The organism is Sinorhizobium kostiense (assembly GCF_017874595.1).
Lineage (GTDB): Bacteria > Pseudomonadota > Alphaproteobacteria > Rhizobiales > Rhizobiaceae > Sinorhizobium > Sinorhizobium kostiense.
In genome coordinates this window covers 848,858-960,618 of record NZ_JAGILA010000001.1, presented here as the reverse complement: position 1 = coordinate 960,618, position 111,761 = coordinate 848,858, and the positions used below count along the sequence as shown (strand labels likewise).

Below are 111,761 nucleotides of genomic sequence, written 5' to 3'. Positions count from 1 at the left end.
ATTCAATGTATAGCTCATGGTCGAAGCCAATCCGATGATGCAGCTGGCAGCCCCGCCCAACAGGCGGGGCTGCCAGACGACAGGGCTTACTTGTACTCGACCGGGAAGCCGATCTGCGGCGGGGTCAGGTCCTTGCCGAACCAGGTTTTGAATGATTTGGCATAGAAGTCGAACTCGACCCCCGTCATTGCTTCGTGCAGCGCCGTGTTGACGAAGTTCAGCCAATCCTGGTCGCCCCGCTTGACGCCGCAAGCGTAGGTCTGCGGGTTCCAGCCATAGCCCGCGTCCTTGTAGCGGTCCGGATTCTGCGTCATGTACCAGGCAAGCGACGACTGGTCGGTCGCTGCCGCATCGGCGCGGCCGGATTCGAGCGCCTGATAGATCAGATCTTGGGACTCGTACTGGTCGACGGTTGCTTCCGGCAGTGCGGCATGGACCATGTCCTCCGCATAAACGTTCTGCAGGACCGAAATGGTAACCGACGAGCCGCCGGCCTTGAGGGCCTCGTAGTCGGCATATTTGCCATCGGCCTTCAGCATCAGGCCGACGCCCTCGCGATAATATGGGATGGTGAAGGCGATCTGCTGAGCACGCTCGCCGGTCACTGTCATGAATTGGCAGGTGATATCCACCTTGCCCGTGGTGATGTTCGGGATGCGGGCGTCCGACGACTGGTTGACGAACTCGATCTTTTCCGGATCGCCGAACAGCGCCTTGGCGATGATCCGGCCCATGTCGACGTCGAAGCCCTGCAGCTTGTCTTCGGCGCTTTTGAAGTGCCACGGCGCGTTGGTGCTGCCGGTGCCGAGTATCAGGTGGCCGCGTGCCAGCACTTCGTCGAGTTTGCTCGCAGGCTGCTGCGCTTGCGCGGGCATGGCCAGCGCGGCAACCGCGAGGCTCGCGGCGATAGCGAATGTCTTCATCATCGGAGATCTCCCCATTCTGGTTCCCTGTGGTTATTGGTCCAATATAGTGGACATTCGTCCTGAATATCGGATTGACCTATCAAAGGCCTCGGTCCATAACTTGTCAAGCGGGATCGGCAAGATTCGCGTTCTTCGCTGGCTCAGGAAGGAGTGGAGGCCATGACTCTGCAGATCGAAACCCCCGCCGTACTCGTCGATCTCGACATAGCCCGGCGGAATGTCCGCGCCTTTCAGGCCTATGCCGACAAGCACGGGATCCGGGTGCGGCCGCATATCAAGACGCACAAGCTGCCGCAGATGGCCGAACTGCAACTCGAGGCGGGAGCAATCGGCATCACCTGCCAGAAGGTCTCTGAGGCGGAGGCCATGATCGACGGCAGCAATCGCATCAAGGACGTGCTCATCACCTACAATATCCTCGGAGCGGAAAAACTCGCGCGGCTCGAAAAGCTGAACGAGCGGGTGGTGCTCAGCGTCGTGGCCGACAACACGATCGTGATCGACGGCCTGTCCGCCCGCTTCGCCCATACGGAAAGACCGCTCACCGTACTCGTCGAATGCAACACCGGTGCGGATCGCTGTGGTGTCGCGACACCAGCCGAGGCAGCCGATCTAGCCCGCCGCGTCGTCGATGCTCCCGGATTGCGGTTTGGGGGCTTGATGACCTATCCGCCGGTCGGCGCCGCTGCGCGGGTGCAATCCTTCATGAGCGAGGCGAAGCGGCTGATCGAGGCGGACGGCCTTGAGGTGCCCTCGATTACGTCGGGCGGAACACCCAGCATGATGGAGGCGGCGGACGCACCCATCGCGACTGAGTACCGGCCGGGTACCTACATCTACAACGACCGCTCGCTTGTCGCCCGCGGCGTCGCCAGGTGGGATGACTGCGCGCTGACCGTCCTTGCCACCGTCGTTTCCGTCTCGGCGAAGAACAGGGCGATCATCGACGCCGGCAGCAAGGTGCTGACATCCGACCTTCTCGGCCTCGCCGGCTACGGACATGTGCTCGGGCGCGACGATATCCGCATCGACCAGCTTTCCGAGGAGCACGGCCGCCTCGTCTCGGATGAGGCGATCGACCTCGTCGTCGGCCAGCAGGTCCGCATCGTACCGAACCATGCTTGTGTGGTCACCAACATGGTTGATGCCGTGCATATACTGGAGGGTGGCACCCCGAGGGAGAAATGGGCCGTAGCGGCACGTGGCCGGGTTCTGTAGAGTTCTCACGTGCCCGCCGCCTGTTCAAGGCACAGTGCCCCGCCAACTGGAATATGTTAGCGCTGTTTCGAGGATCGTCGCCCTATCTGCCGGGTGACGCTCGCGAGGAGCGGAAACGAATTTCCAAAAATCCTGATAGGAGGACAGAGATTTTCGCAAACCGGCGCCGAGGCGTCACGGCTTTGCGTTGTATTAGTCTACTAAATTGATAGTTTATCCGGCAAACAACGGAGGTCGAGATGAGCTCGAACGGATTTGCCGGAATACTGAAATTGGCGCTTGTAATCGGAAGCATGCAGCTTGGCTCCATCGGCCTCGCGCAAGCGGATACGACGATACTCAACGTGTCCTATGATCCGACGCGGGAGCTCTACAAGGACTTCAACGCAGCCTTTGCCGAGAAATGGAAGACCGACACAGGGGAGACTGTGACGATCCAAACCTCCCATGGCGGATCGGGCAAGCAGGCCCGTTCCGTCATCGACGGGCTTGCGGCGGACGTCGTGACGCTCGCGCTCGAAGCCGATATCGACGCAATCGCCGCAGCGACCGGCAAGATCCCGGCCGGCTGGAAAACCCGCCTGGATAACAACAGCGCGCCCTATACCTCGACGATCGTCTTTCTGGTTCGCAAGGGCAACCCGAAGGGTATCAAGGACTGGGGCGATCTCATCCGCGACGACATCCAGGTTATCACGCCGAACCCTAAGACCTCCGGCGGCGCCCGCTGGAACTTCCTCGCAGCCTGGGCCTGGGCCCGCGACGCCAACAATGGCAATGAGGCCAAGGCGCAGGAATATGTGGGCGAGCTCTTCAAGCACGTTCCGGTGCTCGACACCGGCGCAAGAGGAGCGACGACCACCTTCGTTCAGCGCGGCCTTGGCGACGTGCTGCTCGCCTGGGAGAACGAGGCTTTTCTTTCTCTCGAGGAACTCGGCCCGGACAATTTCGACATCGTCACCCCCTCGATTTCGATCAAGGCCGAGCCGTCGGTCGCGCTGGTCGACGGCAATGTCGACGCCAAGGGTACGCGCAAGGTGGCGGATGCCTATCTCAACTATCTCTACAGCGATGCCGGGCAGAAGATCGTGGCCAAGCACTACTATCGCCCGTTCAAGCCGGACGCCGCCGATCCTGAGGACATCGCCCGCTTCGCCGATGTGAAGCTCGTCACGATCGACGACTTCGGTGGCTGGAAGGAAGCCCAGTCGAAATTCTTCGCCGACGGCGGGATCTTCGACCAGATCTACAAGCCGGGTCGATAACAAGCCATGGCACCTCGCGCACGCATACGCTGGCAGTCGCGGCAACCAAGCGTCATTCCGGGCTTCGGACTGGCGCTCGGCGTCACGCTGACCTGGCTCACACTCATCGTTCTTATTCCGATTTCCGGCCTGCTCTGGCGCTCCAGCGGTCTTGGATGGGCGAATTTCTTCGCGCTGGCTTTCGACGAACGCACCGTGAATGCGTTGGCCATCAGCTTCGGCACGGCTTTCGTCGCCGCGATCGTCAACCTTGTCTTCGGCGTCATTCTCGCCTGGGTGCTCGTGCGCTACCGGTTCCCGGGGAAGCGGGTGATCGATGCCATGGTGGACCTGCCCTTTGCGCTGCCGACCGCGGTCGCGGGCATCGCGCTCACGACGCTTTACGCGCCGAACGGCTGGATCGGCTCGCTGCTCGAGCCGCTCGGCATCAAGATCGCCTTCACGCCGGCCGGCATTGTCGTAGCCCTCGTCTTCGTCGGCCTCCCCTTTGTGGTCCGGACTGTGCAGCCGGTGATGGAGGAGATCGACAAGGAGGTCGAGGAAGCGGCCGCAACCCTCGGCGCCAATCGCCTCCAGACGATCACGCGGGTGCTGCTGCCGGGCCTGCTGCCCGCGGGGCTGACCGGCTTTGCGCTCGCCTTTGCCCGCGGCGTCGGCGAATACGGATCCGTCATCTTCATCGCCGGCAACCTCCCCTATGTGTCCGAGATCGCACCCTTGCTGATCGTCATCCGGCTGGAGGAGTTCAATTACGCCGCGGCAACCGCTATCGCCACGGTCATGTTGTTTCTCTCCTTCCTGATGCTTCTGGTCATCAACACCATCCAATCCTGGAGCAGACGGAGATACAGCAATGGCGCTTGACATCGGTCCGACGCCGACCTCGGCGCCTTCCACTCCCGTCGGGGCGGCAACCTCCGAGACGCGCCTCGCCCGGGCGACTCTCATTGCTCTCGCCCTCGGCTTCGTCGGTCTTTTCCTGCTCCTGCCTCTCGGCACCGTCTTCATCGAGGCGTTCCGAAAAGGCGCGGGCGAGTTCCTTGCCGCGCTCGGCGACCCCGAGACCTTTTCGGCCATCCTGCTGACGCTGACGGTCGCGGGGATCGCCGTTCCGCTCAACCTTGTCTTCGGCGTGGCCGCCGCCTGGGCGATCGCCAAATTCGAGTTCAAGGGCAAGGCCTTCCTGACGACGCTGATCGACCTGCCATTTTCGGTCTCACCCGTCATTTCGGGTCTCGTCTTCGTGCTGCTCTTCGGTGCCAACAGCGCTCTTGGCCCCATCCTCCAGAGCTACGGGGTCCAGATCCTCTTTGCGGTGCCCGGCCTTGTCCTCGCGACCGTCTTCGTGACCTTCCCCTTTGTCGCGCGCGAGTTGATCCCGCTGATGCAGGAACAGGGCACGAGCGATGAAGAAGCCGCACGGTCGCTCGGGGCCACCGGCTGGCAGACCTTCTGGCACGTGACGCTGCCGAACATCAAATGGGGCCTGCTCTACGGCGTGCTACTCTGCAATGCCCGCGCGATGGGCGAGTTCGGCGCCGTCTCCGTCGTCTCCGGCCATATCCGCGGTGAGACCAACACGATGCCGCTGCAGGTCGAGATCCTCTACAATGAGTACAACTTCGTTGCCGCCTTCGCGGTGGCGGCGCTCCTTGCGCTGCTGGCGCTGGCGACGCTCGTCCTGAAGACGGCTCTTGAACTTCGCTATAGCGACGAGATCGCTGCCAGCCGCAGGCATTGAAAGGATCCATGATCATGGAAGTCCGCGTCCAGAACATACGCAAGGAATTCGGCCGCTACCCGGCGCTCGAAGACGTCTCGCTCGACATTCGTTCCGGTGAGCTGGTCGCCCTGCTCGGCCCCTCCGGCTCGGGCAAGACGACGCTATTGAGGCTCATCGCCGGTCTCGAGAGCCCGACCGAAGGCACGATCTTCTTCGGCGACGAAGATGCCTCGAAAAAGAGCGTGCAGCAGCGCAATATCGGCTTCGTCTTCCAGCACTACGCGCTGTTCCGCCACATGACGGTGCTCGACAACGTCTCCTTCGGGCTCAACGTCAGGCCCGCCAACAGGAGGCCGCAGGCCGCCGAGATCCGGCGCCGGGCACTCGACCTCTTGGAACTGGTGCAGCTCTCAGGGCTGGAAAAGCGTTATCCCGCCCAGCTTTCCGGCGGGCAACGGCAGCGTGTGGCGCTCGCCCGCGCGATGGCGGTCGAGCCCAACGTGCTGCTGCTCGACGAGCCTTTCGGCGCGCTCGACGCGCAGGTGCGCAAAGAGCTTCGCAAATGGCTGCGCGAAATCCACGATCGCACTGGCCACACGACCGTCTTCGTCACCCACGACCAGGAGGAAGCGCTGGAACTCGCCGACCGCGTCGTGGTGATGAGCAAGGGGGCGATCGAACAGGTGGGCACGCCCGACGACATCTACGACCACCCGGTCTCTCCCTTCGTCTACGGCTTCATCGGCCAGTCGAACTGTCTCGACGTGACGCTCTCGAGGGGCGAGATCTGGTTCGAGGACCGCCCGATCGGCCTGCGCGCCGCGAGCGAGCCGGACGGGCCGGCGACCCTTTATTTCCGCCCGCATGATATCGAACTCGTCGATGGCTGCGGCTGCCTGGCCGGCCTCGTCACGGCGGGCCGACGCGTGGCAGGCACACGGCACCTGGAAGTCAGCCTTGGCAGGACGCAACCTCCGGTCGAGATAGAACTGCCTCCAGAGCGCGCCTCATCGACCGACCACAGCCGCGTTGCGTTCCGGCCGACCAGATGGAAACTCTACCGTGGGGCGGGCGACGTGGCTCGAGGATCGGTGCAGGCGCAATCGTCGGGGATCGAACTAGCGCCGACGGGTACCTGAAGGGCTGCGCCTGCAGACGAGCATCTTGCTCTCCCCCGTCATTCGTCACCCTCAAACGACAGCCGGTGCTACAGCCACGACGCGGGCGATTTCGGCAGCCGGCCCTCGGGGTCGATGACATCCAGCCTCGGTCCATTCTTGCCGTTCCAGCGCCAGAGTGCGACGCAGGTGCCACCCGGCGACATGAAGGAGGGGTAGATCACGCCGTGGAACTTGCGAGCGATGAGGTCGGCGTGCACCTTGTGCGTCGTTGGCACCTCGCCCCGATCGAGCTCATGACGCCATTCGCAGCGGTGAATGCACTCCTCAAGCCCCAGTTCGGCGAGCACGCCGGCGTCGGTCAGGTCCGCAAGCTTCGCGTCCCGCAGTTCGAGCCTCACGATGAGCGCCGGGTGCTGGACGAAGCCCTGGTTGTATTCCGCCCAGGCGGTCGAAAGCTCACGCGCGGCATAGATCGTCGGCGTACCGGCGGGATTCCATCGGCCGCCGAAGCGCGCGGCACCGTCGCCGGAGAGCGGCATATGCGCCCATCGTGGCACGAAGGCCCGCCAGAGCTCCATCGGCTCGCCCGGCGTTGGCTCTGAATTGGAGCGGGATGCGTGCGGAATACCGCTTACCCTTGCCATCCCGCTCTAGGCGTAGACGCCGGCGCGAACGGACTCGAGATAGGCAAGCACCTTGTCGGCCTTGCCCTCGCCGACCAGATCATAGGCGGTTTTACCGGCCCAGCCGGGAATCGGCTGGTGCTTGAACCAGATGACGGCGCGGGCTTCGTCGCCGGCCATCTCGGAAGCCATCGCAAGAATGCGGACGACGCTGCTTAGCGCATTGTCGACCTTGCGCGCGCCGGACTTGGCCGTCAGCGTATTACGCGCGACGCCGATCAGCTTGGCGAGTTCCGCAAGCGTCACACCCAGCCGGTCGGCGACGAGGCGCGCCGAGAGGTACGGGGAATGGCCTTCGCCGAACCGCGCTGCGGGAATCTCGAAATCGACAGCCATCATGAGCACAACTCGGACATGGTTTGATCGGATGGCTATTAAAATAAGATCAAACCCTGCCCATTTCAAGCAGCAATCAGGCGCGCCAGGACGGTTCGCGGCGTTCGAAGAAGGCGGAGACGCCTTCGCGGGCTTCCTCCGTCTCCCAGGTGTCGGCAAGCTGCTCGATGGTTGCGGCAATGACGGCATCGGTGATGGGGGCACCGAGCGAGCGGGCCAGCCGCTTGGCCCGACCGGCGGCGCCAGGGGCGGCGGCGAAATAGGTGGCCACCTCCGCATCGATGGCAGCGTCCACCTTATCGGCGGCGACGACTGCCGTCACCAACCCCAGGGCCTTCGCCTCACACACGTCGAAAAGCCGCGCCGACATGAAGAGTGGCCGCGCCCTGCCCTCGCCGATGCGGGCAACGACGTAAGGACTGATGGTGGCCGGGATCAGCCCCAGCCGTGTTTCCGTCAAGCCGAACTTCACTCCCTCCGATGCGATCACAGCGTCGCAGACGCTGATCAGCCCGACGCCGCCGCCGAAGACATTGCCATGGACACGCGCGACCAGCGGTTTCGGCATTTCATTCAGCGCCTTGAACATCAGGGCCAGCCGCGTTGCCTCGGCGATCCGTGCTTGCCTGTCGCCGCTGAACTGCTCGCGCATCCACGCGAGATCACCGCCGGCGCAGAAGCTCTTCCCTTCGGCATCGAGAACGACCGCCCGCACCCTCTGATCGGAGCCCAGCCGAGCCGCGGCATCGGTGAGTTCGTGGATCATCGTGGCGGAAAGAGCGTTGTGCCTTTCCGGACGGGTAAGCGTCAGCCGGGCGACACCGCGTGCGTCGACGGCATGGCGAATCGTGTCGTATGTCATCCCGCCCTCCTCAAGGACCGGGCGAAGGCTGCAGCACGCTCGAGTTTATCCTCGTCGAGCCCGGTTACAAATCCGCTTTCCCGCAGAAAGGCGTTTACCGCGACCGTATCGACATTGCCGGCCGCTCCCGGCGCATAGGGGCAGCCGCCGAGGCCGCCCACGGATGAATCGAATGCGCGCAGCCCGCGTTCGAGCGCGACAGCGATATTGTCGAGTGCCCGGCCCGACGTATCATGGAAGTGTCCGGCAAGCTTCGTTGCGGCGATATCGCCGAGCACTGCCGCGAGCATCGCGTCCACGGCCTCCGGCGTGCCGCGTCCGATCGTGTCGCCAAGGCTGATCTCGTAGCAGCCGAGATCGGCGAGAAGCCGCGCGACGCGTGCGGTGGCCTGCGGCGCAATAACTCCGTCATAGGGGCATTCGACGACGCAGCTCACATAGCCGCGCAGCGGTACGCGGCGGTTGTGGGCCGCCTCGGCGACGGGTCGAAACCGCTCGATACTCTCGGCGATCGAACAATTGATGTTCTTTTGGGAGAAGCTTTCGGAAGCGGAGGCGAAAATCGCTACCTCGTCGGCCCCAGCAGCAATCGCCGCTTCAAAGCCACGCATATTGGGGGTCAACGCAGCGTAGCGCGTGCCGAAATGCCGTGCGATGCCCGCCATCACTGCCGGTGCATCGGCCATTTGCGGCACCCAGCGGGGGCTGACGAAGCTCGTTACCTCGATCCGCTCGTAACCGCAATCGGAAAGCAGATCAACGAGCCTGATCTTGTCGGCCGTATCCACTAATCGAGCCTCATTCTGAAGTCCGTCCCGCGGCGCTACTTCGACGATCGTGACCCTGTCGAACTCCTCCGAAGTCATTGTGCGGCCTCCTCGTGCAGCGTGACCAGCACCGTGCCTTCACTGACTTGCGCGCCCTCGGTCACATGCACGTTCGCAATCCTGCCTTCGCGCATGGCGGAGAGGGTCAGTTCCATTTTCATCGCTTCCATGACGACGAGCGGTTGGCCTTTGGCGACGGCTTCGCCAGCGCCGACGCGCACGAGCTTGATGAGCCCCGGCATCGGCGCGATAATCTCGTCATCCGCCGCCTCTCCGCTGTGCTCGCCGGCAAACGGGTCGGGGAGATGGAACAAAAGAGTCCGGCCGTCCAGGAACAAGGTCAAAGCCTCGCCCTGCCGAACGTAGCGAAGGGCCCGCCGCCGCCCGGCGACCTCGAGCCTTGCCCCATCTTCGAAGCGCTCCAATACCAGAACGGGAAGTGTGCTTGCGCCCGCATGAACGGCGAACTGGTCGCGCCCTCGCGCTTTCAGCGTCACCACGGAGCGTCCGCCTGCATGATCGACCGTGACCGTCCGGTCGGGGTCGCCCCAGATTTGCCAATGGCCGAGCGAGGCCCATGGATCCTTCGATGCCACCGGCTGAAGGAGCCCTGTCGATACGATCGCCGCCAGCGCCAGCGCATCGTCGCCGGGAATGGCCGGCGCCGCCAACTGTTCGATCTGGCGGTCGATGAGTCCGGTATCCGGCCTGCCGGAGCGGAAATCATGCTCCCCCGTCAATCGGACGAGGAAATCGAGATTGGTCGCTATGCCCCCGATACGGCACGCCATAAGCGATTGCTGCAGACGGGCGAGCGCCGCCGACCGACTGGCTGCACGGACGATCAGTTTGGCAATCAGCGGGTCGTAGTAGGGCGTTATCATATCGCCCTGTCGCACCCCGGAATCGATCCGCACATCTTCGTCCGGAAAGCTCAGGTGGTTGAGTTGTCCGGTCGCGGGCAGAAATCCCTTGGCGGGATCTTCCGCGTAGATCCGCGCCTCGAACGACCAGCCGTTTATGCCGATTTCGCTTTGTCTTTTCGGCAAAGGCTCGCCGGCGGCGACGCGCAACTGCCATTCAACGAGATCAAGGCCGGTCACCGCCTCCGTCACGGGATGCTCAACCTGCAGCCGCGTATTCATCTCCATGAAATAGAACCGGTTCGGCCAGAGCCCATCCGTCACGTCTGCAATGAATTCGACCGTGCCGGCGCCGACATAGCCGATCGCCTGCGCCGCCCTCACCGCCGCCTCACCCATGGCGCGGCGCACCTCGGCGGTCATGCCCGGCGCCGGGGCCTCCTCGATGACCTTCTGGTGGCGGCGCTGCAGCGAGCAATCGCGTTCGAAGAGATGCACGACATTGCCGTGACGATCGCCGAAGACCTGGACCTCGATATGGCGCGGCCGCGTGAGATACCTCTCGATCAGCACCGCCCCGTCGCCGAAAGCTGCCTGCGCTTCACGCCGCGCCGCCTCGAGCGCCTGGGCGAAATCCTCCTGCCTATCGACGCGACGCATGCCCTTGCCGCCCCCGCCGGCGCGCGCCTTGATCAGAACCGGATAACCGACGTCGGCGGCCCGTGCCGCGAGGAAGTCCGCCTCCTGCACCTCGCCATGATAGCCGGGCACGACCGGAACGCCAGCCCGCTCCATCAGTGCCTTGGCGGCGTCCTTCAAACCCATGGCTCGGATCGCGTCCGCCGACGGTCCGACGAAGACCATACCGCCGGCCCTCACGGCCTCGGCAAAGTCGGCGTTCTCCGAGAGGAAACCGTAGCCGGGATGGATGGCGTCCGCACCGACACTCTTCGCCGCCGCGATGATCCGCTCGATCGAGAGGTAGCTCTCCGCCGCCGGCGCCGGTCCGATTCGGATTGCCTCGTCGGCGAGCGCCACGTGCAGCGCCTCGTCATCCGCATCGGAATAGACCGCGACCGTGCCGATGCCGAACCGGTGGGCGGCGCGGATTACGCGGCAGGCGATTTCGCCGCGATTGGCAATCAGGAGCTTCGAAAACATGCGCCTCTCTTCCGCTTCACTCGGCAGCCAACCCTTCTCCTTCGGATGAGCTTCATCCAAAGCCCTCATTCTTGCCGGTTCACATCCTGAACAAACCGAACCGCGTCTCCTCGGTCGGCGCATTGAGTGTGGCCGAGAGCGATAGTGCCAGCACCTCGCGGCTTTTGCGCGGGTCGATGACGCCGTCGTCCCAAAGGCGTGCCGAAGCGTAGAGCGGGTGGCTCTGCCGCTCGAAAAGGTCGAGCACGGGCTTGCGAAATCGTGCCTCCTCCTCTTCGCTCCAGGGCGTGCCAGCCCGCCTCAATGCCTCGCCGCGCACGGTAGAGAGGACGCCGGCCGCCTGCTCGCCGCCCATGACCGAGATGCGGCTGTTCGGCCATGTCCAGAGAAAACGCGGCGAGAAAGCCCGCCCGCACATGCCGTAATTGCCGGCGCCGAAGGAGCCGCCGACAAGGAGAGTGATCTTCGGCACCTTTACCGTCGCGACTGCCGTCACCAGCTTGGCGCCGTGCTTGGCGATGCCCTCGGTCTCGTATTTGCGCCCAACCATGAACCCGGTGATGTTTTGCAGGAATACGAGCGGAATCCCGCGTTGGGCGCAGAGTTCGATGAAATGCGCGCCTTTAAGCGCCGACTCGGAGAACAGAACGCCATTGTTGGCGACGAGGCCTACGGGCATGCCGTGGACATGAGCGAAGCCGCAGACGAGCGTGGTGCCGAAGCGCGCCTTGAACTCGTCGAAGCGCGAGCCGTCGACGATACGGGCGATGACCTCGCGGATTTCATAGGGCGTCCTGAGATCGGCCGGAACGATACCGGAGATTTCATCCGGATCGTAGAGAGGCGGCTCCGGCTCCCGCAGGTCCACCGAGGACGGCTTCTCGCGGTTCAGGGTCGAGACCACCCGGCGGGCGAGCGCCAGCGCATGCGCGTCGTCCCGCGCGAGATGGTCGGCGACGCCCGAGAGGCGCGTATGCACGTCGGCGCCGCCGAGATCCTCGGCCGAAACGACCTCGCCCGTCGCCGCGCGCACGAGCGGCGGGCCGCCGAGAAAAATGGTGCCTTGGCCTTCGACAATGATCGTCTCGTCGGACATGGCGGGCACATAGGCACCGCCTGCCGTGCAGGACCCCATGACCACCGCGATCTGGGGAATGCCCGCCGCCGACATGTTCGCCTGGTTGTAGAAGATGCGGCCGAAGTGATCGCGGTCCGGAAAGACCTCGTCCTGGTTCGGCAGGTTCGCACCGCCGGAATCGACAAGATAGACACATGGCAGCCGGTTCTCGGCGGCAATCTCCTGTGCCCTCAAATGCTTCTTGACCGTCATGGGATAGTAGGTGCCGCCCTTGACGGTCGGATCGTTGCAAACGACCATGCATTCGCGGCCGGAAATGCGGCCGATGCCGGCGATCAGGCCCGCTGCCGGCGCATCGTCATTATAGAGGCCGTGCCCGGCCGTGGCGCCGATTTCGAGGAAGGGCGTGCCCGGATCGATGAGGTTCGCAACCCGATCCCGCGGCAGGAGCTTGCCTCGACTGACGTGACGATCGCGCGCCTGTTCCCCGCCTCCGGCGGCGGCCACCCTCACCGCCTCCTCGATCGTCGAGATCGCCTGCGCCATCGCGGCACGGTTCGCCTTGAACTCCTCCGAGGACGGCGAAATGTGCGATCGCAAAACCGTCATGGTCCCCCCAGCCCTTTATCCACCCGCTACGCACTCCTCTACTTCGTCTCGGAAAAGAGCTCCCGGCCGATCAGCATCCGCCGGATCTCGCTCGTGCCGGCGCCGATCTCGTAGAGCTTGGCGTCACGGAGCAGCCGGCCGGCCGGATAATCGTTGGTATAGCCGTTGCCGCCGAGCGCCTGGATCGCCTCCAGCGCCATCGCGGTCGCCCCCTCGGCAGCGTAGAGGATGCAGCCGGCGGCGTCTTTGCGCGCCGTCTCGCCGCGGTCGCACGCAGCCGCCACGGCATAGACATAGGCGCGAGCGGCATTCATCGTCACATACATGTCGGCGAGCTTGCCCTGCATCAATTGGAATTCGCCGATCGGCTGGCCGAACTGCTTGCGCTCATGGAGATAGGGGACGACCACATCGAGGCAAGCCGCCATGATGCCAAGCGGGCCGGCCGAAAGCACAACCCGCTCGTAATCAAGACCGGACATCAGCACATTGACGCCCTCTCCAACCTTGCCGAGCACGTTCTCTTCGGGAACCTCGCAGTCCTTGAAGATCAGTTCCGAGGTGTTGGACCCGCGCATGCCAAGCTTGTCGAGTTTCCGGCCGGGCGAGAAGCCGGGGAAGCTCCTCTCGACGAGGAAGGCAGTGATGCCGCGCGGACCGGCGGCCGGGTCGGTCTTCGCATAGACGACCAGAACATCGGCGTCTGGTCCGTTGGTGATCCACATCTTGTTGCCGTTCAGCAGATAGCGCTCGCCGCGTTTCTCGGCCCGCAGCGTCATCGAGACGACGTCCGAGCCGGCACCGGGCTCCGACATCGCGAGCGCCCCAACATGCTCGCCGGAAATCAGCCTCGGCAGATATTTCGACTTCTGCGCCGCATTGCCGTTGCGGTTGATCTGGTTGACGCAGAGATTGGAATGAGCACCATAGCTGAGCCCCACCGAAGCGGAGGCGCGGCTGATCTCCTCCATCGCTACGCAATGCGCGAGGTAGCCGAGCCCGGCGCCGCCATAGTCCTCGCCGGCCGTGATCCCGAGCAGCCCAAGCTCACCCATTTCCCGCCAGAGCGGGGCCGGAAAGGCGTTGTTGCGGTCCGCCTCGTCGGCGAGCGGCGCAATGCGATCGACCGCGAAGCGGCGCACGCTCCCGCGCAACGCCTCGACGTCCTCGCCGAGCGCGAAGTTCATTCCACCTTGAAACATCCCGTCCTCCTCCATTGGCCGGCCGACGATCTCGTCATCGTCGGTCAGCCGAACCGTGCGGCAATCCAGAGTGCTCCACCGCATGATACCGCCGCACGGCTTTATCGCGAACGATAACATTGCCGCCGGCTAATTTCCTTCCAAAGAGCCGGCCGCCCAAGCACGATCTCCAAAGTTGAAACGGATGCGAGTGACAGAACGATGCGCGAAAACCGCACCCGACGCGAATCACAAGCGGACAACCATCCCTTGCGCGGGCAGCGACCCAAAGGGCAGAGCCCTTCGGCGAGGGCAGCTGTGGACGCTTGGTGCAAAACACTGGCCAATAGGGAGGAAAAAGCACATTCCACCGCCGAAATGGCTCGCAAAGATTGCATCGCTTCCGATGTTCAAGCACACTTCGAACGCGCGTCGCATCCAACGTATTCGTGCAGCGCGCTTTCGGTTCTTGTTTTCGTGCATGTCGCTGTCCCAAAACCGCTTCGCATTTTGGCGACTTGCATTGGGCAAGCAACCGAGTGTGGAACCCGAGTTCGCAAGGAGAATAGCAGATGAAGAAGGATCCCAATCCGATCGACGTCTTCGTCGGTTCGCGTGTGCGAATGCGCAGGCTGATGATCGGACTGAGCCAGGAGAAGCTTGCCGATGGCCTGGGTATAACCTTCCAGCAGGTGCAGAAATACGAGAAGGGCACGAATCGAATTGGCGCAAGCCGGCTGCAGGCGATCGCCGACATTCTTGGCGTTCACCCGAGCTTCTTCTTCCAGGAGGAAGACAAGGCCGAGCTGCGCGAGGCCGCAGCAGATATCCACGAGTCGCAGGAGATTTCATCTTTCGTCGCCTCGAAGGAAGGCATTGCCCTCAATAGGGCTTTCCTGAAGATCGCCGATCCGCTCTTGCGCAAGAGGATCATATCGCTCGTCGCCGCCATGGCGCGCACGCCGGAATCGGAACAGGCGATACCATCCGAAACCCATCATGCCGAGTCACTGAATGGCTGACGTGGCCGATCGTGCCGCTGCAGGCGGTTGATGCCGCGTGAAGCCGCAGCCCGCATGAGGATCGCCTTCGTCGGCCCGACGGTGCCTGACGCGTCCGAAATCGCCGGCGGAGCGATCGTCATCCGCCCGCCCGCGACCCAAGGGGACATACTTCGCGCCGTACAGGAAGGCGCCGAGGCGATCGGACTGATCGACGGCAATTTCGAGAATGTCGCGCCGGTCTGGCACAAGGAGATCCTGTTCGCTCTTTCCAGGGGCTTGACGGTTCTTGGCGCGGCAAGCATGGGAGCGCTCCGTGCCGCCGAGTGCGATGTGTTCGGAATGGTCGGGATCGGCGCGATCTATCGGCAATATGCCACGGGAGAGACCGAGGACGATTCCGACGTGGCGCTGCTGCACGCACCGGAGGAACTCGGGTATGCGGCCCTAACCCTTCCCCTTGTCAATGTCCGGGCGACGCTGCGGCGCCTCGCTGATCAGCGGATGATTGCGGCTGAGATCGCCGCAGCTGTCGAGCGCGCCGCGGCAGAGCTTTTCTACAAAGAACGCAGTTGGTCCTCGATCATCGCTGGCGCGAGGCTCCCGCCGGATGCGGACCGCGACGCGCTGGCAACAAGACTGCGCGCGGGATACGTCGACCAGAAACGCGCGGACGCGCTCGAACTCCTGGAAGAGCTGGGTCGCATTTGCGGACCGCGCCAGTCGCGGCAGGATTGGACATTTAATGAGACGAGTCTCTGGACGCGATTAAAGGACGACCCACCGGCGAAAGTCTGACGCTTGGAACCGTAGCCAAATACCGGGTTCGGCCCACAGTATTCCGAATATTCCGGTTTGGGTTTGAATAGCTGATGCCAGTTCCTGGCCACCACGACCATAAACGATGTAATACCTGTGAGCCGAACCTCGACGCATCAGCTGGCAGTCGCCGTGAGGGTGTCCCTGCCCACAGAAGCAGTGAGCTGCTCCAGTCGTCGCGCATTTGGAACGGCAAACCGTTGCTCGCTTCTCCGGCACCAAGGGCCCCTACTGCGATTGCCGCAGGCGCGGGGAAAGGACGCCACTGGTCGCGTCCGGAGCTCTCGCCGCCGTTAGCTGCGAGAGGAACTCGACCATCAGAGGCGAATTGCCAAAGCGACGATTGGCGCGCTCTTCGGCAAGTGAAAATTCAGGATCCGCGTCCACCAGCAGTGCCATCGTGCGCTGGGCTCCTTGTACGTCTCCGCGCGCAGCCAGGACGGCGGTGCGTATCAACAGGCAATCGACCTCACGGGGCGCACGGAGGAGGCATTCCCGCAGGACCTGATCGGCTTCATCGATCCTGCCGGCGGCATAGAGTGCCTGACCGTAGACATAGGTGTAGTACTCCGGAGCCATTGGATGCAGTCGACGCGCCCGCTCGGCATTGCGCACCGCCTCGTCATAGCTCCCGAACCGGACCTGCGCCTTTGCCAGCGCCATCAAGCTATCCGGATCGTTCGGATTGAGCTCGACCGCCCGATGCGCGGCCTGCATGGCGCCGGCATAGTCGCCGGTGAGCGAAAGACCGAAGCTCAAGACCTGATAGCCGACAGCGAGATTAGGCTCGAGGCGAACGGCCTGCCGAGCTTCGCTCAGACCCGTTTCGGCATCGGTCCGGGTCGCCCTGCCGCTAACATTCTGGGCGAAGTCGACAATATAGGTCATTCCGAGATTGGCGCGCGCCGCGGCGTAGCCGGGATCAAGCTCCAGGGCCCGGTGAAGCAGCGCACGCGCAGCCAGCAGCGCCTCCGCATCCTTCGAGCCATGCTTGTAGCGATTGCGCGCCTGGAGGACGAGATCGTAGGCCTGCAGGTTTTCGGTCGGGCGTTCGGCCGCGTTCGCTACCTCCGTCTGGCGCACATAGGACACAAGGTGTGAGACGATCTCCGCCGTCAGCTCGGTCTGGAGGGCAAAGACGTCCTCGACGCGCCGGTCGTAAGTGCGAGACCAGAGATGAGCGCCACTGCGCGCATCGATCAACTGCGCCACGATCCGTAGCTGGTCGCCGGCGCGTCTGGCACTGCCTTCCACCACATAGCCCGCCCCTAATTTTGCGCCAATCGTCCGGATGTCCTCCGCCTGACCGCGTAGCGCGAAAGTCGAGTTGCGTGCGATCACCTGAAGCTCGGGATTTTGTGCAAGGTTGGCGATGACGTCCTCGGTCAGCCCGTCGGCGAAATAGCCCTGGTCGGGGTCGTCACTCATATTGTCGAAGGGCAGCACCGCGACTGTCGGCCGGGCATCTGCAGGATCGCTCACCGCCAGACGCACGAGACTGTCCGCCAGGCCTGTACCAACCGCTCCCAATTGGGTCATCTGAGTGAAGGCGGCGGCAAGGACAAGTGCTGCAACCCCTACCGCGTAAGGGAAAACGGTAGTTCGGCGGAGGCCAAGCCGCCGAATCCAGCTCCTGCCGCTCACCTGGCCAGCCGCGAGCCGCACGGCGTAGACGGCAAGCGGCTCACTTATGTTCTTCGCCTGCCTTCGGCCGATGCTGTAGAAAAGCTCACTGCGGCTCCGGTCAGCGCTGCGGACCACCGCCTCGCTGACAAAAATGCTGGCGGGCTCCGCCATTGCTTCCAGCCTGGAAGCGACGTTGACGCCATCACCGAACATGTCGCCATTGTCCTCGATGACATCGCCGAGATTGATGCCGAGCCTCATCTTGAACGGTCGTTCGACAAATCCGTTCTGGATTTCGATCGCCGCATCGAGCGCTTCGTTGACACTCGGAAAGGTCGCCAGGAAGCCGTCGCCGGTGGTCTTGAAGGTACGACCGCCGTGCTTCGCGACGGTCGGTGTGATCAGCTCGCTGAAGGTCGCGCGAAGGGCGGCGTAGGTCGAGGATTCGTCCTCCGACATCAGCCGGGTGTAGCCGACGATATCGCCTGCCACGATCGCTGCAAGTTTGCGTTCCATGATGGGCCCTCGGCAGGTTTCGGCAACATCTTCCTGGCACCGCCCCCACCCGTCCACTCACAACTCCGTGTCCCGCCGCGCCGCTTTTGCAGGCTTGACCATGGTCCTGAGACCCAACCCACGCCGTGGAGAATGGGGCGAGAGAAGACGACGGCCCGTAATCACATTGTGAGTGGGGCCGAGCAGTGTGGGGTGGCCTTTGAGGGGAAGGCGATGCGAACTGGAACCCGGGCCGCATCATCGGTCGAAGCGATCGATATCTCGTTTGGAGTGGAAGCGGAAATGCCAGATGGGTCTGTGATCCGCCATGGCCTCCCTCCAGCGCAGCTGATTACAAGCCCGGAGGGCGCCGCTCCATGGGGACGCCTTGAACGGCCACCTCCTCTTTGCGACAGCTGAGGAAGGAGCAATGCTTCCGTACGGAATGACAAAAAGTCCGCTCTGCAGACGTCCTGGGCGTCTTGCTGAAGATGATGCCCTGGCCAGAACAGCTCAGGCAGCGTGGCGGTAACCCTCGCTCTGCGTCACGATATGCGAGCTCGTCAGCCTGTGAGGTCAAATCTGATACTACCAAGCTTCGCCGTGCGTCGTTGGATCAATCACCGACTGCGGCCTGGACGGCGATCTCGACCAGAATGTTTTCGGCCGCGAGGTTCGCCTCCACGGTCGCGCGGGTCGGCAAGGCGTCCTCAGGTATCCAATTTTCCCAAACCGCGTTCATCGGGGCAAAGTCGGCGACGACGTGCTTTAGCCAGACCTGCGCGAACAGGATCTTCGACTTGTCGGTGCCGGCCTTGGCGAGCAGCTCGTCCATACGGGCGAGCACCTGCGCCGTTTGTCCCGCAACGTCCTGCGTGCGGTCGGCAGCGACCTGCCCGGTGACATAGGCGATGCCCTTGTGGACGAGCACGTGGCTCAAACGCTTGCCGTTGGGCTCAAATCTTTGAATGGACATGGGGGATACTCCGTCGTTAGTTCGTGAAAGAAAAGTCCCGCAGCGTTGCCGAGGCGGCCCCGTTCCGGCCCGCCGGTGCGGCATGTACGGGTCGTGGCGCCGCCGCGCTCAGCCGGTGGCGGGGCTCACCAATGGTTTCAAGCCGCGTGCGGCGTTCGATATCGAGCGTGCGGTGTTGACGAGCTGCGGCGCAAGGTCGGCAAGCGCATCCTTCAGCGTCCAGCGGCTGAAGGGCACGGCAATGTTGACAGCACCGAGCGGGCGCCCCTCCGCATTGACGATTGCCGCCCCGACGGCGATGTCTCCGACGTAGTACTCCTCATTAGAGCACGCAAAACCGTCGCCGTGCGCCTTGCGAACGATCTTCGCCAGCCGGCTGGGGTCGGTCTCGGTGTTCTGCGTATAGGCAACAAGGCGCGACCGGGCGATGATCGCGGCTGCCTCCTCGGGCGAGAGCGCCGAGAGATAGGCTCGGCCAGCGGAGGTACAATACATGGGCAAGCGCTGACCGAGCGGCACATGGATCGAGATCTGCTTGTGACTTGCAAAGCGCGAGACATAGGTCATGTCCGTGCCTGAGGGTTCGAGCAGATTGCAACTTTCCCGCGTGCTTCGGTTCAGTTCGTGTAAGTACGGATTCGCCCGCTCGATCAACTCGCTGGTTTGCAGATAGCCGGAGCCGATCTCGAGCGATTTTGGTGTCAGGCGGTAGCGTTTCGACTGCGGCTCCTTGGCGATGTAGCCAAGCGCCTCGAGCGTGTAGGCGGAACGTTGGACGGTGCTCTTGTTTAGCCCGGTGACCTCGGCCATCTCGACGAGGTTCATGCTCGGCCGACCCGCTCCGAATGCCGCGAGCAGTGCCAACCCTTTTGCTAGGGAGGTTATGAAGAGCGGTGAGTCTTCTGCTTCGCTCAATGGATTCGACATCTGCTCAAACTCCCGCGGAACGACCGCTACGATAGCGGCTTCTCGAAACCACTCGCCACCGCCAGCGCCGGCCGTTCACAGCTTTTCCTGCCGCCGCCATTGCCGTTAGATCGGATGCGTCACGCGGCGCAGGAAGTCGCGCGTGCGCTCGTGCCGTGGCTGGTGCAATAGGTCGCGCGCCGGCCCCTGCTCGACGATCCTGCCTCCGTCGAGGAAGAGCACGCTGTCGGCCACTTCGCGAGCAAACTGGATCTCGTGGGTCACTACCAGCATGGTCATGTGCTCTTCTGCAAGGCCCCGCATGACGTGCAGCACTTCTCCCACCATTTCCGGATCAAGCGCCGATGTCGGCTCGTCGAAGAGGATCGCCGTGGGCTGCATGGCAAGCGCGCGGGCAATCGCGACGCGCTGTTGCTGACCGCCGGAGAGCGAGCCTGGATAGGCGTTGAGCTTGTCGCCGAGCCCAACGCGGTTCAGGAGGTCGCTTGCCCGGTCGCGGACGTCGCTTCGGTCCTGTCGCAGGACGTAGAGGGGGCCTTCCATAACGTTTTCGAGAGCCGTGCGGTGCGGGAAGAGATTGAAGCGCTGGAACACCATGGCGACGCGCGTGCGGATATCATGGATGCTCGCATCATCCGTATCCACCAGGGTCGCGTCTATCGTGATACGGCCGGACTGGTAGGTCTCAAGTCCGTTCACACAGCGCAGCATCGTCGATTTGCCCGAACCGGACGGGCCGATCAGGCAAACAACCTTGCCCCTGTCGATCGAAGCGTCGATGCCCTTCAGCACTTCATGATGGCCATAGGCCTTATGAACATTTTCGAAATTGATCATTTCGCCCCCCCGAGCGCGACTTCAACACGACGCATCACCATGTTGAGCGGGATGGTCAGGCAGAGATAGAGGAGCGCCACGAGCGTGAAGACGGTCATGTTGTCGAAGGTGGAGGAAGCAAGCGCCTTGCCCTGCATAGTGAGTTCCGCGACCGTGATCACGGAAACCTGGGAGGAGTCCTTCAGCAGCATGATGACATTGTTCGCATAGGGTGGCATGACGATGCGCACCGCCTGTGGCAGGATAACCCGCCGCATCATCAAGGGATGCTTCATGCCGATCGACTTGGCGGCCTCGATTTGGCCGCGGTCGATCGCCTCGATGCCCGCACGGAAGGTCTCGCCGATATAGCAGGAATAGGTGAGCGCCAGTCCCGCTACGCCCGCCTGGAAGGCCGTCAGGTCAATGCCAATGTCGGGCATGACGAAATAGATGTAGAAGAGCACCACCAGGATCGGAATGCCGCGCACGCCTTCGACGAAAATGCGGGTCGGCAGTGCCAGCGCCTTGATGCCGGATGTCCTGAGCAGCGCCCACGTCATACCGAGGACGGTCGCGAGCGCAAGCGAGGCGAGCGTGATTGCGATCGTCATCCATAACCCGTTAATGAGAAGTGGCAGATACTCTGCCGCGCGGGTGGTGAAGGTGTTCATTTACAGGCTCCATCCATTGAAGCGAGGCCGGGACCGCCGGTTTCGGACATTGATCGGCAGCTCGGCACGCTGAGCAGGGCTGCGACAGCCCCACCCAAGCCAGCCAACGGCATCAAATGCCGTACTTGGCGAAGATCTTCTCCAACTCGCCGCTTTCCTTCAGCTTGGCGATTGAGGCGTTGATCTTCTGGAGCAGCTCAGCCTTGTCCTTCGGCACCGCAAGCGCCACGTCGCCGGACTTCAGCGGCTTGTAGCCGTCAACCAGACGGACGCCGAGTGCCGGGTTCTTGGCAATCTGATAGGCGACGATCGGTTGGTCGCCGAAACCTGCCTTGATGCGACCGAGCTTCACGTCGCGCATGATGTCGGCGATGCTGTCATAGAGCTTGACCTCGCCGAAGATGCCGAGCGCCTTGAGAGAGTCGGCGAAGGTTGTGCCGATCTGTGCTCCGACCGTCTCGCCCTTCAGCGCCTCGATCGTGTAGTTCTCAGGATTATCCGCTGCTACGAACATGGCATCGCCGTATGAATAGACGGTGTCGCTGAAGTTCACGATTTTCCGGCGTTCATCGGTCGCGAGCATCCCCGCCGAGATAATGTCGATCTTGCCGGCATTGAGGCTCGGGATGAGAGCCGAGAAGGCCGTGAGCTCGAACTGTGCCTCGATACCGTTGTCGGCGGCGATGGCATTGACAATGTCGACCATTGCCCCGGTGACCTGCTGACTCGTGGTGTCGACGAAGGTGAAAGGCACGCCGGTGGTGGTTACGCCCACCTTCACCGAGTCGGCAGCAAAAGCCGGTCCAGAAAATGCGAGAGCGAGGCCAAAAACGCCGATCGCCAGTTTCGTGATAAACATGGGAATTCCCCTTTCTTGGTTTTGCTTGAGTTTGTTAGGTTTAGGAGTGCGATGGCCTCACTTTGCGGAGGCTTGCCGCTGGTCCTTGGCGTGAAGCCAACGGTAGGCAATCCGCTGACCGAGCCTCAGGAAAGGCGGGAGCGGATAACGTTTGGGCTCGCGAGTCAAAAACGAGGCTTGCGTGTCGAACGGCTTTCCAGCCGCCATTAGCGCCAGCTTGGTGCCGACATGGAGCGAGAAGGAAACGCCGCTGCCGGCGTAGCCGCCGCCCCAGAAGACCTCCGGCAGTCCGGGAACCCGATAGACGAAGGGGAGCGAATTGCGGCTCACCGCCACCCAGCCGCCCCACCAGTAATCGATGGCGATGCCCTCGAGTGCCGGAAACTTCCGGATCATCGCATTCGTGAGATATCGGCGGTGTTTCGGGTTTTCGGCATCGCTGCCGGCGATCGCGCTGCGGCCGCCGAAGAGCATGCGGCCGTCCGGCAGGCGGCGATAATAGAAAAGCAGGCTGCGCGTATCGAACATGCAATTGCCCGACGGCAGACTCGCCCCGATCTGTTCGGATGTCATCGGCTCCGTGACGATGATCTGCGAGTACACCGGCAGGACTCGCGCCGAAAGGCGAGGATGGAGTTTAGAGGAGGTATAGCCGTTGGTGGCGACGACCACCTTACGGGTCCGAACGCTTCCGCTCGGGGTCAGCAGCCGGTGAACGCCGTTTTCCGTGTGCCAGGCTGTCACCGGCGAATGCGTATGTATGAGCGCGCCATGCGATCGTGCCATCATATGGACGCCGCGGGCGAGCTTCAGCGGGTTCATCGAAAAGCCGTCGGGAAAATGAAGCGCGCCGAACGCTTCGGCGCCTCGATGGGCACCTTTGAGTTCGCCGGCGGGGACAAGACGCGCGGGGTAGTTGAAGATCTCGTTGTAGAGGGCGGCCTCACGCTCGAGCCCGGATGCATGCGCCGCGAAAGCGGCGACTTTGTACACGCCATCGGGCTGGACGTCGCAATCGATATTGCCGTCGGCTATCAATTGTCTGACGGTTCCGAGTGCTTGCCGCATCTCGCCGAAATAGGCGCGCGCCACGTCCTTTCCGTAGGTGTTGACCATCGTAGCGGCGGCAACGCGGCCGCCGGAGATGCGCGCGAAGCTGCCATTGCGACCGCTGCATCCCCAGGCCGAGGAGCGCGCTTCCAGAACAACCGGCTTCAGGCCGTGGTCGCGGGCAAGCGAAAGGGCGGCGGAGAGCCCAGTGTAGCCTCCGCCGATAACGACGACATCCGCGTCGACGTCTCCTTCGACACGTCCGTCGTCCTCCGGGCCCGGACCGCTGATCGCCATCCAGTAGGAAGCGGGATCGGGCTGTTTCTCGTTCGGATAGACATGAACCAGAGGATCGTACACCAAGGTCTCACCACTTATGTATCGCTATGCGATTTCTTATTATCGATTTAGAGTCAAAAATAACGCGTTTCCGATTTATGTCAATCGGAGATCGGCGCCGGCCGCATCGTCGCAAATTGAGGCAGGGGTTTCCGGTCCAGAATCCGGGGCGCAGCGCAGGGGCAGCTGACGCGACGCCAGACCGGTTCAGCCCTACTGTCGTCACATAGCAGACAGGCTGTGCGAGCTTGGATGTTAGGGACATACGCGGCGTGCGAAAGCGACCGGTTGCTATCTTGGTTGCGGTGTCGGCTTCTCGCGCGCATGACTGTCACTCAGCGGTGGCTCTCTAAGCTCCGCTTTCCACCCATTGCTGCCTTTCGTCGATATCGCTCGGGATTTCCGGTGCTGGCCCTTGCGGACATTCAACACGAATACAGGAAAGCGATCTCAGGTCTCTTCCGCAGTCATTTCTCTTGCCAGTTCGCCGATCATCGAACGCAACCACCGGTGGGCCGGGTCGTGGCGATAGCGAACGTGCCAAGCCATCTGCACTGGAAAAGTGCCGAGGTCGACGGGCGTCGGCAGCACCCTCAGGCGCGGATCCCGCTCCAGGCTCCGGCAGATAAGTTTCGGCAGTGTCGCGCAGTAGTCGGTGACGGCAAGCATCTCAGGCACGGCAAGGAAATGGGTGACGGAAACGGCAACCTCTCGCTTGAGGTTTTGTTGCCCCAATGCCTGGAAGAGGCCGGCGCGCAGCCGACCCGGCGGGAGCACGTTCACGTGCTTGAGCCGCTCGTGCTGTTCTCGGGAAATACGATCTCGAACGTCGGGATGGTCTCTGCGCAGCACGCAGGCGAGGCCATCATCCATAAGATGCTGGACGACGAGGTTGTCCGGCGGATCGACGATCCGGCCAAGCACCATGGCCGTGGTACCGGAAATGACGCCGGTCTCGGCGAGATCGCTGCCGAATGCAGTCATGCGGAGCTTGATACCCGGCGCCAGCTCGCGCGTCCTCGCGACGAGGGCAGGCATCAACACAAGCTCGACGTAGCTGTTCGGTGCAAGCGTGAACAGTCGTTCGGCCTTTGCCGGCTGGAACTCTTGCTGGTTCAAGATGAGATCGTCCAGTTGCGACAGCGCTGCCTCGATCGTCGGAGCGATCTCCTCGGCCAGTTGCGTCGGCTTTATGCCGTATCTTTCGCGGATGAACAGCGGATCCCGCAGGGTATCGCGCAGGCGGTTCAACGAATTGGAGAGCGCCGGCTGGGTGATGCCCAGTCGGGCTGCCGCCCGCGTCACGCTCCGCTCCTCCATCAGGGCCAGGAAAACAGGGAGCAGGTTCAAATCGTATCTCATCGAGATGTAATGTCATATGAATATCTAAAATCAAAGAAGTAAATTTCTGAAATATGTTGCCCGATGTCATTATCAGCTTATGGAAAAGCCGATGCGGCTGATCGAGCTCCAAATCAACCGGCTACGACGCCTCACGGCGCGGGATTACCTGACGAAGGGATCCGACCATGAAAGTCCTGATGGTACTCACCTCCCACGACACTCTCGGTAACACTGGCAAGAAGACCGGCTTCTGGCTCGAGGAGCTGGCAGCGCCTTATTACGTCTTCAAGGACGCCGGCGCCGAGATCACCCTCGCCTCGCCCAATGGCGGCCAGCCGCCTCTCGATCCGAAGAGCGACGAGCCGATGTTCCAGACCGAGTTTACGCGGCGCTTCAATGCTGACGAGTCAGCCAAGGCGCAGCTCGCAGAAACTGTGCGCCTCGAAAGCGTCGACCAGAATGACTTCGATACGGTCTTTTACCCCGGCGGCCACGGTCCGCTGTGGGATCTCGCTGAAGATCCGAATTCGATCAAGCTGATCGAATCCTTCATCGCGGCCGGCAAGCCGATCGCCCTCGTCTGCCATGCACCGGGCGTCCTGCGTCACGTGACCAATGCCGACGGCACCGCGTTCGTTCAGGGGCGCTACGTCACCGGCTTTACCAACAGCGAGGAAGAGGCCGTGGATCTGACGAGGGTCGTGCCGTTCCTGGTCGAGGACGAGCTCATCGGCCTCGGTGCGGTCTTCTCGAAGGTCAAGGACTGGGGCGTGCACACGGTCGTCGATGGCCAACTCATCACTGGTCAGAACCCGGCGTCATCGAGTGAGGCAGCGGAGGCGCTTGTGGCCGCTCTGAGCCAGATGAAGGCCAAGACTGCCTGAGCGGACTGGAACATCGTGATCTGCCGGCGGCTCGCGTCGGCGGATCCCTTCAGAAGCTGGAGTTTGTCATGTCCTCCCTTATTGCAACGATATTGCCGTCGGACGCCCAACAGATGATCGAGAGGTCCATCGCCGCCGCCCGCGCGCTGCATGTTGCCTGCTCAATCGCTCGTCGTCGACGCGTCTGGGCATCTGCTGTCCTTTGTTCGCCAAGACGGGGCCATGGCAGGCTCGGCCGAGCTTGCCATCGACAAGGCCTTTACCGCTCAGATCTTCAACAACCGGACGGACGTGCTCGGTGCACTGGCACAGCCAGGCGCCGAGCTCTACGGCATCCAGCATTCTCATGGTGGAAGGATCGTGGTTTTTGGAGGCGGCATTCCCGTCCGGGCTGAAGGGCGGACGACCGGCGCCATTGGCGTATGCGGTGGGACTGTCGCCGAAGACATCGCCATCTCCGAGGCCGGCTCCGCAGCCTCCTTGGTAATTTTCTGGCGAGCGCGCCGTCGCCGAAATCGTGTCGGTCGATCATTCCCGACACCATGGCTTGCCCCGCCGCTTTGGGCGCGACAAGGTGATTCTGAACGCGCTCGCCCCGGTGCTGATCTTTATTCTTCGCGATGAGTCTTTTGTAATTCGGCTCTCCCTTGCAGCCACTGGATCGTTGCGAGGAACAACGTCGAAAACACAATCAGGAGAGCCGCAACCGCGGCGATCGTCGGGCTGAGCGTCTCGCGCACGCCGCTCCACATTTGCCGCGGAAGCGTTCGCTCCTCGGAGCCGGCGATGAACAGTGCGACCACCACCTCGTCGAACGAAGTCACGAACGCAAACAGCGCACCCGAGGCGACGCCGGGGGCGATCAGTGGGAGCATCACGCGAAGGACGGCCTCGACCGGGCCTGCTCCAAGGCTTGCCGCGGCGCGCATGAGGTTTTGATCGAACCCGCTGAGGGCGGCCGTGACGGTGACGACGACGAAGGGGGCACCCAGGACGGTATGGGCAAGAACCAACCCAGTCAGCGAGTTCAGCAGGCCGACCGCGGCGAAAGCGTAATAGATGCCGACGGCAGCGACGACGACCGGCACGATCATCGGCGAAATCAGAATGGCGGTGAGCGTCGCACGGGCCGGGCAATCGCTTTGGCTGAGGCCGATCGCCGCTAATGTCCCGAGGACCGTCGACAATAGCGTGGCGAAGACCGCCACGATGATGCTGTTCCTGAGCGCCAGTTTCCAGACCTCGGACGAGAAGAACTCATTGTACCAGCGCAGCGACAGGCCGGGCATAGGGTAGGTGAAGAACGGCTCGGCATTGAAGGAAAGCGGAATGATGGCGAGAATCGGTGCAATCAGGAACAGCGCTGTTCCTCCGCCGACGACCCAAAGACCGATGGCCACGATACGATTGAAAGAGAATGCCGCGCTCATTAGCCAATCCTCAGCCGGTCGATGCCGATCAGGCGATTGTAGAGCGCATAAAGTACCAGCACTGCGACCAGCAGAATGGCGCTCAGCGCCGCCGCCATGCCCCAGTTGGTCACTTGGTTGGCGTAGTAGGCGATGAAGTAGCTGACCATCTGGTCCCGCGGCCCGCCGACGAGTGCCGGGGTGATGTAGTAGCCGAGTGCGAGAATGAAGACCAAAAGCCCGCCTGCGCTGACGCCGGGCATGCTCATCGGCAGGTAGACGCGCCAGAATACGGAGGACGGAGGAGCCCCCAGGGACGAGGCGGCGCGCATGTAGACGGGCGGAATGGTCTTCATCACGCTGTAGATCGGCAGGACCATGAACGGCAGCAGGATGTGCGTCATCGCAATGAGCACGCCCGCACGGTTATAGATGAGCTCGAGCGGTTGGGTCGGGTCGAGGAGACCGAGCCAGATTAGGGCGGAATTGACAATGCCTCGGCTCTGCAGGAGCACGACCCAGGCGCTGGTGCGCACGAGCAGCGACGTCCAGAACGGCAAGAGCACCAGGATGAGCAGGGTATTCGCAACCCATCCGGTTGACCGCGCCATCAGCGCCGCAAGCGGGTAGCCGAGGAGCACGCACGAAAGGGTGACGGATATGCTCACCACGAATGTGCGGATCAGCACGTCGAGGTGAACCGCATTCTCCGGCGCGACGCCGGTGATTCGTCCCATCTCGTCGCGCTGGAGATCGAGGGCGGCAAGCAGGTAAAAATCCGTCAGCCTCGGCATGGCCTGCTTGAGAGCGGCCCAGCGTTCTGGGGTGGCCCAGCGCGGGTCCGCTTCGACGAATGCCGGCTGGTATGGAGCTTCCGCCTTGCGAATGGTGCGGGCGGTCTTCAACAGAGACGAACGAATGCCGCTTTCATAGTTGTTCAGCCGCTTTGCGGCCTCGGCGACCCGCTCCCGCGATGATGCCTTCAAGTCTGCAGCGAGTGCGGCAAACAGCGGTTCGTCCGGGGCATGCTCGCTGCTCCAGCTCGAGAGAGCGGTTGCCGTGTTGGGGAGCGCCAGCGAGACGTCGCTGTTGTCGACGCTTCGCGTCAGCAGCAATCCGATCGGCAGGACGAAGACCGACAGCAGAAAGAGCATGAGCGGGGCAACAAGAAGCAGGGCCTTGATCCGGCTTCGGCGGCGAAGGCCGCGCAATCGTCGCGTCAAGGCCGCTGTGTCGATTGCATTCCTGACGACTTCATCACTCAGCGTGATCGCCATGTGCTGGCACTCTTATAGCAGAATTCAAAGGTGCGGGCAGGCCGGGAGGATGCGCCTGCCCGCAAGCGACGATTACTGCGCAAGCCACTTATTGAAGCGCTCGGTCAGTTCCTCGTCATGGTCCGCCCAGAACTCTGCCGACACCACGAATGCGTTCTTGGCGTTTTCCGGCGCCGTCGGAAGATCAGGAAGGACCTCGGCCGGCACCTTCTCGATCGCGGCCTTGAGCGTCGGGCCGTAGGAGATGTACTGCGACTGCCGCGCCATGACGTCGGGGTTGAGCGTGTATGCAATGAATTTGTCAGCGGCCTCCTTGTGAGCCGCGCCCTTTGGCTGGGCCCAGAGGTTGAAATCCATCCCCTGCCCGTCCCAGACGATCTTGAAGTTCTTGCCGCTGTTCTTCACGGCGTCATAGATGCGGCCGTTCCAGGCGGTCGTCATCACGACTTCACCGTCGGCGAGCAGTTGCGGGGGCTGGGCACCGGCCGTCCACCAGACCTTGACGTCTTTCTTGATCGTGTCGAGCTTCTTGAAGGCGCGGTCGACGCCTTCCGGCGTACCGAGCACATCGTAAACCTCGGACGGCTTCACCCCATCGGCGATGAGCGCGAACTCCAGCGTTGTCTTGGGTGCCTTGCGGAGTGCCCTCGGGCCCGGAAACTTCTCGGTGTCGAAGAGGTCTGCCATCGTGGTCGGACCTCCATTTGCGAACTTGTCCGCGTCATAGGCGTAGATCGTTCCGAAGACGATTGTAGCAGCAGCGCAATCCATTGCAGCGCCATCGATGAAGGCTTCCTTGCCGCCGACCTCCGAATAGTCGATCTCATCGAGCCATCCTTCGTCGCAACCCTGCAGCGCATGCCCCGGCTCCACGTCGACGACATCCCAGGTCACCTGGCCCGTTTCGACCATGCCTTTCAACTTGGCGGTCGAGCCGTCCCACTCGTCCTGTAGAATCTTGACGCCCGTTTCTTTGGAATACGGTTCGAAAAATGCCTTCTCCTGGCTTTTGGTGTAGGCGCCGCCCCAGGAGGTCACTGTTATCGTGTCCTGCGCAAAAGCCGGCATGGTCAAAACGAGTCCGACAGCGGATGATTGCAACACTTTCAGTATGGTTCTCATGCTTGTTCCCCTTTGTTTTCGTTTGCAAGGTCTCGGATCATCGTCAGGATTGAGCGAGCGCCCGGCAGTCTTCGCGGGCCCAACCGATGTCGATGTGTGCGCCAGGTTGCGGCGTACGCCCGGCGCCTGCAGGAATCTTGATGCGGACATCGTCACAACCGCAGACCGTGACGCGCAGCCGCATGTGATCGCCGTGATAGATGAGCTCGTTGACGTGGGCCGTGAAGCGATTTGCGCCGGCCAGATCCTCGGCCAGCGAAATGCGTTCCGGTCGAAGCACGAGCGTGGTCCTGGCTCCAATCTTCAGCCCGCCTCCAGGAATCGCTGAAATGAGGGACCCGTCGCTCGCCTTGATCCGGCAAGTGCCGTTCGACAGCTCGACGACCTCGCCGGCAATCGCGTTGTTTTCGCCGATGAAGGTCGCCACGAACGGATTGGCTGGAGCCTCATAGAGGTCGTGCGGCGAAGCGATCTGCTGGAGAGTGCCGTCGTTGAAGACGCCCACACGGTCGGACATCGTGAGGGCTTCGCTCTGGTCGTGGGTGACGTACACGACGTTGATGCCGAGTCTATTGTGCAGATGCTTGATCTCGAGCTGCATATGCTCGCGAAGTTGTTTGTCGAGGGCCCCGAGCGGCTCGTCCATCAGCACCAATTGCGGCTCAAACACCAGTGCACGGGCGAGCGCGATACGCTGCTGCTGGCCGCCGGATAGCTGGTTCGGGCGGCGACCCTCGAAGCTTGACATACGCACCATGTCGAGCGCGTGGCGAACGCATTGCGTCACGTCCGCCTTGCTCATCCGTCGCATTTTCAGAGGGAACGCCAAATTCTCGCCGACAGTCATATGGGGGAATAGTGCATAGTTCTGGAAGACGACGCCGATGTTTCGCCGATGCGGCGGCACGCGCTCAATTCGTCCGCCCCCGAGGGTGATCGAGCCGTGGGTGGGAGTTTCGAAGCCCGCGAGCATCATCAGCGTCGTCGTCTTGCCGGAACCCGAGGGGCCGAGGAGCGTCAGGAACTCTCCCCTGGCGACGTCGAGATCGAGGCCACGGACGACATAGCTCTTGCCGTCATAGGACTTGCGCACACCTTCGAAGGCGATGAACCGCTCTGTCATGGAACTTCCTTCTGCATCGGCGGGCCCTCTTCCCTTGTCTCGATGCTTGTCGATATTGTCTCGCTATGATCATAATTGTCAAGCATACAAATGTTTTTGTCTGACTCTGCAACCGGCTATCGCATTTGCGCGCAAAAGCTGATATCAGCGGCAAAAGATGGGGCGAATTGTTGATTCCACTGGAAGTGGCGATCCACAATTTTGGCTGATCGGAATTTTTGTATGAATTCGAAGAAATCGATGACCAGGACAAATGCGCGGCAGAAGTCGTCGGGACGACTGCCCGCCTACTTGCAGCTCGCGGCAGAGATCGAGGCCAAGATCAGGGCGGGCGAGCTGGCCCCTGGCAGCCAGTTGCCGCCACAGCGGGATCTGGCAAAGGAGCGGTTGCTCAACGTTTCGACCGTAACCCGCGCATATCGCGAGCTGCAGAACCTCAATCTCGTGGTCGGCAGCACCCGTCGCGGAACGATCGTGCGTGCCGAAGCGGCGATGCCGAGGGTCGACCGGGCAACGAAGACAGCGGGCGTCATCGACCTCACTGTCAACCGCCCCGCCGTCGAGGATTTCCAGCAGCGATTGGCAGATGTCCTGCCGAAACTGGCGGAAGATCCCCGTTTTGCGCAAATGCAGGAGTATCAGCCGCCCGAGGGCCCGGCCTGGGCCCGGGAGGCTGCCAGCCATTGGATATCGCTGAACGGCTTCAATCCTGCGGTTGAAGACATTGTCGTGACAAGCGGTGCGCAGCATGCGTTGCTCGCCGTTATCAGCAGCGTCGTCGAGCCCGGCGATGTCGTCGTTTCCGACCGGCTGACCTACTACGGGCTGAAGGCGCTCGCCGCAATGTTCAGGTTCCGGATCGTCGGTGTCGGCACCGACGAGGAGGGACTGAACGTCAGCGAACTCGAGGCCGTCTGCGATCGAGAGCAGGTGCGGGCCGTTTTCACGACCCCGTCACTGCATAATCCAACCGTCACGACAATGAGCGAGAGGCGGCGACGAGATCTCGTCGACGTCTGCGAACGCCGCGACCTCGTGATCATCGAAGATGACGTATACGGACCCATGCTCGGTGAGCGCGCGCCCGCGCTGCTAACGCTGGCACCGCACCGCACCTATCACATTTCGGCACTTTCAAAGGCTTTGGCGCCGGGCCTGCGCATCGGCTATCTCACATGCCCGCCTGGATTGGCGCTCGTCACGGCGGAAGCGATCCGGACGACATCGTGGATGCCGGCGCCGATACCGCTGTTGATTGCAACGCGATGGCTGGAGGACGGTACCGCCAAGGCAATCCTCAAGGCTCAGCTCACTGAATTGCGCGCCCGCAACGCGTTGGCGGCCGCTTTGCTCAGTGGCCACAGCTTCAGTGCCGATCCGCGCTGCATGTTCATTTGGTTGAGATTGCCAGCCCCTTGGCGATCGGAGGATTTCACGGCGACGCTGAGGGCTCATGGCGTTGCGGTTATGCCCGCCAGCGCATTTGCCTGCGACCGTCAGCCTGTCGAACATGCAGTCCGCATCAACATTGGCTGTGCTTCGTCGCGCGACGAGCTGGCGACGGCGCTGCGGATTATTGTCTCGACCCTCGCGGATCGCCCTCGTGCTTTGATTGGGCACGCATGAGGCCGGACAGCGGCACTTGACGAGAGCGGGATCGAGCATGGATACGCCAAGCCAGACAGTGATCGTGGTGGGGGCTGGCCTTGTGGGGCTAAGCAGTGCCCTCCAGTTGCTGCGCAGTGGCCATCGCGTAACGATCCTCGACCGTGAGCCACCTCTCGACGGATCGTATTACCGACACGCGTGCTCGTTCGGCAACGCCTGCACGGTTGCCCCGCATGGGGTCGTTCCCGTCGCAACTCCTGGTATTGCGTGGCGCGTGCCGGGGATGCTTGCGAGTCCCCTCGGTCCGCTTTCGATAAGGTGGAGCTATCTCTGGTCGCTGTTTCCCTGGTTGCGGGCATTTCTCGCGTCGAGCAGGAACGCGGAGGTCGAGCGGATCGCGATGGTGCTTTCGACGCTATTGGCTCGCGCGGATGCGGCCTGGCGGCCGTTGATAGCGGAAGCGGGAGCGGGTGATCTTATCGAAGAGCACGGCTGTATTTACCTGTACAAATCCGAGCGCGGAGGCGAGGCTGCCGCCCGCGACGCTGCGTTTCGCGAGAAGCACGGCGTAAAGCTCGAGCGGCTTTCCGCTCAGGAGGTCCGCGACCTCGAGCCGCATCTTGCTCCCCTTTATCGAGGTGGCATCTGGTTCAAGGATGCGTACGTCATTGCAAGTCCTGAACGACTTGCGCGATTGCTCGCCAGGGCTATCGTCAGTCGCGGCGGCCAGTTCATCGCAGGCGTTGCTTGTGACCTGCGCGTCGAGGGAATGAGCGCTGTGATCCGCGCGAATGACAAAGTCCTGAGTGCTGATCGGGTCGTGATCGCCGCTGGTGCCTGGTCGCGCGAATTGGCGGCTAAAGTTGGCGACCATGTTCTCCTGGATACCGAACGCGGCTACCACGTGCTGTTCCCGCAGGCGCGAGAGCTTCTCACCCGGCCGGCCTGCTATCCCGAGCATGGCTTCTACATGACGCCCATGGCGGATGGTTTGCGTGCCGCGGGAACGGTCGAACTTGGCGGGCTTGAAGCTCCGGCCAATTGGAAGCGGACCATGATGATCCGCAAGGCGGTCAAAACGTTGGTTCCCTCCGCTGGCGAGGGAACATCGGAATGGATGGGCTTCAGGCCGTCTATGCCGGATTCGCTTCCTGTGATCGGCTCATCACCGAGGACTGACCGCGTCATCTACGCATTTGGGCATGGCCATCTCGGTGTAACCATGGCCGGGATCACAGGCCAGTTGGTGAGCGAGCTGGTGACTTGCGCCAGAACTTCTCTCGATATCGACCCTCTACGTTCCGACAGAACGTTGTGACATCGGGATTTCCCATGGACCATCTCAACATGGGCAGCACCGGCGGATCCTCTGGCGCAGTCAAAGGGACTGCGCGCCGGAAACCGACATACTCATGAAGTTCATTTGGCTTGGCGCCTACGCCGCCGGCGGACGATACCGAATCGACTTTGCCTTTCCCAAAGCTTCGATCGTATCCTCGACGCTGAGGAGGACAGTGGTCTCGATGGAACTGAGCGCGCCTCCTGCGCCGATCGCGAGCGTAACCGCCGCCATCGAAACGTTATCCGGCGCCTCCCACAGATTCCAACCATCATGCTCGCCAAAGGCGTACCAGAACCCATGGAGCTTTCCACCTACGGACTCGATATACGTACGCGCCGCCTCGCGGCGATCCTCTGGGTTTTCGATCATGCGCGCCCATGTCTCGGGCGTGTAGCTGAAGCGCGTGAGATACATGGCCATGGTTTTGCCTCCTCTGTCAGAACAATGCAGTCAATGCCCAAGCCGGGAAGAACGCGAGACCGGATTCATCCTGCGCATGGTTTCAACCTTGCCGCTTCTCTGCCGCGGCGGCAATCCCTGAATGGACCCGAGCCAGAAGGCGGCAGAAATCACCCCGTCCGCGATGGATCGGAACCGGAAAGATCGACCCAAAGGCGTCCTTCGCCGCTTGCGGCGGGTGCCGGACATGTCGGGCGCAAGCGCCTGCTGGGTGTCGCTACGACAGGAGCTACGCCTTGTCTGCCTGTGGGCGCACGACACTGCGTTGTGAAATCACGGCCAGCACTGACAACTGGATCAGGTGAAACAACATCAGCGGCAGCACGACGAGCGCGACTTGCGCTGCGTCGAACAAGATGCCGGCCATCGGCAGCCCAGTTGCGAGGCTCTTGGTTGACCCGCAAAATAGAAGCGCCAATCGATCACCTCTCGGCATACTCGCCAACTTGCCGGCGGTGAGGACGATTGCCATAACGACACCGAGCAGGAGGACGCAAAGAATGACCAAGAGGGTAATGTCGGACCAGGAAAGACGAAACCAGATCCCGGCGACAACACCCGCTGAGAAGGCGGAATAGACGATCAGCAGGATTGAGCCGCGATCGACGATCATGGTGGCCTGTTTGTAGCGGTCCAGGAAGTCCGCCAATAGCGGCCGCAACAATTGCCCCAACAGGAACGGCAGGAGGATCTGCTGCGCGATTTTCCATATGGCGCCGAGCGGGTCGCCCTCGTTCGTGCTGGTATGAAGCACCATCGCGAGCAGGAGCGGGCAAAGCACTACGCCTATTAAATTCGACAACGAAGCCGCACACAGTGCGCCGGCAACATTGCCGCCGGCAACGGAGGTGAATGCAATGGAACTCTGCACGGTGGATGGCAGACATCCGAGATAGAGGAAGCCGAGGCCGACTGCAGCCGGAAACCAGGCTTGCGAGACGCCGTAGAGGCCCGTCGCAAGCACTGGAAAGAGGATGTAGGTACAGGCCAGGCAGCCGGCCTGAAGCTTCCAGTTCGTCAAACCCGCCAGGGCAGCGGACAGTGAAAGCTTGGCGCCGTAAAGGAAGAACAGCAGGGCGACCGCCCAGAACGTCACGTTTGAAAGCACCGCCGCGAATCCACCCTTTGCAGGGACAAGGGCTGCAAGGGCCACCGTCAGGATCAGGATGATCAGGTAGCGGTCCAGACCGACGCGCTTCAGCCCGGCTTCAATAGTCCTCAGCAGCATTGTGGCCAAACCTCTGATGTCTTGATTGAATGATCGTCGCCGGGCGAGCCCTGCGTCGGGTGGCGCGTTGTGCTAAGTCCCCGGCGGTCAGTTGCGGCCCGGGCGAGACGTGGCTGACTGGCCAGGTTCCGACCTATCGGTTAGATGCCTGATCCGGCCAACCATTCGGCTGTGCTCATGACCCTTGCAAAGCCGGCAGCCAATGTCGCGGTAGTCCCCGCCTTGATCGTTTCCTGCGTTGCCGTTTCCGACAGGTCGGGGCATCCGGTGGCGTCGAGGGGAAAATCGACGAAGAAGTCGAGATCGTGGCCATGCCTCGCGGTGGCCTCGCAGCAGAAATTGGTCATGAACCCGGTCACGACGATCCGGTCTATCGACCGTTCCCGCAGCATCTGCTCAAGGCCAGTGCCCACGAAGCTGGAATAGCGTTGCTTGGTGATTGTCAGGGCGCCGGCAGGGATCTCAAATCTTGGGTCGTCCTCGACTTCCTCGGTGCCAGCCACGAAGCCGAGTTCGCCCGCTTCGCCGCTGAAATCGAACATGCGGCCGGCATCCGAGCCATCGCGGCGATGGACATGGCGGACGTGAACCACGAGATCACCCGCGGCCTCCGCCGCGGCTACGATCCTATTGATGTTCGCGATCGCGTCGGCATTGCCGACACAATGCAAGGGCGAAGCCGGGTCGGTATAGACTTTCTGGACATCGATCACGAGGATTGCGCGCGCCATGCCATTTCTCTCCTATTAGCCCGAGACAATTCCCCTTTGCGGGCGATGCCCCTAGGCTCCAAGTGCAATTCCGTCTTTTCTCGGTTCTGATGCACCGGTCAGGGTGCCGTTCTCCCAATCGATGCGGATCGCCTGGGCGCCGCCGATCGGGTCTTCCGCGGGAGAGAAGCTGAAGCCCCGCCGTTCGAGCTCAGCTTTGGTCGCGCCGTCGATCGTGCGCTCGGCCTCAACTCTCGTTCCGTCTGATGTCGGCATCACGCGCGGCAGATCGATCGCCTCCTGCAAGTCCATACCGTAATCGAGGACCTTGGAGAGCAGATGGGCATGGCCAAGCGCCTGATAATAGCCGCCCATCACGCCGAACGGCATCTCGACCCGGCCGTTGCGGGTCACCATGCCGGGGATGATGGTGTGGAGCGGCCGCTTCGAGGGTTCTATCCGGTTCGGGTGGCCGGGTCTGAGTGAGAAGCTCTGGCCGCGATTGTGCAATATGACGCCGGAGCGTGGCGCCACGAGGCCCGAGCCGAAGCTGTCGAAGATCGAATTGATGAAGCTCACGGCATTGCGGTCGCGGTCGACAACGGAGATATAGACGGTGTCGCGATGAAGCGGCATTTCGAACGACGGCAGGTTCGTCAGCGCCTTTCGCAGGTCAATCATTGCCGCGAGCCTGTCGGCCAGGCCATCCGAGAGCAGCTCATCCACCGGGACATCCGCCTTGTCCGGATCGGCGATCCAGGCGTCGCGGGCGGCATAGGCAAGGCGCGTCGCCTCGATCTCGATATGCAGCCGGTCCGGCGATTGTGGGTCGTCCTTGGCGTCGAAGCGGCTGAGGATGTTGAGGATCAGGAGCGCGATGATGCCCTGGCCGTTCGGCGGGCATTCGTGAATGGTATAGCCGCGAAAGCCGGTGGTGACCGGGGCGACATATTCCCCGCGCGCGCTCGCAAAGTCTTCCATCGTGTGGAGCCCGCCGAGAGAGCGTAAATAGGTTACGATGTCCTCGGCGACTGGACCGCCGTAGAAGCCGTCGCGGCCTTCGGCGGCAATGCGTCTCAGTGTTTCCGCCAGTTCCGGCTGCCGATGAACCTCCCCGATCTTCGGCGCTCGTCCACCAGGAAGAAAGATCCGCGCGGCGGTTGCGTCCGCGGAAAGCAGTTCTTCCTCCAAGAACCAATCGCGATGGACGCGCGGCGTGATCGCGTAGCCCTCCTCGGCAAAGCGGATTGCCGGCGCAAGCACGTCGGCGAAGGGAAGCTGGCCGTGATCCGCATGCAGGCGCGTCCAGGCATCGATCGCCCCCGGGACCGTTACCGCAGCAGGCGACTGGCGTGGCACCTCCACCAATCCTCGCTCTTCGAACCAGTTGGCCGTCAGGGCAGCCGGCGTGCGGCCCGAGCCGTTATAGGCGATGACCTTATCCGATCCATTGGGCGCGTAGAGCGCAAAACAATCTCCTCCGATACCCGTCGAGCCCGGCTCGACGACACATTGCACCGCACAGGCGGCGATGGCGGCGTCCATGGCGTTGCCGCCGGCCTCCATGACCTGGAGCGCGACCAACGTGGCGGAAGGGTGCGATGTGGCCGCCATCGTGTTCCGCGACACGGCAACGGACCGCGTCGGCTTCTCGAAATTGCGCATTTTGTTCATTCTCCTCGTCATTGGCGGCAAGGATGCCTCAGGCTCGCGCCCGGTAGGGTGTGAGCCAGGTTTCAAGCGCATTCAGCGCCGAGATGATCGTGAAATTGATGGTGAGATAGATGGCGCCGGCGGCGACGAAGACCTCGACGGCGCGATACGTTTGCGAAATGAGCCCCTGGGCGATGCCGGTGACCTCCATTAGCGTGATGATCGATGCAAGCGACGTTCCCTTGATCATGAGGATGATCTCGTTGCTGTAGCTCGGGATCGCCTGGCGCAGGGCCAAGGGCAGGATGATGAGGCGTAGCGTGAGCAACCGTGACATGCCGAAGGCAGAGGCTGCCTCGACCAGGCCGCGCGGGACACCCTGTATCGCGCCGCGCAGGATCTCGCTCCCATAAGCCGCAGTGTTGAGACCGAGGGCGATGATGGCGCACCAATAGGGTTCGCGGAACAGCCACCACAGTCCGGCTGCCTGGAGCGACGGGCGGAACTGGCCCAGGCCATAATAGATAAGAAAGATCTGCACGAGCAGCGGCGTGCCACGAAAGACCGCAACGAAGGCCCGGATCGGCCAAACCACGATGCGGTGATTTCCCTGTTGGAGGAGCGCGAGAACCAACGCCATGACGAAGCCGATGCTGATTGACGACGCTGCGAGTTGCATGGTCATCGGCAAGCCGGACAGGAGGGTGGGGAAAATATCCAGGAAGAAGGCAAGGTCGATCATGCGTGGACCATGCCTCGCCAGGCCCGAGCCTCACCATAGCGAAAGACCGAAGCGGTGACGGCGGCGATGACAAAGTAGAGCATGGCGGCCGCGATATAGAAGATGAAGGGCTCCCGCGTCGAACCGGCGCCGATCTGCGCCTGACGCATCAATTCGACAAGGCCGATCACGGAGATTAATGCCGAGTCCTTCAGCACCAGTTGCCAGACATTGCCGAGCCCCGGCAGGGCATGGCGCATCAGTTGGGGCACGATGACGAGGCGTAGGGATTGAAAGCGGGACAGGCCAAGCGCCTTGCAGGCGTCGAACTGGCCGCTATCCACGGCCTGGTAGGCTCCGCGATAGACCTCTCCCTGATAGGCGCCCGATATGATGCCGATCGCCAGGACGCCCGTCGCAAATGCAGGCAGCCCGATGAAGCCGGCGCTGCCGAAGAATTTGCCAATCTGTGTCAGGGCAATGCTGCCACCATAATAGAGCAGGTAGATCGTCAGCAGATCGGGAACCCCCCGAAACACTGTGCCATACGCCTTGGCAAGTCCTGCCGGAACAAGACGCCGCGATAGCCTGCCGCCCGCGGAAAGCGCGCCGAAGGCTGCGCCAAGGAGAAAGCCGAGAACGGATAGAGCAAGCGTGACACCGGATGCGAGAAGCAGGGAGGCGCCCCAGCCGCCCTGTCCGAAGCCCAGGAAATGCAAAATATCTGCCATATGATCAAAGCCTTTCGGCGCGCTGCCCGACGGAACGTCCGAAGCCAGTCCATCGGGCAGGTCCGCCCGCGCCTACTTGACTGGCGTGACGTCCGTCTTCACCCACTTCTCCGAGATGCGCTTGATGGTGCCATCGGCTATCGCCTCGTCGATTGCCTTGTTCAACATCTCCTTGAGCTTGGTGTCTTCCTTGCGCAGGCCTGCGCCGGTTCCGAGGCCGAACAGGCCACCCACGAAACCCGGCCCGGCGATCGTGTAATCGGCAAATTCAGGTTTCGCGAGCGTTGTCGCCAGTGCCGTCTGCTGCGCGAACAGCGCATCGATGCGGCCGGCCGCCAGATCGAGGTCATGCTGCTCGGTGGTCTTGTACTCACGGATCTCCACGGTGTCTCCGAAGTACTTTTTTACGAACTCAAGCATCGTCGTTGCCGCCTGAACGCCGACTATCTTCCCCTTCAGCAGCGGCTTCAGCTTTTCGATCGCGGCCATGGACGCGGCTTCGTCGTCCAGATTGAACTTTTCGCCGGAGAGACCCAGCTTTCCAAGTTCGCTATCCTTCGCGACCGCGAAACTGCCCGGGTCGACGGCATAAGGCTGCGTAAAGTCGATGGTTTCCAGCCGCTTCGGTGTGATGAACATGCCCGCCATGATGACGTCGAACTTACCGACCTTCAGCGACGGGATCAGGCCTTCCCAATCCTGCGCGATGATCGTGCACTCGACCTTCATCCGCGCGCAGAGATCATTGGCGAGGTCGATCTCCAGACCGTCGAGCTTGCCGTCGGCATTGGTGAAGTTCCAGGGCGCGTAGGCACCCTCGGTCGCGATGGTTATGGCCTTTGAAGCGTCCTGAGCGAATGTGGTCTGGCCAAAGCCGAGCATGCCGAATATGGCCGCGACAGCGGCCAAGCGATGAATTTTCATGTGCGTTCCCCTTTCATAGGCTGACATATCTGTTCCCGTGGCCGTTCCGGTCTGCGCCGGTTTGGGGCCATTCCTCTCCGCCCGGCGTTGATCACCGGCTCGGAGTCACGAACTCGGCCAGCATCGGTGCCGTGCCGAGAATATGATTCTGCATCACCTGTTCCGCATGACGAGGCTCGCCCGATCGCAACGCGGCGATCACCTGTGCATGCTCCTCGCGTGCGGAAAGCGGCTTGTCGACGTAATCGAACCAGATACGCATATAGGGCTCGATCACCGCGTGCAGTGCCGAGATTTGGTGGATGAGCCTGGGCCTTTGGCTGAGCGCACAGATGCGGCCATGGAACTCCTGATGGCGGACCACCCAGTCGCTGCTGCCACTCTGGCCGGCGCGCTCCATGCGCACGAGCAGGCGTTCGAGCTCATCGAGTTCATCCTCGTCCATCCGTGGCATCGCCAGGCGGACGGCGAGGCCTTCCAGGACGGAACGTATCTCGAAGATCTCGTAAAGCTCGTCAACGGTAAGGCCGGCGACAATGCAGCCGCGATTGGGGCGCAGAACCACGAGCCCGTCGGAAGCAAGGCGCCGGAACGCCTCTCGAACCGGCATGCGGCTCATGCCGATCTCAGCTGCTATGTCCTCGGGAATGAGGCGTTCGCCTGGCTTGTAGCGGCCAAGCCGAAGAGCCCGCTGGATATGCCGATACGCCTCCTCCTCTGCGGTAGCGGAAGCGCGTAGCTCTGCGGAGAAGGAAGAGGGCATATGGCACCGAAAATATTTTTGTATCCACTTATCCAATCACCCAATTGGACAGAGTGTCAAGATGATGTCCAGCCCGCGGTTGGCAAATTTCAGCAGCGACTGACCGGCGAGTGTGGGATCGAGCTAGCGGAGAAGCGGCTCGAAGAACGCGTCCCGCTTGCCTCTGGCACTGTGGGTCGGTTCGTGAATGAAGCTATAAAGCGCGACATCGCCGTTTCTATCGAGCTCCCGTGAGGCGGGAAATTGCGGAGATGCCGGCTTCTCGCGCGCATTGCTGTCACTGGTACGGTGGCTCCAGCTTCCGCTTCCCATCACGAATTTCGACGGACCGGCCGGTCGGAACATCCTTCGGGAATTTGTTCAATCTCGCCAGGGCGCCGGCATGGATCAGACCCGATCCAGGAACTCAAGGACTCGCGTGGTAAGTAAGGCGGTCGCATCCGCGTCGTACGATGGGAGCGAACTGTCGGCGAAGTAATGCTGATCGCCGGGGTATAGGAAAAACTCCGCATCCTCGACCCGTTCCACGATTTCGCGGGCGGCGTCGATGTCACCCTCGCCGACGAAGATCCGGTCGTTGTCCATACCGTGGATCTGGACCGCGACACCGTCCGGCCAGGGTCCGAAGGCCCACTCGCCGCTGATCGGCAGGCACGAGTGGAAAAGCAGGGCTCCGCGGGCACCGGGCCGCGTTTGTGCAAGCTTCTGTGCCGGCAGCACACCGAACGAGAATCCAGCGTAGACGAGCTCGGGAGGCAGGTCGTGAGCGACGCGGACGCCGCGCTCCCGCATTTCATCGAATCCGATCTCACCAATATAGGCGAGACCCTCGTCGATACTCTGAAACGTTCGTCCGTCGAACAGGTCCGGCGTGTGCACGATGTGGCCGCTGGCCCGCAAGTCGTCGGCGAACGCGCACACGCCCGGGGTCAGCCCCTGTGCGTGGTGGTACAGCAAAACCTCAGTCATAAAGGGTCCCCGGGTGAGATGATCAGACGCACGTTTGGTCACTGTACAGTATGACCCGCCTCGCTCGGACTGAAATCTAAGGGGCCGGCCTGAGGCGCCTCCGCCGTCGGCAATAGCCATGACCCAAACAGCAGTTTTCGAGCCGTCCATGCTGGCGAAGGCAAATTCTCGACCAAATCGCGCAACCTTGAACACTTTGATCATTATCCGGGTGGCCACTGGCGCACATCCAGTAGGTCAGCGAGCAACTATCAAAACCGGCAGCCTATTTGTTGACATAAAAAGTCAAGTTATCTAACACCCCTTTCTGCCAACGCACTCAGCTCCTAGCGAGCCGGTGTTTTGGTCATTGGTTCTTGAAGGGGGCTGTGTGATGGAGCTACGTGTTGGATTGCTGGCTGTTCTGCTGGCGACCGTGAGCCGCGCCGCATTGGCGCAAGATGCAACAGTGCTGGAGCGTCTCGAAGTCAAGGGTGGCACCTCGACTGCGACTATCGGCACCGAGCCGGAAGACTATCCGGGGGGGCAGGTGGCGCGCGGCGGTCGCGTCGGCCTGCTCGGCAATCGCGACTTCACGGATACGCCGTTCAGCGCCACAAGCTACACGGCAGAGACGATCGAAAATCAGAACGCGACGACCGTGGCCGACGTCCTGGGCAACGACCCCTCGGTGAGAAGCACGCACGCATCCGGCGGCATGCTGGACTCCTTCTACATCCGGGGCTTTCCCCTGAATGAGGGGAACTTCGGCGAAGTCGCCTTTGATGGCGTATTCGGTGTCGCTCCGACCTGGCGCCTGTTTACGGACTATATCGAACGCGTCGAGGTCCTCAAAGGACCGACGGCACTCCTCTACGGCATCTCACCGAACAGCAGCGTGGGCGGCACCATCAACATCGTGCCGAAGCGCGCGTCCGACGTCGACCTGACCCGAGTTACGACTGAATATGCTTCGGATCTTTACGGCGGCGGCCACGTCGACGTCAGCCGCCGGTTCGGCGACGAGCGGCAGTTCGGCGTCCGCTTCAACGGCAGTTATCACGGCGGCGACACGGCGATCGATGACCAGTCACTCGACGTGGCGGTCGGCTCACTCGCGCTCGACTACGAGGGCGAAGACTTCAGGGCGACATTGGACGTCATCGGGCAGCGGCAGGATTTCGACGCTCCGCTGCGACCATTCTTCCCCTTTGGCAGCTTTGACATTCCCGACGCGCCGGACGGCCGCTCCAACGTCCAGGAACCTTGGGAATGGGCAAGGACGGACGACCTCTCCTGGCTCGGGCGGGTCGAATATGACGTGAGCGACGCCGTCACCGTGTTCGCAGCCGTCGGCGGTGGGAATTCGCGTGTCGAGCGGCTCTTCGGCACGCCACTCCTTCTTAACTCCGCAGGCGACGTCAGCGTCACGCCGCAAAATTTCGTATTCGATGTCGACCGGCTGACCGCCGAGACGGGCGTGCGCGCCGAGTTCGAGACGGCCGCTATCGATCACTCGGTCACCGTCCAGGTCAGTGGACTGCAGCAGCGTCTCGCTCGCGGCTCGAATTCAGGGACCGCGCAGCTGACCAATATCTTCGACCCCCTTCCGCGCCCTGAGCAGGACGTGCCGCAGCCGACGCATGTGCCTAGGCTCTCGGAAAACGTCTTCTACGGTTTCGCGCTTTCCGACACGATGTCGATGCTCGACGAGCGCGTGCAACTGACTTTGGGTGGGCGCTGGCAGCACATCGACACCGAAAACTACAGCCCAGTCACGGGTGACGTCAGCGGCTCTTCTGATGAGAGTGCATTGACGCCGCTCGCCGGCATCGTCGTCAAGCCGTGGGAGAATGTCGCGTTTTACGCCAACTACGTCGAGGGCCTGAGCGTCGGCGACACCGCTCCGACGACGGCGGTTAATTCGGGCGAAACGCTCGCGCCCTACCGATCCAGGCAGTATGAAATCGGCACCAAGGTCGACCTGGGCCGGGTCGCGGTGACCTTCAGCGCGTTCCAGATCGAAAAGCCTTTCGGCGTGCTCGAGACCCGCGGCAGCGATCTGGTCTTCGTCGAAGGCGGCGAGCAGCGCAACCGCGGAGTGGAGTTGAACATCTTCGGCGAGGTGAGCCCTGAGATCCGAGTTCTCGGCGGCGTCACCTTCATTCATGGTGAAATTACGAAAACGCCCGATGACACGACACGCGGCAATACGCCGATCGGCGTTCCCTCGCTGCAGGTCAATTTGGGAGCGGAGTGGGATACGCCCTTCTTGCCCGGCCTGACGCTCGCAGGCAATGTCATCCACACGGACGAGCAATTTGTGAACACCGCAAATACCCAGGAACTCCCCTCATGGACGCGGCTTGACCTCGGCGCCCGCTACCTGACCGAGATCAGTGAGAGGCCGGTCACCTTCCGTGCCGACGTCGAGAACGTCTTCGACCTCGATTACTGGTCCGGCGTCGCGAGCTTCGGCACGATTTCGCAAGGTGCGCCGCTGACTGTGAAAGTCTCTATGGCCACCGATTTCTGATCGTGGGGTCGTCTTCGACGCGACCAGCCACCTCTATCGCAAGGAAGCGCCGGCCAGAAGCCGGCGCTTCCTGCTGTTTGAACAATGGTGCCTAGCCCACCAAGATCAGCCGACCGACAACTTTGGCCGGCCGCCTTACGCTGCAGCTGCCTCGCTCCCCGATGGGAGGAGTTGACCATCGCCGGTTCGTTCCTTCGGGATACCAGTCAATCCGCACTGGCGGAAAGGCTGACGGCATAGCCGGGCCGGTAGGGTATGGGCAGGAAACGGCGGTGATACTCCGCGAACGTCTCGTCCGGTTCAAGATCGGCAAAGAGTTCCGGATGGAACCATTTCGCCAGTTGCTGGACGGCAAAGAACTCGTAGGGGCTGTTATAGAACTGGTGCCAGATGCCGTGGAAGTTATCCGTCCTCTGGGCTGCGATATCGGTGTAGGCGCTACGGCTGGTGAACCACTCAAGCTTTTGCCGGATCACCTTCGGATCAGCGCCGGGGCCAAGCGGGATCCACTGTCCGCCGGGCACATAGGCCTCCCAATCGGCGCTGGTGACGACGACATGCGCGGGATTGGCGGCGATCACCTGCTCGGGATTGAGCTGTCCGAAGGTCGAGGGAAGAATGTCGCTGCCGATATTGTGGCCCCCGGCAAGCTCGACATATTTGCCGAAGTTTTCCGCGCCGAACGAGAGGCAGCAATCATCGGTATAGCCACCGATCCGTTCGATGAAGACACTGGGCCGATCCGGTTTCGCCCGGGCGATAACGTCGGTCACTCGGGCCATGGCCTGGTGGCGGAATTCGATGATCTCTTCCGCGCGTGCCTCGTGCCCCATGATCTTGCCGAGAAGACGAATGGTCGGCTCGGTGTTCTTCAGCGGATAATGGCGGAAGTCGATGTAGAGGACGGGAATGTTCAGTTCCGCCAGCTTCTCGATATATTTCGCATCCTCGTTCGCGCGCATTGCCTCAAGATTGAGCAGGACGACGTCTGGCTTCTGGACAATGGTCGATTCGATGTCGATCAGGCCGTTCTCCTTACCCGCGAAGGCCGGCAGCTCAGCCAGTTCCGGATAGGCTTCGAGATATTGCTGATAGGTGGCGGGGTCGGCCTCGATCAGATCATTACGCCAGGCGACGATGCGAGCCAATGGATTCTTCGGCTCGAGCGAAGCAATGAGGTAAAGCTGCCGCCCCTCCCCGAGAAGAATGCGCTCGACGGGCGCGTTTACGGTAACTTGCCGGCCGGCAACGTCGGTGACTGTGATCGGTGCTTGCGTCGCTGCTGGCTGTTCGCCGGCGACGGCCGTTGCCAAACCCAGGATGAGAGAGACAAGAGCTGTCAACATGGCGCGCGCGAAGAGACAATGTTTCGACACGATATTTCTCCTTTACCGAAAGGATTGGCGCGCCCACACCGGCGCTGCGACCACAAAGCCGAGCGCAAGAAGGCCGTAGTTCAAACCAGTGATCCAATGCTGCTGTCAGGCCTCGCGCTCGCTCTTAGCATCGCATAACTTGAGTATGTAACTCAGATTATGCCGCTTTAGGCAACTGCGATTGCATCGTCAATAGCGTCTTCAATGAACGATTGCGGTTAGTGCTCGGGGAATGAGCGACAGCGTTGCCGATTTTCCTTGATGGCAGCGAATGGCAGCGAACCTCCGCGCCGGATATGTCGCCTAAAAGTCGCGCGGTTGCGCTCGAAACTGATGGAAGAATGGGTCATGTCACCCGGCAATTTCCGGCCACCAGGTCGCTCACGATTGGTCTCTTCTTTGGCCAGCCGGGTCACTAATCACGGTTGCGCTGCGGACTCGTGCCGTCAGCGCCGAGCCTTCGATCCGGGTCCTTCGGATGTCAGCGGACCGAGAAAGACGACTTCCACCAACGTCGCCGCCGCATGCAGCCCGTTCAGCTGCCGCACGATGTTCAGCGGCGCGCGACACCGATCAGTGCAGTAGATGGTATCGGCAGAACCGCTCGATCGGCAGCAATTCTGCGGACCTCGGCGACGACTGCCGCTTTCTCCTGATCGGAAAGGCTAGTCCAATCCGGAGACATGCCAAACAATGTGTCGGGCTCATTGAGTGTCGCGACCTCAAGTTCATATTCGTATACGACTTGATCGATCTGCGGATCCCGATAGCCTGCATCGATCAGTTCCTGCGCGAAGTCCTTCGGATCGTTTAGCGCCTGGACGGCTTCAGGCATCGCCATGCTCTGAAGGTCAGGAAACAGCGTCTGGCGGATCTGGCCCAGCAGCAGAAACGTCGCCGCGCCACGACACTGCCAGGTTGCGACCACACCATATCCACCCGGACGAGTCACTCGCGCCATCTCGGAGAGGCCCTTGCGCCAGTCGGGGAACATGATCACGCCGAATATCGAGAAGACTGCGTCGAAACCGGCGTCAGGAAGGTCGAGATTCTGCCCATCCATGACGCGCGCCTCCACATTGGGCAGTCGGGCAGCCGCGATGCGGGTGACCATGCCGGGCGAGAAGTCGGTCGCGAGCACCTGAGCGCCCGTGCGCGCCGCAGCCAGTGCCAATGCGCCAGTGCCGGCCGCGACATCCAGGACTCGAGCCTCCGAGGTCAGCGGCACGCGCGCCAACGCCGCTTCGGCATAGCGCGCAGTGAAGGGGTGCGCGGTCTTCTCGTAGTGCCGAGCGGCAGTATCCCAATGATCAGGGTTCTCGAATTCACGCATGTCACGCCTCTACGAATCATGTAACATTAAATGTAACGTGAATTGCCGAGGCTGCCAATCCACTCCACCTGCAAAGGATGAAACCGTGCGCAACGACAGCCGTCTTTCCCGCATGCTCCACGTGTTGCTCCACATGGCACGCCACGATGGACCTATGACGTCCGAGGTGGTCGCGCGCATGCTTGGGACCAACCCGGTGGTTGTACGCCGGACGATGGCAGGCCTGCGTAAAGCGGGTTATGTGCGGTCGGAGAAAGGGCACGGCGGCGGTTGGACGATCGCCATGGACCTGGCGAAAGTGTCGCTGCTCGATGTTCATCGCGCAGTGGGAGGTCCGCGCATCTTCGCCATCGGTAGCGAGCATCCCAACCCCGACTGCGCCGTCGAGAAGGTCGTCAACGAGGCGGTCGAAGGCGCCATGCGTGAGGCTGAGGCATTGTTGATCGGCCGTCTCGGGGAGGTCAGCCTGGCGGAACTCGCCAAACGCTTCGACATGCGTTGTACCGGGGCGATTGAGGCGCGGGCGCCGGAGCAAACCTAAGCATGCTGGCAGGCGGGATACATTTTAGGCGGTCCGCAATGCGCCCCCTTATCGGTCATAGAGGCAGTTATCGCCGCTGCCCGAAGAAGCCGTTTGAATCGCTCGATGCATGGACATTTGTGCGGCCACATGGTCTTACTTGCATGCCGGACGCCTGGCATATAAATTGGCCCAATGCTTGATCATTCATCCCAATCTCCGACACATATTCCTACGGACGCACTAAGCGAAGTTCTACAGGACTTTCGCCTGAGTGGGGTCAACTATGGCCGTTGTGAGCTACGCCACCCATGGAGCATCGCCTTTCCGCAGCAACAGCTGCTTCGCTTTCATTTCGTCAGTGAGGGGCCATGCTGGGTCCATACCGAAGCCCAGGGGTGGCAGGAGTTACAAGGCGGCGATCTGGTGTTGTTGCCACAAGGTGTCGAACACCGACTGGCCAGCAAGCCTGATGTTGTCGGGGACTCGCTCAAGAGCTGTCACGTCACCAAATTGGGGGGCAATGTCTCCAAAGTGGTGCATGAAGGAACAGGAGCGACGAGCACCCTGTTCTGCGGTTCCATGGCTTTGGGTGCGAATGCCCTCAACCCCTTGATCGCCCTGATGCCACCGATCATCAAGGGCTGTGATGTTGCCGGCAATGACCCGATCGTCGGCCCCCTCCTCGCCGCCATGACGGCAGAGGCGTCGCAGCCCCAGATCGGCAGCGCCACGGTCTTGTCACGCATGGCGGACGTACTCGTCGCGCGGCTTATTCGCTGCTGGGTCAATTGCAGCGGAGCCTCGACCAGCGGCTGGCTGGCCGCGATCCGTGATCCTCATATCGGTCGTGCGCTGGCAGCCATGCACCGAGATCCCGGCCATGACTGGACGCTTGAGACCCTTGCCGGCGTGGCAGGTCAATCTCGCTCGATCTTCGCGGAACGCTTCAGCGCCATTTTGGGGGAAGGCGCGGCACGCTATCTCGCCCGTCTGCGCATGCAGCTTGCACGAGAGTTGCTCGGTCAAAACATGTCGGTTGCCGAGGTCGCTTCCCAACTGGGCTATGAATCTGAAGCTTCTTTCGCTCGCGCCTTCAAGCGCATCACCAGCGTCTCACCTGGCGTTGTGCGCCGCACCATTTCCGGACGAACGGACATAGAATTCGGACTTTAGGATACATATCATCCTGAAAGACTCCGCTATGAAGACCTCCAAACCTTGGAGGTACTTCAATGACCGACACAACATCACAGCTTGACGGCCCAGCGATTGGCCTCTCTTCTGCCGTTCCGAGTGCATGGAGCCCCACAACCTGGCTTGCCGTCATTTCAATGGCAGCCACAAGCTTTGCGCTGGTGTCAGCTGAATTCCTACCGGCAGGCCTGCTGACGCCAATGGCGCGTGACCTTGGCATCAGCGAGGGAACCGCCGGTCAGGTTGTCACCGCCACCGCGTCTGTCGGCGCGGTGACCGCCTTGTTGAGCAATGTTCTGATCGGCAAACTGAACCGGAAGACTATCCTGGTTGGCCTAAGTGCCTTGGCTATCGGCTCCAATCTTCTGGCCGCGCTCGCGACCGATTTCTGGCTATTGCTGTTGGGCCGAGCCGGGCTGGGCGTGGCGCTAAGTGGTTTCTGGGCGCTTTCAGTTGCCGTCGTGGCGAGATTGGTTGGCACCAATGCGACAGGCCGGGGCATGGCTATAGTCACCCTCGGCGTCTCTCTTGCCACCATCGCTGCACCATCGATGGGTGCTTTGATCAGCGACTGGCTCGGCTGGCGTGCCGCCACGGGCCTGACGGCAGGGCTCGCAGCGATTGCGATGCTGCTGCAGATAGTCAGCTTGCCGACACTACCGGCAAGCACAAGCAACAGTCTTTCCGACGTCTTCCGGCTGACGAAACGGCGCACTGTTCAACTCGGAATGCTTGCCATCGTCTTGCTGATGACCGGACATTTTGCCGGCTCGGTCTACGTGCGACCCTTCCTAGAACAAGTGACGCTCCTTGGCACCGGGCCGATTGCCTTGGCGCTCCTCGGGTTCGGCATCGCCGCTGTGATCGGCAACGTCGCCGGCGGCCGACTGGCAGACGCCAATATCCGCATGGCACTCGCTGTCACCGGCGTATTGATGGCCTTTGCGGCGCTTGCCCTCGTACTGTGGGGTGCACATAGCGGCATCGCGTTTGCCCTGGTTACACTTTGGGGTTTGGCTTTTGGGATGGCTCCGGTGGTACTGCCTACTAACTTGTCCCGGGGCGCAGGGGATGCCTTGGAGGCTGCCGGCAGCTTGATGGTCGTTTCGTTCCAGGTCGCCATCAGCATGGGTGCGGTGTTCGGGGGCTATATCGTCGATCACCATGGCGCTTCCGGGCCGTTGATCATTACCGCCGTCTTGGCGGCATTGACCATCGTCCTGGCGCTGCTGCAGCCCCGCAGCTGACTCTTAGGTGCCCCAGCCAAGGTGAGCAGAAGAGGCGAGATCTCAGGTGGCCAGAAGGCCGGGTGAGGCTAAATCCGGGACGTGGCGATGCTTTCTCGTTGCGGCGAGGAGCATCGACCGATCGCCCATGATCGCAATCACAACAGTCTGGATTGAGCGGCGCTGCAGATCGGCGCTCACGAATGCCGCGGCAAGTTTGCGCCCCTCGTTCCGGTCATTCAGACTATCAGATCGAGCTCCAGGAAGCGGACGGCGGGCTTGGGAGTGATTGCGTCCGCAACGCGCCCCATATCGGTCATAGAGGCAAATCTTCGGCCTGCCTGCAAGCAGGCATCGGCCTTGCCGCGGCGTTTCGTCGCCTGTGCGCCAAAGCGGAAATCAACTCGCCGGTGGCGGATGTCCGTTCCGGTCCGCAAGGGCAAGCGGTCGTCAATGCAGGACGATCGACTACCAGTGAGCCTGACCGCCATTAACGGAGGCGCGTCTGATAGGCGGAACGCTAGGTTGCCATTCGCGCGCGCAGGCGGGGGCCGATCCAGTCAAGGAAGCACCGGACCTTCAGCGGCAGCGGATCGGCTGGTCCGTGAATAACATTTACTGGCAGCGGTTCCGGTGCGAACTCCGCCAACAATTCCTGCAGAGCGCCAGAGCGCAAATGTTCGTTGATCTGGTATGAAAGCACGCGAATAATGCCGATACCAGCTAGTGCAGCCTGAATGGCAGCCTCTGTCGTGTTGACCGCGAGTTTGAGGCGCGGCTCGACAGCGAAGGCCGCGCCGTCTCGGCGGTATCGCCATTCCGGGGCGGTCGCGAAGCCCTGGAAGCTTATGCCATCATGCGGGGCGAGGTCTTCCGGCTGACGCGGCACTCCTCGGCGGGCGAGATAGTCGGGGCTCGCGCAGATCACCCGGCGGACGGCACCAACCCGTGTTGCGATAATCGCGCTGTCCGGCAGGTGCCCGATCCGTAGGGCTACATCGACGCGCTCATCCGCCAGACTTAGCTGCCGATCAGTCAGGGTCAGCCTCAGGTTGATCTCGGGTTGCTCCTTGAGGAATTCGAGCGCAATTGGCAGCAGATGGCGCTCGCCGAAGGCAATCGGCGCGGTTACGTGAAGCTCGCCACGCAGCGCTCCATAATCGCCGCTGGCCTGCCGCTCCGCTACGTCCAGCTCCTCAAGAATTCGACGTGACGCGGCGGCGAAGGCGCGCCCCTCCTCCGTCAAGGCGAGGCCGCGACGGGTGCGCACGACCAAGCGAACGCCAACATGCTTTTCAAGATCGGCCACTTTGCGGCTGACCGTGGCGAGCGGCGCATTCAACCGCCGTGCCCCGGCAGATAGACTGCCGGCGTCGACCACCGCCAATAGCACCGCCATCGCGTCAAAACGATCCATCCAAGCCTTCCATAAAATGAGAGGAATGTTTCCACAATACCAAGATACCCCGTTGTTTGTGGATGTCATAGCCTTCGCGTCGTCAAGGGGCTTGCCATAAGCCCCATCGTGATACTGATCCAGAGGAAGATGTCATGCCTCAACTTTCACGTCGCGCCTTTGCCGGCGCCCTGCCTCTCGGCCTCATCGGGGGAAGCCTCCTCGGTGGAGGCCTGCTCGGCGACTCCCTCGCGCGTGCGGCTACGCAGGATGCTGCCAAGCCGCCTGTTGTGGTGAACCCGTTCGCACAGATCCGCATCGGCCGGTTCACGGTGACGGCCTTGACCGATGGCTATGCCGATATGCCCTACGATTATTTTCCGGGGCGCACGGGGGCCGAAGTCGAGCAGGCGGCAATTTCGCAGTTTACCGCCCGGCAGACTGGGGTGAGATTCCTCTTCAACCAGTATCTCGTCGAGGATGGCGAACGCCGGATCCTGATTGACGCAGGTGCAGCGGGCTCTATCGGCCAGACCGGACAATTGCCGGACGCGCTCAATGCGCTCGGTCTGCAGCCCGACAAGATCGACGCGGTCATCGTAACGCATATGCACCAAGACCACATGGGCGGACTTGTTCTGGGAGGCAAGAACAACTACCCCGAGGCCGATCTCTATATCGATCGTCGCGACGTCACCCACTGGACCGATCCAGCCAAGCGCAACGGCGCCCCTGATTATCTGCAGACCAGCTTCAGGATGGCGGAGGAAGTCGTGCGGTTATACCCGAGGCTCCAAGCGATCGATGGAGAGCGCGAGATCATGCGGGGCGTTTCAATCGTCGACCTGACCGGCCATACGCCCGGCCATATCGGCGTGCGGATCGAAGATGGCGGGAAGAGCATGATCATGGTTTCGGATATGATTTTTCCGGTCGTGCATCCGGCCGCGACCGATGTGTTCTTCTTGTTTGAGCAAGACCGTGCCGCTGCGAAAGCCATGCGTGATCGCTTCTTTCCGCGTGCCGCGTCGGAAGGCGCACTCATCGCTGCCACGCACATGCCGTTCCCTGGGCTCGGTCGTGTCGTTGCTGATCATGGGGAGATGCGTTGGCAGGTCGCAGACTGGGCCTTGCAGGACTGATGTCTGCTCTGGTGATCTTAAGGGTATAAATGCCAAGCACTGATTTCGGCTACCCAAAGGTGGATCCGGGCTCGCACCGTGAGACAACGATGCGAGCCTGCCTGGGCAAGGAGAATAGGCATGCCATATCATTTCCTTGAGGTTGCTGTAACGCCAAGCGTCAGAGCAGCTCAGGAGAACATGGGGGTGGACCAGATATGGCTGGGCGCTGACAACCGCCCTTCAGACACCCTCACCGAAGACGAGATCGCCTTCATCGCCTCACGTGACAGCTTCTATATGGCATCGGTCTCCGAAACGGGGTGGCCATACGTTCAACACCGTGGAGGAAGAGCCGGCTTCCTTAAGGTCGTCGATCAGCGAACATTGGCCTTTGCCGACTACCGGGGTAATCGCCAGTACATCAGCGCCGGCAATTTTGCCGCTAACGATCGGGCGTGCCTGTTCTTGATGGATTATGTGCGACGGGCACGGCTCAAAATTTACGCGTATGTGGAGCGACTGGCGCTTGATGCTGACCAGGAACTCACGGAACTGGTGTCCGACCCGACCTACAAAGGAAGGGCGGAACGGATCTTCAGGCTTCGGCTTGAGGCGTTCGATTGGAATTGCCCACAGCACATCATCCCGCGCTACACCGAACAGCAGGTTGAACAAGCTGTCGCTCCTCTTCGTGAACAACTGCAGCGATTGGAAACCGAGAATGCGACTTTGCGCGCACGGTTGGAGAACCCTGAACGATGACGAAGCTCAACGACCACCCCTTCCACCTTTTACGTTTGAAAGCGCAGTCGAGAAAGTTCGTCTTGCTGAAGACGGCTGGAACAGCCGCAACCCGGCGAGAGTCGCTCTGTCATATACGATAGACAGCCAGTGGCGGGATCGTGCCGAGTTTGTCTCCGGGAGGGAAGCGATCGTCACGTTCCTTTCGGCAAAATGGCGGCGGGAGCTCGACTACCGTTTGATCAAGGAGCTCTGGGCGCTTAGCGACAATCGTATCGCCGTTAGGTTTGCCTATGAGTGGCACGACGACAGTGGGAACTGGTTCAGATCGTTCGGGAACGAGAATTGGGAGTTTGACGATAGCGGCCTGATGCGGAAGCGCTATGCCTGCATCAACGACCTGGCTATCCGCGCCGACGACCGCTGTTTTCAGTGGCCGCTCGGCCGCTGGTCAAATGATCATCCTGGACTCAGCGAACTCGGTTTTTAGTCGAGACTAGCCTGTCTCTTTTCATCTGGCACTCAAAGGTGGCGGCTCAGGAGCCAATCTTGTATTCGAACTTTTCAGAACGCTCATTCCCAGAAAAGGAAGACGCCATCGAGGCCAAGGCCTTCGTGGATCTGCACAGGCTCTCACCCGAATATTTCCGGGATGAGGAGCAATTCGAATGCCTTCCCATCAACGAGGATGCGCGATCTCGCTGCCGAACGCACCTGCGATCGGCCTAAACCGCGTTCTGGGGTTAGGCTCTGTCGAGGATCTGGACAAAGCATGTAACTGGATGCGATGAAAGACGGGGAATCGGTTCCTGCAACTAAATGTAGACGCTGCCTCGGACGAGGTGAGAAACTGGACCCAAAGTAAGGATCTGAACACGGTCCTGGGTGGGCAAAGCTTACGCGCAGCGCGCTCTTGAGCAGTCTCGAGTCGCCTGGCCGTGTGTCCGCACCCGAAGGGTAAAAGTTGACGAAGCCACGCTCTTCGGATCCATGATGTGCAAGGGTTTCAATTTCCCGCTAACCTTTGTTTCCCTCTGGTCGGCCATTGTGGGCAAAGAGGGCTGGTCAATTTTTTTGCTTTGGACGGTGAAACGCCTATCGGAACTGGCGCCATCTACGTGTCCGGGACATATGCGCGGTTGGGTGGTGGTACAACATTTCCCGAATTCCGAAATCGCGGCGTTCAAAAGGCGCTCATCCAGATCCGAACCGATCACGGGATCACACAAGGCGTCTCGACGTTCGTCGTCGAAACAGAAGTACCTTCACTTGATAAACCCAGTATTTCCTATGAGAACCTCAGAAAAATGGGTTTCCAGCACGCATATAACCGCAAGAACTTCAAGCTGTAATACATCAATGGCTGATTTCCTTATCGCACCGCGAGAGGCGTCTCGAGCCTAGAACTTGGCCGCATGATTGGGCCTTCTGTGCGCAACTGCACGCCAGAGCGCTTCCCGTGGACGGGCAGCTTGGGCCGATCCCAGACCTCTGCACCGACGTTTCGGATGTTTGCTTCTGGCATTCACCGTTTTAGCAACCGACGGTCCGCTTCCGGCCCCAAGTCAGAATAATTTCCGCATTGCGCCCATTTCGGACGTTTGCACAATTGACCGCGCGTCGCAAAAGCGGACTCACGCCGTTTCGACCAACTTGATGCGACGACGAGAATTCCTAGTCGACAAAATGCAATCCGGTGCGATCGTTTGTTTGTTATCGCAAACCTATGACGTGAAGCCCGGAATTGAGCTTCCGCAGCGACTTGGTGTTCCTTACCTACACGTCGAAATTTGTCGGCAAGACAATCATGTCCCGGATCGTGACGTTTCGCGGGCGGGTCAGCATGAAGATGATGGCATCGGAGACCTCTGAGGGCTCGATCAGACTCCCATTGGCTTTTGCCTTCTCAAGGTTTTCCGCGGGCCAATCGGCAAGCAGAGCGGAAACGACCGGGCCAGGTGAGACCTGGCTGACCCTGATGCCGTAGGTTTTCAACTGCCGGCGCATGATCTGGACGAAACTGGTAATCGCCCATTTGGAGCTGGAATAGACCGGCTCCCACTGGATCGGCGCATGCCCGGCCACGGAGCAAGTGACCAAAATGTCCCCGGTCCCGCGCTCGATCATATGCGGAGCGATGTCGCGGACGTTCTTCATGACGGCGTTCACGTTGAGATTCAGCATCCGATCCATTGTCGCGGTATCGGTATCAATAAGATCCCCGCCAATGTAGGAGCCTGCATTGCAGTGCAGGATGTCGAGGTGATCGACCTTTGCCAGGATTTCCGGCACCATAGCCGCACAACTTGCGGCGTCCAGAAGATCGGTGACCTGCGTGACTACGGCGTCGCCGAACTCGGCAGCGTACGTTTCCAGCGCCTGTCTGTTGTAGTCCACCATCACGACCTTGGCGCCGGCATCGACCAGGGCACGGGTCGTCGCGAGCCCGATACCGGAAGCTGCGCCGGTTACCGCAGCGATCTTTCCTTGGAGTGGTTTAGTCATCGTCTTGTCTCGCCTCTTGATTTTCAGACAGCAAGGAAGCCGCCGTCGACTGGCAGGACTGCGCCACTGATCATGGGTGCGTCCTCTGAAATAAGCAGTGCGATCGACCGTGCGACATCGTCGACCTCCGCAAAGCGCGCCATCGGGTGGCGAACAATCATCGGGTTACGTTTGGAAGGCTCGGACCACGCCTTGGCGGCAAGCTCCGTCATGGTAACCGTAGGCGCCACTGCATTAACCCGGATTCCATAGGCGCCGAGTTCCTTGGCCATGACACGTGTCGCGCCTTCCAGTCCCGCCTTCGAAGCGGCGTAAGCCACGTGATCCACGAAACCACGATGTCCGGCGATCGAGGTCACATTCACGATCGTACCGCCGCCGCCGTTTGAAATGCGAGCCCGCGCGAATTCCTGCGCACAAATCAGCGCGGCCCGCAGGTTGATGCCGAGCACCTGCTCATAGCCCTCCTCCGTCATATCGATGACGCTTTCAAGCACGTTGGTTCCCGCGCAATTGATCAGCGCGTCTGCCAATCCCGCCTTCTTCATGGCGGCGCGTGCTGCTGCATTGTCGGCGAGATTGACTGATAATACGGTCGCGCCGAACTTTGCTGCCAGATCATCCAGATCGGCCTGCGAACGCGACAAGGCTACGATCCGTGCGCCACGGTGGGTGAGCAGTTCAACGCAGGCGCGACCGATACCCTTGCCAGCACCCGTGATGATTACCGTTTTCCCTGTAAAGTCTGACACAGTTGATCCTTCCGATGCCTGTTGCTCAGAACGCGAGTCTTTGGTCGGTTTGCTTGTCGAACACATGAGCCGCGGCAGGATCGACGTCGAGCCGTATCCTGTCGCCCGGCTTCAGCGCGTGGCGCTCGCGAAAGGCGCACAAGACCCGCTTGCCCGCCAATTGGGCTGCCAGGAGAATTTCGGCTCCCGTCGGCTCGATCAACTCGACAGTCGCCGGTACGCCCGTATCGCCATTCGACAATATCCACTGGTCAGGACGGACCCCGTATATCACCTCTTGGCCGTTACTTGCCCGTGTGCCTTGTGGAAGGGCAAGGGCCGACCCATCAGCGAGCCGCGCTGAGTTCACAGAGAGATCGATTGTGGCCGGTAGCATGTTCATCGCCGGCGATCCGATGAAGCCGGCGACGAAGGTATTTGCCGGCCTGTCGTAAAGCTCCAGTGGCGCGCCGATCTGCTCCACCTTGCCGTCGCGAAGCACTACAATGCGGTCCGCCATTGTCATGGCTTCAATCTGGTCATGCGTGACATACACGGAAGTAGCGCCGAGGCGCTGGTGAAGAGCTTTGATCTCCGAACGCATATCTACGCGCAACGCGGCGTCCAGGTTTGACAGCGGCTCGTCGAAAAAGAACGCCTTTGGGCTGCGAACCATCGCGCGCCCCATGGCAACACGCTGCCGCTGGCCTCCGGAGAGCGCCTTCGGATATCGGTCGAGATAGGGCGTAAGCCGTAACATCTCGGCAGCCTTGTCAACCTTGGCGTTGCGATCCGTAAGATTTTCGCCGCGCAGCTTCAGTGCGAAGGCCATGTTCTCCCGAACGGTCATGTGCGGATAGAGCGCGTAGTTCTGGAACACCATCGCCACGTCACGGTCCTTGGCAGCGATGTTGTCGACGCGATGTCCTCCAAGCTTGATCGCGCCGCCGGTGATCTCCTCAAGGCCGGCAAGCGATCGCAGCAGCGTGGACTTGCCGCAACCGGAGGGACCGACCAGTACGACGAACTCGCCGTCGGCTATATCGAACGAGATCTTGCGCAGTGCGTGATAGGAGCCGTAATGCTTGTCGACCTGGTCGAGCTCGATCGTCGCCATGTGTCAATCCTCAGTCAGTTGTGGCGGCATGGCCACCGATCATTCGGGATGTGTGCTCGGGCAGCTTCACCATGAGGTGTATCCTGCATCCGCAACGACGATGCTGCCGGTCAGCCAGTCCGCATCGGATCTCCTCCGCCGGGCTGTGCGAAGCGATGCCGGCATTGGCGACCAGAATGTCCACGCGGCCAAGCTTGGTCGCGATCGCTGCCGCGACACGGTCGGTTTCGCCGGAATCGGTCACGTCGAGACGAACGAATTCGGCCTTTCGCCCCATCGCGGCGAGCTTCGAGACGGCCGACTGACCGAGCTCTTCATCAAGATCAGTCAGCACGAGATGCGCGCCGGCTTCTGATAGGGCATCAGCGCAGGCATAGCCGATGTTGCGCCCCGCGCCGGTAACGGCCGCGACCCTTCCACTGAGATCTAACTTCCGCAGATACATGCTACCTCCCAAGCTCGATCTGGATCTTCACGGAGGAGGGCTTTGGTCGCACGGCGTAATCGAACGCTTCGACAGAATTCTCGAAGGGGTAGGTATCGGTGATCAGCGCATCGACATTGATCTGGTTCGATCCCAATAGCGCGACGATGCGCGGGTAGACATGCGCGTAGCGGAACACGTGTTCGATGCGCAGTTCTTTGGTCTGGGCGATGACGACATCGAGCGGGGCCGGCTTCAGGGGCATGCCGACAAAGACGATGGCGCCGCCGGGGCAACCATGGTGCACCGTGTCTGCGATCACTTCAGCCGCGCCGGAACATTCGAAGACGACATCGACGCCCCAGCCGTCGGTTTCGCGGGCTATGACACTCTTCAGGTCCTGCGAGCGGACGTTGACGGTCATGATGGCAGGGCCGAGCTTGTGCACCACGGCAAGCTTTTCGTCGACAACGTCGGTAACGATAACTCTGGCGCAGCCAGCCGACAGCGCCGCGATCGCTGTCACCATGCCGATCGGCCCGGCACCCGTGACCAGCGCGATCGCACCGGGCGTCAGCCTCGCCTTGGAAACTGCTTGAAAGCCTACAGCCAGCGGCTCGACCATGGCGCCAGCGGCGTAGGAAACATTGTCCGGAAGCTTAAAGGTGAAGGCCGCCGGGTGGACCACGCTCGGTCTCAGTACGCCATGCACCGGCGGCGTCGCCCAGAAGCGCACCGCGGGATCGAGATTGTAGAGACCCAGCCGCGCCGCGCGACTTTGAGGGTCGGGAATGCCGGGCTCCATGCAAACGCGGTCGCCCACTTTCAGGTTCCGGACTGCGCTGCCGACCTCTTCGATGATGCCGGCGGCTTCGTGGCCGAGGATCATCGGCTCGCGCACGACAAAAGGGCCGATCGCGCCGTGGGTGTAATAGTGAACGTCCGATCCACAGACGCCAACGGTCTTGATGGCAATGCGCACGTCGGTGGGACCGAGCACCTCCTTCGGGTCCAGGTCGCGAATGCGCAGTTCGTCTTTGCGTTCGAGGACGAGCGATCTCATGTTTTCAGCCCTTTCGGATAGTGAACACGGCCAGCGCCAGGCAGAGCACCGTCGCCACCCATAGGGGCAACACGCCCTCCAGGAAGCGCATCCATAGAAGATGCACCAGGATCAGGATCACGACCGAGATGAAGCCCCTGTCGAAGCCGTTGGTTCGGATCGGCAGGAATCCGTCGCGTTCGGTTTTCTGGGGTTGAATGCCAGCCATCATCTTACCCTTTCAATGCGCCGAACGTCAGGCCAGTCACGATGTGCTTCTGGACGAAGCCGAGCACGATTAAGGCCGGGAGCGTGGTCAGGAACGCCATCGCCGCCATCTCGCCCCAGTTCGTTCCGGTGACCGAGACATATTCAGCAAGCGCTGTCGTCACGGTCCTTGCGTCAGCCGACGACGTTAGGGTCGCTGCGAATAGGTACTCGTTCCAGGCGAAAATCCAGGTCAGGATGAAGGTGACGGCCAACCCCGGCCGCGCCAGCGGCAGGATGACGTTGGACAGCACCTGGCCGGTTGTCGCACCATCGACCCGCGCCGCTTCGTCAAGCTCCAGCGGAATCCCGTCGAGCATGCCCTTCAAGAGCCAGATGGCGAAGGGCAGGTTGAAGACGCAATAGAGCAGGATCAGGCCAATCTTCGTGTCGAACAGCATGAAATCGCCGAACACGAACCACTTGGTGAACAGCAGGAAGAGCGGCAGCAGAAACACGGCTGGCGGCGCCATGCGGTTGGTGATCAGCCAGAAAAACACGTTGTCACCGCCGCTGATTTTGTAACGCGACAGCCCGAACGCCGCGAGCAGGCCGAGCGCGCACACCAGCGCTGCGTTCGATGTCGCCACGATCAGCGAATTCCAGAGATACTGCAGGAAGCTCGAGCTGTTCAGAACCGCCAGGAAATTGTCCCAGTAAAGATCGTCGATGAGGAACGACTTCGAATAAAGCTTCACGCGGGGGCGCATCGAAACTATCAGCATCCACCAGACCGGAAGCAGTGTCAGAATGGTCAGACATATCCAAAGGACGAAGGAGGCTATACCGGAGCGTCTCATTGTGCGCCTCCCTTGCGGCCGGTCATGGCGACGAACAGCAGCCAGCTCAGAACGATCGTGACGTAAAGCGTCAGCAGCGACATGGCCGCGCCGTAGCCGTAATCGGTCTTCGGAAAGACGTTGATCCAGATATGAAGGCCGATGAACCGGGTCGCCTCAGCCGGACCACCCTTGGTCAGCATCCAGATTTCGTCGACCGAGCGCAACGCGTCCATCAGCCGGATGAAGACGGTTGTCAGCAGCACCGGCTTCAACATCGGAACGATCACGTACCAGAAAATCTGCAGCTTGTTGCCGCCGTCGATCTGCGCCTGTTCGAGCGGTTCTTTCGGCAAGGCGGTCAGTCCCGCCATGAGCGACAGCGTGACGAACGGCGTCCAGTGCCACAGGTCCATGATGATCGCCGTGGCGAAGGCGTGATAGGCATTGGTCGAGATGTTGTAGTCGATGCCGAACCACAGTTTCACGTAATAGGGCACGATGCCGAAGCCCGGAACGCAAAGCAGCCGCCAGGTAGCGCCGACTGCAATGGGCGCGACAACGATCGGCAGTGTGTGGATCGTGCGAAAGAACTGCCGGCCCCACAGGCGGTCTGCCATCAGCGCGCGGGCCAGGACATAGCCTGACAACAGTTCGCTCACAACGACGAAGAATGCGAAGCCCAGCGTGCGCGCAAGCGAGTTCAGGAATGTCGTGTCAAAAACGAGGCTGCGATAATTCTGGAGGCCGGCCCAGCGCAGGGTGGGATCGATTGCGTTGGTGTTCCAGTCGAAGAAGCCGACATAGAGAATGTAGATGAAGGGAACGAACCCGACAACGAACAGGATTAGCGTGGCTGGTGCTAGAAACAGCCATCCGATGTTGGATTGTCTCATCCTGCGCTCCGTCAGATCGTGCTTGAGTCTTATTCGCCCGACTACCAGCGTCGCGGGCAGGCCCGCAAACCGCAGTCAGGAAAGGGGCGGCCACCTTGCTGAAGGCGACCGCCAACCGCCGGGAGGTGCGGTCTTTTACTTGCGGTAGCCGAGCTTCACGAGTTCAGCTTCGGCTGCGGTGGCGGCCTGGTCCAGCGCATCGTCCGGCTTGATCTCACCGACGATCGCTTTGTAGATGAACGGCGCGACTACCTGCAGAACTTGCGAATGGAACGGGAACGGCGGAGCTCCGGCGAACAGCTTTCCATCCTCACGCATCAGCGTGTAGTAGCCGTTCATCTTCTTATCCTGATCAACGATCTTGGGATCATCGTAGGTCGAGTTCATGACGATGCGGGAGCCGGCCAGCACCCAGTCGGTCTGCACTGAAGCCTGCCCGATATACTGCAGGAATAGCAGCGACGCGTCCTTGTTCTTGGACGAATGCGGGATGCCGAACGCGCCACCATCGTAGTAGCCGATATATCCTTTGCCGGATTCGGCTGCTTCCATGACACCCGCCTCGACCGGAGGCAATGACACTCCCACCTTGCCGACGACGGTCGATTTGCTTTCGTCTGTAGCGATCCAGGCAGCGTTTTCACCGTAGACGAGGCCTTGGGCTGCGCGGCCGGCGGCAAATGTCCCAGCAACCTCGTCCCAAGTGGACGACGTCGATTCCGGCGGCGCGTATTTCAACAGGCCGACCCAGTAGTTGAGCGCCTTCTTCGCGGCGGCGGAGTTCATCTGGCCGCCGTTAGCTTCGGTGGCCGCGAAGGTCGTGCCATTGATGCCCCAGTTGTACACGCCGAAGGTCGGCGCGATCGACTCGAAGAATTCATAGAAGGCGGCGGGGTGGCTCGACGAGGCCTGTACAGTGGTTCCCCAAAGCTCCTTGTCTGCGCCGTATTCGGTGAAGAACTTGGCGATCTGGGTATACTCGTCATGCGTCGTCGCGGGCTTCAAATCCGCACCGGTGGAATCCTTGTAGGCTTTCTGGATCGCCGGATCATCGAAAAGATCCTTGCGGTAGAGGTAAGGCTTGATGAATGCTTCCATGGGGACGCCCATGACATTGCCTGACTTCGGATCCTTGAAATAATTCAGGAAAGTGGTGAAATTCTCCGGCTTGAAGTCCGGCGAAGCGATCTTTGCATTATCGGCGAGCGTCTTGGTGATATCGACCAGGAAGTTGCGGGCGAGATACGTATATACGATGTCCTGCTCGATGTAGACGAAGTCATAGATGCCGGTATTGGCCTCCATGTCCTTGATCGCCTTGTCGTACATCTGGTCCCAAGATGTGGCCTCGAATTCGACCTTGATGCCGGTCTCTTCGGTGAATTTCGGACCGAGTACCTGCTCGACATATTTCGACGCTGGGGTCGATTCCGAGATGCCCCGGATGGTCGCGCCCTGATAGGGCTGGGCGGCAGTCTTCCACCAGGAATCCTGAGCGAGAGCGGTCGAACTCCAAACGCCAAGTGAAATGAAGCCGACGCACGCGGCTTTGACAAAACTATTCATTGTTCTCCTCCATTTGGATCGCAAAATCGGCCCGGTTGTGCGTTCTAAACTCTCCTCCGACACGCTCAACGGACCTCAATAGTTGTAGAAAGAAGGGGTGGACACAAGCGCGGCCGTTGCGCGATACTGATACTCTCATGCGCGAAATTCCGAATTTATTCACGAGTTCTTGTGTGCGTTGCACAATGTAATATTGATTGTCAGCGCAACGAGCATGGCGGAGGCACTGGAGGATGTCCGCAATGTCAGTTATTTCGCCGACGGTCGCGAGATTTGAATATGTTTTGACCGGCGCGGACGAGTCGTTCCTCTGGCGCCGCGACGACTATCCGTGGGAACGCAACGTCTGGAATTTCCACCCGGAGGTGGAGATCCACTACATTCCCAACGCCAGCGGCGTCCTACTTGCAGGCGATCATGTCGGCGCGTTCACGCCGGGCCATATCTCCGTCATCGGCAGCAACTTGCCGCACGACTGGGTGACGCCGCTCGGACCGGATGAGCGCATTCCAGGACGCGACATCGTCATCCAGTTTCTGCCGGCCAAGCTGGAGCAGGCTTCGGCCTTCCTGCCGGAACTGACGGGGCTGCGTGACTTTCTCGCCCGCGCGCAGCGGGGGCTCTCCTTCAAGGGACGGGCGCGGGAACAGGCGGAGGCGCTGATACTCGACATGGAGTTCCAGACCGGCTCGGTGCGGCTTTCAACCTTCCTGTCATTGCTCTCGCTGCTGCGGGACACTGACGAGTTCGATACCCTGTCTTCAGAGGCCTATGTGCCGGACCTGAGCTATGGTTCGCTCGAAGCCCTGCAACAGGTCTTCGCGTATCTCTTTGCCAATCTGTCGGAGGACATCCGGTTGCCGGACATGGCTCGCATGGTCGGCATGAGCGACAGCGCTTTCTCGCGATTCTTCAAGAAAAACAGCGGCCACAGCTTCACCGACCACGTCAACAAGCTTCGTATCTGGAAGGCGGGTCAGCTATTGACCGATACCTCTCTGCCGATAACGGACATCTGCTTCGAGGTGGGCTATCGCAATCTGTCATATTTCAACCGGGTGTTTCTCCGCCACCACAACTTAACACCGAGAAGATACCGGAAACTGTCCACCAACCGCAGAACCGTTCCGTTACCTCAGACGGCGACAGACCATATGCCTGTGCAGTGAGTCTAGCGATTAGGTCGTCGGGCGTTGGCGCTCTCCGCAGCGAACGACCGCCTACCACCCTTCTCCGACCTCTAACAAACTGGAGGATCGAACCCCTTGAGGACAAATATTCGTGCTGCATCGCTTACAGAATCGTCGCGCAACGCCGCCGGCGCTTGACTCCATACTCAGCTGAACACGCGAGTGTGGATATTTCTTCGTCAGAGAGCTCACCCCCGCGCACCTCAAGCGTGTCGACGTACATGGGTTTCGCCTTAAATTGATGCAATTGCCAAAACCGCAAATTTTTTAGGCAGCTATATTGCGAATTTTGCTGCACCGCATCATGATGCGGCATGACTCATCGCGACCTGACCATTCTGGTGATTGACGAGAATGCCATCCGTGCCTCGATCATCGAGGCCGGACTGCATGATGCCGGCCATAGCCGTGTCAGCGTCGTTCACGATGTCCATGGCGTCGGTCGCGTCATCGAGCGGCTGCAACCGGACGTGATCGTCATCGATCTCGAAAACCCCAATCGCGATCTCCTGGAAAGCATGTTCCAGCTCTCCCGGTCAGTCAAACGTCCGATCGCCATGTTCGTCGATCGCTCCGACAGCAGCATGATCGAGGCGGCAATCGACGCCGGTGTTTCTGCCTATGTGGTCGACGGACTGCGGCAGGAGCGGGTGAAGCCGATCCTCGACATGGCAATCAGCCGCTTCAACGCCTTCTCGCGCATGGAACGGGAACTCGCGGATGCCCGCAGCGAGCTTGCGGACCGCAAGGTCATCGACCGCGCCAAAGGAATCCTGATGAAATCGCGCGGCATCAGCGAAGAGGAGGCCTACAAGCTGCTGCGCACGACCGCGATGAACCAGAACCGCAAGATAGCCGAGATCGCACAGAGCCTGGTGCTCGCGGCGGGACTGCTGGAGGATTTTTGAATGGCTGCGACCGCCGACATCACCCTTGGCTACATGCCGCTCTTCGACAGCGCGGTTCTGATCGCGGCCGTCGAGAAGGGCTTCGCCGGCGATGAAGGCCTATCGGTGCAGCTCGTCCGGGAAACCTCCTGGGCAAACATCCGCGACCGTATCGCGGTCGGGCACTTCCAGGCGGCGCATATGCTGGCGCCGATGCCGATCGCATCCAATCTGGGTCTGACGCCGCTGTCATTGGAACTCGTGGCACCCTTCGCCCTCGGCCTCGGCGGCAATGCAGTCACGGTCTCGCGAGACCTTTGGGCTCGTATGGCTGCCGACGGCGCTGGACCCGGCGCCGACCCCAGCTCAAATGGCGCCTCGCTGAAACGCGTCGTCGAAAGCCGCCATAGATCGGGCGAGCCGTTGCTGCGATTTGCCGTCGTCCATCCTTTTTCCGGCCACAATTACGAGCTGCGCTACTGGCTTGCCGCCTGCGGCATCGACCCGGAAAAGAGCGTCGAAATCGTCGTGGTTCCGCCACCCTTGATGGCGGATGCGCTGTCGACCGGGGCGATTGACGGCTTCTGCGCCGGCGAGCCTTGGAACAGCGTTGCCGTTGCCGCCGGCGCCGGCCGCATTGCCACCACCAAAGCGTCGATCTGGCGCCTGAGCCCGGAAAAGGTGTTGGGCGTTTCGGCCCGCTTCGCCTCGGAAAACCGCCCGACGCTGGACGCGCTTCTGCGCGCGCTCTATCGCAGCTCCATCTGGTGCGGCGACCGCGCAAACCATGGGGAACTCGCGGCGCTGATGAGCGCCCCCAGCCATCTGGGCCTGCCACGCGAGGCGCTGATGCCGATCCTCACCGGACAGCTGACACTCGGCGACGGCGCGGCCGACGAGATCCCGGAGTTCTTCGTGCCGCACGCAAAGGCAGCAAGCTTCCCCTGGCAGAGCCATGCTCTCTGGTTCTACAGCCAGATGGTCCGCTGGGGCCATGTGCAACATTCGCCAGCGCAGGCCGAGCGCGCCCGCAATACTTATCGGCCGGATATCTACCGCCAGGCCCTGAAGCCGCTCGCGGCGCCGATGCCCGGAGCGAACATGAAGGTCGAAGGCGCGCTGACCGTGGCCGCCCCGGTAGGCGCCTCGGAAAAGGGCCTGGTTCTAGGACCCGACGGCTTCTTCGACGGGCGGATCTTCGATCCGGACCGGCTCGACGACTACCTCGCCAGCCAGAATTGAGGCGCCTTGCACAAGCTGCTCTATTTTTGTGCACTGCGCAAAATTTATTCAAGCAACGACTCATAGAACACCCGCCCAGCATTGGGGTGCTTCTCCTAACCTACTGAGACTCTGCGGAAATCCGCGCATCCGCAAAACTGGCACGGTTCCTGCAACGTGCTCCACGACCGCGCCCAATGGGGGGCGCTGAAGGCAAGGCTGCCAAACTGGGATCCCGTTCTCATTCGAGGGAGAGCGTGGAAGTCGGTTTGGCAGCCTTTTCTTTTGTGCCCTGAAAAGTCGCAACCGCAGGCGAACTCCCATCGCCGGCAGACAGGAGAAAAGCATGAGCAGGACTTCCACCGGTAAGATCGCGAAGTGTTCTATCGCCGCCCTGGCGGCGGCGTTCTACGCTGGTACCGCCTCATTCGCGTCGGCCGAGATGCTGGAGCTTGAAAAGGACGAGCTCAAGCTCGGCTTCATCAAGCTCACCGACATGGCGCCGTTGGCGATCGCCTATGAAAAAGGTTTCTTCGAAGATGAGGGCCTGTTCGTCACGCTCGAGCCCCAGGCCAACTGGAAAGTGCTGCTCGATCGCGTGATCACCGGCGAACTGGACGGCGCGCACATGCTCGCGGGGCAGCCGCTTGCCGCCACTATCGGCTTCGGCACCAAGGCGCATATCGTTACCCCCTTCTCCATGGACCTGAACGGCAACGGCATCACCGTCTCCAATGAGGTCTGGGCGATGATGAAGGAAAACGTTCCGGTCGGCGATGATGGCAAGCCGGTCCACCCGATCAAGGCCGACGCGCTGAAACCGGTGGTGGATCAGTTCAAGGCCCAGGGCAAGCCGTTCAATCTCGGCATGGTCTTTCCGGTTTCCACCCACAATTACGAGCTTCGCTATTGGCTGGCCGCGGGCGGCATCCACCCGGGCTTCTATTCGCCGGAAGACGTTTCGGGCCAGATCAAGGCCGATGCGCTCCTCTCGGTGACGCCGCCGCCGCAGATGCCGGCAACGCTGGAGGCGGGCACCATCCTCGGCTACAGCGTCGGCGAACCGTGGAATCAGGCCGCCGTGTTCAAGGGCATCGGCGTTCCGGTCGTTACCGATTACGAGATCTGGAAGAACAACCCGGAAAAGGTTTTCGGCCTCACCAAGGAGTTCACCGAGAAATATCCGAACACGACGCTGGCGCTCACGAAGGCGCTCATTCGGGCGGCCGAATGGCTTGACGAGAACGACAACGCCAACCGGGGCGAAGCCGTCGAAATCCTCTCACGCAGCGAGTACGTCGGCGCCGACGCAGCCGTCATCGCAAACTCGATGACCGGCACCTTCGAATACGAGAAGGGCGACAAGCGCGAGGTTCCGGACTTCAACGTCTTCTTCCGCCACTACGCCACCTACCCCTACTACTCCGATGCCGTCTGGTACCTGACGCAGATGCGCCGCTGGGGCCAGATCGCCGAGCACAAGGATGATGCCTGGTACGCGGAAACCGCAAAATCCGTCTATCTGCCCGACATCTACATGAAAGCCGCGGAGATGCTGATCGAAGAGGGCAAGGCCAGCAAGGAAGAGTTCCCCTTCGGTACCGACGGCTACAAGGCACCGACCTCCGACTTCATCGACGGAGTCTCCTACGACGGCAAAGCGCCGAACGCCTACATCGATTCGCTCAAGGTCGGGCTGAAGGGAGAGCAGACGATTTCCGGCTCCGAGGTCGTCGGCGGCTGAGCATGCGGCCGGCGGTGAAATTCGATGGCGCCGCCGGTCCCTGGACCCACATCCAACAGATGAGACGAATTCATGACTGAAGCGATCACCGTGGCCGATGCGAGACTTGCGCGACGCGAGCGCCTGTTCCAGCGGATCAACAAGGCCGGCAGCTGGCTCAACGTGCTCGGCCTTGGCTGGGTGACCCCGATCCTGCGCATCGCGGCCGGCGACAATATCGCCGAGCAGATGTCGGAGATCCGCAAGGTGCTTCTCGTGCCTCTCGCCGGCATCCTCTTCTTTCTCGCGCTCTGGGGCTTGCTGGCGCCCAAGGTCCAGACGTCGCTCGGTGCCATTCCAGGCCCGGTGGCGGTGTTCGAACAGGCGAGTGTGCTGCTGAAGGACCACTTCGCGGAACGGCAGAAAGCCGATGCCTTCTATGCCCGGCAGGACGAGCGCAACGCCAAGCTCGTCGCCGAGGGAAAGGCGCACCAGGTCAAGCATCGCGTCTTCACCGGCAAGCCCACCTATCTCGATCAGATCGCCACGTCGCTGATCACCGTCGGCCTCGGCTTCATCATCGCGACGATCGTCGCCGTGCCGGTCGGCATCGCCTCCGGCCTGTCGAAGACGATCAACGGCGCCATCAATCCGCTGATTCAGATCTTCAAGCCGGTCTCGCCGCTCGCGTGGCTGCCGATCGTCACCATGGTGGTGTCGGCTCTTTACGTCGATCCTTCGAGCCTCTTGCCGAAGTCGCTGGTGATCTCGGCCATCACAGTGACCCTCTGTTCGCTGTGGCCGACGCTGATCAACACGGCGCTCGGCGTCGCATCCATCGACAAGGACCTGGTGAATGTCGGCAAGGTGCTGCAGCTCTCCACCGCGACGACGATCCGCAAGCTGGTGCTTCCTTCCGCCCTGCCCCTGATCTTCACCGGCCTCCGCCTGTCGCTGGGCGTCGGCTGGATGGTGCTGATCGCCGCGGAGATGCTCGCGCAGAACCCCGGTCTCGGGAAGTTCGTCTGGGACGAATTCCAGAACGGTTCCTCCGAGTCGCTCGCCCGCATCATGGTCGCGGTGCTCACGATCGGCATCATCGGCTTCATGCTGGACCGCATCATGTATGCGCTGCAGTCCGCCTTTACCTTCTCGACGAACCGGTAGGAGGCGCCCCATGACTCTTGACGGGACTATTCTTGAACTGAGCGACGTCTCGAAATCCTTCGGCGAGGGCAAGTCGCTGAACGAAGTGCTTTCGGGCGCAAACCTCAAGGTGCAGGAAGGCGAATTCATCGCAATCGTCGGTTTTTCAGGCTCGGGAAAGTCCACCCTGATCTCCCTGCTCGCCGGCCTGACGGCGCCCGATAGCGGCGCCGTGCTCTTCCGCAACAAGGAAGTGTCCGGGCCGGGCCCCGAGCGCGGCGTCGTCTTCCAGTCCTATTCGCTGATGCCGTGGCTTTCGGTCCGGGCGAATGTCGCCCTCGCCGTCGATGCCGTGCATACCGGCAAGAGCAAGGCGGAACGGGCGGAGATCGTCCGGAACTACGTCGAGATGGTGGGCCTGTCGCATGCGACCGAACGGAGGCCGGCAGAGCTTTCCGGCGGCATGCGCCAGCGCGTGGCGGTCGCGAGAGCCTTGGCAATGCAGCCGGAGGTGCTGCTGCTCGACGAACCGCTGTCGGCGCTCGATGCACTGACGCGCTCGAAGCTGCAGGATGAATTCGCCGTAATCTCGTCCAAGGAGAAGAAGACCATCATCCTCATCACCAATGATGTCGATGAGGCGATCCTTCTCGCCGACCGGATCATCCCCCTGACGCCCGGACCGAAGGCGACGCTGGGCTCGAGCTTCGAGGTGAAGCTGCCGCGGCCGCGCGACCGCGCGGAAATGAACTCCAATGCCGAATTCATCCGCCTGCGCGGCGCCGTCACCGAGTATCTGATGGATCTCGGCGCCGGTCGGAGTGCCGAAGGCGCGGCCGCTGTCACCCTGCCGAACGTGGTTCCGATAACGCAGAAGCCGGCGAAGCTCCCCGACGCCTACGCGCGTAAAGCGCATTCGGCGATCGAGAAGAGCTATGTCGAGTTCTTCGAGGTCCGCAAGGTCTATCCAACGCCGAAGGGGCCGCTGACGGTCGTCGATGGTTTCAACCTCAAAATGAACAAGGGCGAATTCATCTCGATCATCGGCCATTCTGGGTGCGGCAAGTCTACCGTGCTGTCGATGATGGCCGGTCTCAATCCGATCTCGTCCGGTGGCATCATCCTCGACGGGCGCGAGATCTCGGGCGCCGGTCCGGACCGTGCGGTGGTCTTCCAGGCACCGTCGCTGCTTCCCTGGCTGACCGCGAGGGAAAACGTCGCGCTCGGTGTCGACCGCGTCTATCCCGACGCCACGGCTGCCGAGCGCCGCGACGTCGTCGAATATTATCTCCAGCGCGTCGGATTGGGCGATGCCATGCACCGTCTTGCGGCCGATCTCTCGAACGGCATGAAGCAGCGCGTCGGGATTGCCCGCGCATTCGCGCTTTCGCCGAAGCTGCTTCTCCTCGACGAGCCTTTCGGCATGCTCGACAGCCTCACCCGTTGGGAACTGCAGGAGGTGCTGATGGATGTCTGGAAGCGGACGCAGGTGACGGCGATCTGCGTCACCCACGACGTCGACGAGGCGATACTGCTCGCAGACCGGGTGGTGATGATGTCGAACGGCCCGAATGCCCGGATTGGCAACATCATGGAGGTGAACCTGCCGCGACCGCGCTCGCGCAAGGAGCTCCTGTCCCACCCCGATTACTACGCCTATCGCGAGGAACTCTTGGACTTCCTCGAGGCCTACGAAGGCGGCGCCAATCCCTCTCCCGAACATCTGGAAGCGATCCGGGCAAAGCGCGCCGCCCGAACGACGTTGTCCGCCCAGCCCCTCAAGAAACAAGCCGCGGAGTAATGGAATGACCGAGAAACTGGTGATTGTTGGCAACGGCATGGCGCCGGGGCGCATGCTGGAAGAGCTCTTCGAGAAGGCGCCCGGGCGCTACGAGGTGACGATCTTCAACGCCGAGCCACGCGTCAATTACGACCGCATCATGCTCTCGCCGGTACTGTCCGGCGAGAAGGATTACGAAGAGATCATCATCCACGGCGACGGATGGTACATCAAGCACGGCATCACCCTCTACAAGGGCCACAAGATCATCGCGATCGACCGCAAGACGAAGACGGTCACCTCCGATCACGGGGTCACGGAAAGCTACGACAAGCTGGTGATCGCCACCGGTTCGGTGCCCTTCATCATTCCGGTGCCCGGCAAGGACCTGCAGGGTGTCATCACCTATCGCGATCTCGACGACGTGCAGGCGATGCTGCTGGCTGCGCAATCCCGCGAGAAAGCGGTGGTGATCGGCGGCGGCCTGCTGGGGCTTGAGGCGGCAGCCGGCCTGAAAGCGCGTGGCATGGACGTGACCGTGTTGCACGTGATGCCGACGCTGATGGAGCGCCAGCTCGACCCCGCCGCCGGCTACCTTCTGCAAAAGGCGGTCGAGGAGCGCGGCATCAGGGTTCTGACCAAGGCGAACACCAAGCGAATCCTCGGCGAGACCAAGGTCGAGGGGATCGAGCTTGACGACGGCCGGGTCATCCCGGCGACGCTCGTGGTAATGGCGGTCGGGATTCGGCCGAATGCCGGCCTTGCCAAGGAGGCGGGCCTTGCCATCAACCGCGGCATCGTCGTCGACGCCGGCATGCAGACCTCCGACGGAGACATCATGGCGCTTGGCGAATGCGCCGAAGTTGGCGGCATGGTCTACGGACTTGTGGCGCCGCTCTATGAAATGGCACGCGTCGCAGCGTCGCATCTCGCCGGTGACCGCAGCGCCGCCTTCGTGCATTCCGATACACCGACGAAGCTCAAGGTGACCGGCATCAACCTATACTCGGTCGGCGACTTCGCCGATGGCGACGGCCGCGAGGAGATCGTGCTGCGCGACGCCACCGCCGGCATCTACAAGCGCCTGGTACTGAAAGACAATCGCATCATCGGCACGGTGCTCTACGGCGATACCGCCGACGGCGCCTGGTTCAATGACCTGTTGAAGCGCGCAACCGACATTTCCGAAATGCGCGATACCCTGATCTTCGGCCAGGCCTACCAGGGGGGTGCTCCCCTGGACCCTACGGCGGCCGTTGCAGCCTTGCCGGATGATGCGGAAATCTGCGGCTGCAACGGCGTCTGCAAGGGCAAGATCGTCTCGACGATCAAGGGCAAGGGCCTGACCTCGCTCGACGAGGTACGCGCTCACACCAAGGCATCGGCCTCCTGCGGCTCCTGCACCGGCCTTGTCGAGCAGCTGATGTCGCTCACCCTCGGCGATAGCTACAACCCGGCCGCCGTCCAGCCGATGTGCAACTGCACCGACCTCGGCCACGACGATGTCCGCCGACTGATCAAGGCGAAGAGACTGAAGACCATTCCCGCCGTCATGCAGGAGCTCGAGTGGAAGACCTCCTGCGGCTGCGCCAAATGTCGCCCGGCGCTCAACTATTATCTCGTCTGCGATTGGCCGGATGAATATGCCGACGACTACCAGTCGCGTTTCATCAACGAACGCGTCCACGCCAATATCCAGAAGGACGGGACCTATTCGGTCGTGCCGCGCATGTGGGGCGGGGTCACCAGTTCGAAGGAACTGCGCGCGATCGCCGACGTCGTCGACAAGTTCAACGTACCGCTGGTCAAGGTGACCGGCGGACAACGCATCGACCTGCTCGGCATCGAAAAAGAGGACTTGCCGGCCGTCTGGGCCGACCTCGGCAAGGCCGGCTTCGTCTCCGGCCAGGCATACGCCAAGGGCCTGCGGACGGTGAAGACCTGTGTCGGCTCCGACTGGTGCCGCTTCGGCACCCAGGACTCGACGGGGCTCGGCATCCGCATCGAGAAGTTCATGTGGGGCTCATGGACGCCGGCCAAGGTCAAGATGGCCGTCTCCGGCTGCCCGCGCAACTGTGCCGAAGCGACCTGCAAGGACGTCGGCGTCATCTGCGTCGATTCCGGATACGAGATCCACTTCGCCGGCGCCGCCGGCCTCGACATCAAGGGCACGGAGGTGCTGGGGCTCGTCAAGACCGAGGACGAGGCGCTCGAGCACATCGTCGCGCTGACCCAGATGTATCGCGAGCAGGCGCGCTATCTCGAACGTATCTACAAATGGGCGAAGCGCGTCGGCCTCGACGAGATCCGTCGGCAGATCATGGACGATGCGGAAAAGCGGAAAGCCTATTTCGAGCGCTTCGTTTTCAGCCAGAAATTCGCCCAGGTCGACCCCTGGTCGGAGCGCGTCTCCGGCAAGGACAAGCACGAGTTCCGGCCGATGGCCGTCATTCAGAAGGAAGCAGCGGAATGAACGCTCACAATCTTGCAACTGAAGCCGCGTGGATTCTGGTCGGCACAGTCGACGATATTCCACGGCAGGGTTCGCGCCGCGTCCGCAATGGCGAAACGAAAATAGCGGTCTTCAGGACAATCGATGATCGGATTTTCGCATTGGAAGACAAATGCCCGCACAAGAACGGGCCGCTCAGCGAGGGGATCGTACATGACGGTTGCGTCACCTGTCCGCTCCACAACTGGGTGATTTCGCTTGAAACCGGAGTGGCCCAAGGCGCGGACGAAGGAAGGACATCAACCTTCCCGGTCCGCATAGAGGGCCGAGAAATCTATCTCGACCTGAAAACCAACTTTGCGGCTCGCTAGTCGTTGCCGAACGCGAAAAAGGAAACGCGATGTCCTATGTAGCACCCCAGGAATTCGCCACGAAAATGATAGATGCGGGCGAGTCCAAAGTCTTCATGTCCACGAAGGACACTCTGATCCGCGCCTATATGGCCGGTGCCATCCTGGCGCTCGCAGCGGCGTTCGCGGTCACGATCACCGTCAATACCGGAGAGCCGCTGATCGGCGCGTTGCTCTTTCCGGTCGGCTTCTGCATGCTCTATCTGATGGGCTTCGATCTGCTGACCGGCGTGTTCACGCTGGCGCCGCTGGCGCTGATCGCCAAGCGGCCAGGCGTGACGATCGGCGGGGTGCTGCGCAACTGGGGCCTCGTCTTTGTCGGCAACTTTGCCGGCGCGCTGACGACCGCAGTCTTCATGGCAATCATCTTCACCATGGGCTTTTCGCAGGAGCCGAACGCGATTGGTCAAAAGATAGGAACGATCGGTGAGTCGCGGACGCTCGGCTATGCGGCGGCTGGAGCCGCTGGCATGTTGACGCTCTTTGTGCGGGCTGTCATGTGCAACTGGATGGTCTCGACCGGCGTCGTCGCGGCAATGATGTCGAACTCGGTTTCCGGCAAGGTCATTGCCATGTGGATGCCGATCCTGATCTTCTTTTATCTTGGCTTCGAGCACTCGATCGTCAACATGTATCTCTTCCCTTCAGGCATCATGCTCGGCGGTCAGTTCACCTGGATGGACTATTTCCTCTGGAATGAGATCCCGACTGTGGTCGGAAACCTCGTCGGCGGCCTTACCTTCGTCGGTGGCATGATCTACGCTACCCACTACAAGACCTCGCCGAACCGCAACGCGGCCGAAAACTCCGCCGCACGCTTTGTCGCAGCCGAGTGAACTGAACCCGTTGCCAGCCGGTCCCGCCAGAAGACAGCGGGACCGCTTCTCGTTGGGAAGAATGGATGCTTAAGTCTCTCGACCGGGGCAGGCTCACGGCCACCATCGGCCAACACTCGGCAGCGGGTCGCAAGACGATCAACCAGGATTTCTACGGCGCCATCGTTCCGAACGACGCCGCCCTTATGATGAAGGGCATCGCTCTTGCCATCGCCGATGGCATCTCCTCGAGCCCTGTCAGCCATATTGCCGCGGAGACTGCGGTCAAGAGCTTCCTGACCGACTATTACTGCACCTCCGACGCCTGGACCGTGAAGACAGCTGCGAGCCGCGTCATCGAGGCGACCAATTCCTGGCTCAACGCCCAGAACCGAGGCATCGAGGATCGCGACCACGCTCATGTGACGACGTTTTCGGCGCTCGTGCTGAAGGGACGGAGGGCTCATCTTTTTCATGTGGGCGACAGCCGCATCTGGCGTCTATCCGGCCGCAGTCTTGAACCGCTGACGACCGATCATCGCCTGGCGCCGTCGCAAAGCGAGAGCTATCTGGGCCGAGCGCTGGGGTTGCTCCCGTCCATCGAGATTGATTACCGCCGGCTGGATGTTCAGCCAGGGGACCTCTTCGTACTGACGACCGACGGCATCCACAACAGCATATCGCCCCGCAAGATCGCGGCATCCATAGCCTCCGGTACCGATCTTTCTGCGATAGCGGCCGATATCGCCACGTCGGCCTACGAAGCGGGAAGCAGTGATAATCTGACGATCCAGATCGTCCGGATCGAGAGCCTGCCTGAAGACGACCTGGAGCCGGTTTTCGATAAAGCGGATTCGCTGCCGCCGGCGCCGTTGCCCCGAGTTTCCTGTGAATTCGAGGGCTACCAGATTCACCGGCAGATCCACGCAAGCCACCGCAGCCATATCTTTCTGGCCACCGGACTGGAAACCGGCGAAACCGTGGCCCTGAAGTTTACATCGGCAGACATGCGCGAAGACGAGAACTACCTTCGCCGCTTCGCGATGGAGGAATGGATCGCGCGCCGCATCTCGAGCGCGCATGTGTTGAAGAGCCGACAGCCACTGAAGCCGCGCCGATCCCTTTACCTCGTTACCGAGTTCGTCGACGGCGAGACGCTTGCGCAATGGATGGCCGACCGGCCGCAAGCCGATTTGCGTGCCGTGCGCGATATCATCGGCCAGATCGCTGACGGCCTTCGCGCGCTCCACCGAAAGGAGATCATCCACCAGGACCTGCGCCCCGAGAACCTTATGATCGATCGAAGCGGGACAGTAAAAATCATCGATTTCGGTTCGGCCTTGGTGGCGGGCCTCAACGAGGCGGCACCAGGTGTCGACCGCGGCGACATACTCGGCACCGTACAATATGCGGCCCCGGAATATTTTGTCGGAGCCACGGGAAACGAGCAGTCGGACCTCTTCTCGGTGGGCGTGATCGCCTACCAGATGCTGACCGGCCGACTGCCTTACGGGGCGGCCGTGGCGCGAACGAGGAACCGCAAGCAGCAGCAGAAGCTGCGTTTCGGTACCTTGCGAGAGATTCGGCCGGATGTGCCGGACTGGGTGGAAGGGGCGATCCGCAAGGCAGTCCATCCCGATCCCGCCAAGCGATATCAGGCATTGTCTGAGTTCGTGTACGACCTTTCACATCCAAACCCGAAACTGGTCGGGACTCATCCGCAGTCCCTAATGGATCGCGACCCTCTGCTGTTCTGGAAATGCCTGACCATCCTCTTGAGCCTGGCGATCCTGGGATTGCTCCTGAAAGACTTCGGTTAAGGCAAAATGCCTATGTTTTAGGCACAAGATGCAAACTATTAAATCTTGTGCAATCGCGGTTTTTTTGCGAATATGGAGGAATAGTCGGGCGGCTGCAGTCGCTTTGGCACTTCTTATAATCGGTGCATCCGCAATGGAGCGGACCCACCGCCAGCCTTAAATCCAGGCGCCAGCATCGACGCTGTGTAACTCATCCATCTCCCGTAGGGTGCTTGGTTGATTGCATGGCGTTTTTTCGTTTTGGGCAGGCTCGCGACAGGGAGCGTTCTCAGACGGCGCACTCCACCTGACCCGGTGGGCAAACGAGGAATTGGTACGATCGAATGCCAGAACTGGTCCATGAGAAGAGCACAAAGACCACCTGTCCCTATTGCGGCGTCGGCTGCGGCGTCATCGCTCGCGTCGGCGATGACGGCGCGGTCGGCGTCAAGGGCGATCCCGAGCATCCGGCCAATTTCGGCCGGCTCTGCTCCAAGGGCTCGGCGCTTGCCGAAACCCTCGATCTCGATGGCCGCCTCCTCTATCCGGAGATCGGCGGCCGTCGGGCAGGCTGGGACGAAGCACTCGATCTCGTTGCCACGCGCTTCTCGCGAAGCATCGCCGAACATGGACCGGATTCCGTCGCCTTCTACGTGTCGGGGCAATTGCTGACGGAGGACTATTACATCGCCAACAAGCTGATGAAGGGCTTCATCGGCTCGGCCAATATCGACACGAACTCGCGCCTCTGCATGTCCTCGTCGGTCGCCGGCCATCGTCGCGCCTTCGGGGCGGATACGGTGCCCGGGACGTACGAGGATCTGGAACTGGCGGACCTCGTCATCCTGACCGGCTCCAACCTCGCCTGGTGCCACCCCGTCCTACATCAGCGGCTCGCCGTAGCGAAGGCGAGCCGGCCGGAGATGAAGGTCGTCGTCATCGACCCGCGCCGAACGATGACGGCTGACATCGCCGATATGCATCTGGCGATCGCGCCTGATGGCGACACGGCGCTTTTCAACGGTCTGCTCGCTCATCTCGTCAGGAGCGGCGCCGTCGATCAGAACTATATCTCGGCACACACGAAAAACTTCGTGGAAGCTTTCGCCGCGGCTTCCGCACTCGATCTGCCGGAGCTTGCAACGGCCACCGGGCTGACGCAAGCCGAATTGCGCGACTTCTACCGCCTATTCGAGACGATTGAGAAGGTCGTCACCTGCTACAGCCAAGGCGTCAATCAGTCGGTCGGCGGCACCGACAAGGTCAACGCCATCCTCAACTGTCATCTAGCGACGGGGCGCATCGGCCGGCCGGGCATGGGACCGTTCTCGCTCACCGGCCAGCCCAACGCCATGGGCGGGCGCGAAGTCGGCGGGCTGGCAAACATGCTTGCCGCCCACATGGACATCGACCAGCCGCTCCACCGCGATCTGGTACAGCGCTTCTGGGGCGCGCCGGCCCTTCCCGCCAAGCCGGGCCTAAAGGCCGTCGACATGTTCCGCGCCGTCGCCGACGGCCGGATCAAGGCGCTTTGGATCATGGCGACGAATCCGGTCGTCTCGCTGCCGGACGCCGATGCCGTCGAAGCGGCAATCAAGAACTGTCCCTTCGTCGTGGTCTCCGACATTTTGCGTGAAACCGACACGGCCCGTCACGCCCATGTGCTGCTGCCTTCGCTCGGTTGGGGAGAGAAGGACGGCACCGTGACGAATTCCGAGCGGCGCATCTCGCGCCAGCGCGCCTTTCTCGCCGCACCGGGCGAGGCCCGCGCCGACTGGTGGCAGCTCGCCGAGGTCGGCCGCCGCATGGGTTTTGGCCAAGCCTTCGCCCATACCTCTCCAGCCGAGGTCTTCGCCGAACACGCCGCGCTTTCCGGATTCGAGAACGATGGTGGCCGCGACTTCGACATCAGCGCCCATGCGGCGATCGACCGGGAGAGCTATGACGATCTCCTGCCGTTCCAGTGGCCGCAGCCGAACGGCGCCGCGCGTCAGGAGAAGCGCTTCTTCGCAGATGGCGGATTTTACCATCCGGATGGCCGCGCCCGTTTCGTCGCTGTCGAAGCTCGAATGGCGAAAGCCGCTAGCGATGCTCTTCCGTTCACGCTGAATACCGGCCGGGTGCGCGACCACTGGCACACCATGACCCGTACCGGCAAGAGCGCCCGGCTCTCCGGCCATCTCGCCGAGCCCTTCGTGGAGATTCATCCGCGCGATGCCCAGGAGATCGGGGTGGCCGATGCCGATCTCGTGATGATCGAAAGCCCTTACGGGCGGGTGATCGTGCGCGCACTCGTCACCGAACGCCAGGCCGAACGCAATCTTTTCGTGCCGATGCATTGGAACGATCAATTTGCCGCGAAGGCGCGCATCGACGCGCTCGTTGCTCCGGTCACCGACCCTTATTCCGGCCAGCCTGCTTCGAAGAACGTGGCGGTCCGCGCCGCGCCCTTTGCCGCCAGCGCATACGGCTTCGCGGTCTCGGCTGAGAAGCCGGTGGCGCTCGATGCATCCTACTGGGCGATCGCCAAAGCCGATGGCGGCTGGCGGATGGAACTCGCCTTTGCCGATGATGAGAGCGATTGGATCGGCTGGTGCCGTCAGGCCTTTTCCATCCCGGCGGAGATCGAGCCGATTGGTTACACCGACCGGACCTCGGGCGAGTTGCGCCTCGCATTCTTCGACGAGGACAGGCTTTTGGCTGCGCTCTTCCTTTCGCCGCGCCCCGTCGCCGTCGCACGCAACTGGGCGGTGTCGCAGCTGAGCGTTTCGCATGCCAACCTCGGCAAGCGCTTCGCCGTGGCGGCCGGGCGTCCCGGTGCCGATAAACCGGATCCAGGCGCGACCGTCTGTTCCTGCTTCAGCATCGGCGTGAACCAGATCACCGCTGCCATCCGCGACGGCTGCCACAGCGTCGAGGCGGTCGGCGAGAAGCTTAGCGCCGGTACAAACTGCGGCTCCTGCCGCGCAGAAATCAGGGGAATCATCCATGCGTGTCTTGCCGCCGCCGCCGAATGACAGCCCGCAGCGCGTCGCCGCGCTCGCAACGCTACCGCTCTTCTTCTCCCTGGCGCACAAGCGGGTCGTCGTCGCCGGCGGCAGCGACGCGGCCGCCTGGAAGGCGGAACTCATCGCCGCCTCCGGCGCGGAGGTCCATCTCTACGCGCCGCGCGGGGAATCAAGCGAAGGTCTTGTCGACCTCGTCGCGCGCGGCGCGGCGCATGTCAGCGGCCGTATCATCCATCACGACGAGCATTGGCACGACGGCATTTTCGAAGGCGCCGCCCTGGCGATCGCTGATTGTGAGGACGAGGGCGAGGCGGAAGCCTTCTTCGACGCGGCACGGGCGGCTGGCGTCCCGGTGAACGTAATCGACAAGCCCGCCTTCTGCCAATTCCAATTCGGATCGATCGTCAACCGCTCCCCCGTCGTCGTGGCGATTTCGACCGACGGTGCCGCACCGATCCTCGCCCAGGCGATCCGCAGGCGGATCGAGACGCTGCTGCCGCCGGCAATCAAGCGCTGGGCGACGATTGCGCAGGCGGTCCGCGGCCGGGTGAACGCACGCCTCGATCCCGGTGCGGCACGCCGCAGCTTCTGGGAGCATTTCGTGGACCGGGCCTTTCTGGACACACCGGAGGAGGGTGTGGAGACGCGGCTGATGGCGGAGATGGATCGTCTGGCGAAGTCCGTTCCCGCCATCGGCCGCGTCACCATTGTCGGCGCCGGCCCGGGCGAGGCGGAACTGCTGACGCTCAAGGCCGTGCGCGCCCTGCAGGCCGCCGACGTCATTCTTTACGATGAGCGAATCTCGACCGACGTGCTCGAACTCGCCCGCCGTGAAGCCAAGCGCATTCTTGTCCGGGACCCGGACCGAGGCGACCGTTTGGCAGCCCTGGCCAGGGCGGGCAAACGCGTCGTGCGACTTCAGGCGGGAAATCCGTTGGCCGATACCGCAACCCTGGAGGAGAGTGCAAGGCTCGAAGGTCTCGGCATTGGCGCCGAAATCATTGCGGGTGTCGATGCCGACCGGTACCCGACAAGCACCGGACTCGGCGAGGCCATTCGGCCGCAGTGGCAGCGGCGCCCGACGCGGGCCGGGGGAACATGGCCAGTCACTGAGTAGGCTTCGAACTAGTGCATGCGGCCTCAAGACGGTCGAGGAAAGGCCGCTGCGCGGGGTTGATCTTCTCGCGCGCCTCCGACAACGTAAACCAGCCAGCGCGATCGACCTCGGGAAAGGGCTGCTTTCGGCCGCTACGCGGAGGCCACTCGATCTCGAACATATTGCTTCTGAGGCGCTCTATATCGAGATCGCTCTCGGCCGCATAGGCAACGATAAGCTTGCCGCTTTTCAGCCGCGCCCCGCCTAGAGGCGTCAGGGCCCCCATGACTGCAACTCCCGTCTCTTCCAAAAATTCTCGCCGGGCCGCCGCCTCAGGCTCCTCGTCCGGGTCGTATTCGCCCTTCGGGATCGACCATGCGCCGAGATCGCGATTACTCCAGAAGGGACCGCCGGGATGGACGAGCAGGACAAGAAGCCGCTCGGCGTCGAATTTGTAGAGCAGAATGCCAGCGCTCGTCTTCGGCATATGCGATCCTCAGTTGCCGCAGTCCATGCTGTTTGAGCAGGCCGCATTTGTTAAGGTTTCACGGCATGGACCGGAAATGCGCGCTATCATCAAAGCCGTGCACTATAGTGGCGAGATCGCATCCTGGGAAAGGGCGAGATGATGCGAGCCATGGTCCTTGAGAAAATCGGCAAGCCGCTGGTGCCGGTCGAGCGGCCACTTCCCGAACCGCTTGCCGGACAGATACGGCTGAGCGTCGAAGCATGCGCCGTCTGTCGCACGGACCTCCACATTATCGATGGCGAATTGCCGCAACCGAAGCTGCCGCTCGTTCCCGGTCACGAGATCGTCGGGCTGATCGAGGCGGTCGGCGACGGCGTCGACCCGGCAAGGATCGGCCGCCGTGCCGGCGTGCCGTGGCTCGGCCATAGCTGCGGCACATGCTCTTATTGCCGCTCCGGCGCGGAAAACCTGTGCGACGCCCCTTTGTTTACCGGCTATACGCAAGACGGCGGTTTCGCGACGGCTGTCGTTGCCGATGCCGACTATGCCTTCGATCTCGATTCGGCGGCCGATCCAGTGGCGCTCGCGCCGCTGCTTTGCGCGGGGCTGATCGGCTGGCGATCGCTGAAGCGGGCGGGTGACGTCCGGAGGATCGGCATCTACGGCTTTGGCGCCGCCGCCCACATCGTTGCTCAGGTCTGCGTTTGGCAGGGGAGGAAGGTTTACGCCTTCACCCGCCCGGGCGACATCGCCGCACAAGACTTCGCGCTCGAGCTTGGTGCCGCCTGGGCCGGCGCATCGGACCAGGCGCCACCGGAGCCTTTGGACGCAGCGATCATCTTCGCGCCGGTCGGGCGCCTCGTGCCGGCAGCACTGAAGGCGGTGCGAAAGGGCGGCCGCGTCGTCTGCGGCGGCATCCATATGAGTGACATTCCGGCGATGCCCTATGCGCTGCTCTGGGGCGAGCGCGAGCTCGTTTCGGTCGCCAACCTCACACGCGAAGACGCCCGCGAGTTCCTCGACATCGCCGCGAAGGCCGGGGTGCATACCCGCACGACGGTCTATCCTCTCGAGCAGGCAAATTCTGCGCTCGACGACCTGCGCAGCGGCAGCCTGAATGGCGCCGCGGTGCTCGTGCCCTGACGGAGCAGGCTGGGGCCCTTGATTCCTTGACGGGGATCAATGACCGGAAATGCCGGCGACCTACCATGATGTGAATGCTGTCACTGCTTCAATCTTCGAAAGGACGCTCGAAATGACGTACAAGACCATTCTCAGCGTGATCGGTACGGACAATTACCAGAGTGATCTGCGCGCCGCGGCCGATATGTGCATGATGAAAGGTGCGCATCTGACGGTGCTGGTGGTCAAACTGGCCGCGCCGCCGCCGCTCGGCGATTATGCTGCCACCATGTCGGAAGCGTGGTTCGATGAGCGCGAAAGGGACCTCACCGAGCTCCGCAAGGGAGTCGAAGGCGCAAAGGCCGTCCTGGCGGGAACGGGGGTCTCGTTCCAGGTCGACAGCGTCTACTCGGAATTCGCGTGGGCTGACAACGAGATCGGCGAGCGCGCCCGCTACGCCGATCTGACATTGATCGGGACTGGCCTCGCGTTCAATCCGGAACTGCGCTCCCGCACCGTCAACGGCGCCCTCTTCAACTCGGGTCGCCCTGTGCTCCTGGTGCCGAAGGGTCGCAGTGCGAGCCTCAATCCGAAGAAAGTCCTCGTCGCCTGGAATTCCCATATCGAAGCTGCGCGCGCGGTGCGCGAAGCGCTGGAGCCCATGAGCGGCGCCGAGATCGTCCATGTCACCATGGTCGATCCCGAGGGATCCCCAGCAAGGAACGGCGAGGAACCGGGCGCCGACGTCGCAGCCTATCTTGCCCGCCACGGCATAAACGTCACCGTGGACCGCTTGCCGGGGTCGGGCCGCCGGGTGGAGGAAGTGATCAATCAGCACGCGCTCTCCATTGGAGCCGATCTCATCGTCATGGGCGCCTACGGCCACTCGCGCATGCGCGAGCGGATTTTCGGCGGCGTCACGAAGTCGATGATCGACACGGCGGCGGCACCGGTGCTGATGATGCATTGACACTTGGTTCGATGCGGGCATCCGGCCCGACCGCCAGCTGGAACGAGGGCGATTCACTCCAACGGTCATTTCTCCGACAAACATCATTCTGTCCCTTCATTGTGGGCGCCTGATGCTTTATTTTGTGAACGCCTAGCGCATCGACCCTTGAGGTGGCTCAAGGGGCGCGAACTTCGCGAGGTTCTCGGGACCATCGGCTCGAGATTGATGCGGATCAAAGAGAGAGAACCCCGGCCAAGCTACGGTGCTGCGAGGATGGGAGGTACATGGCACCAAGGGTCATTTGGCCGATGTCCTTGAAGATTTTGCAGCCGGGTGGAGATCGCCTGACGTCAATGCGCCAACGCATGCGAGCGCATCCCGCAGCGCCGCGCGTCTTATCAGGCCCGCAAAGGTCGCTGTAGCACTTTGAATTGCTGCATGTCTTTGTCCTCAAATCAATTTGAGGAGAGATGCAGTCTCATGAGATGAACAGTCGTCATTCGTCGTTCCGGTTGCCGTAAAGGGCGACAGAAGCTGCGGAAAGAGGAGTTGCCTTCATGCCCAAGAAAACTACGGAGAATCTCACCTCGCCGTTTTGGCCGCAATTACCGGCGCCCGTCGACGGACGGATGTTCCTGCTGCCGATGGCCCATTTCCAGTCAGCAGCATTGCAGGCTTCCCTGCGTTTCCAAACGGAAATGCTGAACTTCATGAAAAGCCGCACCGAGCACCACATGCGGTTCTGGGAGGACATGCTCAGCTCCGATTATGCACGCGACGGCTTCGATCTGTACTGCGCGTTTTGGCGGGACGCGTTCCAGGACTACTCCGACGAGGCTGAGCGCCTGACGCGGATAGGTACGGACGTGGCGGCCGAAACGGCAAAGCAGGTCCGCGAAGATCAAGAAGAACTGACCGAGGATGTCGCGAGGAAAATGGTGATGTGATATCAAAGGCGGCCGCCACTCGTCATCCGACGGCATAGTGGACGGCCGTTCCTGCGGATACAGCCAGGACCGACGCCACGCCCAGAGGAACCCAATAAGCGGCAACTCCGGACGACAGGACAGCAACGAAGAGCCGGCCCGCGGCATTGGCAGCGGCCGCAGCGAGTACTGCGCGGCTGATGATCTCCGCAGGTAGCCCGTGGCTGGTCGCGCGTAACGCGCTCAGGACAGCGACATCGACGTCGAATGTCCCAGACAGGGCGGAGACGACGATGAGGCTGTCATTGCCGACGTGCGCCACCAGCGCTGCGCCACCGGTGGCCGTTAGCGCGAATAGCATGGCGAAGACGAGAAGCGGCACCAGTTCGAAGGGATTGCGCGCGCTTACCGCCTGGGCGCTCGGAGCGAGCCCGCGCACCATCAAGAGATTACCCACAAGCGCAAAGACTACGACGGCCGCCAGGAGGACAGGCGCAATTTGGGGAAGAACCGACGGGGCGAGCACCATGGCTAGTCCCATCACCCGCAGAAGCGACACCACGGCGGCGAGGCTTGCCACGCCCGCCAGCGGCAGCGCGCTTTCGCCGCTCCTGGCCTTGTGACCGAAGCTCGCAGTGACGGCCGTCGAAGAGACGAGAGCGCCGGAGAGGCCGCTGATCAGCAGCCCCCGTGCCGAACCGAACAGGCGCACGGCGATATATCCCATGAAGGATATCGCTGCGCTCAAGACGGTGAAGAACCAGATGTCCCAGGGATTGAAGCCACCCCATGGGTCGATTGCTCGATCCGGTATCAGCGGGAGGCCGATCGCCGTCATGACGGAGAGCACGAGCGCTGAGCGAAGCTCGATCCACGTCAGGCGCTTCAATAGCTTGTGGAGAACCTCGCGGCTCGCCAACATTGCCGCGAGACCGGCACCGCCGGCCGCCGCCGCGCGATAGTCGCCAGCAACCGCCAGCCCGCCGAGTGCGAAAACCGCGAGGGCAGAAACGACGCCGGTGACGCTGAAGTCTTCGTCGTGACGTGCCTCGCGCATCTTGAACCATGCAAATGCAACCGCAAAACCGAGGAATCCCGCGGCAAAGATGAAGTGTCCACCCTGCTCTGTCGCAAGCGCTCCGAATATACCGCCGAGCAGGCCGGAGATCCCAAACGTCCTGATGCCTGCCGTGCGGCTCCCCTCCGGAGCATCGCGCTCGCGCCATCCCCGTTCGAGACCAACCAGAAGGCCGATCGCGAGAGCTAGACCGATTCTTGGAATAAGCCCTTCAACCACAGCTTCAGTCCTCTGTTCGGTGATCGATCGCAATGCAGAACATCTTGCATCGCGAGAACTGATATCCTCCCTTTTTCTAAGCTGGCCGCAGTGATCAAAGTCAAAACAAAGATCTGAAGCGCATCGCACGCATAGGTTCCCACAGGACGCCCCTTCGGACATCCCTCATACAATCGGCGCTATTCGGAAGAGTGCGCCTTGGGTGGGAGCATGTTGGCAAGCTCCATCGGGAAGGGAAAAATGACCGTCGAATTCTTCTCGCCGGCAATGACATTCAGGGTGCTCAGGTAGCGCAATTGCATCGCCTGGGGCTGGCGGGCAAGGATTTCCGCCGCCTCGAGCAGCTTTGCCGCCGCCTGCTGCTCGCCCTCGGCATTGATGACCTTGGCTCGCCGCTCCCGCTCGGCCTCCGCCTGGCGGGCGATCGCCCGGATCATCGACTCGTTGATGTCGACATGCTTGATCTCGACGGTCGCAACCTTGATACCCCAAGCGTCGGTCTGGACGTCGAGTATCTTCTGAATGTCGTCGTTGAGACGATCGCGTTCGGCCAGCATCTCGTCGAGATCGTGTTTGCCGAGCACGGAGCGGAGCGTGGTCTGGGCGAGTTGGCTCGTCGCCATCATGAAATCCTCGACCTGGATCGTCGACTTCTCCGCGTCGATGACCCGGAAATAGATGACCGCGCTAACGCGCACGGAGACGTTATCATGAGAAATCACATCCTGGCTCGGCACGTCTAACACGCGGGTTCTCAAATCTACGCGCACCATCTGTTGCACATAGGGAAGAAGGAGGATGAGCCCCGGACCCTTGACGCCAGTGAAGCGGCCGAGCGTGAAAATGACGCCGCGCTCATATTCCCTGAGGATCCGGATCGCATAGGCGATGATAACCAGCAGAATGAACAGCGCCGCCAGCAGCGGGACAAGACTTCCAAACAAGGGCATCGGCGTCCTCCTAGATCCTGCGCGCCACCTTGAGCGTCAGGCCGTCCCTGCCGACGACCTTCACGTCCTCTCCGGGATCGAGCGGCTCGCTGCTGACCGCCTTCCAGCGCTCCCCATGGGCGATGACGTAACCGGCCGCACCCGCCCAACTGTCGACCTTGCCGGGTATCCCGATCATCTCTTCCGCACCGGTGACGACTCTGTGCCGTCGCGAGATGAAGGCAAGACGAGCAACGACCAGACTGAAAACGAGGCTTGCGAGCGCAAGACCGCCAAGGACAGGCCAGGACACCTGCAGACCCGGCACATCCGTATCGAAGAGGATGGCAGCACCGAGGACGATCGCGAGCCCGCCGCCGATTCCGAGCACGCCGAAGGAGGGCGAATGCGCCTCGGCCACAAGGAGGCCGGTCCCGAGCACGATAAGGCCGATGCCGGCATAGCTCACCGGCAGCACTGCCAGCGCATAGAGACCGAGGAGAAGGCTGATGCCGCCGATCGTGCCTGGCACCATCGTCCCGGGCGAGAGAAACTCGAAAATCAGGCCGTAGATGCCGACGATCATCAGGAGGAGTGCGACGTTTGGATTAGTGATCACCGACAGCAGCCTGGTCCGCCAATCCGGCGTCAAATCTTCGATCGCGAGCCCCGCCGTGTCGAGCCGGACGTCCGCCTGGCCGACGCGGACCGTGCGGCCGTGTGCCTGCTTCAAAAGATCTTCGACGCTGACGGCCGTGAAATCGATGATCCCTTCGCGTGCGGCCGCGGCGGACGGAAGGCTCGCCGCCTCCCGCACGGCCCGCTCCGCCCAGTCGGCGTTGCGGCCGCGCAGCTCGGCGAGCCCGCGAATATAAGCGACCGCATCGTTGATCAGCTTCGCCTCGCCCGCATTGGAGGGACGTTTGGGCGCCTCCCCTTGATCTTGCTTGCCGGACTTCTCCCGGTCCTCCTCGTCGCCGCCAAAGAGACCGCCCCCGATGGCGATCGGCGTCGCCGCGCCGAGATTCGTGCCGGGCGCCATCGCGGCAACGTGGCTGGCATAGAGAATGTAGGTGCCAGCGCTCGCTGCCCTCGCGCCGCTCGGTGCGACGAAGCTCGCGACCGGCACGGTGGAATCGAGGATGTCGCGAATGATCTCTCGCATGGAGGTATCGAGGCCGCCGGGCGTGTCCATCCTCAGAACAACGAGCGCGGCGCCGCGCTCTTTGGCGCGCTGAAGCCCCCTCGTCACATATTCCGCCGTTGCCGGGCTGATTGCACCGTCGACGTGCAGGACGAGCGCGACACGTTCCGCCTCTGGCGCAGATTGAGCATGCCAGGCGAAAGTCGCCAGAACGAAGAATAGAAGAGCGAAGACACGGAACATGCGCCAAGCCTCAGGGTCTCGTCGCGCGGAACGAATGCCAATGGAGGCCGCCCTGCTCCATGTCCCCTTGAATCAACCTCGATTTCAAGGACGCGCGGGCGATGGGCGCAGGCCCTGCCCGCTACCATTCGTCGAAATTCAGTTTTCTAATATATTCCAGAAAGACGAAAAGCGTAAGGGACGCCCTCTGCGTGCCTTACGCAGAAGTTGCATTCTCTTCCCGAGAAGGGCGGCCAGCGCGCCGCCTTGATGCGCAACCCGCGGCGGCGCCTGCGGGATTGACTCTTTGAACCGGCCAATGGTAGTTTAGCTGAGTAATCGTTAACCCAAGGCATATTCGTGACAATCTCGTTGAGCGACATAGCCGAGCGTGCGGGCGTCTCCGTCAAGACCGTGTCCGGCGCATTGCATGGCGGATCGGCGCGCATGTCCAACCAAACGCGGCAGCGCATCAAGGAAATAGCGGAGGAACTCGGTTACGTCACCAATCTCGCCGCCCGGGGCATGCGGCAGGGCTGGATGCCGCTGATCGGGGTCGTCGCGGATGAATTGATCACCTCCCCCTTCGCCACCGAGATCATCCGCGGCCTCGACGGCGCGGCGCGGGCCTCGGACATGGCCGTCTTCGCTATGACGCTCAGCGGCCGTCGGGATCTGGCCTCCGTGCTAGAGGAAGTCCGCCGCTTTCGCCCTCGCGCGATCGCCTATGCCGCCATGTACCATAAGACCGTAGCGCTGCCGGAGGAGTTTGCCGGCGCCGTTGGCGTGATGATCAATTGCCGTGAGGCGAATGATCGTGTGATGTCGCTCGTTCCGGACGAGTTTGGCGCCGCGCATGAGATCACCAGCTATCTGATCGATTCCGGGCGCCGAAACATCGTCTTCATCAACCTTCCGGGCCTGCTCGCCGGCGAATTGCGTGAGGCGGGTTTCCGGCAAGCCTTGACGGAAGGCGGGATTGACGGCGCCAGCGCCGGCGTATTACCCGCCGTCCGCAGAGCGGTCTATAGTGACAGGGCACCCAGTCTCGTTCTTTCCCACGTTGCCGAGCTCATGAGCGGCCCCAACCGGCCGGATGCGATCCTTTGTGGCAACGACCGTGTTGCCATGGAAGTTTACGCGGCGCTTCGTCGCGTGGGCGCCGAGATCCCCGACGATGTCGCTGTGGCGAGTTTCGATAACCAGGTGGATATCGCCTCGCGGCTCGATCCACCCTTGACGACCATGGCCCTGCCGCACCGCGCCATGGGCCGCTTGGCGGCAGATATTCTGCTTGCGGCCGACGCCATGCCCAAAGAGGTGCGCAAGTTGCCGTTCCAACTGGTGGAGCGGTCATCCGTTTGATTTGAATTGCAGCATCAGGCCCATGAGGAGGAGCGAACGATGGGTAAACGTTTACTTGCACTACTGGCGGTATCTACTGCCTTGATTGCCGTTCAGGCCGAAGCGAAGACGGTGATCCGCATGATGCACCAAGGCGATCCCGGCTGGGTCTCGACCTTCGGGGAAGTCGCGAAGCGCTTTGAGGAGGCCAATCCCGACGTCGACATCGAACTCATCTATGCGCCGCACGACGCCTATAACGAGAAGTTCAGCGCAGCCGTCATGGCCAAGCAGATGCCGGACATCATGGAGCTCGATGCACCCTTCCTCGCGAACTACGTCTGGTCGGGCTACCTGCAGCCGATCAAGCCGCTGATCGACAAGGACATTCTTGAGGACATGACCGGGTCAAACATCGCTCAGGGCACCTATCCGATCGACAAGGAACTCTATGCGGTCGGCCTCACCGACTCTTCTGTCGTGCTCTACGGCAACAGGAAATATCTCGAAGCGATCGGCGCCCGCATCCCCAAGGGCGTGGATGACGCCTGGACGCGCGAGGAATTCGAAGGTTACCTCGAGAAGCTCTCGAAGCTCGGGGGCGTCAAATGGCCGATCGACACTTTCCGCGGCTATGGCATCAAGACCGAATGGATCACCTATGCCTACGGCCCGATCCTGCAATCGGCCGGCTGCGACCTGATCGACCGCAACACATGGAAATCTGTCGGCACACTCGACAGCGATCCCTGCGTCGATGCGCTAACGATGATGCAGAAATGGGTGAAGAACGGCTGGGTCGTGCCGCAATCTTCCGGCACCAACCAGTTCTTTGCCGAGGGGCATCCGGCGGCGCTCGCGTTCGGTGGCCACTGGTTCTATGCCGAAGCCGCAGCCTCGATGAAGGACGATGTCGTCGTGATGCCGCTGCCAAAGTTCGGCCCGAAGGGCGCCAGTCCGAACGGTACGTGGATCTGGGGCATCACCACGGCTTCCGAACACCCTGAGATTGCCGGCAAGTTCGTGAGCTTCATGCTGAAGGACAAGGAGCTTCGGGAACATGCAAAAGAGACATCTGGCTATCCGGGCTTGAAAAGCTTCGCTGCGGATTCACCGCTGTATGCCCCCGGTGGACCGATGGCCGTCGCTTTCGAGCAGGCATCGAAGACCGCGATTGCTCGGCCCCCGCATCCGGCCTATCCGGCGATCACCTCGGCCTTCATGGGAGCCGTCGATGAGATCTTCAACGGCGGCGACGTCAAGGCGGCGCTGACCGCCGCAGCCGAGAAGATCGACGAGGACATCGAAGAGAATGACGGCTATCCGCCCTTCGACGAACAGCAATAATTTCGAGGAGAGTGCGGCGCGCAGCGCCAATGCCGCGCAGCCGCACGCCCGAAGGATGTGATGGCCCTATAGCCGCTGGTCGCGCGGCTCCCGATAGCGCGAACTCTATGAGGAGGAGAAAATGACCTTGCAGCAACCGGCGCTGACAGCGACGGCAGCCCTTGTGCGCCCCGCCCGGCGCAGGGACAGGGCCCGCCTGTTCCAGGAGATCGGCATGCTCGCGCCGGCGGTGATGCTGCTGACGATCTTCCTGGTCGTGCCCTTTCTCCTGTCGTTCTGGACGGCGATGACCAACCAGCCGCTAGTGCCACGCCCGACGCCAGTCCGCTTTATCGGCCTCACCAATTTCCTGCGCATCTTCAAGGACGATCTCTTCTGGACATCGCTGTGGAACGTCTCGCGGTTCACCTTCTGGGTCATTCCGGTTCAATGCGGCCTAGCCTTTGCGACCGCGCTGCTGCTGAACCAGAAGCTCCCATTGCGCAATGTCTTCCGGGGCATGTTCTTTCTGCCCGCCATCACTTCAATAGTGGTCGTCTGCGTGATCTGGGGGACGCTCTTTCAGTACCCTACGGGACCGATCAACCAGGTGATCGGCTTCCTCTCCGGCGGGCGCATCCAGCCGATCGATTGGCTCGGCGACCCGAACTGGGCGATGTTCTCGATCGTGCTGCTTTCAGCCTGGCAGGCCTACGGTTTCCAGATGATCGTCTATCTCGCCGGATTGCAGGGCATCCCCGACGAGCTCTACGACGCCGCGAGGATCGACGGCGCAAATGCCTTCCAGCGCTTCTGGCACGTGACCATGCCGGGCCTGAGACCGACTCACGTGTTCGTGCTGGTGATCACCACGATCCAGGCCTTCAAGCTGTACACCCAGGTGGCGATCCTGACCCAGGGCGGCCCGAAGAGCAGCACCGAAACCGTGGTGCACTACATGGTTCGCACCGGCTTCGAGGAACAGAAGCTCGGGCTCGCCTCGGCAGTCTCGGTCATTCTCTTCCTGATCGTTCTCGTCATCGCGCTGCTGCAGCGCCAGCTTCTGAGGCGTTTCGATGTCTGATCTCGCCATTACCGCCATGCAGACCGAATTGACGCGCGAGCGCTCCGCCATCCGTTCCTTGCGCCTTGTGCAGACCGCCTGCATCCTCGTCATCGCTCTCGTCATCGTCTCTCCGCTGCTCATGCTGGTTGTGGCGAGCCTCAAGGACGACCGCTTCCAGATCCTTGCCGACATGGGCAGCTTCCGCGCCTTCTGGGTGTCGAACCCGACGCTCTCAAACTTCTGGGAGGTCGGCAATTTCTCAGGTGAGCTCGCCTTTGGCCGTTATCTGCTGAACTCGCTGTTCATTCTGGCGTGCACCGTCGGCGCTGGATTGGTCGTCAATTCCATGGCTGGCTTCGTGTTGGCCTGGGGGTCGCTGCGCGGCCGCGCGCTCGTCCTGTCGCTGGTGATCGCCCTCTACGTCATCCCGCAGGAGAGCATCATCATGCCCCTCGTGATCATGGTGTCGCGCGCGGGCATGACTGATAGCTTTGCAGTGCAAATCGTCCCTTGGGTGGCGAGCCCGCTTTACATTTTTCTGTTCTACCAGTTCTTCGCCCAGCTTCCAAAGGAGCTTTTCGAAGCGGCTGAGATCGACGGTGCATCCGTGTTCCGCATCTATCGCTCGATCTTCCTGCCGCTGAGCCTTCCGGCACTCGCCACCGTCTCTATCCTGATGGGGATCGAGTCCTGGAACCAGTACCTCTGGCCGACCCTGGTGACACAGACCGATTATGCCCGGCCAATCGCCGTCGCCATCGCCACTTTCTTCGGTCAGGACAGCATCTACTGGGATCGTGCCATGGCGGCGTCCGTCCTGATGATGCTCCCGATCCTCGCTCTCTATCTCGCGTTCCAGCGCTGGTTCGTCAGTTCCTTCGTTGGGTCGGCGGTGAAAGGTTGATTAATGACAAGCCACACCACCCCCTCGTCCCTCCTCGGCGGCAGCCTGAAGACGTTCAGCGCCGCCGTCCCCGCTGGGACCACGCTCCATGCGTGGCTGAAGCCGGTCGATGCAGATACGCCGGCCGAACTTAAGGCGAGCCAGGACGGACAGGAAATCGGCCGCCTCACGGCGCGAAACACCGAGGAGTTCGAGTTCCGTGCGCTGCTGATCGAAGCGGCCGGCGAAACCTCTTTCAATTATGACGCCGCGAACACGAGGCTCTCCGTCGTCTATGCCTTTTCGGAAGCGAACGTTTTGGATAAGGGCATCGTTGTTCTCTACAGCGGTGAAGCCAATTCCACACCCATCGTCCCTGACAGCTATCATTTCCGCCCACCTTTCGGATGGATGAACGACCCGAACGGTTTCGGCCGCTTCTGCGACAAGCTTCATCTCTTCTATCAGCACTATCCCCACAGCCTGCGCTGGAACACGATGCATTGGGGCCATGCCGTTTCCGACGACTATCTCCGCTGGAAGCACCTGCCCATGTTCCTGTTTCCCTCGGCGGAACTCTCGGCTCGCGCGGACGGCCGGGGCGGCGCGTTTTCCGGTTCAGCGATTGCGGTTTCCGGAGAGGAACCAGGCATCCGCATCTTCTTCACCGAACAGGTCAAGGATCGAGAACCGGAGGAGCAGATCCAGCTGACGGCGGTCAGCCGTGACGGGATTACCGCCGGCCCGGGCGAGATCATCCTTCCCGAGCGCCCGGCCGATCTCGGCCTGACGCTGGATTTCCGCGATCCCTACGTGATCAAGGGCCCGGACGGTCGTTGGAAGATGCTGCTCGGCAGCCGCGATCATGCGGGTGGCGTCATCCTGCTCTACGAAACCTTGGATCCGGACGCCGCCATCGGCTGGAACTTCATCGGCATACTGCACCGCGAGAACCGCTTTGGCATGACCGCCGCCGAATGCCCCTGCATCGTGCCGCTCGATGGATCGGCGGATGATCCGCAGACACGCTGGGCATTGATCTTCGGCCTGCTCACCAGCCGCGATCCAGCGACCGGCCGCCGCAACATCACGATCGCGACCGTCGGCCATTTTGACGGCCGAAGCTTCGTCAAGGAGTTCGAGCAGGAACTCGACTTCGCGACAGACGCCTATGCCTTCCAGGCCTTCGTCGACCGGAGCGGGCCTGTCGGAATTGCCTGGCTGGCAAACTGGACAGACATTTCGAAGAAGATCGACTTTCCGACGGCCATGACGCTTCCCCGCCGCGTCCTGCTCAAGGATGGTGTGCTGCTCACGCCGCCGGTCGAGGCCGTCGACAGCCTGCGCCAGCAGCTTCTCGACCAGGACCGGTTGGTTTCCGGCGAAACGGTTGAGCTCGGCAACGGTGCCATTGAGATCGTCATTGATCTTGCCGCCGCTGGCGCGCCCTTCGATCTCGAATTCGATCACTCGGAAGCCGAAATCGGTGTGCGTGTCGATCAGGAGGGCCTCAGCATCCTTTACGACCTTCCGGACGGAAAATGGTTGCCTCGCTACATCGCTGCGGGCGCGCGCCCCTCGATGCTTCGCATCTTTCTCGACAAGGGATCGATCGAGGTCTTTGCCGACGATGGCCGCTGGACGGGGACGAAGCGGCTGCCCGGCTTCGAGCCCGCTCGCTCAGCCCGTCTCAACGCGCCAGCAGGTTCTGTCGCGGCCGCCAGAGTCTGGCAGCTCGCGCTCTGAAGACAGCAAGGGAGGAATTCATGTCATCTGTCACGATCGAACAGGTTCGCAAGCAATATGGTGCGGTGCCGGTGATCTACGGCGTGTCCATGGACATCGAGGATGGCGAGTTCGTCACCCTCGTCGGGCCCTCCGGCTGCGGCAAGTCAACCCTGTTGCGCATGCTCGCCGGCCTTGAGGATATCAGCGGCGGTGAAATTCGCATTGGCGGCCGCGTCGTCAACGATGTAGCGCCGAAGGAGCGCGACATCGCCATGGTGTTCCAGAGCTATGCGCTTTACCCGCACATGACGGTCGCGCAGAACATGGGTTTTGCCCTCAAGCTGAAGGGGCAGGACAAGGCAACGATCGACAGGCGCGTGCGGGAGGCCGCCGACATCCTGGCGCTCGAGCCGCTGCTCGACCGCCTGCCGAAACAGCTCTCCGGCGGGCAGCGCCAGCGGGTCGCGATGGGGCGCGCGATCGTGCGCCACCCGCGGGTCTTCCTGTTCGACGAACCGCTGTCGAACCTCGACGCCAAGCTGCGCGTCACCATGCGCGCCGAGATCAAGGAACTCCATCAGCGCCTGAAGACGACGACCGTCTACGTCACCCACGACCAGATCGAGGCGATGACAATGGCGGACCGGATCGTCGTTATGCGCGGCGGCAAGGTCGAGCAGATCGGCGCGCCGCTGGAGCTCTACGATCGGCCGGCAAACACATTTGTCGCGACCTTCATCGGCTCGCCAGCGATGAATCTCTTCGAGGGTAGGATCGCCGATGGATCATTCGTCACCAATGGCGGCGTCGCCTTGCCACTGCCGAGCGACGGCAAGGGCGATGCAGCCAGCATCTACGGCGTCCGACCGGAACATCTGACGATTGCCGAAACCGGTGTTCCCGCCAACGTTGTGGTGGTGGAGCCGACTGGATCCGAAACACATGTGCTCGTGCAAATCGGATCAGCCGAGACAACGCTGGTCCTGCGCGAGCGGCTCCACCTGGACCCGGGCCAGCCGATCACGATCGCCCCGGATCCCGCGAAGATCCATCTATTCTCGTCAGAAGGAGTGCGCCTCAACTGAGGCGCCGCACCGCCGGCCAACTGGCGCGACCTCAGAACGACGCTTGCTCGACAAAACGGCCGGATACACGCACGATTCCTGGCAGGTGCGTGTCCGGTTCGATCGCGCCGAACATCGCTCCGGCCCCAGGGCGCACGGCGCTTTGACTGCCGAAGCGCGGTCGAATCCGCTCGGCCGCGCAGCACGGGACCGATCTCCGTCGGCTACAGCCCCACACAATTCGACTGATTGCTTGTTCGCCGCACCAACCGCAGGCTCAGGCAGCCGAAAGGGAGCCGTCGACGATTACCATCGGCCGCCCGAGGGAACAGGTCTCGACGCGCGCGTCGACGCGGTAGACGGATTTCAGCATATCGGCCGTAATCACCTCCTGCGTCGGCCCGCTCGCCGCCACCGAGCCGCCGTTGATGACGATAGTGTCGTCGCAATAACGCAGCGCATGGTTGAGATCGTGCAGCGCGATCAGTACCGCCATGCCCGATGTCGCCGAGAGGTGCTTCATGAAGCCGAGCACCTCGATCTGGCGAAAAAGGTCGAGTGCGGATGTCGGCTCGTCCATCAAGAGAACTTCCGGCTTGCGCACCAGCGCCTGGGCGATCGACACCAGCTGGCGCTGACCGCCCGATAGTTCGCCCAGGCCGCGAAACGCCAGATCATCGATCTTCAGCGCCGCCAGCACCCGGTCGATCTCCGCCAGTTCTTCCTCTTTGACTTTCCAGCCGGAACCCTGCTTGGCGGAAAGCAGTACGGATTCATAGACCGTCAGCACCGCATTGGCGCCGGTATCCTGGGGCATATAGCAGATCGTCTGCGGCCCCTCGGCCGTGTCGGAGAGGTGCACCAGCCCGGCGCCCTTGGCGAGGCCGGCAATGCGCTTGAAGAGCGTCGATTTGCCCGCCGCGTTCGGGCCGATGACAGCCGTCAGCCGCCCGCCACGCAGCAGCCCGGTCGATATGCCGGACAATATGGTACGCCGGCCATAGGTGGCGCTGACGTCTTCCAGCCTCAAGGCTACCATGCGCGCCTCCTGTTGGTGAAGATCAGCACGAAGAAGAAGGGAACGCCGACGAGTGCCGTTATGATGCCGATCGGCAGGACCGCACCCGGAATGATCATCTTGCTGACGACGGAAGTCACCGAAAGCAGGAGCGCGCCGCAGAGGATGGAAGCCGGCAGAAAGAAGCGTTGGTCCTCGCCGACGAGCATCCGCGCAATGTGCGGACCGACGAGGCCGACGAAACCTATCGTTCCGACAAAGGACACCGGAATCGCCGCCAGCAGGCTGACCGTCAGCATGGTTTCGAGCCGCAGTCGGCGGACATTGATGCCGAAGCTCGCCGCCTTGTCGTCGCCGAGCCGGAGCGCCGTCAAGGCCCAGGCACGCCGCGCGAAGAGCGGCACGGCGATCAGGAGCACCGCACCGGTGATCCAGACTTTTGGCCAGGTCGCCTTGGTGAGGCTGCCCATCGTCCAGAACACCACGGCTGCAAGCGCCTGCTCGGACGCCAGATATTCGAGCAGCGACAATGCCGCATTGAAGGTGAAGACGAGCGCAATACCGAGGAGCACGATGGTCTCGACGGTGACCCCGCGCATTGTCGAGGCGAAGTGAATGAAAAGCGCTGCAATCATCGCCATCAGGAAGGCGTTGAGCGGTACCATGTACTGAACCGCAACCGGAAAGACCGCAACACCCGCAACGAGGCCGAGTGCCGCGCCGAAGCTGGCAGCGGCCGAAATGCCGAGCGTGAAGGGGCTGGCCAGCGGGTTTGCAAGAATCGTCTGCATCTGCGCGCCCGCGACCGAGAGCGAGGCGCCCACCGTGACCGCCATCAGCGCGATCGGCATCCGGATGTCCCAGATCACGACGCGAAGCTGGTCACCGACGCTTTCGGCATCGAACAGGGCCGTCAGCACATCAGCGATCGGATAATTGGCTGGTCCGAGTGCCATGTCGATTGCGACCGAGAGGAACAGTGCTGCCAGAAGAATGGAGAGCAGGACGACGCGACGCCCGACGAGAGCGCGGTAGCGGCCGCGACCTTCGAGGCCGGTGATTTCATCGGTGATAGCCACCATCATTCACCCCCATCCGAAAGCGAGACGAAATAGCCCGGGCGATAGGTAACCGGCAGGAATTTCTCGTGGAATTCCCGAAACGTGCGTTCCGGATCGAGATCAGCGAAAAGCGCCGGATGGAACCATTTTGCGAATTGTTGGATCGGGACGAATTCGTAGGGCGCACCGTAGAACTGATGCCACACTGCGTGCACCGCACCCGACTTCACCGCGTCGAGGCTGGAAAAGGCCGGGCGCTGCATCAATCCCTTCAGCCTCTCGCGGGCCGCCGCAGGATCGGCGCCTCGCCCGACCGCCACGAACTGGTTGAGGTCGGATTCGGCCGACCAATTGCTGCCGGTCACGATCACATGATCCGGATTGGCGACGACGAGCTGCTCGGGATTGAGATCGCCGAAGGTCGCAGTGATCACGTCGGAACCGATGTTATGGCCGCCCGCCATTTCGACCATCTCGCCGAAGTTCGCCGGCCCGAAGGTCCTGCAGCATGCGACCTCGCCGGTGATGCCGGGCGAGCGTTCGATGAATACTTTCGGTCGCGTGATGTCGCCAGCCTTTGCCAGGCGTTCGGTCACGATCGCGATCTGTGCCCGACGCCAGCCGATGAATTCCTTCGCCGTTGCCTCCGCGCCGAAGAGCCGGCCGAGGATCGCGACGGATTTCTCGCTATTTGCCGCCGGGTCGACACGAAAATCGAGGAAGATGACGGCTATGCCGGCCGCAGCCGCCTTGTCGATGAAACCGGATTCCTCTGCCGCTTCCGCCGCCTCGAGGTTCAGCGTAATGATGTCCGGCTTCAGGGCAATCGCTGCTTCGAGGCTGAAATCGCCGCTCGGGACATAGCCGAAGCGCGGCAACTTTTCGATTGCCGGAAAGCGTTCGAGGTAGCCGGCATAGGAATCGGGGTCCTTCTTGACCAGATCGTCGCGCCAGCCGACGATCGTGTCGAAGACCCGCTCGCCCTTGAGCGCCGCAGCGATATGGATCTGCCGTGCCTCGCCGAGCAATATCCGCTTCGCCGGAAGCTCGATTTCCACCTTGCGGCCGGTTACATCCGTGATTTCCGCAGCGATGGCCGGCGCTGCAGAGAGCAGCGCCGCGAAAATGGCAAGCAGAACCTTCTTCAGGACCGGCATTGGCAGACCTCGAGGACAGAGGATCGGAGGGCGCTCCCCTCCGGTCCGATTGCTTACTGGCTCACATTCAGAGAGACGAAGTACCCGCTCCTGTAAGGCAGCGGCAGGAAGCGCTCGTGCAGTTCCTTGAACGTCGCTTCCGGGTCGAGATCCTTGAACAGATCCGGGTGCAGCCATTTGGCGATCTGCTGGATGGCCACGAACTGATACGGGTTGTTGTAGAACTGGTGCCAGATGGCGTGGACATTGCCGTCCTTGACCGCCTTCACACCGGTGAAGGCCGGGCGCTTGGTCAGGTTCTCGAGCTTGCGCAGCGCTTCCTTCTCATCCGCGCCATAACCGACGCCGACCCAGTTGCCGCCGGGAACATAGCCTTCCCAGTTGCCGCCGGTGATGATGATCTGGTCCGGGTTGGAAGCGATGATCTGCTCCGGATTGACCGTGCCGAAGGTGCCAGGAATGATCTCCTTGGCCATGTTCACGCCGCCGGCGAACTCAACCATTTTGCCGAAATTCTCGTCGCCAAAGGACATGCAGCAATCGTCGGAATAGCCGCCGGCGCGCTCCATGAAGACGAGCGGCTTCTTCGGATTGGCCTTCGCCAGGACATCCGTTACCTTGGCGATCTGCTCGGCACGGAACTTGATGAATTCCTCGGCCTTTTCCTCCTTACCGAATAGCTTGCCGATCAGGCGCATGCTCGGCTCGGTGTTTTCCATCGGCTTTTCGCGGAAATCCACGTAGACGAGCGGAATGCCGACCTTCTCGAGTTTTTCGATATAGCCGGCCTCTTCCGTCGCTGTCTTGGCATCGATATTCATCAGCATGACGTCCGGCTTCAGCGCGACTGCCTGCTCGATGTCGAAGGTGCCATCCTTCATGCCGCCGAAGGCCGGCAGTTTGGCAATGTCGGGATACTCGGCGAGGTAGGCGGCGTAGCTTTCGGGATCGGCCTTGGCCAAATCGTCACGCCAGCCGACGACGCGCTTGAAAGGGTCGTCCTTGTCGAGAGCGCCAACGAAATAGATCTGGCGGCCTTCGCCCAGGATCACGTGCTCCACCGGCACGTTGACCTCGACTTCACGACCGGTGACGTCGGTCACCTTGACGGTATCGGCGAGTGCTGCGCTCGTAAGGAGCACGCAAAGGCTCGCGGCGACCGCGGCCGCCCTGTTGAAAACTCTCATTGTTGTCGCTCCGGTGGAAAATCGATGCGATCTATAGTTTCATGACTTTATCAGTCAACAATTATCTTTTAGAACGCTTCCAAACACAGGGATCCATTGCACCGATGAGCGACGTGGCAGAGCGGCGAAACTATGATCTTCGCGACGAGATCAAGGCCTATTGGTCGGAACGGGCCGCCACCTTCGACCTGTCTCCGGGGCATGAAATCTTCTCCGAGGAGGAACGCACCGCCTGGCATCGGCTATTCCTGCGCCATCTCGGGAGTGGCGACGGTCGCATGGCACTCGATCTTGCGAGCGGGACCGGCGTGATCTCCCACCTTCTCGACGATCTCGGCTTCAAGGTCACAGGGCTCGACTGGGCCGAGCCCATGCTGAACCTCGCCCGCCGGAAGGCGGCCGGCCGCAAGCGCAAGATTTCCTTCCGGATCGGCGACGCGGAAAACACGATGGAGCCGGATGAGTGCTACGACGTCGTCGTCAATCGGCATCTGGTCTGGACGCTGGTCGATCCGGCCGCGGCCTTCGCGGAATGGCTGCGCGTGCTGAAACCCGGAGGGACGGTGCTGATCGTCGACGGCGATTTCGTCAGCACCAGTGTGCTGGAACGGCTCTGCGGCAAGCTCAGCGCCTGGGGCCAGCGCGCGGGAATTTTCAAACCGGAGGCGCCGATTCACTCGCGGGACATGATGGAAACCCACCGTAGCATTCTTTCCCGAGTCTATTTTGCCAGGGGAGCGCGCGCCGAAGCGGTGGTCGACCTCCTCCACGAGGCCGGCTTCATCGATATCGAGGTTGATGCGGATCTTGGCGAAATCCACCGCACGCAGGCAAAGAACTGGAACCTGTTCAAGGGACTCGCGCGCAGAAGCCAGCACCGCTACGCGATCCGGGCGAAAAGGCCCGACCTAGCGTAAATTCCCGCACGGTCGGCCGGTTTGCGGCTCGCAGAAGCCACCCGACCCGCTGAATTCAAAGACCTACAGCGTCCTTTGTGCGTCCTAAGAACGCACGGCAGAACGCACGGCCCTGTAGTGTCGGGGCCACAAAGCTGCCGCGCAATGGTCAGCAAAAAACCCCGCTGCCGCCCCATCGAGCCCTTTTGGGGCCCCCATGGTCGGGCTTCGCTCCGTCTCGGCTCGAGTCGGAACGATTGAGCAGGCGGTTTTGCTGCCGATCACGTCATGCACGTCAGAGAGGAATGAAAATGATCGCTCGTTACACATCCGTTGCATCGTTGACCGCTGCAGTCTTCAGCTTGATGATCGTCAGCCCGGCGTCCGCCCTGGAAGTAGCCCAGGCACAGGAAGCACAGCCGGCGCAAGGGCAGACGGGGACACAGACAGCTCCCATCAGCGACGAGAAACTCGAGGCCTTCGCGGTAGCCTATCTTGAGGTCGACAAGGTCAGGCAGGAGTATTCCACAAAGATCGGGGCCACCTCGGACGCGGCTGCAAAGGAGAAGCTGCAGACCGAAGCCAGCCAGCAAATGGTCAAGGCGGTGGAAGCCTCCCCCATCTCGGTGCAGGAGTACACGACCATTCTGACTGCCGCCCAGAACGATCCGGCGCTTGCCAAGAAGGTCCAGGAGAAGCTTCAGAACCCCGCGCCGGCGCAGCAGTAAGACTGCGCCGCGACGCCCGCGTCAGTCGGCAAGCCAGAACAATGATGCGCCGACCAGGATGAAGAGCGCGACTGCCCCAAGTAGCCGCACCATTCCGGCGCTGGTGTTGTCACCAAGCACCCTGTTCCAGGTCTCGCCGCCAGCGGCGTCGTGACCTGGGACGTCAGCAGGCCCCGCCGCTGTTTGTCGATGAGGACCGGTCTCCTGATCCATGGCGCCATAGTCCCCTGTGGGCTGGCCCGGCGCGGGATTGGTGGAACTTCCGCCACTGTCTTCCATCTGATGCATTGTCGCTCTCCCGATGCGCCTGAGCAAGGCAGGAGCGAGAGCCCAGCTCACCTCCGCGCTCTTTCAGCAGAATGCCGGCTGTCCTCGAGAGCGTGACGGCCGGCATCCCTCGGGTGCCTCGCAGACGCTATTGCCCGCGCGCTCCGTTCCTCGTCGACTTGCGCCGAGGCTGCGGCGGGGTTTGGCGCGCGCCTGCGCGACCGAGATTATCACCATTCGGCGCCGAGCTCCGGCTTTCTTGAGATGCCTGTTCCCAATGCCTGAGATCCTGGCCGTCCGGACGGCCTTCCAGCTCCCAGATCGCGTAGGCCCGACGCCTGATCAGTTCTTCCTCGTCATTTTCCATGTGTTTACCTCACCGTTGAAGCCCTACATTGCGAAGCAGTAACGGCATGCAGGCAGGTTTGTTCCTTCGCTTGCCGGCTTGCCAAGTCTCAACGAGCGGCGCGGCCCGGACGTGGGTGGAAGTGCGCTTCAATCCTGTCGGTCAAGTTCCGGATAGTGGCGGAAGATGTCGGAGGCATTGAAGGCGAGCCGACGCTCGGAGAGGAGATAGTTGCGGATGCGCGGGCGAGCCGCAACCAGATCGTGGAGTGCGAGCAAGTTCGGGACGCTTCCCTCAATGGCACGCATGGCATTCGGGAAAGCATAGCGAAGACCCTCGACAATATGAAAGAGCGACAGGTCTACGTAGCTCAGCGCCTTGCCGACGACATGTCCCCGCCCCGTCGGGTTCTGGTTGAGGACGCGTTCGAAATAGCCAAGGAATTTCGGCAGTCGCTCCGCGAGAAAATCGGCCGACCGCTTCAGCGCTTCCTGTTTCTGCTCTTCATAGTAGAGCGACACGCCGACGGGATGGTGCGTATCGTGGATTTCGGTGACGAAATCGGTGATCGTCAGTTGCAAGCCGTTTGCGACATGGCGCGTGCCTTCGTCTTCCGGGACAAGTCCGAGTTTCGGGCCGAGATAGAACAGGATGTTCGCGACGTGCGGAATGGTGAGATCACCATCGATCAGGAACGGCGGCGCGAAAGGGATGGTACCGGCTCCGGTGTCGCTCATCAGCTTCAGCATTTCCGCGGTGCCTCCGGGCCGCCGGGCAACCTCGACATAGGGGGCGCCTGCCTCCTCGAGCGCAAGGCGTACGAACTCTCCCCTCCCCGGTATCCCGTCCCAGTAGTAGAGCTTGTAAGTCATGGAATGCTCCGTTAAAGCACCGCTCACCTTGGTTTTCGACAGGAATCCTTTCGCGGCGTCAACCTGGACAGTGCCGAACGAAAAACGCTCGATGTGCAGCGGTCGACGCTTCCGCCGACCGCTTCTGCGAATGCGCGATTTACGGTACAGCGCCGCGCGTCTTATCAGACGCGCAAAGTCGGCTGTAGCACTTTGGATTGCTGCATGTCCTTGCTCGAACCGGGCTCGGTCTAAAGAGACAGGCAGTAGTCAGCGTAGCCAAACAGGAACTTCGGAGGCTCCCCGGATTTCCGGCGCTCGACGTTTCCAGCCAAGCTCTTCCCAGGCGAACTTCTGAGCTGCGCTCTGTGCCGTCTCCTTCGTGCGATAGATACCCGGCAACACGTATTCCTTGTCGCCGTAGGCAAGCAGTGCCCTGCCACTCAACAGATCGAAATGGAGCTGCAGGCATTCCTCCGTATGCATCAGATCCTCCATGCTTTCACCGCAAAACGGGCAGTCCAAAAGGAAGTTCCGCGGTGGGAACAAGTGTCGCCAACCGAAGTTACAGCCTCCTTGGGAGTCCCGTCATGAACAGGTATGCAAAAGCGCCATCATCGGTCACGGCGCGCACCTTCGATCCAAACGAAGGCGCCAGCGCGGTCGATGCCCAGCTCGAAGATTTGCGCCGGAGCGTCGCCGCCCTCGAGGTCGAAATCGATGCGATCGCGGCCGAGCCGAACGCCCACAGCGGAACAGTACCAGGCGCCCGGCTCGCTTCGGATTTCGTCACTGCGAAGAGAGGCGAGATCCAGCGTCTGAACGCCCGCCTCGCGGAGATCGAGCGCCTGCTGTCCGCGGGATAGCCGTTTGCCTCGTCAGTCTGTCCCATTGCGGCGATTACTCCTGCTGTCGCCACTGCCGGGATCGGCGATGGTGCGGTGCCCTTCTTCCGCTCCGAGGCTCACTTCCCAGCCGAACACGCTGCGCCCGCCGAAGCGTGCTGAATCCCTGAATTCTCCGGCGACGATTTCCTTGAGGTCCGGCCCGGTGGCATAGCGTTCAAGCCGCCGTGACTGGTCATCGAGCCGCTTCAGGGCGGCGAGCTCTTCATCCCGTCCGAGCCTGCCCTTCCGCACTGCTGATTTCATCACATTGATGGTTTCGTCATAGACCTTGAGCGGCACCGGAAAGGGATGTCGGTCCTTGCCGCCGTGGGCGAGCGAAAACCGGGCAGGGTCGGAGAAGCGACACGGTGCGCCATGGACGACCTCGGCAACCATGGCCAGCGCCTTGATCGTGCGCGCGCCAACGCCGGGAACCAAAAGCAAATCCTCGAAATCCTGCGGGCCGCGCTCGGCTGCAGCGGCGAGGTTGCCATGAAGGCGCCTGAGATTGACGTCGCTTTCGCGCACATCGTGATGTGATGGCATGACGAGATGCGGCAACATCGGCTGTGCTTCGGCCGTTCGGGCGGCCCCCATCGATTCGATCGTTGCCACCTCGCGAATGAGCCGGTCGGGCCCCAGCGAAGTCAATAGATCGAGCTGGCCAGCCCGGGAGGCGGCGGCGCGTCGGTCCGCCAGGTTGATGATTGCGCCCTGCTCTCGGCCCTCGATCGCCGCATGCGGCGAATCGACGAAGCTCTCCAGCCCTTCCGACAGCCAGTGATAGCGGCGCGCTTGCCGCCGGTCACCGTTCATGCCCTGCTGGACGACGACCCATTTGGCGTCGTCGGTGACGATGAAGCCATGGAGATAGAGGTCGAAGCCGTCCTGCACGGCGGCGCTGTCGACCTTGGCGACGAGGCGGCTCGCCTCCGCGAGCGTGCCGCCGTCGAAACCGATGCGATCGCCAATCGCGAGGAGTTCGCCTGGCGTTTTGCGGGAATGCTGACCGCGGCCACCGCAAACGTGAATGCCGAGTTCGCCCGCGCGCGGCGTCAGGCCGCGCTTCAACGCACCGATCACACTGGTGGTGATGCCTGAGGAATGCCAGTCCATCCCCATCACCGCACCGAAGGATTGAAACCAGAACGGGTGAGCAAGCCGTCGCAGGAACTCGTCGCGCCCGTAGTGATGAACGATCGCCTCGCCAATAAGAGCGCCGAGCCTCGTCATGCGGTCGCCAAGCCATCTCGGCACCCGCCCGCCATGCAGCGGCAGATCCGCATTGCCCGATCTCTGCGCCATCAAATTAGGCCCTTTCTCCCCGCATGCCACACACTACATCTTTCGGATATTGGCCGAAAGTTCTCCATGGCTGCGGTGTGAAATATCGCCGCAACGTTGGCGGGAACCGCGGATGCGGCTATTACAGCGCCGCGCGTCTTATCAGACACGCAAAGGTCGCTGTAGCACGTTGAATTGTCTTAAACCGAGATCGATCTAAGGAGACATGCAGGGAGCCGATTTAGGCAGAAGGATCTGGTCGTTTGGATTGGGACGAAAGCTTCTTCTCACGCGATGCCGTCGCTGTCGCCGCCGATCTTATCGGTGCCGAGTTCACGGTCGCTGGCGTCGGCGGCTCGATCGTCGAAACGGAAGCCTATCTGCCGGACGACGCGGCGTCGCACAGTTTTGCCGGCGCCACAAATCGCAACCGCGCCATGTTCGGTCCGCCGGCGCATGTCTACGTGTACCTATCCTATGGCCTACACTGGTGTCTGAACTTCGTCTGCCTGCCCGGGAGTGCGGTCCTCATCCGTGCGATCGAGCCGCGATGGGGCATCGGGACGATGCGCGAAAGACGGGGCGTCTCCCGCGAACGGCTGTTGTGCTCCGGCCCGGGGCGGGTCGGCCAGGCGCTGGCGATCCACAAAGAGCATGATGGTCTGCCGCTCGGGAAGGAGCCGTTTCAATTGCGATTGCCGATGGAGCGACCATCGCTCGCTGCCGGGACTCGCATCGGCATCTCCAAGGCAGTGGAGCACCCATGGCGCTTCGGCCTCATGAATTCGCCCCATCTCAGCCGGAAGTTTCCGACCCATGCAGCGGACGAGCCTCAATGAGGCTCTATCTGAGCGTAGGTGCATTGGCGCGGATCCTTGTCCGGTCGCCAGCGCATCAGCTTGGTACCGTGACGAAAGCGTCGGCTGCTGACGTGATCGAATCTGACCTCGACGACGAGTTCCGGGCGGACCGGCTCCCACTCGCCGCTCCGTTCGCTGCTCCAGCGGCTGGGCCCGCCGGGCGCTTTGCCCGTGAAGCCTGGCGGCTCCCGCATCGCCTCGAGCCGGCGCGTCAATGCCGGCCGCTCCTTGTCCGAAATGGTCGCCGTGAAGCCCACATGGTTCAGCATGCCGTCCTCGTCGTAGAGGCCGAGCAAGAGCGAGCCGACTTCGCTGCTGTTGCTTTCGTAACGGAAGCCACCGACGACGCAATCGGCCGTCTTCAGCCGCTTGACCTTTATCATCGCCCGTTCGCCGCATTCATAGGGGCCCGCTCGGCGCTTGGCGACGACACCGTCGGTGGCGCCCGCAGAGGAGGCAAGCCAGCGCTCGGCCTCATGCCGGTCGAGCGTGTAGGGTGAGAGCTCGAGCCGCGCGACCGCGTTTGCAGCGACGAAGGCCTCGAGGGCGCCTCTCCGTTCGAGGAGAGACTTCTCAGTCAGGTTCGTGCCATCCACCCCAACAAGCATGTCGAAGAGTATGAAATGGGCGGGCGTCTCTCGTGACAATTTCTCGACGCGGCTCGCCGCCGGATGCAGCCGCATCTGCAGCGCGTCGAAGGAAAGACGCCCATCGACCTCGATGACCAGTTCACCGTCGACGACGAATTGTGGGGCCGGCAATTGTCGCAGCAAGGCGACGATCTCCGGAAAGAAGCGGCTAAGCGGCTTGCCGGATTTCGCACGGAGATCGACTTCCTCCCCGGATTTGAAGGCCAGGCAGCGGAAGCCGTCCCACTTGGGCTCGTACTGCCAACCGCCGTCGGTTGGAAGCTCCGCAGCGCTGCGCGCCTCCATCGGCGCCGTGCTGACCGGCAGTTCAAATCCATTGCCGGCCCGCGTCCCTCCTTCGCTCGGGCGTCGTGGACCGCCTCGTTTTCCCTGGACAAGCGGCGCCATCGTCCACTCCTGGGTCGTACCATTCACCTTGACCTCACACGCGGGAGCATGCCTTGTTCAAGTGAAATGGCCAAGGAAACCGCAGCCTGGTTGTGTTGGTTCCATGCAGTCTTGAAAATCGGCTTCTGCAGGCGCGTCAGCGCTCATAGGTGCCGACGAGCACGGCTTCCTCGACCAGATGCTTGCTCGCCCGCTTCCAGGCTTCCGCAGCCCCGACCTCCTCCGGGATGGAGAGATTGCCGACATCGAGCGCCGCCAACCTGAACCTGTAGTGGTGAACGCCGGTTCCCGGCGGAGGCTGCGGGCCGTCATAGCGCGCGTTGCCGAAATCGTTCTTGATGAACTTGATGGCGTGCTCGGGCCCGGTGTCGACCGATTGCGGAAGTTCGGTCCGGTCGCCGGGAATGTTGATAATGGCGCAATGGCGAAAAAGCCCGCTTACCGCGTCCGGGTCCTCGACGAGCAGGGCGAAGCTCTGGGTACCCGTCGGCGTCCCCGTCCATTTCAGGGGCGGGAAAAGGTTTTCGTCGAAGCGCGTGTGCTTTTTGGGAATGGGCTGGCCATCTGCGAATGCAGGGCTGATCAAACTAAAGGTCATCGCCGGTCTCCTTTCATGTGGACCAAGTGAAACGAGCGGACGGGTCGATTGCCATTGAGTATTGCCCCAATGGCCGGCACGGCTCCCGAGAGGGTGATCCACGGCGCCCCAGCTTGGATCTCCCTCAAGGAATGCCAGCAACGCATCACATAGGCTTGATGAACAGATGCTCAAGACCGATCACGCGCCCGGCCGCATTCTTCTGAAGGCCTGCGGCAGCGACATGGCCGCAAAACCACCAAGCCAAGGCGGTGAGCGCGTATGAGCCCGTCCACAGGGCTTTCATTTGCGACGCTGATGAATTGATCAAAAACGATGCATGGATCACAGCGCCGGAATGTGCCAATGGCAGGAGCTCACGAGGACCCAGCCATGGCCGTCGGCACCGCACCCGTTTCCGCTTCGCACGCATCTGCTGCCGCACGCTCCGGCGTTCTCATCATGCTGATCGGCATGCTGATGTTCTCGCTGAACGACGTGATGGGCAAATGGCTGGTGGCCACCTATTCGGTGGGCCAGGTGGTCTTGATCCGCAGCATTGCCGCGGGCCTGATACTCGCCCCTTTCCTGTGGCTGAGCGGCCTGAAGGGGCTCGTCGCCGTCGAGCGGCCAGGGCTCCAGATTGCCCGGGTCACCGCCTCGACGGCGGAGGTCTTCGCCTTCTATTTTGCCGTCGTCACCCTGCCGCTGGCCGACGTCATGACCTATTGGCTGGCCGCGCCGATCTATGTCGCGGCAGTCTCACCGCTGGTGCTCAAGGAGCATGTCGGCTGGCGGCGGTGGACGGCAATCGCCATCGGCTTCGTCGGAGTCGTCATCGCGCTCGAGCCCTCGTCGCAGGCGTTCACGCTGCCTGCGCTGATCTCCATTCTCGGCAGCATGTTTTTCGCCTTCATGATGGTTTCCGGACGCTCCTTGCGCGGCACGCCCGATACGACGCTCGCTTTCTGGCAGATCGTCGGCGCCGCGCTTGCGGGCCTCTTTTGGGCGCCTTTCGACTGGACGCCGCTCAAGCCGCTCGACACGGCGCTGCTCGCGCTTCTCGGCGTCGTTGCGATGATCGCCCACGTGCTCGTCAATCGCGCCCTGAAATACGCCGACGCGGCGACGGTCGCGCCTCTCCAATATACGCTGCTGTTTTGGGCAATTATCTTCGGCTGGCTGATCTTCGGCGATGTGCCTCGCCTGTCGATGGTACTGGGCGCCGGCCTCATCGTCGCCTCCGGGCTGTTCATCTTCTTCCGGGAACAGCAGCTAAAACGACAGGGGCGGCTTAAAGGTTAGGCGAAAAAAGGGCAACGCCCGGGAAGCCACTCGCCCTTGTGAGGAGGGGGTGGGGTGCGGCAATCCCCACCCGCGACGATCAGTCCGCGACCACTACCTGCTTCTGCGTTCCGAGCCCTTCGATGCCGAGTTCGATCACGTCGCCGGCCTTGAGATATTGCGGCGGCTTGAAACCAAGACCGACGCCGGGCGGCGTGCCGGTTGAGATGACGTCGCCGGGGTGCAACGTCATGAACTGCGAAAGATAGCTGACGAGATAGGAGACGCCATAGACCATGGTCTCGGTTGTGCCGTTCTGCTTGGTCGCGCCATTGACCGCCAGCCACATCCTCAGGCTCTGCGGATTGCCGATTTCGTCGCGCGTAACGAGCCACGGCCCGATCGGTCCGAAGGAATCGCAGGACTTCCCCTTGGTCCACTGGCCGGAGCGCTTCGTCTGGAAGTCGCGCTCGGAGACATCGTTGATGACGCAGTAGCCGGCGACATGATCCATCGCTTCCGCCTGCGTCACGTATTTCGCCTTCTTTCCGATTACCACGCCAAGTTCGACCTCCCAGTCGGTGGCGACCGAGCCGCGTGGAATGATGACATCGTCGTTCGGGCCGGTGATGGCCGAGGTTGCCTTCATGAATATTACCGGTTCCGGAGGAACCTCGAGACCGGATTCGGCGGCGTGATCCGCATAGTTGAGGCCGATGCAGATGAACTTGCCGGTGCCGGCGACGCAGGCGCCGAGCCGCGGCGAACCATCGACCACCGGCAGGCTATCGATGTCGAGACCGCGCGCCCAGGCGAAGTCGGCGATTGCAGGGCCCGCAATATCGGCGATCACGCCGGAGAGATCGCGAATCCGGCCGTCAGCGTCCAGGACGCCCGGCTTCTCCAGCCCCTCGGGCCCATAACGCAACAATTTCATTCTGCTCCTCCGGCAATCGTGACGAATGACTGCAGCTGACAAATCAAACGGCGCCGAGGATGTAAAGCGGTTTTGAAAAACGAAAGGGAAAGATGCGCAATCCGAACTGCGGAATCGGCCCGAAGACCGGAACCGGGATTCGGACAATTCGCACCTTTGCGCATCCTAACTGGCGGGCGCGCGCTATAATGCCACCGCTCCTCGCAAGTGTTCACCGAAGCGGCGACGCTGCTACTTTCTGCCGGAGAAAGAAAATATCTCGATCGGCTCCTCAAGCCCTCTCAAGGGATAGAAGCCAAGCCTTTCCAGTTGTGCGGCGCATCCCGCCTTTTCCACGAAGGCTCGCGAAAGCAGCACGGGACGCTTGAGTTCCTTGGTAAGGCTTTCAAGCCGTGAGGCGATATTGACGGCCGGCCCTATGACGGTGAAATCGAGTCGTTTGCGCGAACCGATGTTGCCGTACATCACGTCACCGACATGAACGCCGATTCCGTAGCCGAGCGGACCGTGGCCCCTGCGGAGGTTCTCCTCATTGAGCTTGGCGAGCGCGGTCTGCGCTTCTGCGATGGCACCGAGCAGATTGTTGCAGGCACACGGATCGCTGAGGGGGAAGATCGCCAGAAGCCCGTCGCCCATGAACTTCAGTATTTCCCCACCATGCCGCTCGATCGGCTCCGACATCGCATCGAAATAGCCGTTCAACAGTTCGATCACGTCATCGCGGGGCCATAGGTCCGATAGCCGCGTGAAGTCGCGAAGGTCGCAGATCAGGATGGCGGCGCCCACCGTCACCCCGGTACCGCGCTTCGTCGCGCCTGCCAGGATCTGTTCGCTTGCATGCGGCCCGACATAGGTTTCGAGAAGCGTTCGGGCGAGTCGGTTCTTCAGCCTTATCTCGCTCACAAGTGCAAGCGTGGGCAGCAGATCCGCAAGAAGCTCGACATCGTCATCGCCGAAACCGCCAGGCCTGTCACTGGAGAATGTAACGACGTGCCTTTTGCCGAGCGTGTGTTCGAGCGGCCAGGCGATGTAATCGGTGAGCCCCTCAGCCCTGAGATCGTCGTAGAGCGGATAGTCGGGGCCGTCGGCGGAGGCATTGTCGAGATGGCACCGCACCTCGGGTGCTCCATTATAGATCTCGTAGAGGGGGCTGTTCAAATATTGCGACGATTCTTCGGTGCCGTGTTCGTAGGTATCGATCTCAGCTTCCGACAGGCCCTTTCGCCAAAGGATACGCGCGCCGATCCATTGCGGATGGTGAATCCGGAAATGGAGCGTGGCGCGAGCAACCGGTACACCCTCCCGCGACAGCTTCTCGCACATCTCGACGAGGATATTGTCGATGAAGCGTTCGCCGCGTGTTTCGTTCACCAGCCAGCCGAGCAGTTTCCGCTGACGGGCCGGCCATGCCCGCTCGCCGTCGCTGGTCGAAATCAACAGTCCTTCAGATTGCATTGCGCCCTCCGGCTACTGCACCTTTTGCGTAGCTTCAAAAAGCCAAGGATTGCTGGGCAGGCTCCGGCGGTCCGATGCAAACGCCTTCCATTTCGAGCATGCGCAGCTTGGTAGACGAGCCGCCCGGGGCTGAGAAGCCGCCGATCTTGCCTCCGGCGGCAAGCACGCGGTGGCAGGGGATGATCAGTGCGACCGGATTCCTGGCCATCGCCTGGCCGACGTCGCGTGCGGCTTCCGGGCCGGCGCCGAGGCTCTTTGCGAGCGCGCCGTAGGTGGTCGTGTGCCCCCAAGGGACTTTTCGAGCAGCGGCATAGACCTGCCTGAAGAAGGTGTCCTGCCCGGCGAGGTCGAGCTCAAATGCGGAGAAATCCGTTTCATTGCCCTCGAAATAGCGGCGCACGGCTGCGATTACCTCCTCCACTCGAGGCGGGGGGATCTCCGGTTCAGCGTATGTAAGGCGCCGCCGCAACAGCCGTTCCGTCGCATCCGCGCTCTTTGTCGGCAGTTGGAAACGCGTGATCCCGGAGTTGCTCCAGGCGATGCCGCAGAAACCGGCTGCGGTTCCGAAGATATGGTAAGGGTGCACTGCCTGCCGCATCACACTAGCCTCCGCAGTTCCACATGACATGAAAATCGTGCGGCCGGCTATCGAAATCAACCCGATTTCGATGTCAGGCTATGCACCAAGGCGCCGCCCGCTGGCGAGCAGTAACGTGCCAGGGGGCAGACGAGCCGCCGCGCGCCAGATCGGGCGCGCGGCTACCTGAACGGATGACCCCTCTGCGCCTACGAAGTTTGTCGGTCGCAAAGGTCGACGCAATAGTTGAAATCGGCATGCACCGACATGCAACGATATCAGAGCTCGCCGAATCGGCGAAGTTGGCCCGCCCCTCAGCGCGCCGCACTTCGCCGCCACCGCAACCACCTGCGTCGAAGGACACAGGGCGCTGTAGCGACGAAGTGCCTCCCCCGCTAACGCACCGGCAGAGTATCAAAGCTCCGCTGCGAGGTCAGAGCCGATCCCACGACCCTACCGGGCGCAACGCCCTGGCGGTTCTCGCGCGAACCGCCACGCAGCGGGAGGGTAGCTCGGAGGAATCGCTTGCGACGATCCCTCGCGGGCTGCCTCACCGCTTCGAGCACTCTCCTATATGTCCGCCTGCCTTTAGCCGAGGAAAATCTGGCGCAGGCGAGCAAACAAGCCCGGCTGCTTCTCGACAAGCATCGCACGGATGTGACGCGCTGCCGTCGATGCGCTGACTGTCGCACCGAAATGGCAGTAGCAGATGACCTTGTGCAATTGCTCGTCGCTCAGCTCGAAGAACCGCTTCGCCTCACCGTAGCTGTCATTCTCCAGCCCGGCCGTCCGAAGGACCGGATCCTCGAATGCGACGGAGATCGGCGTGCCGTCACCGCGCATGGTCGCGCGTACGCGCGCCGGCTGATACTCGGTTTCGTGCAACGTCGAAAGCC

At 61.8% G+C, this 111,761-nt stretch carries 107 protein-coding genes (2 of these 107 running past the window's edge); 45 read left to right on the top strand and 62 right to left on the bottom strand.

The features are described from left to right. On the bottom strand, nucleotides 1-18 hold the beginning of the coding sequence (locus tag J2Z31_RS04320) for an amino acid ABC transporter permease (RefSeq protein WP_209600630.1). It extends 645 nt beyond the left edge of the window; 18 of the gene's 663 nt are visible here — the first part of the coding sequence; the start codon lies at nucleotides 16-18; the stop codon falls past the left edge of the window. 68 nt (nucleotides 19-86) lie between these two features. Continuing rightward, nucleotides 87-926 carry a transporter substrate-binding domain-containing protein gene (locus tag J2Z31_RS04315; RefSeq protein WP_209600629.1) on the bottom strand — a complete coding sequence of 280 codons (840 nt, stop codon included), beginning with the start codon at nucleotides 924-926 and terminating at the stop codon, nucleotides 87-89. A gap of 159 nt (nucleotides 927-1,085) precedes the next feature. Between J2Z31_RS04315 and J2Z31_RS04310 the strand changes: the two genes are divergently transcribed. From J2Z31_RS04310 to J2Z31_RS04290, 5 genes are all read left to right on the top strand, one after another. After that, nucleotides 1,086-2,144: a D-TA family PLP-dependent enzyme gene (locus J2Z31_RS04310; RefSeq protein WP_209600628.1), complete on the top strand. Its 1,059-nt coding sequence runs from the start codon at nucleotides 1,086-1,088 to the stop codon at nucleotides 2,142-2,144. 239 nt (nucleotides 2,145-2,383) lie between these two features. After that, on the top strand, nucleotides 2,384-3,409 hold the full coding sequence (locus J2Z31_RS04305) for a sulfate ABC transporter substrate-binding protein (protein WP_209600627.1): 1,026 nt from the start codon (nucleotides 2,384-2,386) through the stop codon (nucleotides 3,407-3,409). Nucleotides 3,410-3,415: 6 nt separating this feature from the next. Further along, nucleotides 3,416-4,273: a sulfate ABC transporter permease subunit CysT gene (cysT, locus tag J2Z31_RS04300; RefSeq protein WP_209600626.1), complete on the top strand. Its 858-nt coding sequence runs from the start codon at nucleotides 3,416-3,418 to the stop codon at nucleotides 4,271-4,273. Further along, complete coding sequence (gene cysW, locus J2Z31_RS04295) at nucleotides 4,263-5,150, top strand: sulfate ABC transporter permease subunit CysW (protein WP_209600625.1); 888 nt, start codon at nucleotides 4,263-4,265, stop codon at nucleotides 5,148-5,150. The genes cysT and cysW overlap by 11 nt, the downstream gene beginning before the upstream one ends. Nucleotides 5,151-5,164: 14 nt before the next feature. Next, complete coding sequence (locus tag J2Z31_RS04290) at nucleotides 5,165-6,271, top strand: sulfate/molybdate ABC transporter ATP-binding protein (protein WP_209601062.1); 1,107 nt, start codon at nucleotides 5,165-5,167, stop codon at nucleotides 6,269-6,271. Nucleotides 6,272-6,339: 68 nt separating this feature from the next. Here J2Z31_RS04290 and J2Z31_RS04285 read toward each other — a convergent pair whose 3' ends face one another. From J2Z31_RS04285 to J2Z31_RS04255, 7 genes are all read right to left on the bottom strand, one after another. Further along, the gene (locus J2Z31_RS04285; RefSeq protein WP_209600624.1) at nucleotides 6,340-6,831 is read right to left on the bottom strand and encodes an RES family NAD+ phosphorylase; all 492 of its coding nucleotides are present in this window, start codon (nucleotides 6,829-6,831) and stop codon (nucleotides 6,340-6,342) included. Nucleotides 6,832-6,903: 72 nt separating this feature from the next. Next, nucleotides 6,904-7,275 carry an antitoxin Xre/MbcA/ParS toxin-binding domain-containing protein gene (locus tag J2Z31_RS04280; RefSeq protein ID WP_209600623.1) on the bottom strand — a complete coding sequence of 124 codons (372 nt, stop codon included), beginning with the start codon at nucleotides 7,273-7,275 and terminating at the stop codon, nucleotides 6,904-6,906. Nucleotides 7,276-7,348: 73 nt separating this feature from the next. Next, a complete protein-coding gene (locus J2Z31_RS04275; protein ID WP_209600622.1) occupies nucleotides 7,349-8,134 on the bottom strand; it encodes a crotonase/enoyl-CoA hydratase family protein in 786 nt (261 codons plus the stop codon). Further along, nucleotides 8,131-9,000 (bottom strand): hydroxymethylglutaryl-CoA lyase, encoded by an 870-nt coding sequence (locus tag J2Z31_RS04270; protein WP_209600621.1) that lies wholly within the window; start codon nucleotides 8,998-9,000, stop codon nucleotides 8,131-8,133. The genes J2Z31_RS04275 and J2Z31_RS04270 overlap by 4 nt, the downstream gene beginning before the upstream one ends. Beyond that, nucleotides 8,997-10,985: an acetyl/propionyl/methylcrotonyl-CoA carboxylase subunit alpha gene (locus J2Z31_RS04265; protein WP_209600620.1), complete on the bottom strand. Its 1,989-nt coding sequence runs from the start codon at nucleotides 10,983-10,985 to the stop codon at nucleotides 8,997-8,999. Before J2Z31_RS04265 ends, J2Z31_RS04270 begins: the two co-directional genes overlap by 4 nt. Before the next feature lie 79 nt (nucleotides 10,986-11,064). Beyond that, nucleotides 11,065-12,672 (bottom strand): carboxyl transferase domain-containing protein, encoded by a 1,608-nt coding sequence (locus J2Z31_RS04260; protein WP_209600619.1) that lies wholly within the window; start codon nucleotides 12,670-12,672, stop codon nucleotides 11,065-11,067. Between the two features lie 38 nt (nucleotides 12,673-12,710). Continuing rightward, nucleotides 12,711-13,874, bottom strand: a complete 1,164-nt coding sequence (locus tag J2Z31_RS04255; protein ID WP_209601061.1) for an isovaleryl-CoA dehydrogenase — start codon at nucleotides 13,872-13,874, stop codon at nucleotides 12,711-12,713. Nucleotides 13,875-14,425: 551 nt separating this feature from the next. On the opposite strand from J2Z31_RS04255, the gene J2Z31_RS04250 reads away from it, so the two are divergent. Both J2Z31_RS04250 and J2Z31_RS04245 read left to right on the top strand, forming a co-directional pair. Beyond that, complete coding sequence (locus J2Z31_RS04250) at nucleotides 14,426-14,875, top strand: helix-turn-helix domain-containing protein (protein WP_209600618.1); 450 nt, start codon at nucleotides 14,426-14,428, stop codon at nucleotides 14,873-14,875. Between the two features lie 54 nt (nucleotides 14,876-14,929). Next, complete coding sequence (locus J2Z31_RS04245; protein ID WP_209601060.1) at nucleotides 14,930-15,652, top strand: TfuA-like protein; 723 nt, start codon at nucleotides 14,930-14,932, stop codon at nucleotides 15,650-15,652. A gap of 249 nt (nucleotides 15,653-15,901) precedes the next feature. Here J2Z31_RS04245 and J2Z31_RS04240 read toward each other — a convergent pair whose 3' ends face one another. The 8 genes from J2Z31_RS04240 to J2Z31_RS04205 all read right to left on the bottom strand — a co-directional run bounded on the left by J2Z31_RS04240 (nucleotide 15,902) and on the right by J2Z31_RS04205 (nucleotide 24,797). Beyond that, nucleotides 15,902-17,815, bottom strand: a complete 1,914-nt coding sequence (locus J2Z31_RS04240) for an adenylate/guanylate cyclase domain-containing protein (RefSeq protein WP_209600617.1) — start codon at nucleotides 17,813-17,815, stop codon at nucleotides 15,902-15,904. Between the two features lie 595 nt (nucleotides 17,816-18,410). Continuing rightward, nucleotides 18,411-18,770 carry a RidA family protein gene (locus J2Z31_RS04235; RefSeq protein ID WP_209600616.1) on the bottom strand — a complete coding sequence of 120 codons (360 nt, stop codon included), beginning with the start codon at nucleotides 18,768-18,770 and terminating at the stop codon, nucleotides 18,411-18,413. Nucleotides 18,771-18,878: 108 nt separating this feature from the next. After that, nucleotides 18,879-19,697, bottom strand: coding sequence for an IclR family transcriptional regulator (locus tag J2Z31_RS04230; protein ID WP_209600615.1), 819 nt, complete (start codon nucleotides 19,695-19,697; stop codon nucleotides 18,879-18,881). A 105-nt stretch (nucleotides 19,698-19,802) separates the two neighbouring features. Continuing rightward, the gene (locus J2Z31_RS04225; RefSeq protein ID WP_209600614.1) at nucleotides 19,803-20,534 is read right to left on the bottom strand and encodes an amino acid ABC transporter ATP-binding protein; all 732 of its coding nucleotides are present in this window, start codon (nucleotides 20,532-20,534) and stop codon (nucleotides 19,803-19,805) included. Beyond that, on the bottom strand, nucleotides 20,531-21,187 hold the full coding sequence (locus J2Z31_RS04220) for an amino acid ABC transporter permease (protein WP_209600613.1): 657 nt from the start codon (nucleotides 21,185-21,187) through the stop codon (nucleotides 20,531-20,533). Before J2Z31_RS04220 ends, J2Z31_RS04225 begins: the two co-directional genes overlap by 4 nt. Before the next feature lie 112 nt (nucleotides 21,188-21,299). Further along, nucleotides 21,300-22,046 (bottom strand): substrate-binding periplasmic protein, encoded by a 747-nt coding sequence (locus tag J2Z31_RS04215; RefSeq protein WP_209600612.1) that lies wholly within the window; start codon nucleotides 22,044-22,046, stop codon nucleotides 21,300-21,302. Between the two features lie 57 nt (nucleotides 22,047-22,103). Next, entirely contained in the window at nucleotides 22,104-23,456 is a 1,353-nt protein-coding gene (locus J2Z31_RS04210; RefSeq protein WP_209600611.1) for an NAD(P)/FAD-dependent oxidoreductase, read from the bottom strand. 429 nt (nucleotides 23,457-23,885) lie between these two features. Continuing rightward, nucleotides 23,886-24,797 carry a LysR family transcriptional regulator gene (locus J2Z31_RS04205; RefSeq protein ID WP_209600610.1) on the bottom strand — a complete coding sequence of 304 codons (912 nt, stop codon included), beginning with the start codon at nucleotides 24,795-24,797 and terminating at the stop codon, nucleotides 23,886-23,888. A 167-nt stretch (nucleotides 24,798-24,964) separates the two neighbouring features. On the opposite strand from J2Z31_RS04205, the gene J2Z31_RS04200 reads away from it, so the two are divergent. Together J2Z31_RS04200 and J2Z31_RS04195 are read left to right on the top strand one after the other, a co-directional pair. Next, entirely contained in the window at nucleotides 24,965-25,663 is a 699-nt protein-coding gene (locus J2Z31_RS04200; RefSeq protein WP_209600609.1) for a type 1 glutamine amidotransferase domain-containing protein, read from the top strand. Between the two features lie 222 nt (nucleotides 25,664-25,885). After that, nucleotides 25,886-26,287 (top strand): GlcG/HbpS family heme-binding protein, encoded by a 402-nt coding sequence (locus J2Z31_RS04195; RefSeq protein ID WP_234939243.1) that lies wholly within the window; start codon nucleotides 25,886-25,888, stop codon nucleotides 26,285-26,287. Here J2Z31_RS04195 and J2Z31_RS04190 read toward each other — a convergent pair. The 4 genes from J2Z31_RS04190 to J2Z31_RS04175 form a co-directional block, all read right to left on the bottom strand. Beyond that, nucleotides 26,272-27,093, bottom strand: coding sequence for an ABC transporter permease (locus tag J2Z31_RS04190; protein WP_209600607.1), 822 nt, complete (start codon nucleotides 27,091-27,093; stop codon nucleotides 26,272-26,274). The two genes, J2Z31_RS04195 and J2Z31_RS04190, sit on opposite strands and share 16 nt — an antisense overlap. Further along, entirely contained in the window at nucleotides 27,093-28,349 is a 1,257-nt protein-coding gene (locus tag J2Z31_RS04185) for an ABC transporter permease (protein WP_209600606.1), read from the bottom strand. The genes J2Z31_RS04190 and J2Z31_RS04185 overlap by 1 nt, the downstream gene beginning before the upstream one ends. 72 nt (nucleotides 28,350-28,421) lie before the next feature. After that, complete coding sequence (locus J2Z31_RS04180; RefSeq protein WP_209600605.1) at nucleotides 28,422-29,471, bottom strand: ABC transporter substrate-binding protein; 1,050 nt, start codon at nucleotides 29,469-29,471, stop codon at nucleotides 28,422-28,424. 43 nt (nucleotides 29,472-29,514) lie between these two features. Continuing rightward, entirely contained in the window at nucleotides 29,515-30,594 is a 1,080-nt protein-coding gene (locus J2Z31_RS04175; protein WP_209600604.1) for an ABC transporter ATP-binding protein, read from the bottom strand. Nucleotides 30,595-30,834: 240 nt separating this feature from the next. Between J2Z31_RS04175 and J2Z31_RS04170 the strand changes: the two genes are divergently transcribed. Further along, nucleotides 30,835-32,220 carry an aminotransferase-like domain-containing protein gene (locus J2Z31_RS04170; protein ID WP_234939242.1) on the top strand — a complete coding sequence of 462 codons (1,386 nt, stop codon included), beginning with the start codon at nucleotides 30,835-30,837 and terminating at the stop codon, nucleotides 32,218-32,220. A 37-nt stretch (nucleotides 32,221-32,257) separates the two neighbouring features. Further along, on the top strand, nucleotides 32,258-33,520 hold the full coding sequence (locus J2Z31_RS04165; RefSeq protein ID WP_209600602.1) for an NAD(P)/FAD-dependent oxidoreductase: 1,263 nt from the start codon (nucleotides 32,258-32,260) through the stop codon (nucleotides 33,518-33,520). 117 nt (nucleotides 33,521-33,637) lie between these two features. Here the strand turns inward: J2Z31_RS04165 and J2Z31_RS04160 are convergent, their stop codons facing one another. The 9 genes from J2Z31_RS04160 to J2Z31_RS04120 all read right to left on the bottom strand — a co-directional run bounded on the left by J2Z31_RS04160 (nucleotide 33,638) and on the right by J2Z31_RS04120 (nucleotide 41,702). Beyond that, the gene (locus J2Z31_RS04160) at nucleotides 33,638-33,964 is read right to left on the bottom strand and encodes a GYD domain-containing protein (protein WP_209600601.1); all 327 of its coding nucleotides are present in this window, start codon (nucleotides 33,962-33,964) and stop codon (nucleotides 33,638-33,640) included. A 268-nt stretch (nucleotides 33,965-34,232) separates the two neighbouring features. Further along, nucleotides 34,233-35,231, bottom strand: coding sequence for a bile acid:sodium symporter family protein (locus J2Z31_RS04155; RefSeq protein ID WP_209600600.1), 999 nt, complete (start codon nucleotides 35,229-35,231; stop codon nucleotides 34,233-34,235). Between the two features lie 140 nt (nucleotides 35,232-35,371). Beyond that, nucleotides 35,372-35,962 (bottom strand): cysteine hydrolase family protein, encoded by a 591-nt coding sequence (locus J2Z31_RS04150; RefSeq protein ID WP_209600599.1) that lies wholly within the window; start codon nucleotides 35,960-35,962, stop codon nucleotides 35,372-35,374. A gap of 51 nt (nucleotides 35,963-36,013) precedes the next feature. Beyond that, nucleotides 36,014-37,606 (bottom strand): gamma-glutamyltransferase, encoded by a 1,593-nt coding sequence (gene ggt, locus J2Z31_RS04145; RefSeq protein WP_209600598.1) that lies wholly within the window; start codon nucleotides 37,604-37,606, stop codon nucleotides 36,014-36,016. Between the two features lie 37 nt (nucleotides 37,607-37,643). Continuing rightward, the gene (locus J2Z31_RS04140) at nucleotides 37,644-38,336 is read right to left on the bottom strand and encodes an ABC transporter permease (protein WP_234939241.1); all 693 of its coding nucleotides are present in this window, start codon (nucleotides 38,334-38,336) and stop codon (nucleotides 37,644-37,646) included. Further along, nucleotides 38,333-39,046 carry an ABC transporter permease gene (locus J2Z31_RS04135; RefSeq protein WP_209600597.1) on the bottom strand — a complete coding sequence of 238 codons (714 nt, stop codon included), beginning with the start codon at nucleotides 39,044-39,046 and terminating at the stop codon, nucleotides 38,333-38,335. The genes J2Z31_RS04140 and J2Z31_RS04135 overlap by 4 nt, the downstream gene beginning before the upstream one ends. Before the next feature lie 72 nt (nucleotides 39,047-39,118). Continuing rightward, a complete protein-coding gene (locus J2Z31_RS04130) occupies nucleotides 39,119-39,970 on the bottom strand; it encodes a transporter substrate-binding domain-containing protein (RefSeq protein WP_209600596.1) in 852 nt (283 codons plus the stop codon). Nucleotides 39,971-40,061: 91 nt separating this feature from the next. After that, nucleotides 40,062-40,733, bottom strand: a complete 672-nt coding sequence (locus J2Z31_RS04125; protein ID WP_209600595.1) for a GntR family transcriptional regulator — start codon at nucleotides 40,731-40,733, stop codon at nucleotides 40,062-40,064. Nucleotides 40,734-41,120: 387 nt separating this feature from the next. Further along, nucleotides 41,121-41,702 carry a dienelactone hydrolase family protein gene (locus J2Z31_RS04120; protein WP_209600594.1) on the bottom strand — a complete coding sequence of 194 codons (582 nt, stop codon included), beginning with the start codon at nucleotides 41,700-41,702 and terminating at the stop codon, nucleotides 41,121-41,123. A 373-nt stretch (nucleotides 41,703-42,075) separates the two neighbouring features. On the opposite strand from J2Z31_RS04120, the gene J2Z31_RS04115 reads away from it, so the two are divergent. Beyond that, on the top strand, nucleotides 42,076-44,217 hold the full coding sequence (locus J2Z31_RS04115) for a TonB-dependent receptor (protein ID WP_209600593.1): 2,142 nt from the start codon (nucleotides 42,076-42,078) through the stop codon (nucleotides 44,215-44,217). Between the two features lie 206 nt (nucleotides 44,218-44,423). Here J2Z31_RS04115 and J2Z31_RS04110 read toward each other — a convergent pair whose 3' ends face one another. After that, nucleotides 44,424-45,563 carry an ABC transporter substrate-binding protein gene (locus J2Z31_RS04110; RefSeq protein ID WP_209601058.1) on the bottom strand — a complete coding sequence of 380 codons (1,140 nt, stop codon included), beginning with the start codon at nucleotides 45,561-45,563 and terminating at the stop codon, nucleotides 44,424-44,426. 583 nt (nucleotides 45,564-46,146) lie between these two features. Further along, nucleotides 46,147-46,926 carry a class I SAM-dependent methyltransferase gene (locus J2Z31_RS04105; RefSeq protein ID WP_209600592.1) on the bottom strand — a complete coding sequence of 260 codons (780 nt, stop codon included), beginning with the start codon at nucleotides 46,924-46,926 and terminating at the stop codon, nucleotides 46,147-46,149. Nucleotides 46,927-47,011: 85 nt separating this feature from the next. Between J2Z31_RS04105 and J2Z31_RS04100 the strand changes: the two genes are divergently transcribed. The 3 genes from J2Z31_RS04100 (at nucleotide 47,012) to J2Z31_RS04090 (ending at nucleotide 49,890) form a co-directional block, all read left to right on the top strand. Then, the gene (locus tag J2Z31_RS04100; RefSeq protein ID WP_209600591.1) at nucleotides 47,012-47,467 is read left to right on the top strand and encodes an Rrf2 family transcriptional regulator; all 456 of its coding nucleotides are present in this window, start codon (nucleotides 47,012-47,014) and stop codon (nucleotides 47,465-47,467) included. A 174-nt stretch (nucleotides 47,468-47,641) separates the two neighbouring features. After that, nucleotides 47,642-48,622, top strand: coding sequence for an AraC family transcriptional regulator (locus J2Z31_RS04095; RefSeq protein WP_209600590.1), 981 nt, complete (start codon nucleotides 47,642-47,644; stop codon nucleotides 48,620-48,622). A gap of 59 nt (nucleotides 48,623-48,681) precedes the next feature. Next, entirely contained in the window at nucleotides 48,682-49,890 is a 1,209-nt protein-coding gene (locus tag J2Z31_RS04090; protein ID WP_209600589.1) for an MFS transporter, read from the top strand. A gap of 499 nt (nucleotides 49,891-50,389) precedes the next feature. On the opposite strand, the gene J2Z31_RS04085 is transcribed toward J2Z31_RS04090, so the two are convergent. After that, on the bottom strand, nucleotides 50,390-51,286 hold the full coding sequence (locus J2Z31_RS04085) for a LysR family transcriptional regulator (RefSeq protein ID WP_234939240.1): 897 nt from the start codon (nucleotides 51,284-51,286) through the stop codon (nucleotides 50,390-50,392). 134 nt (nucleotides 51,287-51,420) lie between these two features. Between J2Z31_RS04085 and J2Z31_RS04080 the strand changes: the two genes are divergently transcribed. The 4 genes from J2Z31_RS04080 (at nucleotide 51,421) to J2Z31_RS29710 (ending at nucleotide 54,482) form a co-directional block, all read left to right on the top strand. Then, nucleotides 51,421-52,407 (top strand): MBL fold metallo-hydrolase, encoded by a 987-nt coding sequence (locus tag J2Z31_RS04080; RefSeq protein ID WP_209600587.1) that lies wholly within the window; start codon nucleotides 51,421-51,423, stop codon nucleotides 52,405-52,407. Nucleotides 52,408-52,527: 120 nt separating this feature from the next. Beyond that, nucleotides 52,528-53,151 carry a pyridoxamine 5'-phosphate oxidase family protein gene (locus J2Z31_RS04075; protein ID WP_209600586.1) on the top strand — a complete coding sequence of 208 codons (624 nt, stop codon included), beginning with the start codon at nucleotides 52,528-52,530 and terminating at the stop codon, nucleotides 53,149-53,151. Next, a complete protein-coding gene (locus J2Z31_RS04070; RefSeq protein WP_209600585.1) occupies nucleotides 53,111-53,620 on the top strand; it encodes a nuclear transport factor 2 family protein in 510 nt (169 codons plus the stop codon). The genes J2Z31_RS04075 and J2Z31_RS04070 overlap by 41 nt, the downstream gene beginning before the upstream one ends. 505 nt (nucleotides 53,621-54,125) lie before the next feature. Beyond that, on the top strand, nucleotides 54,126-54,482 hold the full coding sequence (locus J2Z31_RS29710; protein ID WP_328243172.1) for a GNAT family N-acetyltransferase: 357 nt from the start codon (nucleotides 54,126-54,128) through the stop codon (nucleotides 54,480-54,482). 424 nt (nucleotides 54,483-54,906) lie between these two features. Here the strand turns inward: J2Z31_RS29710 and J2Z31_RS04060 are convergent, their stop codons facing one another. From J2Z31_RS04060 to J2Z31_RS04020, 9 genes are all read right to left on the bottom strand, one after another. After that, nucleotides 54,907-55,635: an SDR family oxidoreductase gene (locus J2Z31_RS04060; RefSeq protein ID WP_209600584.1), complete on the bottom strand. Its 729-nt coding sequence runs from the start codon at nucleotides 55,633-55,635 to the stop codon at nucleotides 54,907-54,909. A gap of 23 nt (nucleotides 55,636-55,658) precedes the next feature. Continuing rightward, entirely contained in the window at nucleotides 55,659-56,387 is a 729-nt protein-coding gene (locus J2Z31_RS04055) for an SDR family oxidoreductase (protein WP_209600583.1), read from the bottom strand. 25 nt (nucleotides 56,388-56,412) lie between these two features. Continuing rightward, nucleotides 56,413-57,483, bottom strand: coding sequence for an ABC transporter ATP-binding protein (locus J2Z31_RS04050; RefSeq protein WP_209600582.1), 1,071 nt, complete (start codon nucleotides 57,481-57,483; stop codon nucleotides 56,413-56,415). A 10-nt stretch (nucleotides 57,484-57,493) separates the two neighbouring features. After that, nucleotides 57,494-57,928, bottom strand: coding sequence for an SDR family NAD(P)-dependent oxidoreductase (locus J2Z31_RS04045; RefSeq protein ID WP_234939239.1), 435 nt, complete (start codon nucleotides 57,926-57,928; stop codon nucleotides 57,494-57,496). Nucleotide 57,929: 1 nt separating this feature from the next. Continuing rightward, on the bottom strand, nucleotides 57,930-58,970 hold the full coding sequence (locus J2Z31_RS04040; RefSeq protein ID WP_209600581.1) for an NAD(P)-dependent alcohol dehydrogenase: 1,041 nt from the start codon (nucleotides 58,968-58,970) through the stop codon (nucleotides 57,930-57,932). A gap of 4 nt (nucleotides 58,971-58,974) precedes the next feature. After that, a complete protein-coding gene (locus tag J2Z31_RS04035) occupies nucleotides 58,975-59,178 on the bottom strand; it encodes a DUF2160 family membrane protein (protein WP_408022005.1) in 204 nt (67 codons plus the stop codon). A gap of 4 nt (nucleotides 59,179-59,182) precedes the next feature. Beyond that, the gene (locus J2Z31_RS04030) at nucleotides 59,183-60,016 is read right to left on the bottom strand and encodes a carbohydrate ABC transporter permease (protein WP_209600579.1); all 834 of its coding nucleotides are present in this window, start codon (nucleotides 60,014-60,016) and stop codon (nucleotides 59,183-59,185) included. After that, nucleotides 60,013-60,891, bottom strand: a complete 879-nt coding sequence (locus J2Z31_RS04025) for a carbohydrate ABC transporter permease (protein WP_209600578.1) — start codon at nucleotides 60,889-60,891, stop codon at nucleotides 60,013-60,015. Before J2Z31_RS04025 ends, J2Z31_RS04030 begins: the two co-directional genes overlap by 4 nt. A gap of 135 nt (nucleotides 60,892-61,026) precedes the next feature. Next, a complete protein-coding gene (locus J2Z31_RS04020) occupies nucleotides 61,027-62,457 on the bottom strand; it encodes an extracellular solute-binding protein (RefSeq protein ID WP_209600577.1) in 1,431 nt (476 codons plus the stop codon). Between the two features lie 242 nt (nucleotides 62,458-62,699). Between J2Z31_RS04020 and J2Z31_RS04015 the strand changes: the two genes are divergently transcribed. From J2Z31_RS04015 to J2Z31_RS03960, 12 genes are all read left to right on the top strand, one after another. After that, a complete protein-coding gene (locus J2Z31_RS04015; protein WP_209600576.1) occupies nucleotides 62,700-63,626 on the top strand; it encodes an AraC family transcriptional regulator in 927 nt (308 codons plus the stop codon). Nucleotides 63,627-63,961: 335 nt separating this feature from the next. Beyond that, nucleotides 63,962-64,555, top strand: coding sequence for an ANTAR domain-containing response regulator (locus J2Z31_RS04010; RefSeq protein WP_209600575.1), 594 nt, complete (start codon nucleotides 63,962-63,964; stop codon nucleotides 64,553-64,555). Next, a complete protein-coding gene (locus J2Z31_RS04005) occupies nucleotides 64,556-65,776 on the top strand; it encodes a CmpA/NrtA family ABC transporter substrate-binding protein (RefSeq protein ID WP_209600574.1) in 1,221 nt (406 codons plus the stop codon). Between the two features lie 325 nt (nucleotides 65,777-66,101). Continuing rightward, nucleotides 66,102-67,499: a CmpA/NrtA family ABC transporter substrate-binding protein gene (locus tag J2Z31_RS04000; protein ID WP_209600573.1), complete on the top strand. Its 1,398-nt coding sequence runs from the start codon at nucleotides 66,102-66,104 to the stop codon at nucleotides 67,497-67,499. Between the two features lie 72 nt (nucleotides 67,500-67,571). Then, on the top strand, nucleotides 67,572-68,645 hold the full coding sequence (locus J2Z31_RS03995; RefSeq protein WP_209600572.1) for an ABC transporter permease: 1,074 nt from the start codon (nucleotides 67,572-67,574) through the stop codon (nucleotides 68,643-68,645). A gap of 10 nt (nucleotides 68,646-68,655) precedes the next feature. Then, the gene (locus tag J2Z31_RS03990) at nucleotides 68,656-70,425 is read left to right on the top strand and encodes an ABC transporter ATP-binding protein (RefSeq protein ID WP_209600571.1); all 1,770 of its coding nucleotides are present in this window, start codon (nucleotides 68,656-68,658) and stop codon (nucleotides 70,423-70,425) included. Nucleotides 70,426-70,429: 4 nt separating this feature from the next. Then, a complete protein-coding gene (gene nirB, locus J2Z31_RS03985) occupies nucleotides 70,430-72,877 on the top strand; it encodes a nitrite reductase large subunit NirB (RefSeq protein WP_209600570.1) in 2,448 nt (815 codons plus the stop codon). Beyond that, nucleotides 72,874-73,227 (top strand): nitrite reductase small subunit NirD, encoded by a 354-nt coding sequence (nirD, locus tag J2Z31_RS03980; RefSeq protein ID WP_209600569.1) that lies wholly within the window; start codon nucleotides 72,874-72,876, stop codon nucleotides 73,225-73,227. The genes nirB and nirD overlap by 4 nt, the downstream gene beginning before the upstream one ends. Nucleotides 73,228-73,256: 29 nt before the next feature. Further along, entirely contained in the window at nucleotides 73,257-74,102 is an 846-nt protein-coding gene (locus J2Z31_RS03975; RefSeq protein WP_209600568.1) for a formate/nitrite transporter family protein, read from the top strand. 65 nt (nucleotides 74,103-74,167) lie between these two features. Beyond that, nucleotides 74,168-75,901, top strand: a complete 1,734-nt coding sequence (locus tag J2Z31_RS03970; protein ID WP_209600567.1) for a bifunctional protein-serine/threonine kinase/phosphatase — start codon at nucleotides 74,168-74,170, stop codon at nucleotides 75,899-75,901. Nucleotides 75,902-76,224: 323 nt separating this feature from the next. Then, entirely contained in the window at nucleotides 76,225-78,897 is a 2,673-nt protein-coding gene (locus tag J2Z31_RS03965; RefSeq protein WP_209600566.1) for a nitrate reductase, read from the top strand. Continuing rightward, nucleotides 78,869-80,005: an SAM-dependent methyltransferase gene (locus tag J2Z31_RS03960; protein WP_209600565.1), complete on the top strand. Its 1,137-nt coding sequence runs from the start codon at nucleotides 78,869-78,871 to the stop codon at nucleotides 80,003-80,005. The genes J2Z31_RS03965 and J2Z31_RS03960 overlap by 29 nt, the downstream gene beginning before the upstream one ends. Here J2Z31_RS03960 and J2Z31_RS03955 read toward each other — a convergent pair. After that, on the bottom strand, nucleotides 79,995-80,471 hold the full coding sequence (locus tag J2Z31_RS03955; RefSeq protein ID WP_209600564.1) for an NUDIX domain-containing protein: 477 nt from the start codon (nucleotides 80,469-80,471) through the stop codon (nucleotides 79,995-79,997). The two genes, J2Z31_RS03960 and J2Z31_RS03955, sit on opposite strands and share 11 nt — an antisense overlap. Nucleotides 80,472-80,612: 141 nt before the next feature. Here J2Z31_RS03955 and J2Z31_RS03950 point away from each other — a divergent pair, with 141 nt between their 5' ends. The 3 genes from J2Z31_RS03950 (at nucleotide 80,613) to J2Z31_RS03940 (ending at nucleotide 83,474) form a co-directional block, all read left to right on the top strand. Beyond that, complete coding sequence (locus tag J2Z31_RS03950) at nucleotides 80,613-81,596, top strand: zinc-dependent alcohol dehydrogenase family protein (RefSeq protein WP_209601057.1); 984 nt, start codon at nucleotides 80,613-80,615, stop codon at nucleotides 81,594-81,596. A gap of 112 nt (nucleotides 81,597-81,708) precedes the next feature. Beyond that, nucleotides 81,709-82,545, top strand: a complete 837-nt coding sequence (locus tag J2Z31_RS03945; RefSeq protein WP_209600563.1) for a universal stress protein — start codon at nucleotides 81,709-81,711, stop codon at nucleotides 82,543-82,545. Nucleotides 82,546-83,084: 539 nt separating this feature from the next. Continuing rightward, nucleotides 83,085-83,474: a phasin family protein gene (locus J2Z31_RS03940; RefSeq protein WP_209600562.1), complete on the top strand. Its 390-nt coding sequence runs from the start codon at nucleotides 83,085-83,087 to the stop codon at nucleotides 83,472-83,474. A gap of 22 nt (nucleotides 83,475-83,496) precedes the next feature. Here J2Z31_RS03940 and J2Z31_RS03935 read toward each other — a convergent pair whose 3' ends face one another. From J2Z31_RS03935 to J2Z31_RS03925, 3 genes are all read right to left on the bottom strand, one after another. Continuing rightward, the gene (locus J2Z31_RS03935; RefSeq protein ID WP_328243168.1) at nucleotides 83,497-84,750 is read right to left on the bottom strand and encodes an MgtC/SapB family protein; all 1,254 of its coding nucleotides are present in this window, start codon (nucleotides 84,748-84,750) and stop codon (nucleotides 83,497-83,499) included. 179 nt (nucleotides 84,751-84,929) lie between these two features. Continuing rightward, entirely contained in the window at nucleotides 84,930-85,700 is a 771-nt protein-coding gene (locus J2Z31_RS03930; protein ID WP_209600560.1) for a slipin family protein, read from the bottom strand. Nucleotides 85,701-85,710: 10 nt separating this feature from the next. Then, the gene (locus tag J2Z31_RS03925; protein WP_209600559.1) at nucleotides 85,711-87,066 is read right to left on the bottom strand and encodes an NfeD family protein; all 1,356 of its coding nucleotides are present in this window, start codon (nucleotides 87,064-87,066) and stop codon (nucleotides 85,711-85,713) included. 339 nt (nucleotides 87,067-87,405) lie between these two features. Between J2Z31_RS03925 and J2Z31_RS03920 the strand changes: the two genes are divergently transcribed. The 6 genes from J2Z31_RS03920 (at nucleotide 87,406) to J2Z31_RS03895 (ending at nucleotide 94,477) form a co-directional block, all read left to right on the top strand. Continuing rightward, entirely contained in the window at nucleotides 87,406-88,410 is a 1,005-nt protein-coding gene (locus J2Z31_RS03920) for a LacI family DNA-binding transcriptional regulator (protein WP_209600558.1), read from the top strand. A gap of 39 nt (nucleotides 88,411-88,449) precedes the next feature. Continuing rightward, the gene (locus J2Z31_RS03915) at nucleotides 88,450-89,736 is read left to right on the top strand and encodes an ABC transporter substrate-binding protein (protein ID WP_209600557.1); all 1,287 of its coding nucleotides are present in this window, start codon (nucleotides 88,450-88,452) and stop codon (nucleotides 89,734-89,736) included. A 121-nt stretch (nucleotides 89,737-89,857) separates the two neighbouring features. After that, a complete protein-coding gene (locus J2Z31_RS03910; protein WP_209600556.1) occupies nucleotides 89,858-90,799 on the top strand; it encodes a carbohydrate ABC transporter permease in 942 nt (313 codons plus the stop codon). Continuing rightward, a complete protein-coding gene (locus tag J2Z31_RS03905) occupies nucleotides 90,792-91,685 on the top strand; it encodes a carbohydrate ABC transporter permease (RefSeq protein ID WP_209600555.1) in 894 nt (297 codons plus the stop codon). Before J2Z31_RS03910 ends, J2Z31_RS03905 begins: the two co-directional genes overlap by 8 nt. A gap of 3 nt (nucleotides 91,686-91,688) precedes the next feature. After that, nucleotides 91,689-93,410, top strand: coding sequence for a GH32 C-terminal domain-containing protein (locus J2Z31_RS03900; protein ID WP_209600554.1), 1,722 nt, complete (start codon nucleotides 91,689-91,691; stop codon nucleotides 93,408-93,410). 20 nt (nucleotides 93,411-93,430) lie between these two features. Then, nucleotides 93,431-94,477 (top strand): ABC transporter ATP-binding protein, encoded by a 1,047-nt coding sequence (locus tag J2Z31_RS03895; RefSeq protein ID WP_209600553.1) that lies wholly within the window; start codon nucleotides 93,431-93,433, stop codon nucleotides 94,475-94,477. A gap of 256 nt (nucleotides 94,478-94,733) precedes the next feature. Here the strand turns inward: J2Z31_RS03895 and J2Z31_RS03890 are convergent, their stop codons facing one another. From J2Z31_RS03890 to J2Z31_RS03875, 4 genes are read right to left on the bottom strand one after another with little or no spacing between them, the layout of a single operon-like run. Beyond that, nucleotides 94,734-95,495, bottom strand: coding sequence for an ABC transporter ATP-binding protein (locus tag J2Z31_RS03890; RefSeq protein ID WP_209600552.1), 762 nt, complete (start codon nucleotides 95,493-95,495; stop codon nucleotides 94,734-94,736). Next, nucleotides 95,489-96,559 carry a FecCD family ABC transporter permease gene (locus J2Z31_RS03885; RefSeq protein ID WP_209600551.1) on the bottom strand — a complete coding sequence of 357 codons (1,071 nt, stop codon included), beginning with the start codon at nucleotides 96,557-96,559 and terminating at the stop codon, nucleotides 95,489-95,491. The genes J2Z31_RS03890 and J2Z31_RS03885 overlap by 7 nt, the downstream gene beginning before the upstream one ends. Further along, complete coding sequence (locus J2Z31_RS03880) at nucleotides 96,556-97,692, bottom strand: ABC transporter substrate-binding protein (RefSeq protein WP_209600550.1); 1,137 nt, start codon at nucleotides 97,690-97,692, stop codon at nucleotides 96,556-96,558. Before J2Z31_RS03880 ends, J2Z31_RS03885 begins: the two co-directional genes overlap by 4 nt. 53 nt (nucleotides 97,693-97,745) lie before the next feature. Continuing rightward, on the bottom strand, nucleotides 97,746-98,879 hold the full coding sequence (locus tag J2Z31_RS03875) for an ABC transporter substrate-binding protein (protein ID WP_209600549.1): 1,134 nt from the start codon (nucleotides 98,877-98,879) through the stop codon (nucleotides 97,746-97,748). Between the two features lie 104 nt (nucleotides 98,880-98,983). Between J2Z31_RS03875 and J2Z31_RS03870 the strand changes: the two genes are divergently transcribed. Next, nucleotides 98,984-99,796 carry a class I SAM-dependent methyltransferase gene (locus tag J2Z31_RS03870; protein ID WP_209600548.1) on the top strand — a complete coding sequence of 271 codons (813 nt, stop codon included), beginning with the start codon at nucleotides 98,984-98,986 and terminating at the stop codon, nucleotides 99,794-99,796. A gap of 290 nt (nucleotides 99,797-100,086) precedes the next feature. Further along, a complete protein-coding gene (locus J2Z31_RS03865) occupies nucleotides 100,087-100,503 on the top strand; it encodes a DUF4168 domain-containing protein (protein WP_209600547.1) in 417 nt (138 codons plus the stop codon). A 21-nt stretch (nucleotides 100,504-100,524) separates the two neighbouring features. Here the strand turns inward: J2Z31_RS03865 and J2Z31_RS03860 are convergent, their stop codons facing one another. From J2Z31_RS03860 to J2Z31_RS03845, 4 genes are all read right to left on the bottom strand, one after another. Then, nucleotides 100,525-100,791: a hypothetical protein gene (locus tag J2Z31_RS03860; RefSeq protein WP_209601098.1), complete on the bottom strand. Its 267-nt coding sequence runs from the start codon at nucleotides 100,789-100,791 to the stop codon at nucleotides 100,525-100,527. 127 nt (nucleotides 100,792-100,918) lie between these two features. Further along, a complete protein-coding gene (locus tag J2Z31_RS03855) occupies nucleotides 100,919-101,137 on the bottom strand; it encodes a DUF2934 domain-containing protein (protein WP_209600546.1) in 219 nt (72 codons plus the stop codon). Nucleotides 101,138-101,265: 128 nt separating this feature from the next. Beyond that, nucleotides 101,266-101,988: a glutathione S-transferase gene (locus J2Z31_RS03850; protein WP_209600545.1), complete on the bottom strand. Its 723-nt coding sequence runs from the start codon at nucleotides 101,986-101,988 to the stop codon at nucleotides 101,266-101,268. A 249-nt stretch (nucleotides 101,989-102,237) separates the two neighbouring features. Further along, entirely contained in the window at nucleotides 102,238-102,453 is a 216-nt protein-coding gene (locus J2Z31_RS03845) for a hypothetical protein (RefSeq protein WP_209600544.1), read from the bottom strand. 104 nt (nucleotides 102,454-102,557) lie between these two features. On the opposite strand from J2Z31_RS03845, the gene J2Z31_RS03840 reads away from it, so the two are divergent. After that, a complete protein-coding gene (locus tag J2Z31_RS03840; protein ID WP_209600543.1) occupies nucleotides 102,558-102,833 on the top strand; it encodes a hypothetical protein in 276 nt (91 codons plus the stop codon). Between the two features lie 12 nt (nucleotides 102,834-102,845). Here the strand turns inward: J2Z31_RS03840 and J2Z31_RS03835 are convergent, their stop codons facing one another. Next, nucleotides 102,846-104,159 carry a DUF763 domain-containing protein gene (locus J2Z31_RS03835; protein ID WP_234939237.1) on the bottom strand — a complete coding sequence of 438 codons (1,314 nt, stop codon included), beginning with the start codon at nucleotides 104,157-104,159 and terminating at the stop codon, nucleotides 102,846-102,848. A gap of 242 nt (nucleotides 104,160-104,401) precedes the next feature. On the opposite strand from J2Z31_RS03835, the gene J2Z31_RS03830 reads away from it, so the two are divergent. Continuing rightward, nucleotides 104,402-104,977, top strand: a complete 576-nt coding sequence (locus J2Z31_RS03830; protein ID WP_209600542.1) for a DNA-3-methyladenine glycosylase — start codon at nucleotides 104,402-104,404, stop codon at nucleotides 104,975-104,977. On the opposite strand, the gene J2Z31_RS03825 is transcribed toward J2Z31_RS03830, so the two are convergent. From J2Z31_RS03825 to J2Z31_RS03815, 3 genes are all read right to left on the bottom strand, one after another. After that, nucleotides 104,971-106,035, bottom strand: coding sequence for an ATP-dependent DNA ligase (locus J2Z31_RS03825; RefSeq protein WP_209600541.1), 1,065 nt, complete (start codon nucleotides 106,033-106,035; stop codon nucleotides 104,971-104,973). The two genes, J2Z31_RS03830 and J2Z31_RS03825, sit on opposite strands and share 7 nt — an antisense overlap. Nucleotides 106,036-106,171: 136 nt before the next feature. Then, nucleotides 106,172-106,633, bottom strand: a complete 462-nt coding sequence (locus tag J2Z31_RS03820; RefSeq protein ID WP_209600540.1) for a YbhB/YbcL family Raf kinase inhibitor-like protein — start codon at nucleotides 106,631-106,633, stop codon at nucleotides 106,172-106,174. A 145-nt stretch (nucleotides 106,634-106,778) separates the two neighbouring features. Next, nucleotides 106,779-106,979: a hypothetical protein gene (locus J2Z31_RS03815; RefSeq protein WP_209600539.1), complete on the bottom strand. Its 201-nt coding sequence runs from the start codon at nucleotides 106,977-106,979 to the stop codon at nucleotides 106,779-106,781. A 26-nt stretch (nucleotides 106,980-107,005) separates the two neighbouring features. Between J2Z31_RS03815 and J2Z31_RS03810 the strand changes: the two genes are divergently transcribed. Next, nucleotides 107,006-107,917, top strand: a complete 912-nt coding sequence (locus tag J2Z31_RS03810) for a DMT family transporter (RefSeq protein ID WP_209601056.1) — start codon at nucleotides 107,006-107,008, stop codon at nucleotides 107,915-107,917. A gap of 79 nt (nucleotides 107,918-107,996) precedes the next feature. Here J2Z31_RS03810 and J2Z31_RS03805 read toward each other — a convergent pair whose 3' ends face one another. From J2Z31_RS03805 to J2Z31_RS03790, 4 genes are all read right to left on the bottom strand, one after another. Continuing rightward, complete coding sequence (locus J2Z31_RS03805; protein ID WP_209600538.1) at nucleotides 107,997-108,833, bottom strand: fumarylacetoacetate hydrolase family protein; 837 nt, start codon at nucleotides 108,831-108,833, stop codon at nucleotides 107,997-107,999. A 231-nt stretch (nucleotides 108,834-109,064) separates the two neighbouring features. Next, nucleotides 109,065-110,288 (bottom strand): adenylate/guanylate cyclase domain-containing protein, encoded by a 1,224-nt coding sequence (locus J2Z31_RS03800; protein WP_209600537.1) that lies wholly within the window; start codon nucleotides 110,286-110,288, stop codon nucleotides 109,065-109,067. A gap of 34 nt (nucleotides 110,289-110,322) precedes the next feature. After that, complete coding sequence (locus J2Z31_RS03795; RefSeq protein WP_209600536.1) at nucleotides 110,323-110,886, bottom strand: methylated-DNA--[protein]-cysteine S-methyltransferase; 564 nt, start codon at nucleotides 110,884-110,886, stop codon at nucleotides 110,323-110,325. 567 nt (nucleotides 110,887-111,453) lie between these two features. Continuing rightward, nucleotides 111,454-111,761 carry the 3' portion of a hypothetical protein gene (locus tag J2Z31_RS03790; protein ID WP_209600535.1) on the bottom strand. 130 nt of this gene lie beyond the right edge of the window, so only the last 308 of its 438 coding nucleotides appear in the window; its start codon lies off the right edge, out of view; it ends in the stop codon at nucleotides 111,454-111,456.

What these genes read in the sequence shown, in the direction of transcription:
- J2Z31_RS04315 (WP_209600629.1), bottom strand. Translation starts at nt 926, where the DNA reads ATGATGAAGACATTCGCTATCGCCGCGAGCCTCGCGGTTGCCGCGCTG.
- J2Z31_RS04310 (WP_209600628.1), top strand. Translation starts at nt 1,086, where the DNA reads ATGACTCTGCAGATCGAAACCCCCGCCGTACTCGTCGATCTCGACATA.
- J2Z31_RS04305 (WP_209600627.1), top strand. Translation starts at nt 2,384, where the DNA reads ATGAGCTCGAACGGATTTGCCGGAATACTGAAATTGGCGCTTGTAATC.
- cysT (WP_209600626.1), top strand. Translation starts at nt 3,416, where the DNA reads ATGGCACCTCGCGCACGCATACGCTGGCAGTCGCGGCAACCAAGCGTC.
- cysW (WP_209600625.1), top strand. Translation starts at nt 4,263, where the DNA reads ATGGCGCTTGACATCGGTCCGACGCCGACCTCGGCGCCTTCCACTCCC.
- J2Z31_RS04290 (WP_209601062.1), top strand. Translation starts at nt 5,165, where the DNA reads ATGGAAGTCCGCGTCCAGAACATACGCAAGGAATTCGGCCGCTACCCG.
- J2Z31_RS04285 (WP_209600624.1), bottom strand. Translation starts at nt 6,831, where the DNA reads ATGGAGCTCTGGCGGGCCTTCGTGCCACGATGGGCGCATATGCCGCTC.
- J2Z31_RS04280 (WP_209600623.1), bottom strand. Translation starts at nt 7,275, where the DNA reads ATGATGGCTGTCGATTTCGAGATTCCCGCAGCGCGGTTCGGCGAAGGC.
- J2Z31_RS04275 (WP_209600622.1), bottom strand. Translation starts at nt 8,134, where the DNA reads ATGACATACGACACGATTCGCCATGCCGTCGACGCACGCGGTGTCGCC.
- J2Z31_RS04270 (WP_209600621.1), bottom strand. Translation starts at nt 9,000, where the DNA reads ATGACTTCGGAGGAGTTCGACAGGGTCACGATCGTCGAAGTAGCGCCG.
- J2Z31_RS04265 (WP_209600620.1), bottom strand. Translation starts at nt 10,985, where the DNA reads ATGTTTTCGAAGCTCCTGATTGCCAATCGCGGCGAAATCGCCTGCCGC.
- J2Z31_RS04260 (WP_209600619.1), bottom strand. Translation starts at nt 12,672, where the DNA reads ATGACGGTTTTGCGATCGCACATTTCGCCGTCCTCGGAGGAGTTCAAG.
- J2Z31_RS04255 (WP_209601061.1), bottom strand. Translation starts at nt 13,874, where the DNA reads ATGTTTCAAGGTGGAATGAACTTCGCGCTCGGCGAGGACGTCGAGGCG.
- J2Z31_RS04250 (WP_209600618.1), top strand. Translation starts at nt 14,426, where the DNA reads ATGAAGAAGGATCCCAATCCGATCGACGTCTTCGTCGGTTCGCGTGTG.
- J2Z31_RS04245 (WP_209601060.1), top strand. Translation starts at nt 14,930, where the DNA reads ATGAGGATCGCCTTCGTCGGCCCGACGGTGCCTGACGCGTCCGAAATC.
- J2Z31_RS04240 (WP_209600617.1), bottom strand. Translation starts at nt 17,815, where the DNA reads ATGGAACGCAAACTTGCAGCGATCGTGGCAGGCGATATCGTCGGCTAC.
- J2Z31_RS04235 (WP_209600616.1), bottom strand. Translation starts at nt 18,770, where the DNA reads ATGTCCATTCAAAGATTTGAGCCCAACGGCAAGCGTTTGAGCCACGTG.
- J2Z31_RS04230 (WP_209600615.1), bottom strand. Translation starts at nt 19,697, where the DNA reads ATGTCGAATCCATTGAGCGAAGCAGAAGACTCACCGCTCTTCATAACC.
- J2Z31_RS04225 (WP_209600614.1), bottom strand. Translation starts at nt 20,534, where the DNA reads ATGATCAATTTCGAAAATGTTCATAAGGCCTATGGCCATCATGAAGTG.
- J2Z31_RS04220 (WP_209600613.1), bottom strand. Translation starts at nt 21,187, where the DNA reads ATGAACACCTTCACCACCCGCGCGGCAGAGTATCTGCCACTTCTCATT.
- J2Z31_RS04215 (WP_209600612.1), bottom strand. Translation starts at nt 22,046, where the DNA reads ATGTTTATCACGAAACTGGCGATCGGCGTTTTTGGCCTCGCTCTCGCA.
- J2Z31_RS04205 (WP_209600610.1), bottom strand. Translation starts at nt 24,797, where the DNA reads ATGAGATACGATTTGAACCTGCTCCCTGTTTTCCTGGCCCTGATGGAG.
- J2Z31_RS04200 (WP_209600609.1), top strand. Translation starts at nt 24,965, where the DNA reads ATGAAAGTCCTGATGGTACTCACCTCCCACGACACTCTCGGTAACACT.
- J2Z31_RS04195 (WP_234939243.1), top strand. Translation starts at nt 25,886, where the DNA reads ATGGCAGGCTCGGCCGAGCTTGCCATCGACAAGGCCTTTACCGCTCAG.
- J2Z31_RS04190 (WP_209600607.1), bottom strand. Translation starts at nt 27,093, where the DNA reads ATGAGCGCGGCATTCTCTTTCAATCGTATCGTGGCCATCGGTCTTTGG.
- J2Z31_RS04185 (WP_209600606.1), bottom strand. Translation starts at nt 28,349, where the DNA reads ATGGCGATCACGCTGAGTGATGAAGTCGTCAGGAATGCAATCGACACA.
- J2Z31_RS04180 (WP_209600605.1), bottom strand. Translation starts at nt 29,471, where the DNA reads ATGAGAACCATACTGAAAGTGTTGCAATCATCCGCTGTCGGACTCGTT.
- J2Z31_RS04175 (WP_209600604.1), bottom strand. Translation starts at nt 30,594, where the DNA reads ATGACAGAGCGGTTCATCGCCTTCGAAGGTGTGCGCAAGTCCTATGAC.
- J2Z31_RS04170 (WP_234939242.1), top strand. Translation starts at nt 30,835, where the DNA reads ATGACCAGGACAAATGCGCGGCAGAAGTCGTCGGGACGACTGCCCGCC.
- J2Z31_RS04165 (WP_209600602.1), top strand. Translation starts at nt 32,258, where the DNA reads ATGGATACGCCAAGCCAGACAGTGATCGTGGTGGGGGCTGGCCTTGTG.
- J2Z31_RS04160 (WP_209600601.1), bottom strand. Translation starts at nt 33,964, where the DNA reads ATGGCCATGTATCTCACGCGCTTCAGCTACACGCCCGAGACATGGGCG.
- J2Z31_RS04155 (WP_209600600.1), bottom strand. Translation starts at nt 35,231, where the DNA reads ATGCTGCTGAGGACTATTGAAGCCGGGCTGAAGCGCGTCGGTCTGGAC.
- J2Z31_RS04150 (WP_209600599.1), bottom strand. Translation starts at nt 35,962, where the DNA reads ATGGCGCGCGCAATCCTCGTGATCGATGTCCAGAAAGTCTATACCGAC.
- ggt (WP_209600598.1), bottom strand. Translation starts at nt 37,606, where the DNA reads ATGCGCAATTTCGAGAAGCCGACGCGGTCCGTTGCCGTGTCGCGGAAC.
- J2Z31_RS04140 (WP_234939241.1), bottom strand. Translation starts at nt 38,336, where the DNA reads ATGATCGACCTTGCCTTCTTCCTGGATATTTTCCCCACCCTCCTGTCC.
- J2Z31_RS04135 (WP_209600597.1), bottom strand. Translation starts at nt 39,046, where the DNA reads ATGGCAGATATTTTGCATTTCCTGGGCTTCGGACAGGGCGGCTGGGGC.
- J2Z31_RS04130 (WP_209600596.1), bottom strand. Translation starts at nt 39,970, where the DNA reads ATGAAAATTCATCGCTTGGCCGCTGTCGCGGCCATATTCGGCATGCTC.
- J2Z31_RS04125 (WP_209600595.1), bottom strand. Translation starts at nt 40,733, where the DNA reads ATGCCCTCTTCCTTCTCCGCAGAGCTACGCGCTTCCGCTACCGCAGAG.
- J2Z31_RS04120 (WP_209600594.1), bottom strand. Translation starts at nt 41,702, where the DNA reads ATGACTGAGGTTTTGCTGTACCACCACGCACAGGGGCTGACCCCGGGC.
- J2Z31_RS04115 (WP_209600593.1), top strand. Translation starts at nt 42,076, where the DNA reads ATGGAGCTACGTGTTGGATTGCTGGCTGTTCTGCTGGCGACCGTGAGC.
- J2Z31_RS04110 (WP_209601058.1), bottom strand. Translation starts at nt 45,563, where the DNA reads ATGTTGACAGCTCTTGTCTCTCTCATCCTGGGTTTGGCAACGGCCGTC.
- J2Z31_RS04105 (WP_209600592.1), bottom strand. Translation starts at nt 46,926, where the DNA reads ATGCGTGAATTCGAGAACCCTGATCATTGGGATACTGCCGCTCGGCAC.
- J2Z31_RS04095 (WP_209600590.1), top strand. Translation starts at nt 47,642, where the DNA reads ATGCTTGATCATTCATCCCAATCTCCGACACATATTCCTACGGACGCA.
- J2Z31_RS04090 (WP_209600589.1), top strand. Translation starts at nt 48,682, where the DNA reads ATGACCGACACAACATCACAGCTTGACGGCCCAGCGATTGGCCTCTCT.
- J2Z31_RS04085 (WP_234939240.1), bottom strand. Translation starts at nt 51,286, where the DNA reads ATGGATCGTTTTGACGCGATGGCGGTGCTATTGGCGGTGGTCGACGCC.
- J2Z31_RS04080 (WP_209600587.1), top strand. Translation starts at nt 51,421, where the DNA reads ATGCCTCAACTTTCACGTCGCGCCTTTGCCGGCGCCCTGCCTCTCGGC.
- J2Z31_RS04075 (WP_209600586.1), top strand. Translation starts at nt 52,528, where the DNA reads ATGCCATATCATTTCCTTGAGGTTGCTGTAACGCCAAGCGTCAGAGCA.
- J2Z31_RS04070 (WP_209600585.1), top strand. Translation starts at nt 53,111, where the DNA reads ATGCGACTTTGCGCGCACGGTTGGAGAACCCTGAACGATGACGAAGCT.
- J2Z31_RS04060 (WP_209600584.1), bottom strand. Translation starts at nt 55,635, where the DNA reads ATGACTAAACCACTCCAAGGAAAGATCGCTGCGGTAACCGGCGCAGCT.
- J2Z31_RS04050 (WP_209600582.1), bottom strand. Translation starts at nt 57,483, where the DNA reads ATGGCGACGATCGAGCTCGACCAGGTCGACAAGCATTACGGCTCCTAT.
- J2Z31_RS04045 (WP_234939239.1), bottom strand. Translation starts at nt 57,928, where the DNA reads ATGTATCTGCGGAAGTTAGATCTCAGTGGAAGGGTCGCGGCCGTTACC.
- J2Z31_RS04040 (WP_209600581.1), bottom strand. Translation starts at nt 58,970, where the DNA reads ATGAGATCGCTCGTCCTCGAACGCAAAGACGAACTGCGCATTCGCGAC.
- J2Z31_RS04035 (WP_408022005.1), bottom strand. Translation starts at nt 59,178, where the DNA reads ATGGCTGGCATTCAACCCCAGAAAACCGAACGCGACGGATTCCTGCCG.
- J2Z31_RS04030 (WP_209600579.1), bottom strand. Translation starts at nt 60,016, where the DNA reads ATGAGACGCTCCGGTATAGCCTCCTTCGTCCTTTGGATATGTCTGACC.
- J2Z31_RS04025 (WP_209600578.1), bottom strand. Translation starts at nt 60,891, where the DNA reads ATGAGACAATCCAACATCGGATGGCTGTTTCTAGCACCAGCCACGCTA.
- J2Z31_RS04020 (WP_209600577.1), bottom strand. Translation starts at nt 62,457, where the DNA reads ATGAATAGTTTTGTCAAAGCCGCGTGCGTCGGCTTCATTTCACTTGGC.
- J2Z31_RS04015 (WP_209600576.1), top strand. Translation starts at nt 62,700, where the DNA reads ATGTCAGTTATTTCGCCGACGGTCGCGAGATTTGAATATGTTTTGACC.
- J2Z31_RS04010 (WP_209600575.1), top strand. Translation starts at nt 63,962, where the DNA reads ATGACTCATCGCGACCTGACCATTCTGGTGATTGACGAGAATGCCATC.
- J2Z31_RS04005 (WP_209600574.1), top strand. Translation starts at nt 64,556, where the DNA reads ATGGCTGCGACCGCCGACATCACCCTTGGCTACATGCCGCTCTTCGAC.
- J2Z31_RS04000 (WP_209600573.1), top strand. Translation starts at nt 66,102, where the DNA reads ATGAGCAGGACTTCCACCGGTAAGATCGCGAAGTGTTCTATCGCCGCC.
- J2Z31_RS03995 (WP_209600572.1), top strand. Translation starts at nt 67,572, where the DNA reads ATGACTGAAGCGATCACCGTGGCCGATGCGAGACTTGCGCGACGCGAG.
- J2Z31_RS03990 (WP_209600571.1), top strand. Translation starts at nt 68,656, where the DNA reads ATGACTCTTGACGGGACTATTCTTGAACTGAGCGACGTCTCGAAATCC.
- nirB (WP_209600570.1), top strand. Translation starts at nt 70,430, where the DNA reads ATGACCGAGAAACTGGTGATTGTTGGCAACGGCATGGCGCCGGGGCGC.
- nirD (WP_209600569.1), top strand. Translation starts at nt 72,874, where the DNA reads ATGAACGCTCACAATCTTGCAACTGAAGCCGCGTGGATTCTGGTCGGC.
- J2Z31_RS03975 (WP_209600568.1), top strand. Translation starts at nt 73,257, where the DNA reads ATGTCCTATGTAGCACCCCAGGAATTCGCCACGAAAATGATAGATGCG.
- J2Z31_RS03970 (WP_209600567.1), top strand. Translation starts at nt 74,168, where the DNA reads ATGCTTAAGTCTCTCGACCGGGGCAGGCTCACGGCCACCATCGGCCAA.
- J2Z31_RS03965 (WP_209600566.1), top strand. Translation starts at nt 76,225, where the DNA reads ATGCCAGAACTGGTCCATGAGAAGAGCACAAAGACCACCTGTCCCTAT.
- J2Z31_RS03960 (WP_209600565.1), top strand. Translation starts at nt 78,869, where the DNA reads ATGCGTGTCTTGCCGCCGCCGCCGAATGACAGCCCGCAGCGCGTCGCC.
- J2Z31_RS03955 (WP_209600564.1), bottom strand. Translation starts at nt 80,471, where the DNA reads ATGCCGAAGACGAGCGCTGGCATTCTGCTCTACAAATTCGACGCCGAG.
- J2Z31_RS03950 (WP_209601057.1), top strand. Translation starts at nt 80,613, where the DNA reads ATGCGAGCCATGGTCCTTGAGAAAATCGGCAAGCCGCTGGTGCCGGTC.
- J2Z31_RS03945 (WP_209600563.1), top strand. Translation starts at nt 81,709, where the DNA reads ATGACGTACAAGACCATTCTCAGCGTGATCGGTACGGACAATTACCAG.
- J2Z31_RS03940 (WP_209600562.1), top strand. Translation starts at nt 83,085, where the DNA reads ATGCCCAAGAAAACTACGGAGAATCTCACCTCGCCGTTTTGGCCGCAA.
- J2Z31_RS03930 (WP_209600560.1), bottom strand. Translation starts at nt 85,700, where the DNA reads ATGCCCTTGTTTGGAAGTCTTGTCCCGCTGCTGGCGGCGCTGTTCATT.
- J2Z31_RS03925 (WP_209600559.1), bottom strand. Translation starts at nt 87,066, where the DNA reads ATGTTCCGTGTCTTCGCTCTTCTATTCTTCGTTCTGGCGACTTTCGCC.
- J2Z31_RS03915 (WP_209600557.1), top strand. Translation starts at nt 88,450, where the DNA reads ATGGGTAAACGTTTACTTGCACTACTGGCGGTATCTACTGCCTTGATT.
- J2Z31_RS03910 (WP_209600556.1), top strand. Translation starts at nt 89,858, where the DNA reads ATGACCTTGCAGCAACCGGCGCTGACAGCGACGGCAGCCCTTGTGCGC.
- J2Z31_RS03905 (WP_209600555.1), top strand. Translation starts at nt 90,792, where the DNA reads ATGTCTGATCTCGCCATTACCGCCATGCAGACCGAATTGACGCGCGAG.
- J2Z31_RS03900 (WP_209600554.1), top strand. Translation starts at nt 91,689, where the DNA reads ATGACAAGCCACACCACCCCCTCGTCCCTCCTCGGCGGCAGCCTGAAG.
- J2Z31_RS03895 (WP_209600553.1), top strand. Translation starts at nt 93,431, where the DNA reads ATGTCATCTGTCACGATCGAACAGGTTCGCAAGCAATATGGTGCGGTG.
- J2Z31_RS03890 (WP_209600552.1), bottom strand. Translation starts at nt 95,495, where the DNA reads ATGGTAGCCTTGAGGCTGGAAGACGTCAGCGCCACCTATGGCCGGCGT.
- J2Z31_RS03885 (WP_209600551.1), bottom strand. Translation starts at nt 96,559, where the DNA reads ATGATGGTGGCTATCACCGATGAAATCACCGGCCTCGAAGGTCGCGGC.
- J2Z31_RS03880 (WP_209600550.1), bottom strand. Translation starts at nt 97,692, where the DNA reads ATGCCGGTCCTGAAGAAGGTTCTGCTTGCCATTTTCGCGGCGCTGCTC.
- J2Z31_RS03875 (WP_209600549.1), bottom strand. Translation starts at nt 98,879, where the DNA reads ATGAGAGTTTTCAACAGGGCGGCCGCGGTCGCCGCGAGCCTTTGCGTG.
- J2Z31_RS03870 (WP_209600548.1), top strand. Translation starts at nt 98,984, where the DNA reads ATGAGCGACGTGGCAGAGCGGCGAAACTATGATCTTCGCGACGAGATC.
- J2Z31_RS03865 (WP_209600547.1), top strand. Translation starts at nt 100,087, where the DNA reads ATGATCGCTCGTTACACATCCGTTGCATCGTTGACCGCTGCAGTCTTC.
- J2Z31_RS03860 (WP_209601098.1), bottom strand. Translation starts at nt 100,791, where the DNA reads ATGCATCAGATGGAAGACAGTGGCGGAAGTTCCACCAATCCCGCGCCG.
- J2Z31_RS03855 (WP_209600546.1), bottom strand. Translation starts at nt 101,137, where the DNA reads ATGGAAAATGACGAGGAAGAACTGATCAGGCGTCGGGCCTACGCGATC.
- J2Z31_RS03850 (WP_209600545.1), bottom strand. Translation starts at nt 101,988, where the DNA reads ATGACTTACAAGCTCTACTACTGGGACGGGATACCGGGGAGGGGAGAG.
- J2Z31_RS03845 (WP_209600544.1), bottom strand. Translation starts at nt 102,453, where the DNA reads ATGCATACGGAGGAATGCCTGCAGCTCCATTTCGATCTGTTGAGTGGC.
- J2Z31_RS03840 (WP_209600543.1), top strand. Translation starts at nt 102,558, where the DNA reads ATGAACAGGTATGCAAAAGCGCCATCATCGGTCACGGCGCGCACCTTC.
- J2Z31_RS03835 (WP_234939237.1), bottom strand. Translation starts at nt 104,159, where the DNA reads ATGGCGCAGAGATCGGGCAATGCGGATCTGCCGCTGCATGGCGGGCGG.
- J2Z31_RS03825 (WP_209600541.1), bottom strand. Translation starts at nt 106,035, where the DNA reads ATGGCGCCGCTTGTCCAGGGAAAACGAGGCGGTCCACGACGCCCGAGC.
- J2Z31_RS03820 (WP_209600540.1), bottom strand. Translation starts at nt 106,633, where the DNA reads ATGACCTTTAGTTTGATCAGCCCTGCATTCGCAGATGGCCAGCCCATT.
- J2Z31_RS03810 (WP_209601056.1), top strand. Translation starts at nt 107,006, where the DNA reads ATGGCCGTCGGCACCGCACCCGTTTCCGCTTCGCACGCATCTGCTGCC.
- J2Z31_RS03805 (WP_209600538.1), bottom strand. Translation starts at nt 108,833, where the DNA reads ATGAAATTGTTGCGTTATGGGCCCGAGGGGCTGGAGAAGCCGGGCGTC.
- J2Z31_RS03800 (WP_209600537.1), bottom strand. Translation starts at nt 110,288, where the DNA reads ATGCAATCTGAAGGACTGTTGATTTCGACCAGCGACGGCGAGCGGGCA.
- J2Z31_RS03795 (WP_209600536.1), bottom strand. Translation starts at nt 110,886, where the DNA reads ATGCGGCAGGCAGTGCACCCTTACCATATCTTCGGAACCGCAGCCGGT.